The organism is Actinomycetospora callitridis, assembly GCF_028737265.1.
Classification (GTDB): domain Bacteria; phylum Actinomycetota; class Actinomycetes; order Mycobacteriales; family Pseudonocardiaceae; genus Actinomycetospora; species Actinomycetospora callitridis.
Genome location: NZ_JAQZAK010000008.1, coordinates 111,590 through 225,999, shown reverse-complemented (window position 1 = coordinate 225,999; position 114,410 = coordinate 111,590). Strand labels below are relative to the sequence as shown.

Sequence of the window (114,410 nt, the reverse complement as noted above, 5' to 3'; positions counted from 1 at the left end):
AGCCCCCGCCCGAACTCGGCGCACGCCAGCGTCGCCGCCTCGAGGACGTCCGGGCCCGGGGTGACGCCGAGGGCCTCGGCGAGGCCGTCGACGCCGTCGGCGAGGAAGCTCGTCCAGGCGACGAGGTTGGCGGCGTCGAACGCGTCGGCGTCCAGCGACGGACCGGCGACGTCGACGGTGTGGCCCAGGCCCTCCAGCGCCCGCGCCGCCGCCTCCGTGGCCTCGACGCAGCGGGGATCCACCGCGCCGCTCCCTGAGAACGGCGTGGTCTGCACGGCCACCCGGAGCCGGCGGCTCCCCGCCCCGACCTCGTCGAGGTAGGGCCGAACGGGGTCGGGCAGCAGGTAGCGGTCGCCGGGCTCGGCGCCGTGCACCGCGTCGAGCAGCCCGGCGCAGTCGCGCACCGTGCGGGTCACGACGAACTCGATGCCCATCCCCAGCAGCGGGTCCGCGTAGTCCGGCCCGGGCGACGTGCGTCCCTGGCTGGGCTTGAGCCCGACCAGCCCGCAGGCGGCCGACGGGATACGGATCGAGCCGCCCCCGTCGCTGGCGTGGGCGACCGGCACGGCCCGCGCGGCGACGAGCGCCGCCGAGCCACCGGACGACCCGCCGGGGCTCCGGCTGGTGTCCCAGGGGTTGCGCACCGGGCCGGTGGCGACCGGCTCGGTCGTGGCGTTGAACCCGAGCTCCGGGGTCGCGGTCACACCGAGGGTCGCGAGCCCGGCGCGGCGGAAGCGGGCCATGAGGTGGGTGTCGGCCGGCATGGGCACGCCCGCCCCGAGCATGCGGCTGCCGGCGGTCTGCGCCACCCCGGTCGCGTGCAGGATCAGGTCCTTGATCGCGAACGGGACGCCGGCGAAGGGCCCGTCCGCGGCGTGGTCGAGCGGCGCGGCGAAGCGCTCGCCGACGAGCGCGTTCAGCTGCGGGCCGACCGCGTCGAGGGCCGCCGTCGCGGCCTTCTGGACCTCCTCGGCGGAGACCTGTCCGTCGCGCACGAGCGCGGCCAGGGCGGTGGCGTCGAGGTCGGCGTACTCGTGGGCTTCCATGGGTCCTCCCGGGGTCGGCATCCCGGACGCTAGGGCCGGAGACCGGCCGGCACATCGGTCGGTTGACGGACCCCGGAGATCGGACACGGCGTGGCGAACGGACGCTGGTCGGTGGCGCCCCGGCGGCAGTAGCGTTCTGCGTATGACCGCCGTGGCGGCCGCCCGCGAGCTGCGGTCGTTCCTCCGGCGCCACGGCAGCCGTTCGCCCGGCGCCGCCCGCACCGTGCTCGACGGGCTCCACGACGTCGTGCCCGCCGACTGCGTGGCGATCTCGGTGTGGGACCCGACGGTCGGCGCGCACCGGACCCTCGCGTCGTCCTACCCCGCCACGGCCACCGCGCTGATCGACGGCCGGATGCACACCGACCGCCTGTTCGCGGTGGTGCGCGCGGGCGGGCACCCGGTGCGGGTGCGCGACCTCGAGCCCGCGCGGCGCCGCGGCGAGATCTTCGAGCGGATCATCGACCCGCACGGCTTCCGGGACGGGGTCACCCAGTGCCTGTTCGCCGCCGACGGCCGCTACGTCGGGATGCTCAACGCGAGCTCGCTCGACGGCCGGCACCCCGACGACGACACCGTGGCCCTGCTCGAGCTGCTCGGCGCGGAGCTCGCCGCCGCCCTCGACCCCGTCCCGGTGCCGCCCGCGCGCACCGGCGGGCTCGGCGACGGCCGCGCGGACGGGGTGGTCGTCGAGCGGGGCGGGCGGGTCGTCGTCCTCTCCGCGGGGGCGCGGCCCGACCTGGTGCGCCCGCCCTCCCCGCTCGCCGACCTCGCGGCCTCGGTGCTCGCGGGCGCCCCGGTTCCGGACCGGGTGCTGCTCGTCGCGGCGACCGGGGAGGTCGTCGACGTCGAGCTGCACGCCACCGGGGCGGGCGTGCTGGTGCTCCACCGCGAGGTCGGACCGCCTGCAGGGCTCACCGTGCGGGAGCTGCAGGTGCTCGACGGGGTCGGCCACGGCCTCTCCAACCCCGAGATCGGCGCGCGGCTGGGGATCGGGGCCCGCACCGTCGCCACCCACGTCGAGCACGTGCTGGCCAAGACCGGCGCGCGGAACCGGGCGGCCGCGGCGCGATTCGCGGCACGGTGGGGGCTGCTCGTCACGTGATCACGACGCCCGTCACGCCGCGCGTGCGAGGCGCGGCGAGTGCGGAGCGAGTGCGGAGCGAGTGCGGAGCGACACAGACACTCAGTGTCTGCGACGGTCCGCCGCTGACGTGAATACCGGTCACCCGCCGTCATGCTGCGCCGGCGGGCAGGCCACCGGGGGCCCCGCGCCGATCCGTCCGGCCATCCAGGGCAACGAGTCGGAGAACGCCTGCGAGAACACCGCGAAGGTGTGGCCGCCGCCGGGCACCACGACCTCGCACGTGCTGATCCCCGCCCGGCGGGCGGCCGGGACGAGCGTGCCCACGGCGGCGGCGGGCTCGGAGTCGGCGTCGCCCACCTCGAACCAGCCGCCGAGCTGCGGGAAGCGGCGCGCGGCGAGCAGGTCGGCGGGCTCGTGGGCGGCGAAGGCCTGCTGCGAGCCACCGAACAGCTGGGCCACCGCGGAGTCGGTGTCGGCGTTGGTGTCGCCCGCGCGGGGTCCGGCGAGGCCGGCGTAGTCGCCGAACGTGGCGAACAGGTCGGGGTGGCGCAGCGCGAGCATCAGCGAGCAGGACCCGCCCTCGGACAGGCCGGCGACGGCCCACCCGCGGCCCGGGGGCGCCGTGTGGAACACCTGCTCGACGAAGCCCGGGACGTCGACGGTCAGATAGGTCTCGACCTTCCCGCCGGGGCCGTCGACGCACTCGCTGTCGCCGTCGATCGAGCCGTTGACGTCGGGCATGACGAGGATCGGCGCCACCCCGTCGTGCGCGAGGGCGTAGGCGTCGGCGGTGGCCGCGGCCTGGCCCCCGTCCAGCCAGTCCTGCGGGGTGCCCGGGGTCCCGTGCAGCAGCACGACCACGGGGAGCTCCGGACGCGGGCGGGCGAACCACGCCGGGGGCACGTAGATCGTCCCGGGGCGGCCGACGAAGCCCGAGCGCTTGCCCGGCAGCGCCGTGGTGGTCACGACGCCCCGGTCGGGTCGCTCGGTGCGCGACAGGAGGGCGGCGAGCTCCACCTCGTCCGACGGGGGCAGCCCCATCACGTCGCCGAAGGTGCGGAAGTAGTCGAAGTGCGCGTTGATCGCGGCGCCGGTGCCGAGCAGCACGAGCGCCGTGGTCACCAGCACGACGACGCTCCGACCGAGCCTGCTGAAGCGCCCGACGCGCGTGCGCAGCGCGAACACCAGCCCGAGCACGACGGCAAGGGCGACGATCGCCCCGGCGCCGAGGAACGAGTTCGTCGTGATGTCGATCTCGGCGATGCCGTTGACGCTCACCCGGCCGTCACCGCCGCCTCGTCACCGGCCTCGCTGTCACTGCCGTCGCGGCGCGCCCGCCGCCGTGCCAGCGCGGCGAAGACGAACGGCGGCGCCGACAGCACGACCACCGCGGACGCGAGCAGGAGCACGTAGGTGACGGTGCTGCCGGTGGCGAGCTGGCCCGGCGGCACGAACCCGAGCACGAAGGCGACCACGCACCCCACGAGCCCGATCCCGCCGACCGCGTACACGCCGGGCAGCCCACCGGGGATGCGGTAGGGCCGGGGTGTGTCGGGCTGGAGGTGCCGCAGGCGCACCACCGCCGCGAACATCAGCCCGTACATGATGATCACGATCTGCGCCGTCACCGCGGACAGCATCCAGTACGACGTGCTGACGCTGGGGACCAGCAGGAACAGCAGGGTGAAGACGGTGCCGGCCGCACCCTGCAGCAGCAGGAGCGTCACCGGCACGCCGTTCGCGTTGAGCCGCCCGAGCCGCGCGGGCACCGACCCCTGCCGCGCCACCGCGGCGACCCCGTTCGCGGGCCCGAGGATCCAGGGCGCGAGGTGGGCGATCCCGCCGAACGCCACCACCAGCGCGAGCGGCGCGACGGCCCACCCGACACCGAGGCGGTCGAGCACCCGGGAGAAGAGCTCCATCGTCCCGGAGACGAGGCTGATCTCGCTCGCGGGCACGACCATCGCGAGGAAGAGCGAGCCGACCACCGAGAACACGACGACCACCCCGACGCACAGGGCGATCGCGCGCGGAACGGTGCGCCCGGGGTCGCGGGTCTCGCGGGCGTGGAAGCCCGCCATCTCCATGCCCGTGAAGAGCAGGATGATCCCGCCGAGGAACGCCAGGTCGTTGAGCTGGACGTCGGGCACCAGCGCGCCGGCCGAGAACGGGATCTCGCTCGGGTTGCCCTGGGCGAGGTACGCGACGGCGAGGAGCACGAGACCCACCGCCGGGATGATCGAGCCGGCGAGCGTGCCCACCGAGCCGATCCACGACGAGGTGCCGACCCCCCGCAGGCTCACGATCGTCGTCGCCCAGAAGAACGCGAGCATGACCACGACGAGGAAGAGCTTGTCGTTCGCCAGCGACGGGTCGATCGCGTAGGCGAGGCTCGCGGCCATGAACGAGAGCACGGTGGGGAACCAGGCGACGTTCTCGGCATAGTCGCACCAGACCGCCAGGAAGCCGGCGCGCTCGCCGAACGCCTCCTTGACCCAGGCGTAGACGCCGCCGTCGCGCGGCCAGCCCGTGCCGAGCTCGGCAGCGACCATGGCGATCGGCACGAGGAAGACCACGATCGACAGCGCGAACAGCGCCAGCATCGACCAGCCGTACTCGGCCATCACCGGCAGGTTGCGGATGCTGACGATCGCCGCGATGTTGATCATCGCGAGGGCCAGGATCCCGAGCTTGGCGTTCACCGGGCGCCCTTCGCGAGCAGCATCGCGTCGATCCGGTCGGCCACCACGTCCTCCGCGCCACCGCCGACGACCACGACGAGGTCGCCGTAGGTGCGCACGGTCGTCGACGTCCGCGTGCGCTCGGGGCCCTCGAAGCTGCGCGCCGCGGCGTCGCGGTCGGCGTCGTCGGCGAAGGCGTCGGCCTGGACCGTCGCCGTCCGACCCCCGCGACACTGCACGGCCACGACGAGCGTGCGGGCGGCGACGGCGTCGGTGGCCCGCGGGTCGGCCAGGTCGGTGCGCGAGCAGACGACCAGCCCCGCCGCGGTGATGTCGCCCTGGAGCGCGTCGAGCGCCCCGGCCCCGCGGGGCCCCTGGGGCGACCGGTTACCGCCCGAGGCGATGACGACGACGGTGACCACCACGGCCAGCGCCATGCCGGCGAGCAGGACGATCAGCACGACGTCCCCGAACCCGCCGCCCTTCGTCCGGCGCGGGTGCGCCTCGATGACGCTCACGCGGCCGTTCTCCCCGCGGCGGTTCCGCTGCGCTTCATGCCGCCGCCGCACCCGGGGGCGCCGAGGGGTCCGCGGGGGTGCTCGACGGCGACGGCGCCCCGCCCACGGCGGCGGGGACGAACAGCGGGCCGAGCCCCGGGAGGGCGAGGAAGCCCTCGGCGCCCGCGTAGAGCAGGCCGACCCGGGGCAGGTCGGCGGGGCTGCGGTAGGCGAGCACCCGCGGCAGCCACTGCGGCCCGAACTTCTCGTTGAAGTCGTGCAGCGAGCGGACCTGGAAGAACGGGTTGAGCACGCCCACCGCGCGCCGGGCCAGCTTCTGCGTCGCGGTGAACGGCACGTCGTCGGCGAACAGCCGGCCCCACATCGCGAAGTTCATCGACAGCCGCGTCACGCCGCGCTCGTCGAGCGCCGCGGCGCTCTTCGCGATGAGGAACTCCGTCATCCCGTTCGGGGCGCCGGGGTCGTGGCGCATGAGGTCGAGCGTGTAGCCGAAGGTCGTGCCGGTGGCCGGGCCGCCGTAGGCCGGCACGAGCCGCAGGAAGCCGCCGGGCACGCCGTCGGCATCGAGGGCGACGCAGAGCAGGAAGTCGCGGTTGGCGTCGGACCCGGTGATGTCCTGCGAGAGCGACATCGTGAAGCCGCGCTCGGGGTCCTTGCCGCGCCACTTCTCCGAGATCGCGTTGAGCGCCGCGACGAGCTTCGGCGACGCCGCCGACTCGGCGATCATCTGGAACCGGTACGAGCGCTCCACCCGCCGGACGGCCGCGCGCACGCTCTTGCGCTCGCGGCCCTCGAGGGTGAACGACGGGCAGTCGATGATCGCCTCGTCGCCCAGGTAGAACGACCGGAAGCCCCGCGAGGCGAGCAGGCCGCCGTCGGCCGTGTCCTCCTCGCGGGCGGCGAGGAACGCCGGGGTCCACGCGCGCTGGGCGCACATCGCCAGGAACTCGTCGACGACGGCCGGCAGCGACGCCTCGTCGCCGATCGGGTCGCCGGCGGCGAGCGCGTAGCCGCCCAGGTACGTGTACGCGATCATCGCGCGCCCGTCGGAGCCGAAGAAGAAGCTCTTGTCGTCGCGCAGGGCGAAGGCGGCGAGCGTGTCCCACCCGTAGGTCTGCACCAGGAGCCGCGCGCGGCTCCAGTCGTCCCGCGTGTGCGGGTCGCGGGCCGCGAGCGGCCGGAACAGCAGGATCAGGAAGACGACGAGCCCGACCACCCCGAGCGCGAGCAGCGCGGCCGGGAACGTCTCGGCGAACAGCCGCCGGTCGAAGGTGTAGGGCCCGTCGATCCCCACGAGCCCGCCGAAGATCGTCTCGAGGCCGCCCAGGAACGTGAGCTCGGGCGTCATCCGCCCGCTCTGCAGGCCCAGCGAGACGAAGCCGAACGCCAGCACGGCGGCCAGGTAGATCGGGACGAAGCGCAGCAGGCGCAGCAGGGACGGCGGGTCGGCCGGCGCGCGGAAGTTCTTCCGGGCGACGAGCAGCAGGACGAGCAGGGCGACGCTGATGCCGAGCCCGACCTGGTGCGGACCCTTGAGGATGTGCGCCACCAGCGCGAGCGCGGAGAGCCCGACCGCCACCCGCCACGCCGCCTGCTTGCGCTTGGCCAGCTGGTCGGCCAGCAGCAGCAGGAGCAGGCCGATCGCGGCCGAGAGCACGTGGCCGGTGACCGCGAACCACGGCGGGACGAGGTCGACGTTGATCCGGTCGCCCAGCCGCTCGTGGACGACCGGGACGTGCACCAGCAGGTGCAGCAGGCCCGCGAGCGCCGTCAGGCCGGCGATCAGGGTGACCACCCAGGGCCGGCCCGGGGGGCCCTCGTCGGTGGCCACCCCCGTCGCCGTGGTGGCGCCGGCGGTCGCGACCGCCATCGGGGCCGGCGGTGTCGCCGCCGCGAGGGCGGCGGCAGGCATCGGCGTCGGCGGCAGGACCGGCCGGTGGGCGCCGCCCGGGCCGCCGCCGGGTGGCGGGGCGAACTCGGGGCGCAGGGTCGGGAAGAGGATGACCTCGCGGATCGAGTCGACGCTCGCCAGCAGCATCACGAGCCGGTCGATGCCGATGCCCAGCCCACCGGTGGGCGGCATGCCGTACTCGAGGGCGCGGACGTAGTCGAGGTCGATGTCGCCGGCCTCGGGGTCGCCGTCGCGCTTGGCCTGCGCCTCCTCCTCGAAGGCCGCCATCTGCACGACCGGGTCGTTCTGCTCGGAGTAGGCGTTGCACAGCTCGAAGCCGGCGACGATCAGCTCGAAGCGCTCGCTGTAGGCCGGGTCGTCGCGGTGCGCGCGGGCCAGCGGGGAGACCTCGCGCGGGTAGTCGATGCAGAACACCGGTCCGACGACGTCGTGCTGCACGCGCTCGTCGTAGACCTCCTTCATCAGCCGGCCCGGGCCCCAGCCCTGCTCCCACGCGATCCCGAGGCGGTCGAGGGCGGCCCGGGCGTCGGCGATCGGCATGTCCGGGTGCATCACCTCGCCGGTCTTCTCGGCGATCATGTCGGCGAAGCGCCGCCGGGGCCACGGCGGCCGGAGGTCGATCTCCTGGCCCTGGTAGCGCACCGTGAGCTCGTCACCCAGGGCGGCGTGCGCGGCGGCCACGACCATGCCCTCGGTCAGGTCCATCATGTCGTGGTAGTCCGCGAAGGCCTGGTAGGCCTCGAGCATCGTGAACTCGGGGTTGTGGCGGGTGTCGACACCCTCGTTGCGGAACACCCGCCCAAGCTCGAAGACCCGCTCCATGCCGCCCACGATCAGCCGCTTGAGGTGCAGCTCGAGGGCGATCCGCAGGTACATGTCGAGGTCGAGCGCGTTGTGGTGGGTGACGAACGGCCGGGCCGACGCGCCGCCCTGGATGCTCTGCAGCACCGGGCCCTCGACCTCGGTGAAGCCCTTCTCCGCGAGGTGGTTGCGGATCGCGTGCACGGCGGCGTGGCGGATGCGGAAGATCTCGCGGGAACGCTCGTTGACCTCGAGGTCGGCGTAGCGCTGGCGGTAGCGCGTCTCGACGTCGGCGAGGCCGTGGTGCCCGCCGGCCGGGGGCCGCAGCGCCTTGGCCAGCAGGGCGCACTCGTCGACGCGGATCGAGAGCTCGCCGCGCTTGGTCGTCATCACCGTCCCGCGCACGCCGACCCAGTCGCCGCGGTCGAGGTCGTCGATCGCGACGTGGGCGTCGTGCCCGACGACCGCGGTGTCGACGAAGAGCTGGATGGTGCCCGTGCGGTCGCGCAGCGTCCCGAAGCTCAGCCCGCCCTGGCGACGCAGGCCCGTCAGGCGGCCGGCGACGTGGACCTCCTCGCCGGTGACCGTGTCGGGCGCGAGGTCGCCGTGGGCCACGCGGAGGTCGGCCAGCGAGTGGTCGACCGGCCAGCGGTAGGGCTCGGTCTCCCCCGCCGCGCGGCGGGCGGCGAGCTTCGCCGTGCGGATGTCCTGCTGGCCGAGGTGCGCGTCGTGGCCGTCGGCGTCGGGGCCGTCGGCGTCGGGGCCGACCGCGGTGTCCGGTGCGTCGGCGGGGGCCTCGTCGTGGGCGTCCGTGTGGGCGTCCATGTCAGCGCGCCCCCTCCTGCTCCCGTGGCGGGTCCGCCTTCGGGGCCTCGTCGTCCGGGTCGTGCTCGGGTTCGCGCTCGGGCTCGTTCGGGCGCCCCGCGATCGCCTCCACGACCGCGTCCCAGCGCCGGCTGTCCCGCTCGGGGAACCGCCGGCGGCTGCGCAGGGCCTTGCTCGAGCCCTCGGGGTAGCGCCAGCGCGCCCACGGCGAGGTGGGCCGGGCCAGGCGCACCGCCGCGAACAGGGCGAGCACGGGCACGAGCAGGCCGAGCAGACCCAGCAGCGGGCGTCCCTTGAACAGGGCCACGATCGCGAGGAGACCGCCGACGACGATCGTGCCCACCACGGCCAGGACCCCGTCGCCGGTCTCGGAGTCGAACGGGTTGACCCCGACCACGAGCAACGCCATCAGCGCGCCGACGACCATCACGGCGTCGACCGAGACGCGGCCCTCCCGCTCCCAGTAGACGTCGGAGAGGTGCAGCCAGAGCGCGAACTCGTCGAGCGTCAGCGCCGCGCCCGCCCCGAACGCGGCCGCGAGCACGTAGAGCCAGGGACCGTCGGGCTGGTAGGTGAACTCACCGACGCCCGCGATCAGCATGAGGAAGATGCCCCACACCAGGTGGTGGAGGTGGACGCCGCCGATCGCCTGGTTGCGGAACGGGCCCTTCCCGGCACGGATCAACCGCACGACCAGCCGCGTCCCGAGGAACACGACGATGAACGAGCCGAGCATCCATGCGGCGGCGGCCCGGGACTCGAGGTCGAGGCCCAGGTCGAGGTTCACGTCGGGACTCACGTCGGGGCTCCCACGGTTTCCGGTTCGGGCAGGGCGGCCGCCGACGAGCGCGACAGCGCCGCCGTGGCCACGATCATCAGGACGACGAGCAGACCGATGAGGCCCCACTCGAGGCCGTCGGCGCGCACCTGCTCGCCGAGCACGAGCACCCCGAGCGCCGCGGCGACGATCGGCTCACCGACGGTCACCGCCGGCAGCGACGCCGCGAGCGGGCCGGCCCCGAAGGCCGTCTGCTGCAGCAGCGTCCCGCCGAGCAAGGCGGCGACGAGTACCCAGGTCTCCCACGAGGTGATCAGGGCGAGCGGTCCCTCGCCCAGCAGGTCGACCACCGACTTCGTCAGCGCCGCCACCAGCCCGTAGGCGAGGCCGGTGGCCACCGCGAGCAGGGCCGCGCGCCGGGGACCGCGCTTGCGTCCCGCCAGGAGCACGCACAGGACCAGGAGCACGAGCAGCACCGCCAGCGACGGGAGCCACACGTCGAGCGGGGCCTGGTCGACGCCCGCGGTGGGCTCGCCGATCACGACGAACAGCGCCAGCGCGGCGACGAGCACGACGGCCCAGCGGATCTCGGGGCGCCCGATCCGCCGGCCGGTCAGGCGCGCCTCGAGGGGCAGCGCGAAGAGCACGGTGGTGACGAGCAGGGGCTGGACCAGCAACAACGACCCGACGCCGAGCGCCGCGGCCTGGACGACGAAGCCCCCGGTGTCGCCGACGGTGCCCGCCCACCAGCGGGGGGAGCCGACGAGGCGGGCGATCAGCCGACCGCCGCGCGCCTCGTCGTCGGGCACGTCGGCCGCCGCACCGCGCTGGGCCACGGAGGCGATCGCGAAGAGCAACGCGGCCAGCACCGCGAGCGCGCCCGCCAGGAGGGTCACCTCCGCGTCCGATCAGCCCACGTCACCGCGCCAGTGCATCACCGGGCAGGCACGCAAAGCGACAGGATCTTCGCGTCGTCACCCGATCGGTCCAGAGATTCTGGATCATGCTGTCGGTCATGTGACAGGTGGTGCCCGGACGCTCGGCTCACCGGCCCACGATGCCGCGTTTGCGAGGATGTCGCGGATGCGTGTCCCCCTGGCGATCGCGGCCACCGCCCTCCCGGCCCTGGCGCTGGCGTTCCTCGGGTCCTCGCACCCCGCGATGCTGACCCCGGAGTCGGCGCCGTGGTGGCGAGACCTGCACCTCATCGGGATCGTGCTCTTCCCGCTGCTGGCGCTCGGCCCGTGGGCGGTGGTGCGGGCGTCCCGCCCCGTCGGGCCCGTCGGCTGGGTGCTCGAGGGCGTCACGGTCGTCCTCGGCTTCGTCTACGCCGCCTTCTACACCGCGCTCGACGTCCTGGCCGGCGTCGGCGGGGGCCACGAGACGATGCGCCTCGGCCCCGGCCCCTGGGTCGCGTCGCTGTTCGAGATCGCCGACGTGGTCACGGTGCCCGGCGTCTACGCCTACCTCGCAGCGACGGTGCTCGCCGCGGTCCTCGCCCTCGTGCGGGCCCCGGGCGCCTGGCGCCTGCTCGCGGCCGTCGGTGCGCTGTTCGCCGTCGTCGGCGCCTGGTCGTTCCTCACCAGCCACATCTACTACCCCTACGGCGTCGCGACGATGGTGATGCTGGCCCTCGGCCACACGCTGCTCCTCCTGGCCGCGACCCGGCGCCCGGCCGTCCGGCGCCACCGCGCGAGCCCCGAGCGGCCCGCCGAACGGCCGCTGACGACGCCGTGACGACCGGCCGACGCCGTGACGACCGGCCGACCGCCTCGCGCGCGGCGCCTGGACGGAGTACTCCGAGCGCGCCGGGCCGACCGTCACCGACGAGGCGTTCACCCACGCCGGTGAACAGTTCGTCGTCGTGGTCACAGAGGCGCCGTCGCAGGTGGCGACCCAGCGTCCGCGGGGTACTGGGCTCTCCAGAGGCCACGAACGCTGATCCGTAGGGAGGCACCGAGGACGCCGCTCGGCGTTCGAAGTGCACCGTCTGTCGCCGATTCGTTGCTCCTCGTAGACCCCGGAGTGTGCGGCGACGAGCGGGAAGGGCACAGTCCCAGGCGATGACCTCCACGGCCGACGAGCGAGTCGGGGGCGGGAGCCAGGTCGATCTCTCGGCCGGGACCCACTCCGCCGATCGCCCCACCGCGGTGATCCCCTCGGCCCAGGGCCGGGTGCGCCAGCCCAGTGACGGCTCGCGGTTCCGACCCGAGATCGAGGGCCTGCGGGCGATCGCGTCCCTGCTCGTCGTGATCTACCACGTGTGGATCGGCCGGGTCTCCGGCGGCGTGGACGTGTTCTTCGCCCTGACCGGCTTCCTCGCCGCGGGCCAGCTCGTCCGGGCCGCCGAGCGCGGCGGCATCGACCTGGTGACCCAGTGGGGCCGCACGCTGCGCCGCCTGGTGCCCCCGGCCGCCGTGGTCCTGGTCGGCACGATGATCGCGAGCCTGGTCTTCCTGCCGGAGTCGCGCTGGCCCCAGGCGATCCGCGAGGTCGTGGCCTCGGCGTTCTTCGTCGAGAACTGGCGCCTGGCCGCCGACGCGGTCGACTACTACGCCTCGCACAACACCGCGAGCGTCGTGCAGCACTTCTGGTCGCTGTCGATCCAGGGCCAGTTCGCGATCGTCTTCCCCGTCGTGATCGTCGTGGCGACCCTGGTCGCCCGCCGGGCCGGCATCGCCGCCCGCCCCGCCGTCGCCGGCCTGCTCCTCGCGATCACGGCACTCTCCCTCGCCTGGTCGATCCTGAGCACCGCGAACGACCAGACCTACGCCTACTTCGACGCCCTCGCCCGCATCTGGGAGTTCACGCTCGGCGGGCTGCTCGCGCTCAACCTGCACCGCCTGCGCCTGCCGGACTGGGCCGGCGTCGCCCTGGGCTGGGCCGGTCTCCTCGGGCTCGCCCTGTGCGGCACGGTGCTCGACGTCGAGGGCGGCTTCCCCGGCTACCTCGCGCTGTGGCCGGTGCTGTGCGCGGTCGCCGTGATCGTCGCCGGCGACACGGCGCACCGCTTCGGCAGCGCGCGGTGGCTGTCGTCGCGCCCGATGCAGTACCTGGGCAGCATCAGCTTCCCGCTCTACCTCTGGCACTGGCCGGTGCTCCTGCTGGCCCAGGCCGCCGACCACCGCGAGGAGCCCGGCCCGGTCCTCGGGCTCGTCGTCGTGCTGACCTCGCTGGCCCTGGCCGCCGCGACCCGGCACATCGTCGAGGACCCGCTGCTGCGCCGGGCCCGCCGGGCGGGCGGCCGCCTCGTCGACCACCGGCTGGCCGTGGTCGCGCTGGTACCCGTGCTGGTCCTCGTCCTCGCCTGGCACGCCGTCACCGCCGCCCGTACGACCCCGTCGGGCGTGGTCGGGGACACCGATCACCCGGGCGCGATGGCGCTCCAGGCCGGCTTCGTCGACCGGGGATCGCCCGACGCCGACGTGATCCCGCCGGCGGTGTCGGCCTACGAGGACTGGGTGGAGTACGAGAACGACTGCACCGGCGTGCCCGCCGCGCCCGCGCTCGAGCGCTGCACGTACGTGCCCGCCCCGGACCCGAACGCGCGGACGATCGTCGTCGTCGGCGACTCTCACATGCAGCAGTTCCTGCCCGCGGTCGCCCCGATCGCCCGGGAGCGGGGCTGGCGGGTCGACACGCTGATCCGGCCCGGCTGCCCGCTGTCGACGACGTCGGAGTCGAACATCGGCGAGGCCGACTGCATCACCTGGAATCAGCAGGCCCTCGCGGCGCTCGCCGCGGCGCGCCCCGCGCTGGTGGTCGCGCAGGCCACGCACAACGTCCGGCCGGGACGGACCGAGGCCACGCCGCCCGGCATGGTCGAGGCGTGGGACCGGCTCGCCGACGCCGGCGTGCCCGTGATGGCCGTGCGGGACAACCCGCGCTTCGACTACGCGCCGCCGAGCTGCGTCGACAACTACGGCCGCGGCGCGCCCGAGTGCGACGTGCCCCGCAACGAGGTCTACCCCTTGGCGCCGCCCGTCCCGGCCGGGATCCCGTCGACGGTCTCGGTGCTCGACCTGGCCGACAGCCTCTGCCTGCCCACCGTGTGCCCGCCGGAGATCGGCCGGGTCACCGTCTACCTCGACGACAACCACCTGAGCGCCACCTTCACGGCGTCGCTGGCGCCGACGGTGGGACGGCGCGTCGCGTCCCTGATCGGGCCGTGACCGGCACCTCTTACCCTGGAGGTGGTCCGCCCGTCCCCGGCTCGCCGCCCCGATCCCTCAGGGAGCCCGTCCGCATGACCGATGTCGCCACGCTCTCGACACCCCGCGACGCCGAGCCGGCGGGCGAGGGGAGCCGCCTGGTGGTGGGCCGAGGGCTGTTCGCGGGTCCCCTCCCGGAGGTCCCCGACGAGCTCTACGTCGAGGTCCTGCGCGGACGGGCGGAGCGGCGGCGGCGGCACGTCCGCGTCGGCGCCTACAGCCACGTCGGCACCAACACCTACTTCGGCCGCTTCCCCGCGAGCTACTGGCAGCGGTGGACGGCCGCCACCGAGGTGCGGTTCGAGGGACGTACCCGCGGCGCGGGCCGCGTGATGCTGCGGGCGTCGGACACCAACGGGGTCCCGCGCACGCTCGCGGTGCACGATGCCCAGGCCGAGGACGTGCGTCTCGCCGCGCCGCTCGACCGCTTCCTCGACGGCGGCGGGCTCTGGATCGAGATCGTCACCGACGACGACGAGCTGGTGCTCCACGACGCCCGCTGGACCGTGGCGGCCCCCGCGAACGACCGCGGCGCCTCGGTCGTGGTCTGCACGCACAACCGCGCCGACGACTGCATCGCCACCCTGCAGGCGCTCACCGACGAGCACGACGTGCTGGCCCTCCTCGACGAGGTCGTCGTCGTGGACCAGGGCACCGACCGCATCGACACCCGCGAGGGGTTCGCCGACGTGGCCGCGCGCCTCGGCGACCACTTCCGCTACCTGCCCCAGCCGAACCTCGGCGGGTCCGGCGGCTTCACCCGTGGGCTCTACGAGGTCGTCGAGCACGGGTCGCGGCCGGACGTCGACGTGCTGTTCATGGACGACGACATCCGCTGCGAGCCCGAGGTGGTCGTGCGGCTGGCGGCGTTCGGGCGGTGCGTCGCCGACCCCACGATCGTCGGCGCCCAGATGCTCAACCTGCTGCACCCGACCCAGGTGCTCGCCGGCGCCGAGTACGCCGTGCTCACCGACCTCACCAACGGCCATGTCAGCCCGGGCGCGGTGGGCGAGTCGGACGTGACGGACCATTTCCCCGACGGCACCAAGAACGTGCAGGACCGCCGGGTCGACGCGGGGTACACCGGCTGGTGGTCCTGCCTCATCCCGTCCGAGCTGGTGCGTCGCGCGGGCTACCCGCTACCGCTGTTCTTCCAGTGGGACGACGTGGAGTACTGCTACCGCGCCCGTGCTCACGGGGTGCCGACCGTGACGCTGCCGGGCGCCGGGGTGTGGCACGCGGACTTCCCGTGGAAGGACTGGGACGACTGGCACCGGTACTTCAACCTGCGCAACGCCATGATCACCGCGGCGCTGCACTCCCCGTTCCCGATCCGGCACGTCACCGGGGTGCTGGCCGACCTGCTCGGGCGCTACCTCGTCTCGATGAACTACGGCCTGGCCGCCACGCTCATCGCGGCGGTGGAGGACTTCCTGGCCGGCCCGCGGGTGCTGGACGACGGCGGTGTCGCCGCCGTCGGCGCGATCCGGGCCCGACGGGCGGGACACGGTGAGACCGTCGCCCACCCGGTGACCGACGCCCCCGGCCTCGGCCCCACCGAGATGGAGATCGTCCGTTCCGGCCCGGAGCCCACCCGGGACCACCTGGTGATGGCGAAGCGCCTCACCCAGCAGTGGCTCGGCCGCACCCCGCGCCACGGCGGGCTCGTCGGCGCCGGCGAGGCGTACTGGTGGCACATCGGGCTGTTCGACGAGGTCGCCGTCACCGACGCCGGTCAGGGCGGCGTGCGCGTGCGTCGCCGCGACCCGGAGGCGCTGCGGTCGCTGGGCCGCGACGGTGCCCGCGTCCTGTGGCGCCTGGCCCGCGAGGGGCGCGGCGCCGTGGAGGCCTGGCGCGCCGCCGCACCCCGGCTGACCGACGCGGACAACTGGCGACGGCTCTTCGCGGGCGGCTGAGGCTCACCGCGGCGGGGCGCACGCCGGCCCGTCGAGGGCCCGGCAGTCCGGCGTCGTCGCGTAGTAGGCGATGAGCTGGTCGGCGCCGAACGGCGGCGGCCGGCCATGACGGGCGTCGAGGAGGTAGAGCAGGGCGAGCGTCCGCGTCCCGCCCCAGCCGTCGCCGACCTGGGTCACCGTGAGGCGCCCGGCGCGCAGCGCGGCGTCCAGGTCCGCGAGCGTCGACGTCGCGGTCGCACCCGGGGCCACGGGCAGGGGCCAGTCGGCGGTCATGACCCGCTCGCCCCGGGCGAGGTCCTCGCGCCAGGCGGCCAGGCCGACCGCCATCGGTGCCGCCACCGCGGCCACCGTCGCGGCGACGAGCAGCGCCGTCCACACCGGCCGCCGACGGGCGAGCACGTCGACCGCGACGCCGCCCAGCAACCCGGCGACGATCGCGAGCGCGACGATCCGCCGCGCGCCGGGCACACCGCTCGAGACCGCGTAGAGCCCGACGGCTCCCGCAGCGACGAGCAGCCACGGGCACACCGCGCGGAAGCGGCCGATCGCGGCCACCAGGGCGCCCGCGGCGAGCACCGCGGCGGGCACGACGCCGCCGAGGACCGGAATGCCCGTGGCGTAGTAGTAGGACGAGCCGGAGCGCACCGCGTAGGACCCGATCTCCGCCAACCGCGCGCCGACGGCGCCGAAATCGATCCCGTCGCGCCCGCCCCCGGTGACGACGACCCCGCCGTTGCGCCACCAGGCGAGCGGGGCGGCCACGACGCCCACGCCCGCCGCGATCCCCAGGACGGCGAGCAGCGCGTCGGTGGGTCGCCGGACGCGGCCGAGCAGGACGACCACGACCGCGAACGCCCACGCCAGGCCGGCCGTGTACAGCGACACCGACGCCCCGGCGAGCACGCCGCCCAGCGGCCACCACCACCGTCGCGAGGTGGCGACGTACAGGGCCGCCATCCCGGCCACCGCGTCGAGCGGGGTCTCGATGGCCACCCAGGCCAGCGAGGTCACGCCGGGCACCAGGACCACGAGGACGGCGCCGAGGGTGGCCGCGGTCGGCCCGCATCCCAGCCGCCGGCGCGCGACGACGTAGGCCAGCGGGGCGAGCAGGGCCGAGGCGAGCGCCTTGGCCGTGCGCGGGGAGAAGAGCGTGTAGTCCCCGAGGAGCCCGGTGACGTGCCCCGTGAGCGCGTAGAAGAGCTGGCCGCCCGCGTTGGTACTCCACACCGAGGGTTGCCAGTGCAGGGCGAGCGCCAACGCGTCGCGGTGGGCGACGGACGCCTCCTCGCCGGTGAGCACGCCCTGGGCGGTGGGGCCGGCCGCGATCCAGAGGAACCAGGCCGCGGCGCCCACGGTGAGGGCGAGGCCCAGGAGGACGTCGACGACCGCGACGGGACCGGTGGTGCGGTTCCCCCCGCTGCTCACCGACCGATCATGACACGATCGGTGGCCCCGTCAGGTCCTGCTCAGGCCGGGGCGGCGCGGGTGACGTAGAGGCGCGAGCCCCAGCGCGGGCCGGCGCTGGTGTCCTCGTCGGCGGCCAGCATCTCCGCCCCGCACTCGGCCACCAGGGCGCGGACCCCGGCCTCCGGCGTGCCGTGCATCTCCATGCCGCGCCGCAGTCGCCGGGCGAGCGGGGCCGGCAGCGCGCGCAGGGCGAGTCCGGCGGCGTTGCGGGCCGGGGCGGTGGGCATCTGGAACACGACGTACCCGCCGGGCCGCACGATCCGGTAGAACGCCCGGACGTAGCGGTGCGCGAGCTCGGTCGGCATGTGCTGCAGGACGCGGCAGGTGTAGACGAGGTCGGCCGAGGCGGGCTCGACGACGTCGAGGTCCGGGCCGGTCGCGAGGCGGAAGTCGCACGCCGGCGCGTCGACGATCTCGCGGGCCTTCTCCAGCATCGTCGGCGAGATGTCGAGCCCGACCACCTCGGCGAACCCTGCCGTGGCGAGGCCGTGGGACAGCCGTCCCGCGCCGCAGCCGAAGTCGACGGCGCGGCCGCGGGCCGGGTCGGCGCCGAGCTCGGCCAGGCGGCCCAGGAGCGTCGCGATCTCGGTGGCGCCGGTGGCCAGGAACTCGGCCGGCGTCCACCCACCCCCGGCCTTCTCCCGGTCGGTGAGGACGGCCCACATCGGATCCTCGCGCCCGAGGCGCGTCCAGGTCCGCGAGACCTCCTCGATCCCGGTGCTCGGGTCGATACCCAACGGTTCCTCCGGCGGAGTCGGTGTGACCGACGGGCTCAGCGCCCGCCGGCCTTGGCGAAGACGGCGTCGTACGCGTCGAGGACGGCCTCGACGCTGTAGCGCGCGGACGCGGTGGCGGCGCCGTGCGCGGCGTCCGGCGGGTCGTCGCGCAGGCGGGCGAGCGCGGCGGTCAGCCCCGGGACGTCGCGGGGGGCCACGACCTCCCCGAACCCGGTCTCCTCGACGACCGTGCGCACCCCGGGCAGGTCGCTGACCAGCGCGGGCACGCCCGCCATCATCGCGACCACCTGGACGATGCCGAACGCCTCGAAGGCGTTGACCGACGGGAGCGCGAAGACGTCGAGCGAGGCGTAGAAGTCGTCGAGGTCCTCCTCGGGGATGAACCCGAGCATCGCGATCCGCGGGTCGTCGCCGATGTGGCGCCGGACCCGCTCGGCGACGCTGCCGCCGGCGACGTCGAGGTAGTCCCCGCCCACGAGCAGCCGGGCGTCGGGGTCGTCGAGGGCGAGGAACGCGTCGACGAGGTGCTCGACGCCCTTCTCCTCGACGATGCGCCCGAGGAAGCCGACGTGGAGTCCCTCGCCGCGCCGGAAGGTCGGGCGGCCGGCGCCCCGCGGCGGGCACGGCGGGGGCACCGCGACCATCCGGCCGTCGATCGCGGACCACATCCGGCTGTGCCGCGCGTAGTCCTCGCTGGACACCACCGCGGCCGCGGAGCGCCGCAGCGCCACCCGGCTGGAGAAGTCGATCGCCCGGTGCTGGGCGGCGTTGACGAGCCGGCGCACGAGCGGGCCGTCACCGGTCGGCAGGGAGACGTCGCAGTGGTAGGTCGACACCACCGGCACCGGCGAGAGCCGCGCCAGCAGCCCCGCCTCGACCAGGGGGAGGTGCAGGTTGACCACCGTCGAGCGAGCCATCTCCCGCAGCGCGAGCCGGGTCAGGTTGAGCCCGATCGTCCCCTTGCCGACCTTGGCCAGCACCGGAGCCCGGATCACCTCGACCCCGTTGACGAACTCGTGCGTCGCGAGCTCCGGGTCGTGCTTGGAGGCGACGACACACACCCTCCACCCGCGCGCCGCGAGGCCCTCGGCGAGGTCGCGCGCGACGTTGGTGAGCCCGGAGACGTAGGGGCTGTAATAGGTCAGGACGATGCAGAGGTCGTGGTGCGGATGCTCGTCCATCACCCTCCTCGCCAACGTTTCCGGGGGCCGTCCTGGCAGCTCGTCCCGCCCGGACACTGTAGAGGCCGCGATCGGCGCCACGGCCGACGGGCGCGCCGGGACGGGACCCGTGGCCCGATCGGTACACGCGCGGGCAGGTGGTCGCCGGACGCGCCGCCGTTGCTACCGTGCGTCATCCACCGACCGACTCGGGAGCCCGCCCGGTGACCGCCACCTCGCGGCCCTCGTCCCCCGCCGACGAGAGCCGCACCGACGAGGGACCCGCTCCCGACGGGGCCGACGTGCAGGGTGGTTGGCGGGCGCGCCGGCCCTCGTGGCCCGCGGTCGCCACCGTCGCCGGGATCCTCGCGCTCGTGTGCGCGGCGCTGCTGCCGCTGCTCCCGGTGAGCGTCTCCCAGCCGGAGGTCAGCTGGCCGCTCGACCCCGCGGACCCCCGGCCGACCGCCCTGCAGCTGACGACCCAGCGTCCCCTCGCGCTCGACGTCCGGGCCGGCTGCGACGCGATCCGGGCGGCGGGGTCCGCCGGGACGGGCCGCGCGCTCGGCGAGACCGGCGACGGCCTCCTGCTCGCGACACTCCCCCCGGTCTCCCCTGCGGCCGAGGTCGGGCTGCTCGCCATCGTGCGCGACGACCGGCTCAGCGTCGTGTCCCGCGGGATCCCGCTCGTGGAGGGGCCCCTCCCGCCGGGACCCTGCGCGGTCGCGATCACCGGCGACCTCACCGGCATGACGGTCACGCTCGACGGCCGGCCCGTCGGCCGGGCGGGACCCGAGGCCGTCCCCGACGTCGACGCGCTCGTGACCTCGGTGCCACCCCGGCCGGGCGGCACCGGGCTCGGCGTCCGGCTCACCGTCGACGACCAGTTCTCGACGTCCCCGACGTTCCTCAAGACCCTCGTGACCGCCCTGCTGCTCGTGGCCGTCGGCGTGGTGCTCGCCGCGCTCCGCGAGCGCGACCGGGCCGTGCGCGCCGCGCGCTGGGAGCCCGCCGGCTGGACGGGGTCGTGGCGGGAACGCCTGACCCGCCCGGTCGGGCGGCTCCTCGAGGGACCCCTCCGGTGGCGCGGGCCGCGCCCGCGGGTGGTCGACGCGGTGGTGCCGGCCCTGCTGGTGCTGTGGACCTTCATCGGCCCGATGAGCGACGACGACGGCTACTACGCCGCCATGGCTGGGAACGTGCCGTACACCGGCTACGTCGCGAACTACTACCAGCTCTACAACCAGGGCTTCACCCCGTTCACGTGGATCTACTACGTGCTCTCGTGGTGGCAGGGCGTCGCGGGCCTGAGCCCGGTCGTCCAGCGTGTCCCCGCCCTGCTGCTCGGGCTCCTGAGCTGGGTCCTGCTGCGCGCCTACGTGGCCCGCGCGCTGCCCGCGGGCACGGGACGCGGGCGGGCGATCGCCCTGCACGCGGTCGTGGCGGTCGCGTTCGTCGCCTGGTGGCTGCCCTACGACGTCGGGGTGCGCGCCGAGGCCGTCGTGGCCACGAGCGTGATCGCGAGCCTGCTGTGCCTCCGGGTCGCCCTCGAGCGCGACCGCTGGTTCCTCGCGGGGCTCGCCGTCGGCGTCGCGTCCTTCGGCGCCACGGCCGCGCCGACCGGCTTCGTCGCCCTCGCGCCCCTGCTCGCCCTGCTGCCCGCGGTGTGGCGGCGGCTCGCCGAGGTGGGCTCGCTGCCCCGCCGGGTCGCGACGGTGGTCGCCCTCGCCTCGCCCGGGGCGCTCGTCAGCGTGCTCGCGTTCGCCGACGGGTCGCTGCGCGACTTCGTCCGCGCCCAGCAGATCTTCCTCGGGATGCAGGCGCAGGAGACTTGGTACTCGGAGATCGTCCGGTGGAGCTTCCTGCTCGACGACGGCGGCCCGATGGGGAACTACGCCAAGCGGTACCCCGTCCTGCTCGGCGTGCTCGCGCTGGGCTGCCTGCTCGCCCTCGTGGCGCTCGCGCGCGGGCGCGGCCTGCGTCTGCCCCCGCGGTTCGCGGCGGCCGGGTGGACCCTGCTGCTGGGCTTCGCCCTCCTGTGGCTGACCCCCAGCAAGTGGACCCACCACTTCGGCACGCTCGCCACCGTCGGCCCGGCGGTGATCGCGCTCGTCGTCGTCGGCGCGCCGGTGCTGCTGCGCGACGCCCGGCCGCCGGAGGGACCGGAGGACCCGGATGCCCCCGACCGGTCCCCGTGGCGACCGCCGTTGCCGGTGATGGTCGGCGTCGGCCTGTTCGTGGTGGTCCTCGCCGCCCTCGCCGGCCACGGCGACCACAACTGGCCCTACTCCTGGATGCTCGGCCTGCCCGACGCGTTCCAGGTGCCCCGCGTCGCGTTCTTCTCCTTCGACCAGCCCGTGTGGTGGCTGCTCGGCGGGGTGGTCCTGACGGCCGCGACCCTGCTCGTGGTCCGGTGGCGGGCGCCCTCATGGCGGCCCGTGGCCCCGGTGATCGCGGTGTCGCTCACCGCGGCCGCGGTGCTGCTGGTGTCCACGACGTACCTCGTCGGCAGCTTCGTGCTCGCCACCGCCCGCACCGCCGACGGGTACTCGCCGTGGGCCGACGCGGTGCGCGACCCGCTCGCGACCGACTGCGGCGCGGCCCGTCAGATCGAGGTCCTCGACCCGGCGACGGCCCTTCCGCTCGCTCCGGTGCCCTTCCTGTTCGCGCCGCCGCCGGGCGGCACGTCGGTGTTCGTGCCGGGCGGCTGGTTCCCGTCGAGCCCGCCGCCGGCCACCGGTGCCGAGGCCTGGGGCAGCTTCGTGCCGCCCACGTCCGGGCCCGGGATCTCCGCGGGCTCGGACGGCACCGTGGGCGGCTTCTCCACACCCTGGTACGCGATCCCGGCCGACCGGCCCGGCGCGGCGATGACCACCTCGGTGTCGGGACGCACGGGCGACGGCAACACACTGCGGGTCGAGTACGGCCGGGAGCTCGGCGGCGCCGTGGTCCCGATCGGGGGCCAGGCCCTGGACGTCGACACCGAGGGCGACTCCGTGGACTCGACGATCTGGCGCTCGCAGCTCCTCGAGGACGCGAACGGGCCGCCGACGGGCGCCACGGTGCTCCGGCTCGTCGCGGAGGACACCTCGGTCGCCCCCGGCGGCTGGCTCGCGGTGAGCGCGCCGACCGTCCAGCGCTGGACCACGCTCGCGGACTACAGCAGGCCCGGCGAGGCCTCGGCCGTGAGCTGGCAGTACTCGTTCCTGTTCCCCTGCCAGCGCAAGCCGGTGCAGGCGCTCGGGATCAACGAGCCGGCCACGCTGGGCGTCGTGTGGGGCGACCGTCCCCTGGCCTACCGCTTCGACGGCATCTGGCAGACGGGCCGCGGCGGCCTGTTCGCCCAGAGCCTGCGCGACTCCGAGGTCACCGAGCTGACCACCCGGCTGCGTCCCGCCCCCGACGGGGCGTCGGGCCAGGTCTACCGGCTCGACCCCCTGGTGCCGCTCGCGCCGTCCTACCGCGTCGACCCGCGCCGCGAGGTCGTGTCCGGGTGGAGCCCGGCGCCGAACACCACGATGTCGGTGCCGCTCGACGAGCAGGAGGCCGCCGCCGACGGGCCCGCGGCCGACGAGCCCGGCGCGGTGCCGCCGCCCGCGGACGCCGCGGGCGGCTGAGCCGCCGGACCGATCGGGCCGGTCAGTCGTCCGCGGGCCGGCGGATCACGAACACCGACGACTCCCCGGATCCCGCCGGGAGCACGAGGCGCCCGGACAGGAACTGCGCGAACGCGGGCACGGCGTAGCGGGCCGCGTCGAGCAGCTTCGGCAGCCGGCCGTAGGGCACGTCCCAGAGCCCGTCGGTGCCCTCACGCTCCACCACGAAACCGTGGTCGGTGAGGAACTCCCGCCACCGGGCGTGCGGCTTGAGGTTGATGTGGGTGGGGTCGGCGAAGCCCATCCACGCCTGACCCGCCAGGCGCCGGCCGCGACCGGCCGGGTCGGGCATGACGACGAGGGCGTACCCCCCGGGGCGCAGGATGCGCCGCCACGTCCGGAGCGTCTCCGACGCCACCTCGTCGTCGAGGTGCTCGAGGACGTGGATCGCGGTCAGCGCACCGAAGGCGCCGTCGGCGAGCTCGGCGACGTCGGTGGTGACGGTGGCTCCTGGCGCGTTCGCGCGGGCGGTGCGCGCCGAGTACTCGGAGATCTCGAAGCCCGCCGCCGGGCCGAGCGCGGAGAGCCGTCGCACGAGGTGCCCGGTGCCGCAGCCGAAGTCGAGGTACGGGCCGCCGGCGGTGTAGCGGCGCACGAGACGGGTGTACCAGCGCAGCGCGGGACGATCGTCGGCCTGGCCGTTGGCCTGGTAGTACTGCTCGTCGTACTCGGTGCTCTCGGCGCTCACGCCTCGTTCCTCTCCTCGGCAGGACGGCGGCGCGAGGCCGCCAGGATCAGGGCACTGACCACTGCGCCCACCGCGCTGCCGACCCCGAACGCGACCTCTCCGGAGAGGATCACGCCCGGGACCAGCCAGAACGTGACGCCTGCGGCCAGGAGGCCCGCGGTCCAGCTCAGCGCGACGTCGCGGTGGCGACCCCGGGCGACGTGGACCTGGGTGACGACGACGAGCCCGATGTGGGCGAGCACCCCGCAGAGGATGATCGCGAGGTCCAGGCCGCCGATCGTGTAGTCGGCTCCGAAGACGAGCGACACCACCCAGGGGCCCACGAAGAAGGCCAGCGGGACGCCGATCGCCGCCACGGCGCCGAGCAGGGCGACGCCCTTCACGAGCAGGACCACCACCTCGCGCCTGCGGTCCGCGGCGATCAGGCGGGTCAGCGTGGGGACGACGGCCGACTGCAGGGGCACGACCATCGACAACGGTGCCTTGGCCAGGGTGAACGCGGCCACGAACACGCCGGCCGCGGCCTCGTTGGCCTCGCCGGCCTCGGCCACCACAAGCACCGGCAGCCCGTTGAGCAGAAGCTGCGCGCACACCGAGCCGACCAGCAGCGGCATCGCGGCGCGGGTCAGCCCGCGCACCGAGGGCCGGTCGGCGGGGGTCCCCGGAGACAACGGCCGCCCCCACGCCACGGCCCGCCGCCACGCCGCGGGCAGCTGCGGCAGGTGCGCGAGCACGATCGCGGCCACGAGCGCCCAGCAGAACGCCGCCGCGTCGGCACCGCCCACGATGAAGACGCCGACGGCGAAGCCGAGCCGGAGGACCGCGTCGAGCACCATGACGGCCGCGTGGCGCACGAGGCGGTCGGTGCCGATCAGGGTGCCGCGCACGAGGAACTGGCCCGCGGAGACGACGCACAGCGCCCCGAGGGCGAGCAGGACGGACACGTCGCCGTCCAGCGACCGCCAGATGATCGGCAGCGCCCCGACGAGCACCACGAGGGCGATCCCGGCGAGCACCGCGGCGGCGCCGCTCGCGGCCCGCAGGAGCGCCTGGCGGTCGCCGGGCAAGGGCAGGCGTCGCGCGAGCTCCTGCTCGAGCGGCAGGAAGGCCCCGAAGCCGACGACGAGGGCGAGTGCCCAGAACGACCCGAACGTCGCGTACTCGGCGGGAGGGAGCGCACGCGCCACGACCGCGAGATAGACGTTGACGATCAGGCCGGAGACCAGGACGCCGAGACCGGCCGCACCGACCAGCCTCCGGGCGCCCACCCGGCCGGGCGTCTGGTCGCCCACGGCGAGCGACTCCTCACTCGGTGCTGTGATGCCCGGCAGCGTATCCCGCGACCCCGCCCTCCCCGTGCGCCACCCGCCGGGCCCACCCCTCGATTCGCCCGGCCGGGCGCCGGGTTAACGTGCCGACCTCGGGCACGATCCAGGAGGAGCGGCGGCTGGTGAGCACGGAGGCCCCGCCCGAGGTGTACGCCGAGGCCGACGACGTCGCCGACCGGCCGGGACCGCGCTCCGCGCGCCCGTGGTCCTCGGTGATCGCCGTCGTCGCGGGTCTCGTGGCCCTCGTCGGCGCCGTCCTGCTGCCGATCGCCCCCGTCTCGATGAGCGTCCCCGAGGTCCGCTGGCCGGCCGATCCCCGGGACCCGGCGCCGACGATGCTCATGCTCACCGCCTACGAGCCGGTCGACATCGAGGCCCGCTTCAGCTGCCGGGCCGCCCGGGCCGCGGCGGCGACGCCCGACAGGGTCGTCCTGTCCACCATGGGTCCGACGTCGCCGGACGCCGACGCGGAGGCGCTGACCGTGCGCGCGCGCGACGGCGGGGTGACCGTCCGCAGCGGCGGCGAGGACCTCTACGCGGGCCCGCTGCCCGCGGGGGACTGCCGCATCGTCGTCGGTGGCGACGCCGCGGCGATGCACGTCGTCGTCGACGGCGTGACCGTCTCGACCACCCCCAGCCGCATGCCCGAGCCCGACCCGGACGTGCTGCCGGAGTCGGAGCCGGACCTCGCCCCGATCGCCGCGCTGCCCGAGGTGGACGCGCTGCGGACCTCGCTGCCGGCGCTCCCGGACGCCACCCCCGACGACCTCTCGGTCCGGATGACGGTCGACGACGTCTTCGACCACTCCCCCGCGCCCCTCAAGTGGGCGCTCATCGGGACGATCCTCGCGGCACTGGCGGTCGGCGCGGTCGCGGTGACCGTCACGGCCGTCCGGCGCCCCCGGGCCGACTCGCGCCCGGCGGAGACGGGGGCCGTCGCCCGGTGGCTCTCACGCGTGCGACACCTGCGCCCACGGGTGGTGGACGCCCTGGTGCCGGCGACCCTGCTCGCCTGGCTGTTCCTCGCGCCACTGACCGACGACGACGGCTACTACAGCGCGATGGCGGCGAACGTGCCGTTCTCCGGGTACGTGCCGAACTACTACCAGCTCGACAACCAGGGCTTCACGCCCTTCTCCTGGCCGTACTACGCCCTCTCGTGGTGGCAGGAGACCTTCGGGGTGGCGCCGACGGTGCTGCGCATCCCCGCCCTCGTCCTCGGGCTCGGGACGTGGTTCCTGGTCCGGTCGTTCGTCGCCCGCACCCGTCTGCTCGGGGAGGGCACGCGGCAGGGGCGGTGGGCCCACGCGGCGGCGCGGCTCGCGGCGGCCGCGGCGTTCCTGGCCTGGTGGCTGCCCTACGACATGGGCGTCCGTCCGGAGCCCGTCGTCGCCTTCTTCGCGGTGGCGACGCTGGTCGCCGTCGTCGAGGGGATCGAGCGGCGCCGGCCGGCGCTGGTGGGACTCGCGGTGGGGATCGGCTCCGCCGGCCTCATGGCCGCACCGACCGGGTTCGTCGCGCTCGCGCCGCTGGTGGCGGCGGCCCCGGTCGTGTGGCGCTGGTTCCGCCGCGGGCCCGGTGGCTGGTGGGCGACGGCGGGCCGGTGGGTGGTGGTGCTCGCCCCCGCCGCGGTGGGGAGCCTGCTCGGGTTCGGCGACGGCGCCTACCGCGACTTCGTCCGCTCCCAAGAGATCTTCGCGCCCATCCAGCGGGCCGGGACCTGGTACCAGGAGATCACCCGCTACGGGGCGCTGCTCACCACCGAGTCGCACTTCGGGTCCTACGCCCGCCGGGCCGCCGTCCTGGTGTGCCTGCTCATGCTCGTGTGGTTCCTCGTCCTGGTCGTGGCGGCCCGGGCCCGGGACCTCGTCGTGCCCTTCCGGCTCCCGTTCGCCGGGTGGACCGCGATCCTCGCCTTCGTCCTGCTCCTGCCCACCCCCAGCGCCCCGACACACCACTTCGGCGCCCTGGCCGGGCTCGGGGCGGTGTTCCTGGCCCTGGTCCTCGTCGACGGCCCCCATCTCCTCGCGCGGCTCGACCGGGAGCGGCCGGTCCCGCAGGCGACGCTGGCGGCCGCGGCGCTCTCGGCGGTGCTCGTGTTCGCCCTCGCCGGGCACGGCCGGGACATGTGGCCCTACGACCGGGGCCTCGGGATGCCGGCCTACGGCGACTTCCCCTCGGTGCGGGGCATCGAGTTCGACCAGCCGCTCTGGTGGGCCCTCGCGCTCGCGGTGGTCGCCGTCGCCGTGGCCGCCGTCGCCGCGCGCTGGGCACCGGGGTGGCGACGGCTCGCACTCGGCGTGGCGACACCCGTGCTGGCCGTCGTCTTCCTGCTCACGTTCACCGTCTGGATGGTCGGCGACTTCGCCCGCGCGGCGGTCCTGACGTCGTCGACGTGGTCACCCCAGGTCGACGCCTGGAACGACCCTGGCGCGACCCGGTCCGGGATGGCCCATCAGATCGACGTCCTGGACCCCGGGAGGGCCCGGGCCCTCCCGCCCGCCACACCCCCCACCACGGCGGCCGATACCGAGGCCTTCGTCCCCGGCGCCTACCTCCCCACCAGCCCGCCCCCTCCGGGCCTGGCGCCGGACGTGCCGGTGTTCGGCAGCTTCCTGGTCCCCGCGCCGGGCGCGAACGCGGACTCGCGCCGCGGCACGTTCACCACGGACTGGTACCGGCTCCCGCCATCGTCGCCGGACGCCGGACTGGCCGTCTCCGTGTCCGGACGTCTCGGCGACGGCGTCTCGCTGCGCGCCGAGTACGGGCGGGCGGACCCCTCGGGGTTCGTCCCGGTGGGCGGCCGGCTGATCGGCGACCCGGACAGCTCCGTCGAGTGGCGCACCGTGCCCCTCGTCGACGAGGCCGCCCCGCCGCCGGGCGCGGAGGTCGTCCGGCTGGTGGCGGTCGACGACAGCACCACCACCGGCGGCTGGCTCGCGTTCACCGGCCCGACGGTGCGGCGCTGGGTCCCGCTACCCGAGTTCCTCCCGGCCGACCGCGCCGTCGGGGTCGCCTGGCAGATGAAGTCGCTCTTCCCCGGCGTGCGCCAGCCGCGCCAGCAGGCGGGCGTCACCGAGCCCGCGTCCGCCGCGATCGCCTACGGCGACACGCCCCGGGACGCGCTGGCGGACTGGACGTTCGAGCCCGAGCGGGGCGGCCTGCTGGGCCACACCCACCGCGAGGCCGACGTCACCCGGCTCACCACGCGCTTCCGCGACGCCGGCGACGAGGTCGACGACCTGTGGGTCCTCGACTACCGCCAGCCCTACCCGTCGGACGGTTACGAGCTCATCCGGCGGCGGGAGACCGTCTCCGGCCTGCCCTGATCAGCTCTCCTCACCCTCCGCGAGCTGCCGGATCAGCCCGCCCGCGAGCACCATGGCCACCTGCCGGTCCGAGAGCTGGTGACGGAAGGTGTACTCGGTCCCGTCCACCCGGCCGGTCACCTCGTGCCCCTGCTGCAGCTGCTCGTGCACGTTCTCGAACGACAGGGTGGCGCCCTGGTCGATCTTCGGGCGCTCGCCCTCGTCACCGAACTCGAGCGCGAGGATCCCGAAGTTGGCCAGGTTCTGCCAGTGGATGCGGGCGAAGGACTCGGCGATCACCACCCGCAGGCCGAGGTAGCGCGGGCAGATCGCGGCGTGCTCGCGGGACGACCCCTGGCCGTAGTTGGCGCCGCCGACGATCGCGTGGCCGGTCGAGTCCTTGATCTCCTCGGCGTTCGCCGGGTAGTCGGGGTCGATCCGGATGAAGGCGAACTGCGCGAGCTTCGGGATGTTCGAGCGGAAGGGCAGGGCCTCCGCGCCGGCCGGGGAGATGTCGTCGGTGGAGATGTCGTCGCCGACCGCGAGGAGCACCGGCACCTCGAAGGAGTCGGGGAACCGGTCGAACTCCGGCAGCCCGGAGATGTTCGGGCCCTTGACCAGCTCCTCGTTCTTCGCCTCCTCCTCCGGCGGCGGCTCCTCGAGCATGTCGGGGATGACGGTGGGCTCGGGGAGGTCCAGGTCGCCCCACGTGAGGCCGAGCTCCTCGGCGAGCTCGCGGGGGTCGGTGATCTCGCCACGCAGCGCGCTGGCCGCCGCGGTCTCCGGCGAGCACAGCCAGACCTGGTCGTCCTTGCCGGCGCCCGAGCGCCCGGGGAAGTTGCGGGGGAAGGTCCGCAGGGAGTTCGTGCCGGGGGCGGGGGCCTGGCCCATCCCGATGCAGCCCATGCAGCCGGACTGGTGGATGCGGGCGCCGGCCGCGATCAACGAGGTCGTGCCGCCCCAGCGGGTGAGGTCGACGAGGATCGGCCGCGACGTCGGGTTCACGTCGAAGCTGACGCCGTGGTGGGTCTGGCGGCCGTCGACCATGCGGGCGGCGACGGCGAAGTCCCGCAGCCCCGGGTTCGCGGACGACCCGATGACCACCTGCCCGACCGGCGTCCCGGCCACCTCGCGCACGGGGACGACGTTGGCCGGCGACGACGGCTGGGCGATGAGCGGCTCGAGCTCCGAGAGGTCGATCGACTCGGTGACGTCGTACTCGGTGCCCTCCTCGGGGAGCAGCTCGGTGAAGTCGTGCTCGCGCTTCTCGCCCGCGAGGAAGCGACGCACCTCGTCATCGGCCGGGAAGACCGTGGTGGTCGCCCCGAGCTCGGCGCCCATGTTGGCGATGACGTGGCGGTCCATCGCCGTGAGCGTCGCCAGCGCGGGCCCGTGGTACTCGATGATCCGGTTGGTGCCGCCCTTGGTGCCGTGCCGGCGGAGCATCTCGAGGACGACGTCCTTCGCCGAGCACCACGGGGGCAGCTCGCCGGTGAGCTCGACGCCCCAGATCTCGGGCATCCGGATGGTCAGCGGCTTCCCGGTGATCGCCAGCGCCACCTCGAGCCCGCCGACGCCGATGGCGAGCATCCCGAGCGAGCCGCAGGCCGGCGTGTGCGAGTCGGAGCCGATCATCGTCTTGCCCGGCGCGCCGAAGCGCTGCATGTGCGTCGGGTGCGAGACGCCGTTGCCGGGCTGGGAGTACCAGAGCCCGAAGCGCCGGGCGGCCGAGCGCAGGTAGGCGTGGTCCTCGGCGTTCTTCTCGTCGGCCTGGAGCAGGTTGTGGTCGACGTACTGCACGGACACCTCGGTCCGGACGCGTTCGAGTCCCAGCGACTCCAGTTCCTGCATCACGAGCGTCCCCGTCGCGTCCTGCGTCAGGGTCTGGTCGATGCGCAGGGCGATCTCCTCGCCGGGCGTCATCTCCCCGTCGACGAGATGGGACGCGATGAGCTGGTGGGCGACTCCGTGGGGCATGCGGAACTCCCGAGGGGCGGCGGCGGTGGCCCCTCGGGTACCCGATCAGCGCGAGGACGCTGCATCGGGTGGGCGACGTGTGTGGGCTCGGTGTCAGGCGGGCTTGGCGGCCGCCTTCGTCACGTAGTCCTCGACGACCTGGCGGGCCTCGTAGATCGTGCGCGCGGTGCCCCAGGCATTCGGGTCGAGCCTGTTGTGCACCCAGCCGCCGGGAATCTGTCGCGTCCCGAGGCTCAGGTGCCCGACCTCCCGCTGCCACAGAATCTCGGACTGGAATCCGCGCGGGTCGTCCCAGGACCAGGAATAGCCGTAGTCCTCCTGCTCCTCGAAGACCTCGACGCCATCGATCTCCATGACACGCCCTCCCCGTCGGGACCCACGGCGGGGTCTCCCGATCTAGGATCGGTGGCCGCCGTGGTCCTCACGCGTGGCACTCGGAGCATTTTCGATGTGGCGTCCGGCGCAATTCATCGCGGCCGAACGGATCGAGGTGGAGGACGAACGTGACCGTTTACGTGTCGGTGCCGCAGATTCCCCTGACGCTGAAATTCGAGGAGGACCTCGGCGCGGTCGTCGCGCGGTTCACGGAGATCATCAACGAGGGCGAGGTGCACCGCTACGCGTTCGCCGACAACCAGGTCGTCCTGGTCAACTACGGCGTCATCGCGTCGGTGACGTTCTCCGAGGGTCCCCGCACCCTCGAGGTGTCCGAGCTGAACCGCGGTCTCGCCGCCCGACTCGACGACGCGTGAGCCGTCCAGGTCCGTGACCTGCGCTCATCAGAGCACCGGCGTGTCCCGTCCGAATGAACGTGACTGCCGCCCGTCGCACTGGTAGTGACGGATGTTGCTCTGGTGACTACGGTGTGCAGCATGCAACGGGTGTTGGGGCTGCTCGCATTGGCCCTCGTGCTGTTCTGGATCATCGACTCGCCCGCGACCGCGGCGGCGACGGTCACCAGCATCCTGACCATCCTCGCCGGCTTCGCCGAGTCCATCGTGGACTTCTTCCGGGCTCTCTTCTAGGCCGTCCCGCCGCGACGTGTGCGCGGCTCCGGGTGCTGGGCACCCGCCTCGTGACGACACCGTCACGAGAGGAGAACGATGCAGGAGCACGAGTTCGTGTCCGCGGTCAAGGAGAGCCTGGACCTGCCGGACAACCGCAGCGCCGAGCGGGCCGTGAAGGCCACGCTGACCGTTCTCGGTCAGCGCCTCGAGGGTGGTGAGGCCAAGGACCTGGCCTCCCAGCTCCCCGGCTCCCTGGCCGACGCGCTGCCGAACGAGGGCGGCGGCGAGCGCTTCGACGTCGACACCTTCTACCAGCGGATCGCCGAGCAGGAGGGCGAGGGCGTCACCGTCGCGCAGGCCCGGCAGCACGCCCGCGCGATCGCCAAGGGGCTCGAGACCGCCCTGACCGACGGCGAGTGGAACAACTTCACCAGCCAGCTGCCGAACGACTTCCAGGACTTCCTCGGCACGGAGCCCGTGCAGAAGCACTAGGGAGCGACGGCTCCGGCGCGGCGCGCGACGTCCATGACGTAGGCGCCGTAGCCGGAGCTGGCCTGACGCTCGCCGAGGAGATGCGCCTGGTCGGGGGTGATCCAGCCCTTGGCCAGCGCGATCTCCTCCAGACACGCGAAGCGCACGCCCTGGCGGTGCTCGAGGACCTGGACGTACAGGCTGGCCTCGATGAGCGACTCGTGGGTGCCCGTGTCGAGCCAGGCGAAGCCACGGCCGAGGTCGATCAGGCGGGCGTCGCCCCGGGCGACGTAGGCCTGGTTGACGTCGGTGATCTCCAGCTCGCCCCGCCCCGACGGGGTCAGGGTGCGGGCGATGTCGAGGACGTCGTTGTCGTAGAAGTACAGGCCCGTGATGGCCCGGTTGCTCCGCGGCGCCGCGGGCTTCTCCTCGATCGAGAGCAGCCGGCCGGTCTCGTCGGCCTCCCCCACGCCGTAGCGGCCGGGGTCGCGCACCGGGTAGCCGAACAGCACGCAGCCCTTCTCCGCCTCCAGGCGGGCGACCTGGTCGGCCAGGACCGTCGCGAAGCCCTGGCCGTGGAAGATGTTGTCGCCCAGCACCAGGGCGGCGGTGTCGTCGCCGACGTGGTCGGCGCCGATGAGGAACGCCTCGGCGAGCCCGTTCGGGGCGGCCTGCTCGGCGTAGTCGAAGCGCACCCCGAGCTCGCTGCCGTCGCCGAGCAGCCGGCGGAACGCGGGCAGGTCCACCGGGGTGGAGATCACGAGGATGTCGCGGATCCCGGCCAGCAGGAGCACCGAGATCGGGTAGTAGATCATCGGCTTGTCGTAGACCGGCAGCAGCTGCTTGGACACCGCCCGGGTCACCGGGTGCAGCCGCGAGCCGGAGCCGCCCGCGAGCACGATCCCCTTCACGAGCGGCCCCAGTCCGCGCCGGCGCCCTCGACCACGGGCGCCCGGCCGAGCAGCGGGCGCCACCAGGACTCGTGGGTCCGGTACCAGTCGACGGTCGTCGCGATGCCCTCGTCCCACCTGACCCGCGGCGCCCATCCCAGCTCCGAGCGCAACTTGCTGGAGTCGAGCAGGTAGCGGCGGTCGTGGCTGGGCCGGTCGGGGACGATCGTCTTCAGTTCCGGCCCGGCGCCCAGAGCGCCGAGCACCGCGTCGGCGATGCCCTCGACGTCGACCTCGTGCCCGGAGCCGACGTTGTAGGTCTCCCCGACCCGGCCGTGGTGGACCACGGCGTCGATCGCCGCGGCGTGGTCGTCGACGTGCAGCCACTCCCGGCGGTTCTTCGTCGACGCGTACAGCGGCAGCGGCTCACCGGCCAGCGCCCGCGTGGTGAACAGCGGGACCACCTTCTCCGGGAACTGGAAGGGCCCGTAGTTGTTGGCGCAGTTGGTGATGCTGATCGGGACGTCGTAGGTCAGCCCGTAGGCCCGCACCACGTGGTCGCCGCCCGCCTTCGCCGCGTTGTAGGGCGTCCGCGGCCGGTACGGCGATTCCTCGGTGAACGACTCGTCGACGTCCAGGGGCAGGTCGCCGTAGACCTCGCAGGTGGAGATGTGGTGGAACCGGCCCACCCCGACCCGGCGGACCGCCTCGAGCAGGCCCTGGGTGCCCATCACGTTGGTGGCGAAGAAGTCCCCGGGACGCAGGATCGCCAGGCTGTTGTGCGACTCCGCGGCGAGGTTGACCACCACGTCCACCCCGTACGCCCGCAGCAGGTGCTCGACGAGCTCGGTGTTCGCGATCGAGCCGTGCACGAACTCGACGCCGTCGAGGCCCTCGACGTTCTCGCGCACCCCGGCGTAGGTCAGCGCGTCCAGCGCCACCACACGGTCCCCGGGGTGCTCGCGACGCCAGTACCGCACGACGTTCGAGCCGATGAACCCGGCGGCGCCGGTCACGAGCACGGTCGCCACCGGTGGCCTCCCCTGGTCGTCCCGCGCGCCCGTCGCACCGGGCTGGTCGACGCCCGATGCTGCCACGACCACCGCCGGAGCCGGGCCCGCCCCTCCCGGGGCGGGGGCCGCTACAGCGTCGCGGCGGGCGGCGGAGGCGGCGTCCCGCCGGCGTCGACGTCGTCGCCACCGGGCAGGTGCACGTCGGTGATGACGACGTTGAGCTCGACGACGGTGACGCCGGCGATCTCCTCGACGGCCTTCGGCACGTGGCGACGCAGCGCGCGGACGAGCTCGCGGGCCCCGACGCCGTACTCGATCTCGACGTCCAGCCCGATGCGGGCCGTCTGGTTCTCGAGCTCGACGCGGACGCCCGCGGTGTTCTCGGTGCTGCCCGTGAGCGTCTGGCGCACGGCCCCGACGGCGCGGGACGAGCTGGCTCCGAGCGCGACGACACCCGGGATCTCGCGCGCCGAGAACGCCGTCACCTTCTGGACCACCGAGGGCAGCACCTCGGTGGTGCCGTCGACGGCGGTCGGGTCGCCGACGGCGCCGGCGCCGCCGACCGAGGTGGCCGTCGGCGTGGGGCTGGAGGGGGTGCTGCTCGGACGCTCGGCGCTGGTCATGTGCTCCGAGTACCCCGCCTCGTCCCGGCGGAGTCCGATCCCGTCCGCACGATCGGGCACCGCGGTCAGCGGTCGCGCGGCAGCAGCGGGCCCAGCGGTCCGAGATCCAGGTTGAGGTCGTCCGCCGTGAGCCCGAACTGCTCGGTGAGCTCGTCCATCGCCTCCGCCAGCAGCATCAGGGAGGTGCCGAGGTCCTCCTCCTCCTGCTCGGTGAGGTCGCCCTGGTCGACGCGCCGGATCGCCTGCCGCTCCATCAGCTGGCGCAGCAGCTCGACGATGGTGAGCACCAGCTTCATGAGGTCCCGGCGGACCTCGTCCTTGTCGATCTCGATGCGGTTCGCCCGCTCACTCATCGCCCGGCTCCAGCTCCCGGGCCGTCAGGGCCCTCGGCGCGGCGGATCCGTGCCGCGGCACGTCGCCCCGTTCGGCCCGCTCCGCCAGCGTGCCCTGCCGCTCCACCGGCGCGATCGACATGACCAGCGCCCGGAGCGAGATGCGCACGAGGTCGACCCCGGCGAGCGAGATCGTCAGGTCGCCGACCAGCACGACGCCGCCGGCGAGCAGCCGGTCGAGCAGGTCGACCAGCGCGACCTCCTCGTCCCCGAACAGCGACGTCGCCCGTGGCTCGAGCTCTCCCGAGGACGGGCCCGTCACGACGCCGATCCCTCCGTGGCGGCGGCGAAGGAGTAGGGGACCCAGGGCCCGGTGAGCTCGACCCGCATCTTCGGGTGGTCCTGGTACGAGGCGACGAGGGCGCGGAGCTCGTCGGCCCGCTCGACCGGCAGCAGGTAGGCCTGGTTGAGCACCATCGGGTCGGACTGCCCCGACAGCTGCGCGTCCTGCAGACGGTGGCTCCGGGTGGCGGCGGCGAGGGCCGACGCGGCCGCGTCCACCTCGCCGGCCGCCCGGCGGGCGTCCTCGAGCGTCGTGTCGCCCTCGCGCAGGGCCTTGCGGCGCCGGCGGAGGTAGTCCGCGCCCGATCGCGGCTTCTCGGCCTCCGCCTCGGTCGCGTCCGGACGGCCCTTGCGGGCGTAGACCTTGAGGCCCCACTCGGCGCGTCCGTCGAGACGGTCGAGCACCGCGGAGAAGGTCTCGGCGCTCTCCTCGAGCACCGCCCGCACCCGCTCGTCGTCGAAGTACACCGTGGCCAGTCCGAGCGGCGCCACGAGGTGGTCGCGCCCGAGGGTGTCGACGACGTGGTGGTGCGCCCGGGCGGTCGCGGCCAGCCACTCGAGGTCCTCCAGGCGCTCCTCGAGAGCCCGTTCCTGGAACTCGGCACGGTCGGCGTCGCTCACCACGGCGGTCACCCCGCGGTGCTCGACCGTCCGGACGGGACGCCCGCCGAGGCCCTCGAGCCCCGCCACGGCGGCGGGGTCGACGTCGCGGGCGACGGCGTAGACGTAGGTCAGCGTGTCGCTCATTCCTCCGCCTTCCGACGTCGGCGCGGCGCGGCCTTCCCCCCGCCGCCCTGTTGCGCCGTCTGCTTCGGCCGGCGCGCAGGCTGGGGTTCGGGTTCCTCGGTGTCGTCGACGATCTCGGCGTCGACCAGCTCGGCGTCCTCGTCCTCGACCTCGACCTCGTCGGGGTCGTCGTCGCCCTCGAGGGCCGCCTGTCCGTTGCGGCCCTCCAGCGCCTCGAGGCGCTCCCGCAGCCGGCGGTTCTCCTGTTCGAGCTCGCTGTGGCCCGAGGAGAGGGTGGGGTCGCGCTCCCACCAGTCGATGCCCATCTCCTTGGCGCGGTCGACGGACGCCACGATGAGCCGGAGCTTGATGGTCAGCAGCTCGATGTCGAGCAGGTTGATCTGGACGTCGCCGGCGATGACGATGCCCTTGTCGAGGACCCGCTCGAGGATGTCGGCGAGGTTCGTGCCGTCGCCGCCGCCGCCCTGGGCCGCCGGCTGGCGGCCGCCGGCCTGGTTCGGGGCGGACGGCATCTGCCCGGTCCAGCGCACCGGGTCGCTCATGGTCACTCCCTCTCGTGTCCCCCCGGCTCGCGTCGGGCCGTCACTCGTCGTCGCCGCGGCCCCGGGTGTAGCGCTTCAGCCGTTTGTAGCTGATCAGCTCGCCGTCCTCGTCCATCTCGGCCTCGTAGATCGCCAGGATGTCGGTGGACTCGGGGATCCGGTGGCTCTCCACCACCTCCAGGCCCACGACGTAGCCCTCGTCGGTGCGGCGCACCGAGGTGATCGACTCGCTCTCCTTGCCGCTCATCTCCATCACCTGCTCCGCCGCGTAGCGAGCGATCTTGCGAGCGGGGATGGGCTTCTTGGGTGCCGGTTCGGGCTCGGGTTCGGGCTCGGACTCCTCGACGTCCTCGGACTCGTCGACGTCCTCGGGCTCGTCCAGGTCCTCGGCGTCGTCCAGATCCTCGGGCTCGTCCTCGACGTCGTCGTCCTCGTCGACGTCGTCCTCGTCCAGGTCCTCCGGCTCGTCGATCTCCACAGCGTCGTCGGCGGTGTCCTCAGCGGCGTCGTCCGTGGTGTCCTCCGCACGGCGCCGGCGGGGCCGTTCCTGCTCGCCCTCCGGACGGCGCCGACGGCGCGGACGCTCCTCGCCCCCACCGGAGTCCGCCGCGGACTCGTCCGCAGCGGGCCGGCGGCGACGACGGGGACGTTCCTGGTCGGGCGCCGAGTCGCCGTTCTCCTCGGTCCGGCGCCGACGGCGCGGGCGCTCGTCATCCGATCCCGTGGTGCCGCTCCCGCCGTTCGACGTCCGGCGCCGCTTCGGACGCTCGTCGTCGGAACCGCTCGAGGCCTCCGACCGGCGCCGCTTCGGGCGCTCCTCGTCCGAGTCGCTCGACACCTCGGACGGCCGGCGCCGCTTCGGGCGCTCCTCGTCCGAGTCGCTCGAGGCCTCCGACGGCCGGCGACGTCGCGGCCGCTCGCTCTCGACCTCGCCCTCCGGACGCCGACTCCGGCGAGGACGCTCCTCGTCCGACCCGGACGCCGTCTCGGACGTCCGGCGCCGGCGACGCGGCTTCTCCTCGGCCGAGGATTCCGAGGACGAGGACTCCGAGGACGAGGACTCCGAGGGGGTCGCGTCCCCGTTCGACCGGCGTCGCTTCGGCGCGTCCTCCCCGGACTCACCGGACGCCGCCGAGCGTCGGCGGCGGGGCCGTTCCTGATCGGTGACGCGCGGGGCGTCGTCGTCCTCGGTGACGTCGGCGGACCGCGTCACGTCCCACCCCCGCCCACGAGGCGCTGCAGCAGGACGGTCTGCTGCTCGTCCCGTTCGTCCTCGCTGATCTCACCGCGGTCGAACGCGGCGTCCAGCTCGTCGATCTGCGCGCGGATGACGCCGGGGTCGTTCATCTGGTGGTCGACCTGGTCGGCGATCTTCTCGCCGACCCAGGCCACCCCGCGGACCGGGGCGAGGGGCAGGAGCAGCAGCTCGGTGAAGAAACCCACGGTGCGCCGGCCCTCAGGCCTGGGCTTCGGGAGGCGCTTCGAACTCGGGCAGGAAGTCGAAGGCCGCCGTGGGCCCGATGAGCCGCAGCTCGACCCGCCCGGCCCAGGCGTTGCCCAGGTCGTCGACGGCCTGCTCGAAATCGTCACGCCCGTCGGTCTTCACGAGGAACGCCAGGTGCACGGCCCCGTTCTCGCCGCCCGCCTCCTTGACCTCGGTCGCCACCGCGAACTTCGAGAGCGCGTCGACCGTGGCCTGCGCGTCCTCCTGCCGCAGCTGGTCCATCGCCTTCGAGATCGACTCGCCGAGCTGGATGCGGTCGTAGTAGCTCGCGTCCTCGCTGACCCCGGCGATCTTCTCCCGCAGCTGCTGGATGCGGGGATCGGACTCGACGATGCGGGTGAGGATGACGTCCTGGTTGTAATCGCCGCGCAGCCGGAACTCGAGGTGGCCGCGGAGCTGGTCGAGCGCGCGCAGGAAGTAGTCCTGGTGCGGCTTCAGCAGCTCGTCGGCCACCGCGTCGTCGTCGGTGACGACCGCCCCGAAACGCATCGGGAGCACCGGCACCTCCTGCGCGATCGCGTTGAGGACGGCCTCGTGCGCCATCAGGTCGCGCCGGGTGCCCAGGGGGCGGTCGGCCGACACGTCGCTGACGACGGCCGCGAGCTCGCCCTCGGTGACGAGACCCAGCTCGCCGTCCTCGTCGCCGTGCGGGATCGGCTCGAGCCCGTCGGGGATGCGCATCCCTGCCGGCACGATGCCGTAGATGTAGGACCCGCGGGTCGTGCTCCGGGACTTGGTGGAGTCCTCCGTCGTGGTCACCTCGGCCCCCTCACGCCTTCTCGCGCTTGCTCTGCTGGCGCTCGCCGCGGACCTCGTCCCACTTCTCCTTGCCGGCGTCGAGCACCCCCTTGGTCTTGCCCTTCGCGCCGCCCTCGGTGGCGCCCTCGGTGAGGCCGCCCATGAACTCCCCGAGGTCCTTGCCACCCTTCTGGTGCAGGTCGAGGCGGTTGGTGGCCTCGGCGAACTTCAGATAGGTGTCGACACTCGCCACGACGATCCGGGCGTCGATCGTGATCAGCTCGATGCCGACGAGCGACACCTTGACGAACGCATCGATCACGAGGCCCTTGTCGAGGATGAGGTCGAGGACCTCGGCGAGCCCGCCCTGGGGCGCCTTCTGGACGCCGCCGCCCGATTGCTGGCTGATCGTCACGCTGTCTCACTTCCTCCCTGTGCGGATCGCCCACGACGGGCCCCGGGGACCGGGACCCGTCGTGGGCGTCGATCGGCCGTCGATCAGGCCGGAGTGCGCTGGCGCCGCGAGCGACGACGCGGGCGGTCGTCCTCCTCGGCGGGGGCGTCCTCCGCGGCCTCGTCCTCGGCGTCCTCCGGGAGGTCGTCGTCGACGTCCTCCTCGGCCTCGTCCTCGAGCTCGTCGTCGAGCTCGTCCTCGTCCGCCTCGTCCGCCTCTTCCGCCTCGTCCTCGAGCTCGTCGAGGTCCTCGTCGGCGTCCTCGTCCTCGGCCACGAGGTCGTCGTCGACGTCCTCGTCCTCGTCGACGTCCTCGTCGGCGAGCTCGCCCTCCTCGCCCTCCTCGGAGTCCTCGAGCTCCTCGTCCTCCTCGGCCGCCCGCTGCTCCTCCTCGAGGGCTTCCTCGTGGGTCTTGACGACCTCGCTGTCGCGGATCTCGCCGCGCCAGCCCTCGAGTTCCTCGCGGTTGATCAGCGTGTCCATCATGACGTGACGGCAGAAGTGCTTGAACTCGAGCCGGGCACGACGCCCGACCGCGCGCCAGAGATTCCCCGTCTTCTCGAAGAAGCCCTGCGGGTAGTACTCCATGATCAGGACGATGCGCGTCAGGTTCGGCGCGAGTTCGCTGAACGTCACGATCCCGTCCGCAGAACCCTTCGCTCCCGACGACACCCACAGAATGTGGCTATCCGGAACCTGTTCGCGGATAGTCGTCTCCCAGGAACGACGCGACCAGAACACCTTGGCGGTCCAGACGACCTTCTCGTCGGACTCCTGGTTGACCGTCTCGACCTTCTTCATGAAGCTCGGGAAGTCGGCCATCTGGGTCCACTGGTCGTAGGCCACGCGCAGCGGGACCCCGACGTCCTGGACCTCGTAGATGTTCATGAACTTGAACTTGCCGCGGCCGGTGCTGCCGCTGCCGCCACCGCTCCCGCTGCCGTCCTCGTCGCCCTCGTCGTCGTCGTCCCCGCCGCCGATGCCGAGCGCTCCCGTGACCTTGTCCTTCACCGCGGACAGCCCACCCTTCAGTGCGCCGCCGACGGCGCTCCCGCCCTGCATCATCGACTGGCCGCCGCCGAGGGCGGCCGAGAGGCCGACCCCGCCGTTCTCGGCGACGTCGGTGAGCCGGCCGGTGAGGCCCTCGACCTGGTCGAGGGCGGCGTTGACCGCCTTGTCGGTGGCCGTCTTCAGCAGCGTCTGTGCCGCCTGCTTGAGACGGTCGACGGGCAGCACGTCGGTGATCGACGAGCCGGACCCGCCCTCGTCGTCGTGCGGGACCTGACCGTTCGAGGCCGCCCGCGGGTCGGTCGTCGTGGACTCAGTCATCGCGCTTCCCCGATCCACGGCGCGAGCCGGAGCCGGCGGTGGCCTTGCTGCGCGACCCCGACGACGTCCGACGCGTCGAGCCGTTGCTGGTGCGGTTCGCGCTGTCGTCGGACGACGCGCCCGACGACGAACGACGACGACGCTCCTGGCCGGTGTCGCTGCTGGTCGAGCCGCTGCTCGATGAACCGCTGCCGGAGCTCTTCGACGACGCCGACGGGGGCCGCGAGGCACGACGGCGCGACGTGGCCCGCGAGGGGGCCTCCTCGGGCTCGTCGGCCTCCTCGGTCTCGGCCACGGCCTCGTCGGACTCGGGCTCCTCCGTGTCGTCGACCTCGTCGTCGACGTCCTCGACGTCCTCGATCTCGTCGGCGGCGTCCACGCCGTCGTCGACCGGCTCCTCGGCGGCAGCCGCCTTGCGACGACGTCCACCGCGCGCGGCCTTGCCGACCGCACCGCCGGCGCCGCTGACAGCGCCACCGACGGCCGATCCGGCCGTCCCGGCGGCGTCGCCGACCGCGCCACCGGCCTGGCCGACGGCGTCGCCGGCGGCACCCGCCGTCTGACCGGCGGCCTGCGTCGCCGCACCCGCCGCGTCCGCGGCCGGCTTGCCGAGGTTCTCGACCCGGTTGACCAGGGTGTCGGTCAGGGCCTCCATGCGCGAGCTCGCGACGGCCAGCGCCGCGTCCTTGCCCGCCTCGAGCAGCCGACCCCGCACCGCACTGTCGAGCTTCTGGAGCTCGGGTGACGCCTGGATCAGCTTCGAGGCCTGTCCCAGCAGCTGGGCGGGATCGGTGGAGATCTTCTTCCCGGCCAGCGCAGCACCGAACATGATGGCGAGCTTCATCTTCTTCGTACGACCGAGTAGATAGCCGCCGATGACCGCGAGGGCCAATTTCAGGCCGGTTCCGGGCACCGTGCACCTCCGAATGGATTGGTCCGCCTGTGCGGTGGACCACAGCCCGCCGCCTACGGAGCCGGACATTACATCGCGTGCTTCCGGAATGCGCTAGACCGGTAAGATCAAATTTGCCATGGGCCGTTCGACCCAATTGGTGATCACCAGAGCACGAAGGGTGACCGCGCATTCGGGTGTCGTTCTCGTGCTTCAAACATCTGCGCCCGTTCGCTCTTTCTGAATGAACGAGACGTCGGTATGTGATCGACCGGATGCGTTGTGTGTGCGCGTGGTGTTCCGGCCACGCAGGGTCATGTCGACCGCCACTTCGGTGACAGTCCGCAGTGATCTACACCATACGGTGGTTCGGCGTCCGCCGCTAGATCTGTGCGCTTGGACAGCACAGCCCAACGTCCTGCGGCTCGATGCGCCGACGCGTTGCTCCGAGCTCGAAGAGGGACGAGGTCAGCCCTCGTCGGCGGCGTCCAGCACCCGGTCCACCGTGCGCCGCAGCGATCGCCACGCCCGCACGCGCGCACGGGCGATCCGCATGCCCAGCTCGGTCAGACGGTAGCGCCGCCGTTCGGTGTCGGCCCCGAGCTCGACGAGACCGTGCCGGGCGAGGTGATGGAGGGTTTTCTGAATCGTGGTAGGAGGTGGCGCGAGGCCGCCTCCGCTGTCCGCCCGCAGCCGCTCCGCGAGCTCCCGCCCGCTGGCCGGGCCGCGACGCAACGTGACCAGCACCAACAGCTCGACGTGCTCCTGCGACGCCAGCCGCACCGAGCCCCACCGCCGGTTGGCGGTGCCGGCGGTGCTCCCCGAGGTGGGCGCCGGGCGGCGTGCGCCGCGGGGGGCCGGTGGGACGTCGGCGGGCGGGGGCGCCGGGGCGACCCCGGTCGGCGTCTCGCTCTCGGTCTCCGACTCCGTGACCTCGTCCGGGGCGGAGGTCCGCACGGTGAGGGGCACCACGGCGCCGCGGCGCATTGCCTGCGCCGGGATCTCCGGAGACCCCGTCCCGGGGCCCTCGGTGCCCTCGTCCTCGTCCTGCTCGGAGCTCCGCCGGGGCCGCGGGGGCAGGAGTCCGCGCAGGCTCGCCGTCGCCGACCGCCCGAACGCGTCGCTGAGGTCGGGCGGCTGCTCGTCGTCGCTGGTCATGCGGAAGTCGGCGGTCACGAGGTGGCCTCCTGCTCGGGGCGGTGGTCCGCGGTCGTGGTCTCCTCGGCGGCGCGCAGGAGGGTCAGGAGCTCGACCCCGAGGTCGCGGTAGTCACCCGCCACGCTCGCGGCGGTCGGGGACAGGCGACGCCCGGACGAGGTCTTCGAGGTCCCCTCCCGCAGGGCCGCCCACCAGGCGGGCTGCGCGGCCACCTCCTGCTCGAGCTCGTGGGCGAGCCGGCCGAGGCGCCGGGCGTCCTGCGCGGTGCGCTCCGCGTGGCGGATCGAGGTGGTGAACAGCGGCGAGTGGCCGCCGAAGGCGCGTTCCATCGCCTCGCGGAGCTCGGCGTGCACGACGCGCGAGCGCGACCCGGTGGCGAAGAGCACGGCGCCGAGCAGGCCGAGGTCGGGGTTCTGCTCGCGGGCGAGCGCGAAGCGCTCCCCGACCAGGCGCATGCCGACCAGGCCGCCGCCGTCCGACTTCGTCGGCATGAGCACCCACCGGGCGGCGGTGAGCGCGAGGTCGGTGAGGATCGTCGTCTCGGGCGGGCAGTCGACGAAGACGAGGTCGTAGTCGCCCGCCACCGGCGCGAGCACGGTCGCGAGGGCCCGGAACGCCTCCCGCCCCTGCTCCTGCACCCGGGAGACCATCAGCGGCACGAGGTCCACGAGGCGCGCGCCACCGGGCACCACGTCGAGGCCGGGACGGACACCCTCGGCCGGGCGCAGGGGCGACCCGGCCACGATGCTCATGAGCAGGCCCGCACCGTGGTCGTCGATCGGCCCGTCGCGGAACCCGAGGTCGTCGGCGAGGTTCGCCTGGCGGTTGAGGTCGACGAGCAGGCACCGGTAGCCGGCCGCGGCGAACTGCCCGGCGAGGTTGGCGACGAGCGAGGTCTTCCCGACCCCGCCCTTGTCGTTGACCATGGCGATCGTCCGCGTCAGCGCGTCCATGTCCGGGTCGGTGGTGGCGCCCGCGTCCTCGACACCGGCGACGACGGGCGTCGGCCCTCCCGTGCGGTCACTGCCCGCGCGGTCCCTCCCCGCGCCCCTGCGGCGGCGGGTGGCGTTGCGGGCGGCGCGGCCCGCCGGTCCGGTCATGCGGCGAGGGTGCGTCCCGACCCGTGGCCCGGCAAGGCCGACACGGGCGTCCGGCGCCTCTTGCGGCCGCACGGCGGCAGGAACTCACGCTGTCGGCCCAGTCGACTACGGCAGACGAGAGGGCGATCACGCGTCGCGCTCGCGCGTGTCGTCCTCGTAGACGTCGGGCACGTCGTCGTGGTCGGCGTCGATGCGCTCGCGCTCGTGGATGCGCCGGTGCACGCCGTTGCGGTATCGCAGCACGCCCGTGGCGAGCACGGCGGCGAGCAGCGAGGCCGTCAGGACCCCGATCTTCACGTGGTCGTCCGCGCCGCTGCCGGTGCCGAACGCCAGCTCGCCGATGAGCAGGGAGACGGTGAACCCGATCCCCGCGAGCAGCGAGAGCCCGAGGACGTCGCTCCAGTCCAGCTCGTCGGCCAGCCGGGCCCGGGTCACCCGCTGGACGAGCCACGTCGCCCCCATGATGCCGACGACCTTGCCGGCCACCAGCCCGGCGATGATGCCGATCGTGATCGCGTCACTGAACGCCGCGCCCAGCCCGCCGCCGACGACGGTCACCCCGGACGCGAAGAACGCGAAGATCGGCACCGCCACCCCGGCGGAGAGCGGCCGCCAGCGGTGCTCGAAGTGCTCGGCGAGCCCGGGTCCGGGGCCTTCCCGCCGCCGGACCACCGGCACGGCGAAGCCCAGCAGCACCCCGGCGACGGTGGCGTGCACGCCGGACTCGTGCACGAGCACCCACGTCAGGGCGGCGAGCGGGAGCAGCAGCCACCACGACCGCACCCGCCGCTGGACCAGGACCGTGAACGCCCCGAGCGGCAGCAGCGCCAGCAGCAACGGCACGAACGCGAGCTGGTCGGTGTAGAAGAGCGCGATGATCGTGATGGCGAGCAGGTCGTCCACCACGGCGAGCGTGAGCAGGAAGGTGCGCAGCGCGTCGGGCAGACAGGAGCCGATGAGGGCGAGCACCGAGAGCGCGAACGCGATGTCCGTGGCCGTCGGGATCGCCCAGCCCGCGGCTCCCGGCCCGCCGAGGTTGATCGCGGTGTAGATCAGGGCGGGCGCGATCATGCCGCCGACCGCGGCCGCCACCGGCAGCAGCGCCCGCGAGGGCTCCCGCAGGTCGCCGGCGACGAACTCGCGCTTGAGTTCCAGGCCGGCGACGAAGAAGAAGATCGCCAGCAGGCCGTCGGCGGCCCAGGTGGCGAGGGTCAGGTCGAGGTGCAGCGACGCCGGACCGACCCGCGTCCCCGAGAGGGCCGTGTAGGCCTCGCGCCACGGGGAGTTGGCCCACAACAGCGCGAGCGCCGCGGCCGAGACGAGCAGGACGCCGCCGACGGTCTCGCGGCGCAGGATGTCCGCGATGCGCGCCGTCTCCGGCCAGGAGCGGCGGGCGAAGAGGCGGGGGTACGACCGGGCCACGGTTCCTCCGGTGGGCAGACGTCAGCGACTGCCGACCAGACTTCCCGGCGCACCGGGAGCGACCCTACGTCACGGCGAGCATCCCGCCCCCGATCGAGTGCGTGGCCCTATCGGCGTGCTCCCCTGATCGGACACTCAACGTCGGCGACGGTCCGCCGCTGACCTGGCACCTACTGACACGTCGTGTTCGGCGGGGGCAGGACGCCGTCGAGGAGGTAGCGGTTGACGGCGTCGTCGACGCACGGGACGCCGTTGGTGTAGACGGTGTGGCCCTCGCCGCGGTAGGTCAGCAACGCCGAGCCGGGCACGCGCTGGGAGAGCGCGACGCTGTTCTGGTACGGCGTCGCCGGGTCGTTCGTCGTCCCGAGGATCAGCATCGGCGGGCCCGCGTAGTTCTCCAGCGGGGTCAGCGGCTGCTGGGGTGCGGGCCAGTCCGAGCAGGTCAGGCCGCTGACGAGCACGTTGCCGGAGAAGTGCGGCGCGCGGGACTCGGTGACGCGGGCGGCCGCGAGCACCTGCTCGTCCTCGGTCGGCCAGGCGTTGTCCAGGCAGGTCACGGCGTTGTAGGTGTCGGAGTTACTGCCCCGGAAGTAGGCGGTCGCCAGCGAGCGCATCGGGGCGCCGTCGCCCCGGTCGGCCGCGGCGAGGGCCTGGGCGAGCTGGGGCCAGCTGTCCTGGCTGTAGAGCGGGTAGACGACGCCGATCTCGAGGAGCCCCGCCGAGAGCGGGCTCGTGCCGGCGACGGGCAGCGGGGCGGCGGTGACGCGGGCGCGCACCCGGTCGAGGGTGCCGATCGGGTCGGCCCGCACCGGGCACGTCGGATCGGTCCGGCACGCGGCGTCGAACTGGCGCAGGGAGTTCTCGAAGCTCTCGGCCTGCGCGGAGTCCAGCCCCGGCTTCGTCACGTCGACGACCCCGTCGAGCACGATCGCCCGCAGGCGGGTCGGGAAGAGCTGCGCGTACGTCTGCCCGATCGACGTCCCGTAGGAGAAGCCCAGGTAGTTGATCCGCTCCTCGCCCAGGGCCTCGCGGATGCGGTCCATGTCGCGGGCGACGTTGCGCGTCCCGAGGTGGGGCAGGAGGTCGCGGTAGCGCTGGCCGCAGGCGGCGTCGTAGCGGTCGACCGCGTCGTTCGTGGCCGCCTCGTCGGCGGGGTCGCCCGGATCGGGATCGGCCAGGTACGGCGTCTCGGGACCCAGCGGGCACTGCAGGCCCGTGCTGTCGCCGACGCCGCGCGGGTCGAAGCCGATCACGTCGAAGCGGTCGGACACCTCGCGCGGGAGCACCCCGGCCTGGACGAGCTCGATGCCCGAGCCGCCCGGACCCCCGGGGTTGACCAGGAGCACGCCCAGCTTGGCGGCGGGGTTCGCCGCGGGCCGGCGCGCGATGGCGATCGGCGTCGTGGGCCCGGTGGGGTTCGCGTAGTCGACCGGCACCGGCACGGTCGCGCACTCCAGGTCCCCGCGGCACGGGGTGAAGGCCGGACCGGGCCCACCGTCCGGGCGGGGAGTGGGGGCGGCGACCGGTGCCGAGGAGCTCAGCGGGATCGGCGGCACCGCCGGCTCCGGGGCACGGGCGCAGCCCGACAGGGCCAGCGCCGCGGCACCGACCACGAGGAGACCCCGCACGACCGCCCGGCACGTCCGCTCCGCTTCGTGCCGCTGCGCCATGTGTTCTCCTGCCCTTTCGGGGTCGGTCCGGCTGGGCCGAGCGGCCCATCATGCCCGTCCGCTCGTCGCAGTCATGCGGGGCTCCGGTCCGGAGCGGCATCCTCCGGCCACGACCGACCGTGCTGGCCCGCGCACCTTGCGCTGGCTACCGTCCCAGCATGAGGACACCCGAGCTCGTGCTGGTTCCCGCGCTGGTGGGGCTCCCGGCGGCGCAGGCGCACGAGGTGGCCATGGCCGCCCGGGTCGTCGCGATCGATCCCGACCCGGACACCCCGCCGACCGTGGAGGGCACGGTGACGGCCCAGCAGCCCGAGGCCGGGACGCGGGTGCCGGCGGGTGAGGCCGTGACGATCTGGGTGGAGCCCGACTCGGGCGGCGGCGGAGGGGGCGGCGGCAACATGCCGCGGGTCCAGCCGGACAAGCCGCTCGACGGCGCCGGCGCCAACTAGGCCCCGGAAGCGGTGAAGGCCCGCGGGATCGTCGGGTCGGGGGTCCGACGACCCCGCGGGGCCACCGGGTAGTTCGTCCGTGCCCGGTCGGGCGTTACGTCTCGGGGCGGATCTCCGTGCGATCGGTCCGGGAGACCCGTCCGGGTAGGGCGGACCGTGATCGGGCACCACGACGGGATCGTCGCCGAACCGGAGGTGTCCGTCCGTGAGGATCGGTTACAAGCTCATCGCCGAGGCCTACTCGCCGACCGAGATGGTGCGCCAGTGCGTGCGCGCCGAGGAGGCCGGCTTCGACTTCGTCGAGATCTCCGACCACTACCACCCGTGGGTGTCCGAGCAGCAGCACTCCGGCTTCGCCTGGTCGATGCTCGCGGCGATGGCCGCGAAGACCGACCGCATCGAGCTGGCGACGGGCGTGACATGCCCGTTCATCCGCTACCACCCGGCGATCATCGCCCAGGCCGCCGCCACGACCCAGCTGCTCGCCGACGGCCGCTTCACCCTCGGCGTCGGGTCGGGTGAGCGGCTCAGCGAGCACGTGGTCGGCAGGGGCTGGCCGGCGGTGCACGTGCGGCACCAGATGTTCCGGGAGTCGCTGGAGATCATCCGCCTGCTCTGGCAGGGCGGGTACCAGACCTACGAGGGCACGCACCTGACGCTCGAGGACGCCCAGGTCTTCGACCTCCCCGAGACGCTCCCGAAGATCGTCGTGGCGACCGGCGGCCCGCAGGCGTCGAAGCTCGCCGCCGAGCTCGGCGACGGGATCTTCACCACCGAGCCGCGCACCGACCTCATCGAGGCGTTCACCGCCGCCGGCGGGAAGGGCCCGCGCTACACCGAGGTGCCGATCGCCTACGCGCCCACCGAGCAGGAGGGGGCGGAGTCGGCGCGACGGCTGTTCCGTTTCGGGGTCACGGGCTGGAAGGTGCAGTCCGAGCTGCCGAACCCCGTCAACTTCGACGCGGCGACCGCCTACATCACCACCGAGGACATGCGCCAGGCGTTCGGGTGCGGGCCCGAGGTCGCCACCCACCTCGCGGCCGCCCAGCCGTTCGTCGACGCCGGGTACGACCACCTCGCGCTCATCAACGCCGGCACCGACGTCGACGGGTTCTTCGACCACTTCGCGACCGAGCTCGCCGAGCCGCTGCGGGCGCTGCGCCCGTCGTCGTAGGACCCGGGTCGTACGCTCGGTACGGGCCCGCGCGTGCGGGTCCGTCGCGAGGAGGAGTGCGATGACCGCGGTGTCCGCCGCGCCCACCGTCGAGGGTGTCCCCGACGACCCCGGGACCCAGGCGCGCCGCCGGCGCACGTTCGCGGTCATCAGCCACCCGGACGCCGGCAAGTCCACGCTCACCGAGGCGCTGGCCCTGCACGCCGAGGTGATCTCGGCGGCCGGGGCCGTGCACGGCAAGGGCGGCCGGCGCGGCGTCACGTCCGACTGGATGGACATGGAGCGCGAGCGGGGCATCTCGGTGACCTCGGCGGTGCTCCAGTTCGCCTACCGCGACCAGGTGATCAACCTCCTGGACACCCCGGGCCACGGCGACTTCTCCGAGGACACCTACCGCGTGCTCGCCGCCGTCGACGCCGCGGTGATGCTCCTCGACGCCGCCAAGGGCCTCGAGCCCCAGACCCTCAAGCTCTTCGACGTCTGCCGCGACCGCGGCGTGCCCGTGCTGACGTTCGTCAACAAGTGGGACCGCCCGGGGCGCGAGCCGCTCGAGCTGCTCGACGAGGTGGAGCAGACGATCGGTCTGCGCCCCATGCCCATCACGTGGCCGGTCGGGATCGCCGGTGACCTGCACGGGCTCGTCGAGCGCGCCGACGGCACGATGCACCGCTTCACCCGCGCCGCGCACGGCGCCTCGAAGGCGACCGTCGAGGTCCTCGACGCCGACACCGCGGCGGCCGAGGAGGGCGCCGACTGGGAGCGCGCCACCGAGGAGCTCGAGCTGCTCGACGAGATCGGCGCCGAGTTCGACGCCGAGGCCTTCCACTCCGGCAGCGCGACGCCGGTGATGTTCGGCTCCGCGCTGTCGAACATCGGCGTCGCCCGCCTGCTCGACGCGCTCGTGGAGCTGGCCCCGCCGCCCGGCCCACGCCCCGACCAGAAGGGCGAGCTCCGCCCGGTCGACGCGCCGTTCTCGGGCCTGGTGTTCAAGGTGCAGGCGTCGATGGACAAGTCGCACCGCGACCGCGTGGCGTTCGTGCGCATCTGCTCGGGTCGCTTCGAGCGCGGCATGGTGCTCACCCACGACGCCACGGGGCGCCCGTTCGCCACCAAGTACGCGCAGGCGATGTTCGGCCGCGACCGCTCGACCATCGAGGAGGCGTTCCCCGGCGACATCGTCGGGCTGGTCAACGCCACCGCGCTGCGCCCGGGGGACACCCTCTGGGCCGAGGACCCGGTCACGTTCCCGACGATCCCGAGCTTCGCCCCCGAGCACTTCAGCGTGTGCCGGGTGGCGGACATGTCGAAGACCAAGCAGTTCCGCAAGGGCATCGAGCAGCTCGACTCCGAGGGCGTCATCCAGGTGCTGTCCTCGGACCTGCGCGGCGACCAGGCCCCGGTGCTGGCCGCGGTCGGTCCGCTGCAGTTCGAGGTCGTCTCGGCGCGGCTGGCCGACGAGTTCGGCGCGCCGGTGAAGCTCGACCGCCTCGACTACCAGATCGCGCGGCGCACCGACGCCGCCGGCGTCGAGACCCTCAAGGGCGCCGTCGGCATCGAGGTGCTGACGCGCCGGATCGACGGAGAGCTCCTCGCGCTCTTCCCGCACAAGTGGCGCCTGCAGGCCGTGGCGCAGAACAACCCGGACCTGCTGCTCGCGCCGCTGGTGGCCGACACGCTGTGAGGCGCGTCAGGCGGGCAGGCGGCGCGGGGGCAGCGCCTCGTTGATCGTCTTGCTGGTGGTCTCGGGGTCCGGGACCTCGACGACGATCCGGTGGTACGGGTCGCCGCGCAGGTAGATGGCGAGGAGCTCGTCGGCCCGGCGCACCATCCACAGCTGCCGGCGCTCGCCGACGCCGTAGGACCCCGCCCGCAGCACGCGCGGCACGCTCACGCCGGGCAGGTGGACGCGGGGGCTCGCCGACACCGCGTCCCGGCGCTTCATCGGGCGCGCGAGCAGCACGCGGCTCAGCGGCAGGTAGACCCCGCGACAGCACGCCCAGACGCGGTCGGAGCCGGTGAAGCGCACGACGACGCCGTCCGCGGTGATGCGGAGCTGGACCGCCATGTCTCACCTGCCTCGTGCGCGGGCGTGCCGGGCGCCGCGGGTGCGGCGCGACGTCGGGAACCGGACCGGGTGATCATCGTGGGGCCCGCGCGCCCGGACGGCGACACGTCCGGGTGCGGAGCACCTCGAGGACCGGCTCAGCTCATCCGGTCGTGCTTGGCCGCGGCCTCCTCGTAGGCGCGGTCGTTGGCGCGCTGCGCGTCGGCGTAGCCCTTCTGCACGGCCTGGGTGCCGTCGGTGTGCGCGTCGCGCACGGCCTGCTCGGCGTCGCGGGCGGCCTGGGCGAGCGCGCGCTCGGCCTCCGCCGCGGCATCGGCGACGGATGACGCGGACTCGGCGCCGACGGAGCCGGTCGAGGAGCCAGCCGAGGAACCGGAGGACGACGGGGCGGAGGACGGTGCCGACGGGGACGACGGCGTCGGGCCCGTCACGGCGTCGTCGTCCGTACCGAACGACGGGACACCCGGCGTGGCGGCGGGGGATCCGAGGCCTCCACCGGGCACACTGGCGCCGGCCTCCGGGAGGTGGTCGACGTCGGGACGCCGGTGCTGGGCGGATCGGTCCCCGGCCCGCTCGTCGGACCCGACGGGACGGTCGGTGTCGTCGGTTGCGCTCACGGCACGACCTCCGGAATGTGGCACGGACGATCGCGCGCCGGCCTCCGCGGAGGCGCGGCACCCAACCCCCCGATCGGCTTCGGTGCGGCGACAGCATGGCAGGCGGCGGCCCGTCCGGCCCGGGCACCCTCCTCCGGCGCGACCCCGCGAAACCGCGACTGACAAGCACCAGAGCCGAGCGGACGCGGGGAAACACCCGGATGGGTGAGCCGCGTCGTGGCCTGCGCCGACGGGCGGAGGCGCAACAGCCCACCGGGCACGGATCGTCCGGAGCGTGATGATCCACGCCGGACGGCGGGGCGCAGCGTGCGGCTCGGCGGTGACACCATGGCGTGGGGGCGGAGTCACCTCCGTCACCACGCACGCAGCACCCACGCGCCGACCGCACGTCGTCCGGACGCAGGAGACGAGATGGACCGATCCGACCCGGGGACCGCCGGTCCCCCGGTCCCGGAGCAGGCGCGGTTCTGCGCGCGCTGCGACGGGCCGGTGGGCCGGGGACGTGCCGGGCGACCGGGACCCGAGCGCGGCATCTGCCCGTGGTGCGGCGCGCGGTTCGACGTCCGTCCCGACCTCGCGGTCGGCACCGACCTCGCCGGCGCGACGGACCGCTACCGGGTGCGGGCTCCGCTGGTCCGCGGGGCGCGCGGCTGGTCGTACACCGGCACGCGGATCCGGGACGGCGCCCTCGTCGTGCTCGGGCGCCTCGAGGGCCCCGACGGACCGGCCGCCGGCGCGCTCGCGGTGAGCGAGACCGCGGCGCTGCTCGGGCTCGACATCCCCGGTCTGGTGCGCGCGCGGGACGAGGTGCGGGCCGAGGGACGCGACGGCCCGGTGCGCCTGCTCGTGCTCGACCACGTGGACGGCGAGGCCCTCTCCGAGCACCGCCCGTGCCCGCCCGCCGAGGCGCTCGACGCCGTCCTGGGCGCGGTGTCCGCGATCGCGGCCCTGCACGCGCACGGACTGCTGCACGCCGACCTCAACCCGTCGAACCTGCTCACGGGGCCGGACGGGATCACGGTGCTCGACCTCGGCAGCGTGCGGCGCGTCGAGGACCGCCGGAGCGACGTCTGGACGACCACCGGGTTCGTCGCCCCCGAGATCCACCCCGGCGGGCCCGGTCCGTCGGTGGCCTCCGAGGTCTTCGCGCTGGGCCGCACGCTCGCCGTGCTGCTCGCCGACTTCGACCACCAGCGGCGGCACGCCCACCGTCTGCCCGACCCGGCCGGCGTGCCGGTCCTGCGCGACGACCCCGACCTCGTGGCCCTGCTGACCCGCGCCACCCACCCCGACCCGGACCACCGCCACCGCAGCGTCGAGGCGTTCGCCGCCGAGGCGCGGCGGATCCGGGCGCGCTACGGCACCGCCGGCCGGGTCGATCCGGCCACCCGACCGGGCGAGGACGGGGTGGGGGCCGGCGTGGCCGCCGGGACCGGCCGGGAAGATGGCCCGACCCCCCACGGCGTGCCACGCGACACCCGTGACCCCCGTGACGTCCGAGGAGCAGCGATCCCGTGATGGAGATGGCCGGGCGCGCCCCGGTGCCCGGGGAGCACGACGCCCGGTCCGGGGACGCGGAGTCCGGGGGGCCGCTCGTGGAGCGCACCGATCTGCGCTCCGAGCTCGCCGCGGTGGCGCCGCCGCGCTGCCCGCGCTGCGGGGACGAGGCGCCGCCCGCCGCGGACGGCGCCTGCCCGACCTGCGGGTCGCCGCGTCCGGTGGTGCGCGACCACGTCGAGCTGGTCCTGGGCGACGCCGCCGCCGTCACGGACCGCGGCCTGCGGCGTCGTCGCAACGAGGACGCGGTCGAGCTCGGCCGGCGCGTCGAGGGCGGCGTCGAGACGTGGGTCGCGGTGGTCTGCGACGGCGTCGCCTCCGCCCGTCGCGGCGACGAGGCGAGCCTCGCGGCCGTCGGTGCCGCCGTGGGTGCCGCGCTGGAGACCGCCGCGGCGCCCGCGACGCCGCCGTCCGGGTTCCCGGCCGTCTCCTCCGGGGACGCCGTCTCGTCCGGGGACACCGGGCCGATCGCGACCGTGTCGGAGGACCCGGGCGAGGCCGCGGCTGCCGCCGAGGACGCCGCCCGCCGTGCGGGCACCGGCCTGAGCGGGGAGCTCGACGCGCTGGCGACCGCGGCGTCGGCGGCGGCAGCCACCGCGGCGGCGGACCTCGGGCGCGGGGGCGGCGACAGCCCGGCCTGCACGTACGTCGCGGCGGTCGTCCGGGGCGGCGACGCCGTGGTGTCGTGGATCGGGGACAGCCGCGCCTACTGGCTGGCCGGCGACGGGTCGTCGCGCCTGCTGAGCACCGACGACTCGTGGGCCGAGGAGATCGCCAACGCGGGGCTGATGTCCCGTGAGGACGCCGCGCGGGACCGGCGCGCCCACGTCCTCACCCGCTGGCTCGGACGCGACGCCCCCAGCGGGCCGGCGCACGCCCGCCGGGTGCGACTCGGCGTCCCCGGCGTCCTGATGCTCTGCAGCGACGGGCTGTGGAACCACCTGCCCGACCCGGACGTGCTGGCCCGCCTCGCGGCGCCCGCGCTGGGTGGCGCGACCCCCGGTGCCCCCGAGGACGGCGAGCAGCACCCCGCCCTCGCGGCGGCGCTCGCCCTGCTCTCGGCCGCGCTCGACGACGGTGGCCACGACAACACCACGCTCGCGATCGTGCCGATCGTTCCCCCCGCCGACTCGGGACGCCCTTCGGTGGCCGTCGACGGCCGGGGCCCCGACGAGCGCACCGGGCCCATCCCGCTCGACGGGGAGGGTGTGGTCGACCGGTGAGCGACGAGGCGCCGGGGGGCGGCTCCTGGGTGGTGACGATCTGGGCGGATCGCGACTACCACGACCTCGTGCGCGCCCGGGAGACCGCGGGGACGACCGCGCCCCTCGCCGACGACTTCCCGTCCGGGCTCGCACCGCGCGAGGTCGTGCTGCGCGCCGACGAGGTCCGTGTCGGACGGGCCGGCGACCCCGCCGGCGGTCCCCACGGGGGCCACCCCGGCAGCCAGCCCGCGGACCTCCCCGAGATCGACCTCAGCGGCCCGCCGCGCGATCCGGGTGTCTCGCACCTGCACGCGGTGCTGCTCGCCCTGCCCCGCGACCGGTGGGTGGTGATCGACGCCGGGTCGACCAACGGGACGACGCTGAACTACGCGGAGGAAGCGCTGACGCCGGACACCCCGGTACCGCTGCAGTCGGGCGACCGCATCCACGTCGGGGCCTGGACCACGCTGACCGTCGAGCGCCGCTGAGCAGCGCCGATCTCTTCAGGGCCGATCTCTTCAGGGCCGATCTCTTCAGCGCCGGTCCACCAGGGGGATCGGACGCGTGACGGCCTCACCGACCGAGGGCGCGGACCGCGGCGGGACCGCGGGCGCCGCTGCGAACGGGCGCGGTTCCAGCACCGCCTTGGTGATCACGAAGCGCGCGGCGAGGAAGCTCACCGGCAGCGCCAGCGCCGCCGCGGCCAGCGGGGCGAGGCGTTCGTCGACGCCGAGGTGCACGAGCCCGACCACGCCGACCGTGGTGGCGAGGATGTTGACCACCTGGGACGCCGGGTAGAGCAGGAACCGCGTCCACGTCGGGCGCACGCGGAACGTGAAGCGACAATTGAGGAAGAACGACACCACCATGGCCGTGCCCAACCCGACGGTGTGCGCGACGAGGTAGCCCGCGCGCGGGTGGGCGAGGAGGTAGGTGCCGTAGTAGGTGGCCGCGTTGGCCAGACCGACCAGCCCGTAGCGCACGAGCCCGCCGAGGAGCTCGCGCGTCGAGCGGGCCGTGGTGCTCATCCCGCGAGGGGTCCGGCGGACCTCACGCGATGCCCGGCGCGAAGTAGACCGCGAGGCCGATCAGCGCGACCCAGACGAGGCCGAGCACCTGCAGCACCCGGTCCCCCAGGACGATCTCCTCGGGCTCACCGCCGTTGCCGCCGTCCACGTCGACGGCGTAGCGCAGGATCGCGACGACGAACGGCACGATCGAGACGATCGCCCACGTCGAGGGCGAGGTCGGCATCCGGCCAGGCGTCGCGGTGACGCCGATGCCGAACGCCCAGAGGCCGTAGGCCATGATCACGACGGTGGCCGAGAGCGACCACACGAAGCGCAGGTAGGACGCGGAGTAGCGCTCCAGCGACTTGCGGATCTTCGCGCCGGTGCGCTCGGCGAGGCGCATCTCGGCGTAGCGCTTGCCCGACGCCATGAACAGCGACCCGAAGGCCATGGTGAGCAGGAACCAGGGCGACAGGGGCAGGCCCGCGGCCGCGCCACCCGCGATCGCGCGCATGAGGAAGCCGGACGAGACGATGCAGATGTCGATGACCGGCTCGTGCTTGAGCCACAGGCAGTAGGCCAGCTGCACGACGATGTAGATCGCCGTGACCAGCAGCAGGTCGGGGTCGGCGAGCAGGCTGACGCCCAGCGCGCCCGCGAACAGCACGATCCCCGTGACCACCGCGAGCGCCGGCGGGACGATGCCCGCCGCGATCGGGCGGTACTTCTTCTTGGGGTGCGCGCGGTCGGCCTCGACGTCCTTGGTGTCGTTGATCAGGTAGACACCGGAGGCCGCGAGCGAGAACGCGACGAACGCCAGCGCGACGTCCGGCAGGACGGTGAGGTCGAACAGCCGGCCTGCGGCGAACGGCGCGGCCAGCACCAGGATGTTCTTGACCCACTGCCGCGGGCGCATCGCCTTGAGCAGGCCCAGCGGCACGGCCACGGGGCGGGGGCGGCGGGTCGTGGCCGGGGTCGTCCCGGTGCTCGACTCGGCACTCGTCTCGGTGCTCGCCCCGGCGGGGTCGGCGACCACCGCGGTGGTCTCCTCCTGCTCGCGGGCGGCGCTCGACGGCGTCACGGGGGTCATGCGGTCCTCCAGCGGCCGACCGAGCCCCGGCGCACGGCACGGCGCGCGCCGGCCGCGCACACCGCCCCCAGCACCGAGCCCGCCAGCACGTCGGTCGGGTAGTGGACGCCCAGGACGAGGCGCGAGAGCGCCATGCCGGGCACGACGAGCGCCGCGGCACCCGCTCCGCCGCCGCCGACGAGCCCCGCGTAGAGCAGGGCGGCCGCGGTGGTGGACGAGGCGTGCGACGACGGGAAGCTCAGCCGGCTCGGGGTGCCGACGTGGACGGCCAGCCGGGCATCGTGGGGACGGCGCCGGCGCACGACGCGCTTGACGGCGATCGAGGCACCGTGCGCGGCGACCACACCCGCGACCGCGGTGCCCCACTGGCGGCGGCGCGGTGCGTCCAGCGCGGCGCCGAGCGCACCGAGGGCGATCCACCCGGCGGCGTGCTCCCCGAAGAACGAGAGCGCCCGGGCGGCGCCCACGACCGGCGGGGTGCCGAGGCGGTGCTGCACGGTCTCGAGGACCGCGACCTCGCCCCGGGCCGGCCCGATGATCACTTCGGGCCCCTCGGCACGATCGAGCACGTGGTGGTCCCTCCTGCTCGCGAGGCGGCGTTCGCCTGACACCCGAGCGGATGTTACGCGGGTCTTGACATCACCCCTGCAGTGGTCCATCGCGCCACGCCGGGCAGCGGTTCGTTCAGAACCATCTCTCGAGGACAGACGCGACGCCGTCCTCGAGGTTGCTCGCGGTGACCTCGTCCGCGACGCAGAGCACATCCGGGTGCGCGTTGGCCACCGCGACGCCGTGTCCCGCCCACGCCAGCATGGACAGGTCGTTGGGCATGTCGCCGAACGCGACGACGTCCGCGGCACCCACCCCGTGGTGCGACGCGGCGCGCGCGAGCCCGGTGGCCTTGGTGACCCCGCGCACGGCGCACTCGAGCAGCCCGCCGCTCGCGGAGTAGGTGACGTCGACGAGGTGCCCGACGGCCCGGCGCGCCTGCGTCGCCATGGTCGCGCTGTCGAGCGTCGGGTGGCGGGCGAGCACCTTGATCACGGGCTCGGCCAGCAGCTCGCCCGGCGCGACCTGCCGGTGGTCGGGCAGGGGGTAGGCGTGCACGTACGCGGGATCCGAGACGAACTGCTGGTCACGGCGGTCGAAGGCGCCGTCGCCGACCCGCTCCACCGCGATGCCGCACCCCGGGATCGCGGCGCGCAGACCGTCGGTGACCTCGGCGAGCGCGTCCACGTCGAGGGTCTCCGTCGCGAGCACCCGGTCGGTCGCCGCGTCGTAGAGCACCGCGCCGTTGGCGGCCACGGTCAGGGGGTGCACGCCCAGCGCGTCGCACACGCGCGGCACCCAGCGCGGCGGACGACCCGTGGCGAGCACCAGCGGCACCCCGCCCGCGACCGTCCGTGCGACGACGGCGCGCGTGCGCTCCGAGACCTCCCCGCCCTCGCCGAGCAACGTCCCGTCGACGTCGCTGGCGACCAGGCGCGGGCTCTGCACGCTCCCGAGACTATGGCCTGCGGCCACGTGAGCGATCCGGGTCGCCATGACGACCCAGATCGCTCACGTGCGGGTATCCGCCTCGATGACGACCATCGACGCGCTGCTGGACGACGCCGGGCGGACGTTCGCCGACGAGGCCGGCATCGAGCTGACGAACGAGCCCGCCCCGCTCTACCGCCTGCTCGTGCTGAGCACGCTGCTCTCCCGCCGGGTGCAGTCGAAGCTCGGCACGAGGGCCTGCCGCGAGCTCCTCGACGCCGGGATGGGCACACCCGAGCGGATGCGCGACGCGGACTGGGAGACCCGTGTCCGGACGCTGGGCCGGGCGAACTACACGGGCACCGAGCAGACCGCGACCGCGCTCGGCGAGGGCGCGCAGCTCGTGCTCGACGAGTGGGGCGGCGACCTGCGCCGCATGCGGGAGGCCGCCGACGGCGACGCCGAGCAGCTCGCGGGGTTCCTCACCGCGTTCCCGCGCCTCGGGCCGGTGGGCGCCGACATCTTCACCCGCGAGGTCCAGGCGGTATGGCCCGAGTTCCGGCCCCACCTCGACCCCAAGGCCCTGGCCGGCGCGGAGAAGCTCGGGCTCCCGCAGGACCCCGCGAAGCTGGCCGAGCAGGTCTCCGGCGACGACCTCGCCCGCCTTGCCGCCGCCCTCGTGCGCGCCGACCGCGACTCCGACGTCCGCGAGGACGTCCAGCAGCAGTCCTAGTCAGCCGACCGCGCCCTGCGGCTCGACGCCGACGTACTCCTCGCGGGCGAGGGTCGGGCCGCGCTCCCAGCCGGACTTCGTGCGCTCCGTCGTCGTGACGCCGTACCGGCCGGTGGGCAGGTCGCGGACGACGAGGTCGACGCGGCCCCACGGCTTGGCGGCCTGCGCGCCGGGCGGGACGGCCGTGGCGAGGCGGACGTAGGTGGCGCCGACGGTGTCGAACCGCCACACGCCGCCGCGGAACCGGCTGTCCTGCAGCCCGTAGTACGCCGAGGTCAGGTCCTCGTCGGCGTGGATCCGCACCTCCGACGGCGGGGCGATGCCGTCGTGCACCGCCACCTGGTTCACGCACGGCCACATCACCGCGGACATCTGGTCGACGAGCACGGGACGGTCGCCCAGCACCGGCGCGATGGGCGACGGGCGCGCGAGGAAGGGCTCGGCGACGGCGAGGCGGTCCGACCCGCGCTGCCCCGTCGAGTCGACGACGACCCGCACGAACGTCGGTTCGCCGGGCGCGTCGACGAGCGACGCGGGGCGCTGCTGCCAGGTCCGCTCATCGGCGTTCGGGAGGTAGTCGATCTCCGTCCGCCCCAGGACACGGGGGTTCGCCGCCGGGCCGTCGCCGAACTCGACCGACACGCGCTCGTCGGGGGGACCGTCCTCGAGCATCGGGACCACGACGTCGGTGGCCTCCGAGCCGGCCGGCACCGGGTACCAGCCGGTGACCACGGTGCCGCGACCACTCGAGTCGTCGGTGACGTCGTGCCAGACCCGTCCGAGGCCGGGCACCGGCTCCGGGACGGGGGCGACGGTGTCGTCGACGAAGTTGCCGGTGGTCGTCGCCGGGTTCACGGGGGCGCCGAGCGGCACCGGCGTGGACCGCAGGACCGTGACGTTGTCCTCGAGCCCGCAGCCCTGGCGCACGACGTCCTTGACGTTGCCCAGCGCCACGGTCCAGCCCGGGTACTGGCGCAGGGGCGCGAGCACCATGATCCCGATCAGCCCGACGACCACGCTGGCGCACGCGACGGCGAGCAGGGCCCGGTCCGGCTCCGGGCGCGGCAGCCGGCGCTCGGGCCAGCGCCGCAGCGACCAGTGCGCCCACGCGGCGGCGAGCAGGGCGAGCCCGACCCAGACGAGCGGGTTGCGCAGGAACACCGGCCCGAAGTGCGGGGCGAGGAGGTTCTGGCTCAGCGGCGTCGGATACGGGTCGGCGTGCGCGCCGAAGAACTGCCCGCGGTCGGTGTACGGCCGCCAGAGGTTCCACCCCGCGTAGCTCACCGACGTCGCGATGACCAGGACGGCGACACCGCCGGTGGTGGCCAGCGCGCGGTCGTGGCGCGGCATCGGACCGCGCAGCAGCGCCAGCGCGATCAGCACGGTGCCCGAGGCCGCGATGGCCGGGAAGTGCAGGACCCACTTGGTCGGGCTGGCCGCGACGAGGGCGAAGGCGACGGCGGTGGTCGCCGCGGCGTGCAGCAGCACGCGGCGCAGGGCGTCGTCGTCGGGCCCGCGCCGTCCGCTGCCCGCCGCGACCAGGAGCGTCAGCCCGAGCGTGATCAGGATCGGCATGCGGGCCGCCCACGGCGTGCGCCCGGGGCCCAGCAGGGTCTGATAGTGGACGAGCTCGTCGTACCAGGGGACGGTGTCGTAGTAGTACGCGTGCACCGCCGACGCCTCGATCACGTCGCCGAGCGAGGCGTCGGCGAAGGCCACGGGGACGGCGACCGACGACGCCGCGGCCAGCACGGCGAGCATCGTGAGCTGCTGGCGCCGGGGCGTCGCGACGATCTTCGGCCAGGCCCGTGGGAGCTCGACCAGCAGGGGCGCGATCGCGACGACGCCGGTCGGGGAGCACGCGATGGCCAGCGCCGCCGCCATCATCGCGCCGGCGTAGAGGATCGGGGCCTCACGGTCGCGGGCGAGCTCCACGAGCAGCAGCACGATGACCGAGAGCAGCACGATCAGCGCCTCGGGCCGCAGGGTCAGCCCGAACGGCAGCCACCACAGCAGGTGCGCGAGGAGCAGCGCCCACGGCACGTAGGCGTAGCGGACCTCGGTGCGCCGCCCGAGCAGGACGAAGAACGTCCGCAGCAGCGCCCAGGTCGCCAGGCCGAACAGCAGCGGCAGGCAGCGCTGCCAGACCAGGCCCCAGCCACCGATCGCGCCCCACACCTGCATCGCGTACTGCGAGGCCACGAAGGGGTTCTCGGTGACGTTGAACATGTAGACGGCGTTGCCGATGTAGCCCGCCTCGCCGGCGTCGCGCGCCATCAGCGGGTACCAGCTGTCGTCGAAGTTCATCGGCGCCACGAACACCCAGCCCGCCGAGATGGCGAGGAGGAAGCCGTCGGCCCACGAGAGGTGCCGGCGCAGGCGTCCCGGCCAGGACCGCGGGCCGAGCCAGCCGCGCGCCCGCCGCCACTGACCCTGGCGGTGCACGAGGACCAGCAGCACCGCGAGGGCCGCGAGGTGCGCGATCAGCAGCACGATCTTCAGCGGTCCGGGCGTCGAGGCGTAGCGGTCGTCGGTGCGCACCGTCGCGGCCAGGCCGGCGGCGGCCGGCGTCCCGTCGGTGCTCGTCGTGAGCTGGGACATCAGCGGCGGCAGGACGCCCGCGCAGTCCCCGCACGCCAGCGGGAGGGGCACGCCGTCCTGTGTCACCCGCAGCCCTGCCTCGTCCACGGTGACGACGAGCCGGCAGTCGCCCGCGGGCACCGGGCCCGCCGCGACCGTCGTGCCGGAGACCGTCAGGGCGGCCTGTGTCCCGGTGGAGGCGAGCACCAGTCCGCCGCCGCCCGCGTCGCCGGGCAGCGTGCTCAGCACGTTGCCACCCGCCCGCAGTGCGGCGCACGGCACGGTCGCGGAGAAGCCGAGCGGCCGGGGCGGGTTGAGCGCCAGCTGCGTCGAGACCGGGCCGCCCGCCGCGGCCGCCGGGTCCGGCCACGTCACCGTCGTGTCCTGCACGGTCACCGGGGCCAGCGGCACCGCGATGCCCAGGACCAGGGTCAGCAGCGCCCACACGAGCACGGTGGTCCCGCTCGGACGCCGCACCGGGTCGGGTCCGTCGCCCTGGGGCGAGGTCGCGCTCCCGGCGCGCACGAGCGTCGTCACCGCCCGCCCTCGGGGCGCACGGTCGACAGCGGGACGAACCGGGGAGTAGGCACCAGGGGAAAGGGTAGGTCGTTCGGCGCCGGTGAAGGGGCCGGGGTGGGGCGCGTGTCCCGCGGCGACGCTAGATGATGGCGACGGCGACGACGAGCCCCAGCGCCAGGTGCATCGCCGCGATCACGGCGGAGTCCGGGGTGAAGCGGTCGTCGTGCAGGCAGCCGTCGACGTCGAGACGCGCCACGGCCTCGAGCCCGCGCACCGCGAGCACCTGGGCGACGATCCCGACGAGGCCGTAGATCGCCGTGTTCAGCATCCCCTCGACGAACCCGCCGCCGGAGATGTAGATGGCCACGACGACGATCAGCGCCATCGAGACCATCCCCGCCGCCGAGACGACCACGGCGTTCGGCCGGCCCTCGCGGACCAGCCCGCGCAGGTCGCCGGGGGTCGTGAGGTCGATGGCGAAGTAGCCCACGTACATCAGCACGGCCCCGATCACGGCGTAGACCGCGATCAGGCCGATGTTGACGCCCACGGTGGGCCAGAATTCGGGAGCGAGCACCTGTCGTGGCCTCCATCCGGACGAACGGGGCGCCAGATTAGGGCACGGCGTCAGTCGGGGATGCGGTGCGGCACGAACGCCGCGCCGTTGTCCGTCACGAGCCCCGTCGTCTCCCGGATGCCGAGCCCCGCGGAGGTGTCGCCGACGATCCAGGCGCCGAGGGCGGGGCGGTAGCCGTCGAACTCGGGAAGCGGGTCGAAGAGCTGGTAGACGTAGCCCTCCTCGCCGTAGACGCCGCCGGTCTCGGTCTCGTAGCCCGGGGCGACGATCGCGATGTTCGCGCCCTCGCGGCCGAGCAGCGGCTTGCGGACGTACTCGGTGAGCAGGCCCGGGTCACCCAGCGAGGCCGGGAGCAGGTTCGGGTGCCCGGGGTACATCTCCCACAGGACCGCGAGCAGCGCCTTGTTCGACAGCAGCGTCTTCCACAGCGGCTCGATCCATGTCGTCTCGGGCAGGCTGCGGACGACGTGCTTGCCGAAGTCGTCGCCGAGGATCCACTCCCACGGGTAGAGCTTGTCCACCGTCGCGATCGGCGCCTCCTCGAGGTCGACGAAGCGGTCGAGCGCGGAGTCCCACCCGAGCTGCTCGATCGCGAGGCCGATGGTGTCGAGGCCGGCCTCGGCCGCGCACTCCTGCAGGTAGGCGACCGTGACGTGGTCCTCGCCCGTGGGGTCGGCCTGCGACCAGCAGAAGTGCGCCTCGTTGCGGGGCAGCTTCGCGGCGATCTCGCCCCAGCGCTCGACCAGCTTCTCGTGCAGCGAGTTCCACTGGTCGTCGTCGGGGTGGACGTCCTTGAGCCAGTACCACTGGCAGATCGACGCCTCGAGCAGCGTGGTCGGGGTGTCGGCGTTGTACTCCAGCAGCTTCGCCGGCCCCGAGCCGTCGTAGCGAAGGTCGAAGCGCCCGTAGAGATGCGGGTCGCCACGTCGCCAGGACGCCGCGACCTGCTCCCAGCACCACTCGGGCAACGCGAAGTCGCGGAACCGCTCGGTGGTGACGACGTGGTCGACGGCCTCGAGACACATCGAGTGCAGGAGCTCCACGTCGGCCTCGAGCGAGAGGATCTCGGCCATGTCGAAGACGTAGTGCACCGACTCGTCCCAGTAGGGCCGGGCGCCGTTCAGCCCCGCAGCAGGGGTGCCGAACACCAGCCCCTGCTCCTCGATCTTCGACTGCCAATCGGGACGGGGCCTACCGGTCGCGCGCTGCACGACGCCGATCCTGCCGTATCGCCGCCACTAGCTGCCGCTGGAGCTGCTCCCGCCGCTGCTGCTCGAGCTGCCCGACGAGCCGCTGGTGCCGCTGGAGCTACCGCCGACGCCCAGGCCGCCACGGCTGACCGTGCCGCTGCTCGAGGTCGACCCCAGCGAGCTGCCCGAGGTGCCGCTGCGCACGCTGGTACCGGCCGCCGGCGGCGCCGTCGTCCCGCCCTGGGCGACCGTCCCCACGGGCGACCGGCTGCCGTAGTTGTAGTGGTACTGGTTGCCGAAGCCGCCGATGAAGATCGGGACGAAGACGCCGCTGCTGTTGTAGTAGCCGCCCTGCTGGCTCCCGCCGCAGTTCTCGTCGGGCACGACGACGCCCTGCGGGTCGACGCACTGGGCCTCGACCTCGTCGGGCTGGCTGGCCGCGTAGACGATCGCGACGAGCGCGACCACGCCGACCGCGACACCGCCGCCGACCAGCACCCGCTTGCGGACCTTCTTCTTGCGCTGCGCGGCGGCCTCCGCGGCGTCGCGCTGGGCCCGCTCGCGCCGCTGCGCCTCGCGGCGCGCGCGCTGCTCGGCGACCGTGGGCTCGCGGGGCTTGGTGGTCTCGGGGTCCTGGTAGCGCACCCGGCCACGGGAGCGGCCCTGGACCTCCTGGCCGGAGTCGGCGCCCACCGCGGCCATCGCCCCGCTGCCCGACGTCGTCGTGGCCGCGGGCACGCCCGAGGGCGGGGTCGCGGTGTCGTCGCCCGCGTGCACGTCGGTCGTGTCGTTCGCGTCGTTCGTGTCGTCGGCCCCGCGGTGGCGCCCCGCCGCGACCGCCGACGTGTCGACCTTGTCCGTCGGCCGCGCCGCCGAGGTGTCGAACTTCTCGGTCCGTCCGTCCGACGGGCGAGTGTCGTCGCCCTCTCGCTCCGTCATGTCCCGCCCTTCCGCACTCCCGGTCGGACTCCCCGGCCGGCTCCCGCCGCGCGGGGCGCCGACGTCCTGGGGCCGCCCGGCGCGCGCCGGTCACCGTCGATCCTGCCGGATCCGGGGGTCGCCCGCCCTCCTCGGCCCGCGAGCGGCATGATGTCAGGGCGATGCTGCTCCGGGAACGCCAGTCCGGGCCGTCCGGTGAGGACCGCCCCGATTCCGGCGACGACGCCGCCCACCGCCGCCTGATCGATCGTGTCCTCGGACCCGACGACGGCACCGATCCCCGTCGTCGCGCCGCGCGCCGCGGTGTCATCGGTGTCCTGGCCGGCGCCCTGATCATGCTGATCGCCGCCGCCGCGCTCGCCGCCACGGGGCAGGCGCCCGGGGTGCTCGGGGTCGCCGACGAGCAGCCGAGCGCGTCCGGCGGCTCGAGCGGCGAGGACGCCGACGAGCGACCCGCGCTGACCACCGAGCCCGGCCGCTGCCTGACCTGGGGCCGCGACGACGCCGGTGACGTCCGCGAGGTCGAGTGCGCGCAGCCGCACCTCTTCGAGAGCGTCGGCGCCGTCACCGCCACCCAGCCGCCGGGGGCGCCGTTCCCCGCCGACCCGGCCTGGCAGCAGCTCGTGACCGACCAGTGCACCCCGCAGGCCACCCGGTACCTGCAGGGCCGCCTCGACCCCGCAGGCCGCTACAAGACGGGCGCCCTCAAGCCGACCCAGGCCGCGTGGGACGGCGGCGACCGCACGGTGCGCTGCGGGCTGCAGGCCCCGGGCCGCACGGGCGCGCTGTTCCCGTCGAGCGGGCGGGTGGCCGACGCCGACCAGGCCGTGGTGTTCGACGCGGGCACCTGCCTCGGGCTCGCCGGCAAGGAGGTCTCGGACCCCGTCGCCTGCGGCGAGACCCACGCCGCCGAGGTGGCCGGGGTCGTCGACCTCGGCACCCAGTTCCGCGACACGTTCCCGTCGGTGGACGACCAGGACAACTACCTGCAGCCGACCTGCCAGCGCATCGCCGAGCAGTACGTCGGCTCGGCGCAGAAGCTCACCGACTCGAAGCTCACGGTGTACTGGACCAACCTCGCGCAGGAGTCCTGGACCGCGGGCACCCGGCGCGTCACCTGCAACCTCGGCTCGCTGCTGGCCGACAACTCGGGCTTCGCCCCGCTGACGGGCAAGGCCGCGGACGGCGTCACGATCGGCGGCCCCGGGGATCAAGCGCCCGCGACGACGCCGAGCCTGCGTCCCGGCGCGCCGGCGTCGGTGCCGGGCTCCGCGACTCCCGCTCCCGAGGGCGGCGGCACCGCGACCGGCGGCACGGCCGGCGGGGCGGGGCAGGAGCCCGGCGGGCAGCAGCAGCCCGGCCTGTCGGTGCCCGCCCTGCCCGTCCCGGGCCTCGGCGGCGGCTGACCCCGCCGTCCCCTGCGCCCGTGGAGGTCCCGCCCGACCGGTTCGAGGAGCTCGTCGCCGACGCCCTCGACGAGCTCCCGGCACCGTTGACCCGGGCGATGGACAACGTCGTCGTGCTCGTCGACGACCGTCATCCCGAGGAGCCCGACCTGCTCGGGGTCTACGAGGGCGTCGCGCTCACCGAGCGCTACAGCGACTACGGCGGCGTCCTGCCCGACCGGATCACGCTCTACCGCCTCGCCCTCGCCGACGTGTGCTCCGACGAGGACGAGCTGCGTGAGGAGGTCGCGGTGACCGTCGTGCACGAGATCGCGCACCACTTCGGCATCGACGAGGAGACCCTGCACCGCCTGGGCTGGGGCTAGGGCCGTGAGCGAAGTTCACGGCTATAGCCGGGAACTTCGCTCACGTCAGCCGGTGACGTCGTCGCTCGAGGGCAGGCCGCCGGGGACGGCGGCGCGCCAGGCGACGAGCTCCCAGCCGCTGCCGCGGGGCCGCAGGACGACGCGGCCGCAGTTGGCGACGTGCTCCTCCTCCGCGCGCGGCGTGCCGACGTGCTCGACGAGCTCCTGGGCCGCCAGGCGCAGCGCGGCCCCGTGGCTGACCAGCACGAGCGTGCCGCCGTCGGGGTGGCGGTCGCGCAGGCCGGCGACGGCGGGGAGGTAGCGGTCGAGCAGGTCGCGCCCGCTCTCCCCGCCGGGGTGGGCGACGTCGAGGTCGCCGGCCTGCCAGCAGTCGTAGACCCGGCGGAACTCGGCGATGGCGGGCTCGTCGTTGCGGCCCTCGAGCTCCCCGACGAACACCTCGTGCACCCCGGTGACCTCCCTCGGCGTGAGACCGACGTAGCCGGAGACGATCTCGGCCGTCTCCCGGGCCCGCTGCGCCGGCGAGTGGTACAGCGCGGTCACGGTGCCCTCGGCGCCGTCGCCGAGCTCCCCGCCCAGGGCGTGGGCCTGCGCACGCCCGAGCTCGGTCAGCGGCGGCCCGGGCAGGACGGTGTCGAGGATCCGGTCGATGTTGGCCTGGGTCTGGCCGTGGCGGGCCAGCACGAGTCGGAGATCGCTCACGCGCCCGTCCCGTCCCGCAGCGCCGCCACCCAGGACGCCGCCTCGGTGTGGTCCTTGAGGGTCTGCCCGGGCTCCTGCTCGCCGGGCCCGGACACCGCGTCCCCGCGGGGCCCGTCGAGCCGGGCGCGCGGGTAGGAGCCGAGGAACCGCACGTCGGTGCACCGGCGCCGCAGCGCGGCCAGCGCCTCGCCCATCGCGGGGTCGGCGACGTGCCCGCTGCCGTCGAGGAAGAACCAGTAGTCGCCGCGGCGGTCCTGCAGCGGGCGCGACTCGATGCGGGTGAGGTCGACCCCGCGCATGGCGATCTCGGTGAGCACGGCGAGCAGCGCGCCGGGACGGTTCACGGTGGTCGCCGCGATCGAGGTGCGGTCGTCGCCGGTGGGCGTGGGCAGGCCGGGCGGCCCGGGCGGGCGGACCAGCACGAACCGCGTCACGGCGTCGCCGCTGTCGTGCACCCCGGTCGCGAGGGCCTCGAGCCCGTGGTGGGCCGCGGCGACGGGCGCGCACACCGCGGCGTCGACCTCGCCTGCGGCCACCTGCGCCGCGGCGGCCGCGGTGGAGCCGGTGAGGCGCACCTCGGCGCCGGGCAGGTGCTCGGCGATCCAGCGGCGGGTCTGGGCCTCGCCGTGCGGGTGCGACGCCACGCTGGTGACGTCGGCCGCGGTGGTGCCCGGACGCACGAGCACCGCGAACTCCACGCGCAGCAGGATCTCCCGCACGATCACCAGCGGCGGTTGCTCGACGAGCCCGTCCATCGTCGCGGGCACGCCGCCCTCGACGGAGTTCTCGACGGGCACGCACGCCGCGTCCGCGTCACCGCGCCGCACCGCGTCGAGCACCGCGGTGGTGCTCGACAGGGGGTGCTCCGAGGGCTCGGCGTCGCCCAGGGCGGCGTCGAGGTCGGCGGGCGTCAGGGTGCGCAGCGCCTGTTCGCAGAACGTGCCGTGCGGGCCGAGGAACGCCACGCGCAGACCGGTCACGCCCACCGAGCGTACGCAGGCGCCCGGCGGGCGTCAGAGCAGGCCGAGGCGGGTGAGCTCGGGGCCCTGGTCGGCGACCGACGTCGAACCGAACGACGAGAACAGCGCGCGGACGCGCAGCGCGGCGTCCGGGCCGACGGCGGCGAGCTCGGCGGCCAAGGCGTCGCCGTCGGTGATCGCGAGCGCGTCGCCGATGCGTTGCTCGACGGGGGTGTCGAGGCCCGGGGTGAGGGCACGCAGCGTGGCCACGAGCAGGTTCAGCCAGCCGTGGTGGGTGAAGCCGGTGACCAGGTCGGTGTGCCGCACCGCGGACTGCAGGCCGATGCTCGCCGTGAACGACCGCCCCGCGCCGACGGCCAGGGCGACGAAGCCGGACACGTCGGGGATGCCCGGGAAGGCACCGGCGCGCCCGCCGCCGCAGCGCAGCTTGGGGCGGCAGCCGTGGTCCACGACCCGGCGCACGCCGTCGAGCCAGTCCGAGGAGCCGCCGACGTCGGGGCGACGCGGCTCGACCACGGCCACGACGTCCTCGGGCACGAACTCGGTGACGCGCTCGAGCCAGACGGTGTCGACGTCGTGCGGCGCCGGCATCTCGACCGTGCGGGGGTCGAGCAGGGCCGCCCGCGACGAGGTCAGCGAGAGCGCCTTGGGGACGCCGCCGAGGCCGGTGTCGACCGCGAGCGCGACGGGGACGGGCCCCGCGGGCCGGCGCTTCACCAGCTCCGCGACGAGCTCGGAGAGCCGGGACACCGGGACCACCAGCGAGCCGAGCAGCCCTCCGGCGTCGGCGGACCGCGCCGCGAGGTGCTCGTCGACGACCGTCGCCATGGACGGGCGCGTGCCCTCGGCCACGAGCGCCGCATTGTCGACGATCGCGCGGAGCAGCGGAGGAACACCGTCGACCGGTGCCCCGCCGGCCTGGGGGACGGTGGACACGTCCGCACGGTAGCGGGCGGCCCGGGACGGCCCCGGCACCGGCCCGGGGATCCACTCGGGCACACCGGTCTCGCGACGGACCCAGAAGTTTGGTTAGGCTCCCCTCAGTTCGCGACACGAGGGAGCCCGATGGCCAGGAGTCGACCGCCCGCGCCGCCCGTCCCGACGCCCGCCGAGCGGGCGCGCACCCTCGCGGGGCGTGCCCGGCACGCGGCCGTCATCGGGGAGCCCGAGCAGTCCGACGGCGACCTGCGGGCCGCCCCGACGCTGCACCACGTGCCCGCGACCGGGGCCGCGACCCTGCAGTTCCCCGACGACCACGCCCTCGTCCTGGCCGCCCGCGAGCGGGGCGACGCCCTGCTGCCGGTGATGCTCGAGCTCAGCGACGTCGCCCCGGTCTCGGTGCGCCGCCCCGTCCGCGGCCTGCTCTGGGTGTCGGGCCGCCTGCGGGTGCTGCCGCTGCGCGTGGCCCGCCGGGCCGCGCTCCGGATCGCCGCCGAGCAGCCCGACGAGCGGCTCCTCGACGTCGGTCACGGGGAGACGCTCCTGCGTCTCGAGCCGACGATGGTCGTGCTTTCCGACGCGGAGGGCACCGAGGCGCTCGCCCCGACCGCGGTGGCCGCCGCGGCCCCGGACCCCGTCGCCGCCACCGGCGACGCGTGGCTCGCCCACCTCGCCGCCGCGCACACGAACACGCTGTCGGCGCTGGTGCCGCGACTCCCGATCCACCTGCGGCGCCCCGGGAACCGCATCGCCCCGCTCGGCGTCGACCGCCACGGCCTGCGGCTGCGCATCGAGTCCGAGAACGACGACCACGACGTGCGCCTGCCGTTCGCCGCGCCGCTGTCGTGCCCCGGTCAGCTCGGGGAGGCCGTCCGCGCCCTCATCGGGTGCTCCGACGAGGTGCCGGGGGTGCGGCCTACGTCGCGTCGCGCAGCGGGCGCGTGATCTTCCGCTCGGCGACGAACGAGACGAACGGGATCGTGCCCGCCAGCGCCACGAGCACCGCGCGGCCGACCGGCCAGCGGTCGCGGTAGGCGAGGTCCGCGGTCAGCAGCAGGTAGCCCATGTACAGGAAGCCGTGGATCGGGCCGACGATCGCGACGACGGTGCCGTCGCCGGCCAGGTACTTCAGCGGCATCCCGACCAGGACGAGCACGAGCAGGCCCACACCGACCACCCAGGCCCCGACCCGGTAGCGCTTGAGCGCGGCGACGACGTCGGGGGTGGGCCGGGCGGGCGGCGCACTGGTGGTCACGACGGATCGGTCTCCTTCTCGGGGGTGCTCCCGCGGGCCGCGAGCTCGGCCAGCATCGCGTTGTACTGCGCGCGTCCCGGGCCCGGGTCGGTGCCGGCGTCGAGGCCGCCCTCGCGCACGCCGGCCGGGCGCGGGCCGAACGGGGAGTCCGCGGCGGCGGCCCGCACGGGCGTCCTCTCCGCAGTGGTCGGCCGCGCGCGCACGTCCTCCAGGGCCTTCGCCTCGGCGCGCAGCATCCGCCACCACAGGGCGGCGAAGAACAGGCCGAACAGCGGCCACTGGAACGCGTAGCCGGCGTTGAGCAGCGACCCGCCGGGCGACTCCGCGCGCACCACCTGCCACCAGGCCATGAGGCCGCAGACCACGACCGCCGCGAGCGCGAACAGCGTCCACCCGATCCACCGGGGCGTGACGAGCAGGCGCAGCACGGTCCCGAGGTTACCGACGACGGGGCGCGGGCGCGGTCAGGCCGCGGAGCGGTAGTCGGGGAGCTCGATCGCCTCCGCCGGTGGGCCCGAGAGCTTCTCCACCAGCCCGCCGAACACCGAGGAGAGCGCGCCGGCGGCGCTCAGCACGGTCCGCTGCACGGAGAGGCCCGCCGCGGAGCGCGGGTTCATCGCGCGCAGGGCGATCGGCTTGACGTCCTGGGCCTTGTCGACGAACGGGCGCATCAGCTCCTCGTAGCGGGCCAGGGCCACGCCCGTGTCCGGCCCGACCGACAGCTCGCCGGCCAGGATGTACGCGCCGACCAGCGCCAGGCTCGTCCCCAGGCCGAAGGGGCCGGTGGCCCAGGCGGCGTCGCCGAGCAGCACCGTGCGGCCCGCGCTCCAGCGCGGCAGCCGCACCTGGGCGACGGCGTCGAAGTACAGCGGTGCGCCGTCGAGGGCGTCCAGCACCCGCGGGGCCTGCCAGCCGACGTCGGCGTAGGTGCGGCGCAGGATCGCCACCTGGGCGTCCCGGTCGAGCGCCTCGAGGCCGCGGACGTCGGTGAGGAACGAAAGCATCGCGCGGGTGGTGCCGAGGTTGTCGGGACGCAGGCTCGTGCTGCGCGACCCCGGGGCGCTGTGCCAGCGCCACCAACGGTCGTCGTCGTCGGTGCGCGGGATGGTCAGGTGGGCGATCTGGAGGCCGAGCTCGGTGAGCTCGACGTCGGGCATCACGAGGGCGCGGGTGCGCGACCGCGTGCCCTCGGCCACCACGACCACGTCGGCGTCGAGCTCCTCGCCGCTCGCGAGACGGGCCGTGACGCGGTCGCCGTGGTCGGTCAGCGCGCGGATCTGCTCGCCGAAGCGGTAGTCGGTCCGCTCCCGGGTGCGTTCGTAGAGGAGGCGCGAGAGCTCGCCGCGCAGGATCTCCATCTCGGCCGTGCCGCCCGCGGTGTCGTTCTCCCCCGCCGGGAAGGACGCGACGGCCGCCCCGTCGTCGTCGACGAACCGCAGTCCTCGCTCGCCGGTCCCGGCCTCGCGGGCCGCGTCCTCGAGGTCCATCCGGCGCAGGACCTCCCGCCCGGCCCCCCGCACGTCGATGTTCTGCCCCTCGTCGCGCAGCCGGGGCGCGCGTTCGACGACGGTGGTGCGCCACCCCTGCGCGTTCAGCTCATGGGCGAGGGCGGGCCCGGCGATGCTGGCGCCGGAGATCAGTGCGTGGCGGGTCACGCACCTCGGATATCCTGATCGCTAGATTGTCTAACTACTTCTGGGAGTGACGTGGCCGACCTCGAGGAGCTGGACGCCACGACGCTCGCGGTGCGCGACCTCATCACCGCGTCCCGCGAGCTCGTCGGGCGGATGGCGCGGGTGATGGACATGAACGCCACGGACATGTCGGCGATCGGCGAGCTGACCCAGCACGGGTCGATGGGCACGGCCGACCTCGGTCGTCGCCTCGGCATCAGCTCCGCCTCGGCCACGGTGCTCGTCGACCGCCTCGAACGGGCCGGTCACGTCGAACGCGTCCGGGACACCGCCGACCGGCGGCGCGTGGTGCTCACCGTGACCGAGGCCGCCCGCGCGGCCTCCTACGCGGCCTGGCTGCCCGCGGTCCGCGAGATCGACGAGGTGTGCCGCGCGCTCGGTGACGCCGAGAAGGCCTTCGCCCACGATCTCCTCAGCCGGCTCACCGCGGCCGTCGAGCGGTCCGGTCGCCCCGCCTGAGCCTGCGCCTAGCCTGGGCCCGTGATCAGCCGGGAGACGTGGCGGGCGTGGCTGCGTCCCGCTCCCCCGGCCGGCGTCGTCGTCCTCGATCCGCCCGGCCGCCGCCTGCTGCGCACCGAGCTCGTCGTGGTCTTCGCGGTGACGCTCGGGCTGTCGGGCGTGCGGAGCCTGATCTCGCTGCTCGACGCGCTGTCCTCGCCCGTGCCGCTGGACCAGCGCCGGGTGGCCATCGACGAGAGCCTCGCCCGCAACCCGTGGGCCGATCTCGCGGCGCAGCTCGCGGGCTCGCTCGCGCTCGTCGCGTGGGGGGCGCTCGGGCTCTACCTGCTCGTCCGGGGCGGCTCGGGCCCGCGCGACATCGGGCTCGACGGACGACGTCCCGGGCGCGACGCGCTGGCGTCGGTGGGCCTGGCCGCGCTGATCGGCATCCCCGGCCTCGCGCTCTACCTCGCCGCGCGCTCGCTGGGCCTGAACACCACCGTCGTCCCCTCGCTGCTGGAGGACCACTGGTGGCGGGTGCCGGTGCTGGTCATCTCGGCGGTGGCGAACGCCTGGGCCGAGGAGGTCCTGGTGGTCGGCTACCTGCTCCACGGCCTGCGGCGACTCGGCGTCGGCGAGAACCGCGCGCTGGCGATCTCGGCCGCCCTGCGCGGGTCGTACCACCTCTACCAGGGCTTCGGCGGCGGGCTGGGCAACCTGCTCATGGGCCTGGTGTTCGGGCGGTACTGGCAGCGCACCGGCCGGCTGTGGCCCCTCGTCGGCGCCCACGCCCTGCTCGACGTCGTCGCCTTCGTCGGCTCGGCGCTGCTGGCCGGTGTGCTGCCGTTCCTGCCGGCGTGAGTGTCAGCGGCGTGGCGCCGCAGACGTTGAGTGTCCGGATCAGGGGAGCACGCCGATAGGGCCACGCGCTCGCCGGCACCTAGGAAATGATCTTGTGCCGGGAGCGCGCCATCATGTTCTCCGGTGCCGGGTCCATGCCGGCCTCGGCGAACAGCTCGTCCATGCGACCCGGGATCTTCTCGGCGTCCCAGCGGTGCCCGTCGCCGCGGACCTCGGCCACCGACGTGAACGGCTGGTAGAGCTCGATCGAGTCGCCCTGGACGCCGAAGACCTTGCCGCTGATGTGCGCCGACGCGTCGGAGGCGAGGTAGGCCACGAACGGCCCGACGTTGTCGGGGTCGAAGAAGTCGAACTCGCCGCGCTCGAGGCTCGCCCGGCGGTCCTCGCGCACGTCCGGGGGCAGCAGCGCCTCGGTCATCCGGGTCAGCGCCGAGGGCGCGATCGCGTTCGAGGTGACGTTGTAGCGGGCCATCTCCATCGCGACGATCGTCGAGAAGGCCGCGATGCCCGCCTTGGCCGCACCGTAGTTCGCCTGCCCGAAGTTGCCGAGGATCCCCGAGGTCGACGCGGTGTGCACCAGGTGCCCGGGCCGCTCGTTCTCCCGCCAGTAGCGGCAGGCCGCACGCGTCGGGGCGAAGTGGCCGCGCAGGTGGACGCGGACGACGTCGTCCCACTCGGCGTCCGACATCTTGACCAGCGTCCGGTCGCGCAGGATGCCGGCGTTGTTGACCACCGCGTCCAGCGCGCCGAACCGCTCGACGGCCGTGGCGACGAGCGCGTCGGCGACGTCGGCGTCGGAGACGTCGCCCGGCACGGCGGCCGCACGGCCCCCGGCGGCGGTGATCTCGCCGACGACCTCCTCACCGGCGTCGGCGTCGAACTCGGCGACGACGACGGCCGCCCCCTGCCGTGCGCACTCCAGCGCCTCGCCCCGGCCGATGCCGCGACCGGCTCCGGTGACGACGACCACCTTGTCCTCGAGGAGTCCCATGGCGCGAAGGGTAGATCGGGCGTCCTAGGGTCGCCGACCGTGGATGCGCCGCACGTGGACTCCGAGGTCGGCGCGCTGCGCACGGTCGTCCTGCACCGCCCGGGCCCCGAGCTCGAGCGCCTGACCCCGCGCAACGCCGACCGCCTGCTGTTCGACGGGATCCCCTGGGTGGAGCGCGCCCAGGTCGAGCACGACGCCTTCGCCGACCTGCTGCGCACCCACGGCGTGCGGGTCCTCCTGCTCGGGGACGTGCTCGTCGAGGCGCTCGCGAGCCCGGCCGCGCGCGAGGCCGGGATCGCCGACGCCGTCGACGAGCGGGCGCTGGGTCGCGAGCTCGGGGAGGCGGTGCGCGCCGAGCTGCACGGGCTCGACGACGCCGCGCTGGCCGAGGCCCTCATCGGCGGGCGCTCGTTCGCCGAGCTGGGTGTGACGGGACGCTCACTGGTGCGCGCCATGGCCGCGCCGCACGACTTCGCCGTCGACCCGCTGCCGAACCTCATGTTCACCCGCGACTCGTCGATCCGGGTGGGCCCGCGCGTCGTGGCGTCGTCGATGGGGATGCCGGCGCGCCGGCGGGAGGCCTCGCTGGTCGCGCTCGCCCAGCGCCACCACCCGGAGCTCGGCGTCGTGGCGCCGACCGCGCCCCGCGACCCGTCCGCGGTCGAGGGCGGCGACGTGCTGCTGCTCGCCCCCGGGGTGCTGGCGGTCGGGGTCGGCGAGCGCACGAGCCCCGCGGGCGCCGAGTCGTTCGCACGGGCGATGTTCGCCGACGGCCTCGCCCACACCGTGCTCGCGGTCCCGATCGCCCAGCGCCGGGCGACCATGCACCTCGACACGGTGGCGACGATGGTCGACACCGAGACGATGGTCATCTACCCGGGCGTGCTCGACGGGCTCGAGGCGTGGACGGTGCGCCCCGAGGGCCCGGACCACCTCGACATCCGGGGCCCCGAGCCGTTCCGCCCGGCCGCGGCGCGCGCCATGGGGATCGACGAGCTGCGGGCCGTCGACACCGGGCTCGAGTCCGTCGCCGCGGAGCGCGAGCAGTGGGACGACGGCAACAACACCCTCGCGCTGGCGCCCGGCCGCGTCGTCGCCTACGAGCGCAACACCACGACGAACGCCCGGCTCGAGGCCGCCGGGATCGAGGTGCTGACGATCGCCGGGTTCGAGCTCGGCTCGGGGCGCGGTGGCCCGCGGTGTCTGTCGTGCCCCTGGGAACGTGCCCCCGTGGAGTGACACGGTGCACGTTCGGCGCAGCACGGCGTGCGTCCGGCCACAGGCCGCGTCCCCTCACTGCACTGTCGCGGCGCCCGGCCTAGCGTCCGGTTCGTGCTGAAGAAGGCGGAACGGCGCACGCCGGCGAACCCGCTGCGACGGCTGTCGGAGCGGGAGTGGGCGGCCATGGAGCCCACCTGGCGCGACGCGAAGGTCGGCATCATCGACGCGGCGCTCGCGCGCGCCACAGCGCGTCCGTCGGGCAACTGGTATGTCGTCGGCGCGAGCCGCGACGTCCGCACCGGCACCCCGTTCGGCACCACGGTGGCCGGGGTCGAGCTGGTGCTCTGGCGGTCGCCGAACGGATCCCTGCACGCCGGCCCCGGCGCGTGCCCCCACCTCGGCGCGGACATGAGCACCGCCGTGCAGTCGGGCTGCGAGCTGATCTGCCGCTGGCACGGCCTCGCCCTCGGGCCGTCGGGACGCGCGGGATGGCGCACGCTGCCCGCGTTCGACGACGGCGCCCTGGCCTGGGTGCGGCTCGACGCGGTCGGCGGCGAGGAGCCCACCGACGCCCCGATCCTGCCGGAGCGCCCGGACGTCGACGAGAGCCTCGTGGCCGTGGCGTCGATGGTCGGCACCTGCGAGCCCGCCGACGTCCTCGCGAACCGGCTCGACCCCTGGCACGGCGCCTGGTTCCACCCGCACTCGTTCGCCGACCTGCGCGTCGAGCGTGCGCCGGGGCGCGACGCGGGCGAGGAGGACGACCACTTCGACCTCGAGGTGGCGTTCCGGATCTCGAAGAACTGGGGCGTGCCCGTGCGCGCCCGGTTCACGTGCCCGGAGCCGCGGACGATCGTCATGCACATCACCGAGGGCGAGGGCGCCGGCAGCGTCGTCGAGACCCACGCGACCCCGCTGGCCCCGCACCCCGACGGTCGGCCCCGCACGGCGGTGGTCGAGGCGACGATCGCCCACTCCGACCGCCCGGGCTTCGTCCACGCCCGCCGCGCCCAGACCCTCGTGCGCCCGCTGATGGAGTGGACCGCGAAGCGCCTGTGGAACGACGACATCGAGTACGCCGAGCGCACCTACGCCGTCCGCGCCGCCCGCCGTCGCGGCTGACGCCCGCCCGGGAAGTGCACGCTCCGCGTGCAAGCCCTGCGTCCACGCTGGCACTGAACGCCAGGATCGTCACATCGTCGCGCGCCCCGACACGCCGAGCCAGTGGCAGCGTGGGGGCCACGCTGACGTTGAACGTCAGGAAATCCACCACCTCGCGGCCACCCAGCAGCGGCTCGGACCTCGCCTCAGCGACGTCCGAGCACCGTGTGGACGATGCCGCGCTGCCAGCCGTCGACGGGGCGGGTGTGGACCTCGCGCAGCCCGGCGTCGCGCAGACGCTGCTCGAGCCGGCCGAGGCCGTCGAAGGCCAGGACGCTGCGCCAGAGGTAGCTGTAGAGCGAGGCGTCGCCGGTGACGCGCCACCCCAGCGGGATGATCACCGCCCAGCACACGGCGCTCCAGATACCGCGCGCGTAGGCCGAGTCGGCCACCGAGTACTCGTGCACCGCGATCGGGGCGCCAGGCGCGAGGTGGTCGACGAGCACGGCGACGCCGGCGTCGCGGTCGGGCAGGTTGCGGACGAGATAGGCCGCGAGCAGGCCGTCGAACGGGCCCTCGAGGCCCTCGGCCGCCAACGCGGCGTCCAGGTCCTCGGCCCGCGCGTGCACGAACCGCACGGTGTCCGGCCACGACTTCTCCCGGGCGCGGGCGAGCATCTCGGCCGACGCGTCGACGGCGACGACGCGGGCCTGCGGGTAGGTCTCGACGAGCGCCGCCGTCGAGAGCCCCGTGCCGCACCCGACGTCGAGCAGGACGGCCCCGGCACCGCCGTCGGGCAGGCCGAGGCGGCGGGCCGACAGGCGCAGGTGGTCGTGGTAGCCGGGGTTCGCGCCGACGAGGCGGTCGTAGGAGGTGGCGTCGTGGTCGAACTGGGCGGAGACCCCCGCGGCCGCGGTCGCGCGGTCGAAGCCGGCGCGCGGGCGGGGGCGCAGCGACCGCCAGGCCGGCGGGACGAGCGCGACACCGGCCGCGGCGAGGGCGAGCACGGCCGGGAAGCGGAGACGCGAACGCGAGATCACGCGCGCATCCTGCCCGGTGGCGTCCGATCGGGCGCTTCGTGGTGGCAAGAGGTGCGTCCGCTCGGCTCCCCGCAGCGGCGTGTCGTGGGATCGAGGATGTGGCGATCCTGGCGTTGAGTGCCAGCGTGGACGCAGGGCTTGCACCGCAGGTGCGCCGTCCGGCGAAGCTGAGAGCGGGTCTCAGCAGACGGAGCAGGTCTTCACCCGGTCGGGGGAACTAGGTGTGCCTGGGCGCGTGGCGGGCGCCCGTCGCCGCGCCGCGGGCGGACCGGCTCTCAGACGCGCCGGGGCCACTGATCCACCGTGCCTACCGTCCGCCCCGTGCAGCAACGGTCAACACGCGCCGTGTGGGTGGCGGTCCTCGCCGCCCTCGTGGTGATCCCGGTCGGTCTCGTCGCGGTCCGCGGCGGGGGCAGCTCGGTCCTCGGTGTGCTCTCGGTCGGCCTGGGCCTGCTCGCCCTGACCCTGCTCGTGGTCGTCGTGGTGGTCCCCTCGCGGGTGCGCTCGCTGACCCGGGCGTTCGGGGTCGAGAAGGTCCTGGGCCTGCACCGCTGGCTGGGCACCCTGGCGATCGTCCTCGTCGGCATCCACATGGCCGTCGCCATCCTCAACCACCCGAGCCTGCTCAACCCCTTCCAGGGCTCCGCCGCCGCCCGGGCCGGCTGGAGCTCGGTCGGCGGATTGCTCCTGGTCGGGTTCGTCGCGGTCCGCGGCCGGCGTCCCGGCGCGCGCTACGAGATCTGGGCGCGCCTGCACGTCCTGCTCGCCGGCGCCGCGCTCGTCCTCGCGGGCCTGCACGTCTTCTGGCTGGGCAACCTCGTCGCCGACCCCGTGATGCGCGTCGTGCTCTCCGCGCTCGTCCTGGTGCTGCTCGGCGTGCTCGCCCACCGCTGGGTGTGGCGCCCGCTGTTCTCGCGTCAGGGCGCCTACGTCGTCTACGGCGTGCGCCGCGAGAGCGAGACGGTGAGCACGCTGGTGCTCGCCCCGATGCACCTGCGCCGCGGCGGCCTGCGCTTCGCGCCCGGCCAGTTCGTCTGGCTGCGCCTCAAGCGCGGGGTGGTCGGCGCCGAGGAGCACCCGTTCACCATCGCGTCCAGCGCGCGGGTGACCGGACGCATCGAGCTCACCGTCCGCGACCAGGGCGACTTCTCCGGTCTCCTGTCGACGCTGCGCACCGGCAGCAAGGTGTGGCTCGACGGGCCGCACGGCTCGTTCTCGACCGAGGCCGCCCCCGGCTCGGCCGGGCTCGTGCTGCTCGCCGGCGGCGTCGGCATCACCCCGATGATGAGCATGCTCCGCACGCTCGCCGACCACGGCGACACCCGCACCCACCGCCTCGTGCTCGCCGAGCGGGGCACCGAACCGCTGTTCGCCGAGGAGCTCACGGCGCTCGCCCGTCGCCTCGACCTGCGGGTCACGCGCACCGACGGACGCCGCATCGACGCCGACCTGCTCGCCGAGGTCCTGCCCGCCGACCCCGCCGCCCGCCAGGTGCTCGACTACTTCGTCTGCGGCTCGCCCTCGGTGCTCGCGGGCTCACTGGCGGCGCTCGACCAGATCGGGATCCCGGCGCCGCGCATCCACACCGAGCAGTTCGGATGGTCCGGCGCGATCCCGCTGCAGGCCCACGGCGAGCCCGCCGGGACCGCCGGGAACGACGCCTCGGGTGGGCGACGTCACGGCTCGAAGCACGGTCGCCGCAGCGTACGGACATGAACGAGGGGCCGGGCCCGGAGCGCGCTGACCTAGACTCGGACACATGACCGCCGCGCAGTCGAAGTTCCACGAGCTGCTGCGGACGCAGATCCGCAACGAGTTCACGGCATCGCAGCAGTACACGGCGGTGGCCGTGCACTGCGACGACCAGGATCTCCCGCAGCTCGCCGCGCACTTCTACGCCCAGGCGCTCGAGGAGCGCAACCACGCGATGGGCATGGTGCAGTACCTGCTGGACAACGACCTGCCGATCACCATCCCGGGCATCGACGCCGTGCGGAACGACTTCTCCTCGCTCGAGGAGATCGTGGAGCTCGTGCTGCGCCAGGAGCAGACGGTCACCGACCAGATCGCGACGCTCGCGCGCACGGCCCGCGACGAGGGCGACTACCTGGGCGAGCAGTTCATGCAGTGGTACCTCAAGGAGCAGGTCGAGGAGGTCGCCTCGATGACGACGCTCCTGCGCATCGTGCGCCGCGCCGGCGACAACCTCTTCCACGTCGAGGACTTCGTCGCCCGCGAGATGTCACCCGACCTCGGTACCGACCCCACCGCTCCCCCCGCCGCCGGCGGCAACGCGATCGTCAGCGCCGGCTGACACCTCCGTCCGGGCGGCCGTCCCCACCGCCAGCACCGCCTCCCGTCCCGCCGGGCGCAGCTCGGGGGCGAGCAGCTCGGTCAGGTCGGTGACCACCCGGATCGTCACGAGCGCGACCACCGCGGCCGCGACGTCGGCGACGGCGTGCAGCAGCACCGAGTCCGCCAGCGCCTGCGTGCTGTCCCCGAGCCCGCGCAGCACGGCCAGGACGCCGAGCACGACGCTCGCGGCCCACGCGAGCCACCACTGCCGCACGGGGCGCGACGGGCGCGGCCGCTCGGCGGTCGGACGGCCCGAGGCGGCGTGCTCGACCTCGGTGAGCGCGGCCCCGGGGATCGTGAGGTTCGGGCCGGGCAGCAGGCTCCCGAGCACCACCGTCCAGTCCCGCCGGGCGGGGCGCGTCCCGGAGATGGTCGCGGCGATGCCGCGTGCGAGCAGCAGCCAGCGCAGGAACAGCGCGCCGGTCGCGACGGCCGCCACGGGCGTCAGGAGCCCGACGAGCGTCACCAGGGCGTCGGAGAACGCCAGCGGCGCCGACGAGAGCGCCTCGGAGCGGCTGGCGACGAGCAGGCCGTAGCGCCACAGCTCGGCGAGCGCGGCGATCCCGGCGAGCACCGCGGTCGTCATCGCGAGGTTGCCGAGGAGCCCGGCGGTGCCCCGCAGGACGGCCTCCGGCTCGCGGGGCGGTGTGGCCGGGAGCGGGCCCTCGTCGCCGCTCCGCTCGGGCGCGGGCATCCAGGTCCGGAGGCTCCAGCGCGGGACGGCGGGGTAACGCGGCGGGCCCGCGTACGGACGGCGCGGGACACGGGGCTCGCGGGGCCGCAGCGCGTCCGGGGGCAGCGCCACCCACCGCACGCCGGCGAGGACGCGGCCGCAGTGCACGCAGTAGCGGGTCGCACCCGCGCGGGGCGCGCCCGGGGAGTCCGGCGGCGGCTGGGGCCGCCCACAGCGCGGGCAGGTCACCGACGCCTCCCCACGTCTCAGACCACCCGGGCCGGCCCGGGGCCCTCGGCGGTCATCGGCCGGCCCTCGGCCTCCCAGGCGAGCATGCCGCCGCTGACGTTGACCGCCTCGTGGCCGCGCTGGAGGAGGAACGCCGTGACCTGCGCGGACCGTCCACCGACCTTGCACACCACGGCCAGCGGGCCCGGCGGGACCTCGTCGAGCCGGGCGGTGAACTGCGACATCGGCAGGTGCACGGCGTCGGGCGCGTGACCGGCGACCCACTCGTCGTCCTCGCGCACGTCGAGCAGCGTGGCCCCGGGCGGAATCCCGCCGGGGCCGACCGAGGGCAGACCGGGGTGGCTCACCGCACCATCCCATCACGCACGCCGAGAGCCCGCCTCCCCCGAGGGGGAGACGGGCTCCGGAGCCGCGAACAGCTAGTGGTCCACCGCCGCGGACGCGCCCGCGCCGGTCATCGACCGGACCTCCATCTCGGAGAACTTCGCCTCGTTCACCGGTTCGCGCGAGCCGACGTAGGTACCGATCACCCCGAGGAGGAACGACAGCGGGATCGACACGATGCCCGGGTTCTGCAGCGGGAAGATCGCGAAGTCGGTGGCCTCGCCGAAGATCGAGGTCGGGCCGCCCGACACCACCGGCGAGAAGATGATCAGCAGGATGCAGATCCCCAGGCCGCCGTAGATGCTGAACAGTGCCCCGGTGGTGTTGAACTTCTTCCAGAACAGCGAGTAGAGCAGCGTCGGGAGGTTCGCCGACGCGGCGACCGCGAAGGCCAGCGCCACGAGGAACGCGATGTTCTGGCCGTTGGCCAGGATGCCGCCGACGATGGCCACGATGCCGACCACCAGGGCCGTGCGGCGGGCCACCTTGACCTCCATGCCCGGCTCGGGGTTCCCCTCCTTCATCACGTTCGCGTAGATGTCGTGCGCGAACGAGGCCGCCGCGGTGATGGTCAGCCCGGCGACCACGGCGAGGATCGTCGCGAAGGCGATCGCGGCGATGATGCCGAGCAGCAGGGTGCCGCCGATCTGGAACGCCAGCAGCGGTGCCGCGTCGTTGACGTTGGCCGAGGTCAGCGTGCCCCGCGGGAGCAGGGCGGCCGCGCCGTACCCGATCACCAGGGTGAACAGGTAGAAGATGCCGATGATCCAGATGGCCCACTGCACCGAGCGACGGGCCTCCTTGGCCGTGGGCACGGTGTAGAAGCGCATGAGGATGTGCGGCAGGCCGGCGGTGCCGAGCACCAGGGCGAGGGCCAGCGACAGGAAGTCGATCTTCGTCGTGAGCGTCTTGCCGTACTGGTTGCCGGCGTTGAGCAGCTGCTTGCCGGTGTTCTCGACGGCGGAGCCCAGCAGGCCCGAGAGGTTGAACCCGTAGAGGCCCAGGACCCACACGGTCATGACCGCGGCGCCGACGACCAGCAGCCCGGCCTTGATGATCTGCACCCAGGTGGTGCCGCGCATGCCGCCGTAGAGCACGTAGACGACCATGAGGATGCCGACCACCGCGATGACCAGCGACTGGCCGTCGAACGGGGTGCCGGGCGTGTTCTTGACGCCGAGCAGCAGCGAGATGAGACCGCCGGCCCCCGCCATCTGGGCGAGCAGGTAGAAGAACGACACCAGCAGCGTCGACACCGCGGCCGCGGCCCGCACCGGGCGCTGGCGCATCCGGAAGCTCAGGACGTCGCCCATGGTGAAGCGGCCGACGTTGCGCAGCAGCTCGGCGACCAGCAGCAGGGCCGTCAGCCAGGCGACGAGGAAGCCGATGGAGTAGAGGAAGCCGTCGTAGCCGTTGACCGCGATCGCGCCCGCGATGCCGAGGAAGGACGCGGCCGAGAGGTAGTCACCGGAGATCGCGATGCCGTTCTGCGGCCCGGTGAACGAGCTGCCGGCGGCGTAGTAGTCCGACGCCGTGTTCGAGGCACGGCTGACGCGGTAGACGATCAGCAGCGTGACGACGACGAAGAGCGCGAAGATCCCGATGTTGAGCGCCGGGCTCCCGATCTGGGTGCTCACAGGTTCTCCTCCACGCGCCGCTTGAGGGCCTCGGCGTCGTCGTCCAGGTTCTTGTTGGCGAAGCGGACGTAGATCGTCGCGATGGTGAAGGTGGACACGAACTGCAGCAGACCCAGCAGCAGGCCCACCGTGAAGTTGGTGTCACCGATCCGGGTGTTGACCACGCCGTGGGCGAAGTCGGACAGCAGCACGTAGACCAGGAACCAGCCGAGGAACACCGCGCTCATCGTGAAGATGAAGCCGCGCCAGCGGCGCCGCAGCGAGATGAACTCCGGCGAGCGCTGGACCTCCTGGTAGGCGGACGGGGTCGCGTCGAGCGCGCTCGACCCCCCTGGGTTGTCGTCGGTGGCACTCACGAGATCTCCGCGGGGTCGTCCGTCGTCGTCACGATCGGGCAGAACCCTAATCCGCCACCGATCAACCCGATTAGTCCTTTCGTGTGACTACTCACGGCAATATCACCCGACGAGCGGACGCATTGAGCCATTCCGATCCCTCCCGTTCGTCCGAATCGTTCCGGACGTCACGGCGCGTGGCATCTGCTCACGCAGCGTCGTCGAGACGTTACGGGACGGACGGGCCCGATCAGGCCGAAGGACGCGCGCCACGCCGGACGTCGCCGAGCCCGAGGCGCTCGGGCGCGTGCAGGCGCAGGAGGGTGCGTCCCACGTTCGCGGGCACGCGCTGGGGGGACGAACGGCTCACGAGGACCATGACGAGGAACGTGAGCGGCACCGTGACGAGCGCGGGACGCGCGAGCAGCACCCCGACCCAGCCGCCCGGGGCGAGGCCCGCGAGCGTCGAGCCGACCGCGAGCGTCGCGAGGCCGCCGCCGATGAGCATGCCCATGGTCGCCCCGCGGTCGGTGAGGCCCTTCCACCAGATGCCGAGCACGAGCAGCGGACAGAACGTCGAGGCGGCGAGCGCGAAGGCCAGGGAGACCGTCAGCGAGAAGTCGAGACGGGTGGCGCCGAGGGCGGCGACGATCGGCACCACGCCCCCGATGTGCGCGGCGATGCGGAAATCGCCGAGCTTGCGGGGCAGCAGGTCGGTCGACAGGACGCCGGCCACCGAGAGCAGGAGCCCCGACGACGTCGACAGGAACGCCGCGAACGCGCCGGCGGCGACGAGCGCGGCCAGACCGATGCCGATCCAGCCCGGCAGCGCGGCCGTCGGCAGGAGCAGCACGGCCGCGTCCGTCTGGCCCGTGACCAGCAGCTGCGGGACGTAGAGCCGCGACAACGCCCCGAGCAGGACGGGCAGCAGGTAGAAGCCGCCCAGCATCGCCAGCACCATGAGCGTCGTCCGGCGGGCCGCCCGGCCGTCCGGGTTGGTGTAGAAGCGCACGAGCACGTGCGGCAGGCCCATGGTGCCCAGCAGGAGGGCCAGGACCAGCGAGTACGTCGCGAGCAGCGAGTGCCCGTCCTCGCTGCCCCCGGTGAGCGGAGCGGACCACGCGCCCGCATCGGGGTCGGCGTCGGTGACCACGGGCACCGTGGCCCCGGCCGGGAAGGCCAGCGTGGTGCCGGCGTCCACCGTGTGCAGCCCCGGCGCCCACGACACCGGCCCGTTGACGGTCGCGCCGTCCACCTCGCCACGCACGCCGATGTCGACCGGCACGGCGACCTGCAGGGTGACGGGGGTGCTCACGTCGACGCTCGTGGCGTCGGTGAACACCGGCGGCGGGGGCGTGCCGTCGCGGTCCGGCCCGAACACGAAGACCGCGAGGAGGACCAGCGCGGGCACGGCGAGCGCCGTGAGCTTGAGCCAGTACTGGAAGGCCTGCACGAAGGTCATCGACCGCATGCCGCCGAAGGTCACGCTCGCGGTGACGACCAGACCGACGGCCACCACGCCCACCCACTCCGGAGCGGTCGTCAGCACCGTCAGGGCCAGCCCGGCCGCCTGCAGCTGCGGCAGCAGGTAGAGCCAGCCGATGATCACGACGAACCAGGTGGTGACCGTGCGCAGGAACGTGGAGTCGAGGCGGACCTCGGCGAAGTCGGGGACCGTGTAGGCCCCCGAGCGGCGCAGCGGGGCGGCGACGAAGAACAGCAGCGCGAGGTAGCCCGCCGTGAAGCCGATGGGGTACCAGAGCCCGTCGACACCGTCCTTGAGCACGATGCCGGCGACGCCGAGGAACGACGCCGCCGAGAGGTACTGCCCGGAGATCGCCGCGGCGTTGGCGCGGGTGCCGACGGTGCGCGAGGCGGCCAGGAAGTCGTCGGTCGTGCGCGCGACCCGCACGCCCAGGGACCCGATGACGATCGTGACGATGCCGACGACGACGACGGCGGCCACGGCGACGTACCCGGCGGTGTCCACGCCGGTCAGTCCTCCACGTTGTCGGCGAAGTCGAGCTCGTTGCGCTCTGCGGTGCGGATGTAGAGCCAGGCCAGGGCGAGCATGAACGGGTAGGGCAGGAAGCCCAGGACGAGCCAGGGCAGCGTCACGCCCGCGATCTCGACCGCCCCGACGCGCGGGACCACGAGGAAGAGCACCGGCAGGGCGCCCAGGACGAACACCGCGACGAGGCCGAGCCGCAGGCCGAGCGCGAGCTGCGCGCGCAGGAGGTTGCGCAGCAGGAGCTCGCCGGTCTCGGTCTGCTGCTCGATCTCGGCCACCGTGCGCACGGCGCGGGTGGGCACGCGCCGCTCGGCCAGCACGACGCGGACGCGGTCGCCCGCGCCGTCCGTCTCGGACGGCAGCGGGGGCACGACGACGCCGGGACCGGTCCACAGCGCCATGTCGGCGTCGGAGATCGGGGTGTTGTCGGTGGTGGCCGAGGCGTTCACCGCGGTCGTGCGGGCGGCCATCGGGACGGGCTCGTGCGGATCGCCGGTCTCGTCGTCGGACGAGGGGCGGGACAGCGGCGCGGGTCCGACGCCGCCCGGGCCGGTGTAGGGCACCGCCGCGAACTGCTCGGTCTCCGCGTCCGGCGCGGCGTGCCGCGGGCGGTATCCCGACGGCGGCGTGTGCACCGCGCCGACCTCGGGGCGCGCGTGCCGGCCGTGACGACGCGCGACGCCCGGCGGCGGCTGGCCCGGGGACGAGAACGTCGGCGGCACCGGGCGCCGCGGCGGGTCGGTCATCGCGACCGGGGTCGAGCTCGTGCCCGGTGCCGGGGTCGCGCCGGTGGCCGGGCCCGGGGTCGCGCCGACGGCGGCGGTCACCGGGGCGGCGGCCGTCGCGGTGGCCGTCGTCGGGGTGGCGGTCACCGGGGTGGCCGTCATCGGGCTGGGAGGTGTCGGGACGCCCGGGGTCGACCGCCCCGACCGGGAGGGCCGCGACCGGCGCACGGTGCCGGTGTCGGGCCCGCTACCGGTCCAGGAGTCGCCGTCGGCGTCCGGCGTCGGGTCGGCGTCCGGCGACGGGCCCGCCTCCGGCTCCGGTTCCTCCGGCGCCGCGGACGTCTCCGGTGCCGGCGGGTCGGGGACCGGGCGCAGCGCCTCGCCCGACGTGCCCGTCGCGACGTCCGCGGGCGCGTCGGGGGAGCCGTCGACAGGGCCGTCGGCGGGCTCATCCGCAGAGCTGTCTGCCCCGGCGGTGCCCGGATCGGGCCCCGAGGCCCGCGCCGAGCCGCCGGGGGAGCTCACCGTCGGCCCCAGGCCTGTTTCGTCGAACGGACGAGACGGTCCTTGAGCTCGCGCGTGTGGCGCCGGCTCACGGGCAGCTCGGCGACGTCCCCGCCGCTGCCCAGGCGCACGACGTACCCGGAGCCCGCGAGCCGCAGCTCGGTGATCAGCGGCAGCGCGACCAGGTACGAGCGGTGGATGCGCACGAAGCCGGCGTCCGACCAGCGCTCCTCGAGCACCGACAGCGGGATGCGGACGAGGTGGCTGCCCTCGGTGGTGTGCAGGCGCGCGTAGTCGCCCTGCGCCTCCACCCAGCGCACCGTCGAGCGCTGCACCAGCTTCGTGGTGCCGGCGAGCTCGACGGGGATCACCTCGTCGTCGCCCTCCTCGTCGGCGGCGGGCTCGACCGGCACGGTGGTGCCGCGCGAGGACAGGATCCGCGACAGCGAGGCGTAGAGACGCTCGGGACGCAGCGGCTTGAGCAGGTAGTCGACCGCGCCGACGTCGAAGGCCTCGACCGCACGGTCGTCGTGCGCCGTCACGAAGACCACCGACGGCGGGATGACGTAGCGCGACAGGACGTTCGCGAGCTCGAGACCGTCGAGGCCCGGCATGCGGATGTCGAGGAACAGGACGTCGACGTCCGACTGCTTGGCCGGCGCCGGGAGTCCGGTCGGGGGCGTGCCACCCCCGAACCCGCCCAGGTCGACACGGTCGCCGCCCGTGAGGATGCGCAGGGCCGCGATCGCGTCGGACGCCCGGAGGACGGTGCCGACCCGCTGGTCCTGCTCGAGCAGGTACGCCAGCTCCATGAGAGCCGGCTCTTCGTCGTCGACGGCGAGTACTACGAGGCCGTCGTTCTCACTCGTGTTCACTGCGTCGCCATCCTGCCCAGCCGAGGTTCGCACGTCCACGATAGGACCCGATCGGCTCGCCACCCTTCCGTGCCCCACCCCTCGCGCAGGGCGAGCCGGGGGTCATGCGGTGTGTCGCCGAGCGGGACCACCCGTTCGGGGGTGCGTCGCTGCGCCACCCGAACGACCCGAAGGGCGCGCACGGGCGTCGGTGGGCGCCCACGGGCTCAGGTCGACCCGGATTCGGGGCGGTAGGTGGCCGCGGCTCCGGCGTCCGTGTGCTCCCACGCGGCGGCGCTCTCGCGCACGGCGCGTCGCAGCGCGTCGAGCTCGGCGGCGAGGGTGCGGGCGGCCGGCACCGTGTCCGACGTCACCAGCTCGCGGTACCAGGCGGCGATCGCCGCGTTGTCCTCCCCCGAACCGACGGCCAGCGACTCGGCCCCGAGGCCGTCGAGCGCCGCCTGCGCCTCGGTGACGCCCTGCTCGAGGGCATCGACCTTGCCCGCGAACGCCCGCGCCTCGTCGGGCCGCATCGCGGCCTCACCGCCGCCGGTGCCACCGTCGCCGCCGGGAAGCGGCTGGGGTGCGCTCATGCGGTGCTCCTTCCCGGCGGGCGCGGCACGACCGCGTCGGCCAGCACGGTACGGACGTCGGAGAGCAGTTGTCCGCCGGTTGCCGGAACGAGCACCGGCGGACGCGCGGCCGCCCCGGGTGGGGGCGAGCGCAGGACGTGCCGTCCGCGGGGACCGTCGAGCCAGCACAGGGGCTCGGTGACGCGCCGGGGCGTGCCGTCGCGACGATCGGCCACCCCGACCTGCGTGACGGCCGTGACGGTGGCGAGCAGATCCTCGGCGGCGTCCCGGGCACGCATCGCCCGCGCGGTCGACGGCAGGTCGGCGGGCACGGTGCCCGCGGGCACCGGCACGGGCGGTCCGCTACCGGGCGGCAGGGGCGGGACCAGCCCGAACAGGGCCTCGGCGAGCCCGTCGGGCGGGCAGGGCGTCACGCGCACGGGCGCCTGCGCGTGCTCGGGCGAGTCCAGCAGGGCCGCCGTGCGCCCGTCGGTGAGCGCCACCGCCGCCCGGGGTGCGGTCGCGTCGCGGCGGACGAGGTCGACGGCGAGCACCCACCCGGCGACGGCGGTCCCCGCGTCGAGCAGGACGCGCGCGGGCCCCGGCTCGAGCAGGCCGCGGGCGCGCAGGCCGTTCTCGGTGGCCTCGCGGTGGCGCCGGACCTCGGCGTCGGTCTCCGCGGACCAGTGCGCCGGCCGCAGCGGGTAGGGCCAGCCGGCCCCGCACTGCTCGAGGACCCACAGCAGCTCGTGGCGGTCGAGGACGAGTCCGCTCACAGGTCGTCCCGCTCCCCGAGCACCGGTGGCGTGACCAGGCGGCGGCCGTCGGGGTCGTCGGCGGGGTCGCGCCAGGGGTCGGCGTCGACGAGGTACTCGGGGTGGCGGACGCCGGACCCGCGCGGCCGTGCGGCGGCGGGTCCCGCGCCGGTGACGGGGGGCACCATCGGGGCGTCGGGGCCCGGCGTCGCGGGGTGCCCGGGTGCCGCGGTGTGGCCGGCGGGCGGGGCCCCGGGGTCGGCCGGGGCGCCGACCGTCGTCCCCGTGCCCGCGACCGGTCCGGCCGCCGCGGTGCGGTCGGGCCCAGGACCCTCAGGCCCTGGTCGGGGCCCGGCGCGGTCGGTGGACGGCGGGGCCTGCTCCGGCGGAGCCGCGGGTACGTCGGGGTCAACGCTGCGGCGCCCGCCACGCCGCTCGCGCGGGTCACCGCGTCCCGCGACGGCGCCACCGGTACCGCCGGCGAGGCGGTCGGCCGGGGTCGGGCCTGCGGCTGCTGCCGGGCCGCGCGCGGTACCGGCCGCGGGGACGGTGCCCGGGACCGTGCCCGGGGCCGGACCCGCGGTCGGGCCGCGCGTCGTCCCGGGGGGCACACCGGGGTGGCCTGCCGGCCCGCCGGGACGGCCCGGGGCACCGCCGGCACCCGCAGCACCCGGTGCGCCGGGCTCCGGACCCCCGAGCAGCCGCGACACGAAGCGACCCACCGGCCCCGGCCGGGCCCCGGCGCCCGGACCTCCGGCTCCCGGCGCGACCGCGCCGCCGCGGCCCACGGGTGCTCCGGCCCCGCCGGCGGGACCGCCACCCGGCACCGTGCCCGTCCGGACCCCGACCCCCGCAGCCCCGCCACCCGGGCCGGCGGGCCCCGCGGCGCGCGCGAGGACGCCGGGCCGCCCCGACCCCGCCCCCTCGGGACCGGCCGTGAGCCCGCGCGCGGGCGCCGGGACGCCGGGCGCAGCCGTCGACGCCCGTCCCGCGAGCCCGTCGACGGCCGACGGGGCGCCGCGGGCGGCGAGGCCGGTCTGCTCCAGGTAGGCGCGGTACGCGCCCTGAGCGGCCCGCTCCTCGGCCTGCGCGGCCTGGAAGGCCCCGAACCCGTCCGGCGGCCCCCCGGTCGTCAGCGCGCCCGCCAGGCCCGACGTGGCCGGTGAGGCGCCGAGGACCGGCAGCGCGGGCGGGCGGGGCGGCCCGACGAGCGCCTGGACGCGCGCGAGGGCGTCGCGCACGCCCTGGAGGCTGCCCGCCTGCCCGGTGACGGCGTCCCCGAGCCGGCTCATGCGGGCCACGAGCGTGCGCACGTGCTGCGTGGCGGCGTCGGCGTCCCGGCCGCGCCAGGAGGCCCCCAGCTCACCGTGCGCCCGCTGGAGCCGCTGCGCCGCGGCCCGCAGCTCCTCACCACGGGCGGCGTGACGCCGGCGCGCGGAGTCTAGGGCCGCGGGGTCGGCGCCGTCATGGATCCAGCGGTGGATGAGCTCGTGGCTCAGTGCCGAGGTGTCACGCCCACCCCACGGGACGCCGGGGACCGGCACGGTCCACCACCTCCCGCAGCGGTGAGCTCACGACGTCCGGACCCGGGAGCCTAGATCCGACCGGGCGACGGAGGGGAGTGAATCGGTCGCCCCGACGTCCGGAACAGTGCCCGGGTCAGAGCCCGAACCGGCTCCAGAGGGCCCGCTGCTCGAACCACTCGAGGGCCGTGCCGACCGGGTCCAGCGCGGTCGCCGGCGCTGCGGCGGGCCCGAGGACGCCGCCCAGGCCGAGGCGCGCCAGGAGCGGCTTGCGGGGCTCGACCGTGACGGGCTCGGCGTCGGGGAAGCGGCGGGCCAGGACGTCGCGGGCGGTGCCGAGCTCGTCGATCAGCCCCAGCTCCAGCGCCCGCTTCCCCGTCCACACCTCGCCGGTGAACAGGTCGTCGTTCTCCTGCAGGGCCGCACCGCGCCGCGCCCGCACCCAGTCGATGAACATCTCGTGCAGCTCGCCCTGCATGCCGAGCAGCCACTCGACGTCCTCGGCCTTCTCGGGCTGGAACGGGTCGAGGCGCGCCTTGTTCTGGCCGGCGGTGTGCAGGCGGCGCTCGATGCCGAAGCGTTCGATGAGCCCCTGCAGCCCGAATCCGCCGGACACGACGCCGATCGAGCCGACGAGCGACGTCGGGTGCGCGTAGATCTCGTCGGCGGCGCAGGCCAGCCAGTACCCGCCGGACGCGGCGACGTCCTCGCAGAACGCCAGCACCGGCATCTGGTGCTCCTCGGCGAGGCCGCGGATGCGGTCGGCCACCAGCGCGGACTGCGTGGGCGCACCGCCCGGCGAGTTGATCACCAGGGCGACGGCCTCGGCACGCTCCGCGGTGAAGGCCCGCTTGAGGGCGTCCTCGACCGCGTTGATGTTGATGAGCGACCTCGGCACCGGCCCGCTGGCCGCGGCGATCACGCCCTGCAGGCGCACGACGCTCACCGTGCGCGTGCCGGTGGCGGCCGCGAGGGGACCGGGCAGGACCGAGGACAGGGCCGAGCCGAACCGCAATTCCATGACCCGAGACTATCTGCGCCGAACGGGTGGCCCGTGATCACCGGCGCCGGGCTACACGCGGACGCCGGCCCGGAACTTCGGGACGCGAAGGATGATCTTCGTCCCCGCGCCGCGCTCGGTCTCGACGATCAGGCCGTAGTCGGGGCCGAAGGCCGAGCGCATGCGGTCGTCCACGTTGCCGAGGCCGACGTGGGCGCCGGAGAGGTGCGCGTCGCGGTTCTCCTCCTTGAGCGCCTGCGGGTCCATGCCGACGCCGTCGTCCTCGACGATGATCGTGCACTCGGCGCCGGAGTCCTCCGCGGTGAGCGTCACCGTGCCGCCGCCCGGCTTGCCCGACAGCCCGTGGCGCACCGCGTTCTCGACCAGCGGCTGCAGCGCCAGGAACGGCAGGACCACCGAGAGCACCTCGGGCGCGACCTGCACCTTGACCGTGAGCCGGTTGCCGAACCGGGCGTGCTCGAGCGCCAGGTAGCGGTCGATGTTCTTGAGCTCGTCGGCCAGCGTCGTGTACTCGCCGGCCTGGCGGAACGAGTAGCGGGTGAAGTCGGCGAACTCCATGAGCAGCTCGCGGGCGCGCTCGGGGTCGGTGCGGATGAACGAGGCCACCGTGTTGAGCGCGTTGTAGATGAAGTGCGGCGAGATCTGCGCGCGCAGCGCCCGGACCTCGGCCCGGTTGAGGCGGGCGCGGGACTCGTCGAGGTCGGCGAGCTCGAGCTGGCTGGAGACGTAGCGCGCGACCTCCGCCGAGGCGCGCAGCAGGACAGGCCCCGGGGTGTCCGCGCTGACCGCGGCCAGCGTGCCGGCGACGTTGCCGTCGACCTCGAGGGGCACGACGACGATCCCGCGCACCGGGCAGTCCTGCGAGCCGCACTCGATGTCCTTGCGGCTGGCCACCTGCTGGCGCCCCGTGCGCATGACCTTCTCGGCGTACTGGCGCACGTCCAGGCTGTGGTGCTCGGCCTCGCCGTCCCAGGCCAGCGGCACGCAGTCCGAGCCCGTCATCGACAGCGCCTCGGTGTCGAGCAGCGTGCGCAGGTAGGGCACGGCGAACTGCGCCGAGCCCTCCGACAGGCCCTCGCGCAGCGCGGGCGCGGCCAGCGACACGGTGTGCAGCGTGGAGAACGTCGCGCGCTCCAGCGGCGACGCGAACTGGTTGCGCCGCTTCACGCGGCGGTAGACCAGCACCGCGACCACCAGCGCGATCGCCACCACGACGGCGGCGACCACGCGCGGATCGGTCAGCCAGGCGGGCACAGGGCTATTTGACCAGACGGGACAGCCGGCGGTCCGCCAACGCGCGACCCTGCGTCTGGCAAGTGGGGCAGTACTGGAAGGACCGTTCGGCGTACGAGACCTCGCGGACGGTGTCGCCGCAGACGGGGCACGGCAGCCCGGTGCGCGCGTGCACCCGCATCCCCGAGCGCTTCTCGCCCTTGAGACGCGCGGCGTCCTGGCCGACGGCGCGCTCCACCGCCTCGGACAGCACGCCGACCATCGCGGCGTGCAGCCGGTCGACCGCGTCGGCGTCGAGCTTGCCCGCCGACGCGAACGGCGACAGCTTCGCGACGTGCAGGATCTCGTCGGAGTAGGCGTTGCCGATCCCGGCGAGCACCTGCTGGTCGACGATCAGGGTCTTGAGCCGCTCGGAGCGCCCGGCGAGCAGCTCCCCGAACGACGCGCGGTCGAGCGAGAGCGCGTCCGGGCCGAGCTTGGCCACGCCCGGGACCTGCGACGGGTCCTCGACGAGGTACACGGCGAGGCGCTTCTGCGTGCCCGCCTCGGTGAGGTCGAAGCCGGGCCCGCCGACCTTCTCCAGGTGCACCCGGAACTCCAACGGACCCTTGCCGGGCTTCGGTGGGGTGGCCGACGCCTGGTCGTGCCAGCGCAGCCATCCGGCGCGCGAGAGGTGCACGACGAGGTGGAGCCCGTCGAGCTCGAGGTCCAGGAACTTCCCGTGCCGCGCCGCCCCGGTGACCAGCCGGCCGGTGAGCGCCGAGAGCGGCGGATCGAAGGTCTTGAGGACGGTCATGCTCGCGAGGTCCGTGCGCGCCACGGGGCGGGCGAGCGCGTGCGTGCGTAGGTGCTCGGCGAGGGCCTCGACCTCGGGAAGCTCCGGCATGTCAGCTCAACTGACCGGCTGCAGGGGACTGTCCGCGTAGGCGGGCGTCGCCCGGGTCTCGAGGCTCCGGATGGTCGCGGTCATCTCCTCGCGCGCGGCGGCCGTGCCGCGCACCCACCCCACCCAGCGTTCGGGCGCGGAGCCGTCGGCGCCGCCCGGCGTTTCGGCGACGAGCGTGCGGGGTCGGCGCAGCACCCAGCGGCCCGGGAAGAACCCGGCCACGATCAGCAGGATCAGCCACACCCAGATGGGGACGACGACACCCTGGCTGCCGGTGAACCACCAGGCCAGGAGCGCGACCCAGAGCAGACCCATGATCGAGACGATGCCGATGGCCGCCAGCTGGCCGCCCTGCATGTCGTGCTCGAAGTCCTCCCCCGTCGCGGGGTCGGTCCACTCCAGCTTCTGGCGCACCATCCACTGCCGCCCGTCGGCGGCGCGCACGATGCGGATGCGGGCCATGACGCCACTCTAGCCCGTGGTGCGCGTCCAGATCGGTCCGCCGAGCGGGGTGGATCCCCCGGTCAGGGCGTCCCGCAGGTCCCGCTTGAGCACCTTCCCGGCGGCCGAGACGGGCAGCGCGTCGACGGCGTGCACCGCGCGCAGGCGCTTGTAGGGCGCGACCTGCTCGTCCAGGGCCGCGGCGAGGGTCGCGCCCAGCTCCGGGGTGGGCTCGTGGCCCGGCGCCGGCACGATCACGGCGACGGGCTCCTCGCCGACCGCGGCGTCCGGACGCCCCACGACGGCGGCCGCCGCGACCTCGGGGCGGGCCGCCAGCAGCTCCTCCAGCTCGCGCGGGTACACGTTGTAACCCTTGTAGAGCAGCATGTCCTTGGCCCGGTCGACGATCTCGAGCTGCCCGTCCTCGCCGAGCACACCGATGTCGCCGGTCCGCAGCCACCCGTCGACCAGCGTCTCCGCGGTGGCCTCCGGCCGATCGAGGTAGCCGGCCATCACCTGCGGACCGCGCGCCCACACCTCGCCCGCCTCACCCACCCCGGCGGGGGCGTCCGGCGAGCCGATGCGGATCTCGGTGTCCGGCACCGGGATGCCGACCGTGCCGACCCGGCGGTGCGCCGACCGCGCGGTCGCGCCGATCGTGAGACCCATCGTCGCCTCGGTCATCCCGTAGCCCTCGACGATCACCGCGTCCGGCATGCGCTCGGCGATCCGGCGGGCCAGCGCGAGCGGCATCGGCGCGGCCCCGGACGTCACCGTCCGCACCGAGGTGAGGTCGCGCTGCGCCGCCTCCGGGTGCGCGAGCAGGGCGTGGAAGAGCGGCGGGGCCCCCGAGATCGTCGTCGCCCGGTGGGTCTCGACGTCGGACAGGAAGCGGACGGGGTCGAAGCGCTCGTGGACGATGCTCGTCGCCCCGGACACCACGGCGACGCCGATGCCGCCGATCGTGCCCATCGCGTGGAACCACGGGGCGACCGCGATCCCGGTGCCCTCGCCGAGGCGGATCGGCCACTCCTCCGCCGGCCCGATCTGCTCGAGCCCCACCTCGCCGCCGAGCCCGGGGACGGGACGCGACCCGCTGCCGTGGCACGCGTACTGCAGGACGTTGGTGACGACGTTCGCGTGCGTGAGCACGACGCCCTTGGGGCTGCCGGTCGTGCCGCCGGTGTAGGCGAGGTGCGCGCGGGCGACGGTGGGGTCGACGTCGACCACCGGCGGCGCCTCGGTCCCGTCCATATTGTCGACCCCCGCGAACCCCACGCCGTCGGTCGCGATCAGCGGCACGCCGGCGCCCACGTCGGCCAGACCGACCACCGCCACCGCGCCCGCGTCCGCGAGCTGGGCGGCCACGCCGGCGGCCGGCAGCTGCGGGCTGACCGGGGTGAACGTGGCCCCGGCCAGCAGGATCCCGTAGTAGGCGACGGGAAAGGCGAGCACGTTGGGCAGGTGCACGCCGACGACGTCGCCGGGCACCACCCCGCGGGCGTGCAGGTGGTGGGCGAAGCCACTGGCCGCGCGCCACAGCCCGGTGAAGGTCAGCGTGCGGTCGTGGTGCCGGAACGCCACGCGGTCGCCGTAGCGCCGGGCCGCGCCGTCGAGCAGCGCGCCGACCGGCACGTCCGGGTACGCCAGCCGCTCGGGAACCCAGGTCCGCCAGTCGACCGTCGTCATGGCCCGGAGGTTAGGCGTCCAGGAACTCCTCCACCACGCGCCCGAGCTCGTCGGGCCGGGTGAGCAGACCGAGGTGCCCGCCCTCGTGCAGGTGCACGGTGCCGCGCGGGATCAGCGCGCCCATGAGGTGGGCGTTGACCACCGGGATGACCGGGTCGCGGCGGCCGGCGAGCACCAGCGTCGGCGCCCCGATGAACGGGAGCACAGGCAGGCTCGTCCAGCTCATGAGGGCCATGAGCTGGAAGAGGTAGGCCCGGAACATGACCGGGTGCACGCGGGAGAACACCTCGTCGACGGCCGCCTGGGACTCGCCCTGATAGATCTCCGCGCCGGCCTCGCGCCGGTAGGAGCGGTCGTTGTAGCGCCGGGGCGTGAGCATCTTCGCCAGCACGGTGAAGCGCGCGGGCACCATCATCGCGCCCGTCCCCGTGCTGACCAGCGCGAGCCGGGCGGTGCGGTCGGGGTGCTGGAGCGCGAACTGTTGCGCGATCCCGCCGCCCCACGAGAGGCCCAGGATGTCGGCCTTGCCGTAACCGAGGTCGTCGAGCAGACCGCGCACGAGCACGGCGAGCCCCGCCATCGGCAGGGGCACCCACGGCAGCGGCGACCCGCCGATGCCCGGGACGTCGAAGCGCACGACGGGCCGCTCGGGGTCCAGCGCCTCGACGAGCGGGTCGAACAGCTCGAGGCTCGCGCCGATCCCGTTGACCAGCACCAGCGGCAGGCGTCCGGGCGCCCCGGGGCGGTGCGCGACGTGCACGCGGTGCCCGAGGACGGTGCGGTCGTGGTGGTCGTCCGGCGCGGGACGGGGAGACGGCTCGGGATCCGGGGCCAGGAGGGCGCTCACGATGTCGACCTCCCGTCGGGGGAGCCGGTGACGTAGCTGCGGTACACGGAGATCAGGGCCTCCTTCTGGGCGTCCGAGAGCCGGGAATCGGCGCGGATCGCCCGCTCGGTCGACGACGGCGCACCGTCGTCGCCGGACGTGGGGTGCCCACCGGCCTGTTCACGCACCAGGCCCGCCTGCAGCAGCAGGGTCTCGGCCGAGATGTCCAGGGCCTCCGCGATCGAGTGCAGCACGCGCACGGACGGTTCGTGGAGCCCCCGCTCGACCTGACTGAGGTAGGGGTTCGAGATGTTGCTGAGGGCCGAGAGCTGCCGCAGCGAGAGACGGGCGAGCTTGCGCTGGCTACGGATGAACCCGCCGAGGGCGCGGCGGTGGTCCTCCCAGGGCCCGCCCGGGTGCGACACCTCGGTCAGCGGCGCGCGGCGGGCGGCGTGAGGGAGATCAGCGGCCGCAGCGCGGGCCCCATGGCGCCGAGCACGTGGTGCGCGGCGGAGCGCTGCGCCTCGAGGAGCTGCACGCCGGTGTCGTAGAAGCGGTCGACGGCCTCGACGGCGGTGTGCGGCACGCCGGCGGTGCCGAGGGCGCCACCGAAGGAGTTGCCGAGCGAGCTACCGGGCGTGTCGGCGCCGAGGGCGCTGCCGACCCCGGGGATGCCGCGCAGCACCGAGGCCCAGCTCTCGGCGACGGAGCCGGCGAACCGGATCCCCGCCTCCTGGGCCTGGGCGATCACGTCGAGGGCCTGGTCGCGGGCCTCGTCGGCGGTCGGGGTGGCCATGGTGATTCCTCCGCGTCGTCGGTGACAGCGCTCAGTTTACCAAGCACCCACCGTCGCGGGTCCCGGCGCGGTGGCACCGGCCACACGTGGGACGGCGACTCCCGCGATTCAGAGCGGCGGCAGCGCCGCGAGGAGCCGCTCGCGGGCCTCGGCCGTCCGGGAGGAGCACGACGCGCACGGGCACCGCGCCTCCCGGCCGGCGAGCAGGAGGTCGAGACGCAGGAACACGGGGTCGTACCCCGGCCCCACGGCCTCGTCCACCTTCCGACGCAGGACGACGGACGCGTGACGGTTCATGGTCCCCCACACCCTCGCAGGTGGCGACGGAGCGACGAGTTGCGTAGAGCGCGAAGTGACGTGCGCTCTACGCAACACCGTGGCGGCCTCGGCGAGGTCCGTCAACCGACGATCGGGTGCGGAGGGCCTCGCGTTACCCAGCCTTGACCGGGCGAAACGCGCGGGCGACCGGGATCAGGCGGTGCCGAGGACGTACGAGCCCGGTGCGTCGCCCAGCGGCGGGTGGGCGTCCGAGCCGGTCGGAGGCGGGGTGCGCATGCCGCCGGCGCGCTCGCCGATCCAGTCGCGCCACGGCTCCCACCAGGAGCCCGCGACCTCGCTCGCCCGCTGCAGCCAGGTGTCGGCGTCCGGCGCGGACTCCCCGCCGACGGTGCCGATCCAGTGCTTGGCCTTCTTCCCGGGCGGGTTGACGACGCCGGCGATGTGGCCCCCGTTGGACAGGGTGAACGTGACGTCGCCGCCCAGCAGGCCGGTCGAGGTGAACGACGTGCGCCAGGGCGCGATGTGGTCGTTCACGGCCCCCACGATGAACGTGTCGTTCGTGACCGACTTCAGCGACAGGTGCTCGCCGAGCAGCTCGAGCTCGCCGCGCGCCAGCTCGTTCTCCAGGTAGAAGTGCCGCAGGTAGAAGGCGTGCATCTTGGCCGGCATGCGCGTGGAGTCGTTGTTCCAGGCGAGGATGTCGAACGCCGGCGGCGTCTTGCCCTCCAGCCAGTTCGGCCCGACGTAGTTGAAGATCAGGTCGTTGGCGCGCAGCAGGTCGAAGGTGCCGGCCATCGAGTCGGCCGGCAGGTAGCCGGTCTTCGCCATCTTGCGCTCGAGCCGCTCGACGATCTCCGGGTCGACGAAGCTCGCGACGGGCCCGGGGTCGGAGTAGTCGAGCAGGGTGTTCTGCAGCGTCAGCGAGTTGACGCGGTCGCCCTCGCCCCGGGAGTGGAGCATCGCGGTGGCGATGGTCGCCATGAGCCCGCCGAGGCAGAGCCCGACGAGGTTGACCTTGTCCGCGCCGGTGATCTCCTGGACGACGTCCAGCGCGGCCAGGTCGCCGAGCTCGAGGTAGTCGTCGAGGCCCGTGTCGGCCATGGACTCGTCGGGGTCGCGGTAGCTGATGACGAACACGGTGTGGCCGTGCTGGACGGCCCACTCGAGGAAGCTGCGACCCGGCGCGAGGTCCATGACGTAGTACTTGTTGATCCACGGCGGGCTCACGAGGATCGGGATCTCGTGGACCTCGTCGGTCTGCGGCTCGAACTGGATGAGCTCCATGAGCCGGTTGCGGTAGACGACCTTGCCCGGCGTCGCCGCGAGCTCCTGGCCGACCCGCAGGTTCGTCCGGTCGACCTGCTGGGGGCGGCCCTGGTTGGTCGCGAGGTCCTCGAGCATCTGGCGGAAGCCCGACAGCACGCTCGAGCCGCCGGTCTCGAACGCCCGCTTGAGGGCGGCCGGGTTGCCGGGCAGCAGGTTGGTGGGCGAGAGCACGCTGCCCAGGACGTCGGCGAGCAGGCCGGCCCGCTCGCGGGAGGACTCGTCGAGGCCGGCGGCGTCGACGAGGTCGTGCAGCGTCGCCACCAGCGCGACGTACTCCTGACGGAGCCCCCAGTAGACGGGGTTCTCCTCCCAGGTCGTGTCGCGGAAACGGCCGTCCTTCTCGATCGGGACGGGCCCGTCGGCCGTCGAGCCGAGCGCCCGGGCGACGGCCGCCGTGCCGATGCGGGCGGTCAGGGCGGCGTGCGAGGCCACCACCCGGCCGACGTCGGCCGGGTGGGTCGCGAGGCCCTGGGCCATCTGCACGACGGTGCGGCCCCACAGGGCGGGGTCGGCCTCGGCCAGCAGATCGGCCGGCAGCAGCGACTCCAGCGTGGTGGCGACGTCGATGGCGGCACCCGGCACCGTCGCCGGGCGATTGCGGTGCGACTCCACGGTCATGCGAGGGGGACCTCCACGTCGACTCCCGGAGCGCGCCGCAACTGACGCGCTCCAAGAAGAAGTGTGCCCGTCTGGGACCTGGATCACACGGTTACCGACGGGTCGGAGGCCAGGCTCACCCCGCGAGCGGTCCGCGCTTGCGCGCGACGATCCCCTCGTAGAGCAGCGGGCTGCTGTCGGTGGCCAGTCGGTGCTGGAAGCGCTCGCGGCGCACGACCTCCAGGGCACCCGACCGGATCGATTCGCCGATCATCCCCCCGAAGCCGGAGGTGTCGGTCTCCTCGAGGAACGCGTCCTTGATCGTCATGACGACCCACCCGTCCGGCGCGATGAGGTCGTAGGCGGTGCGGAACGCGGCCGGCGGGATGTCGCCGAAGCCGAGGGCCGCCACCACCGTGAGGGTGTTCAGCCCGTGGGAGACCAGGGCCTCGCGCTCCGACGCGGGCAGCGCCGTGAGATCGGCGACGTGGTACCCGGCGTACAGGCCGGGACGGTCGCGCTCGGCCGCGTCGCGGGCCTCGGGGAGGATGTCGACCCCGACGGAGTGCTCGACGCCGACGGCGGCGAGCTCCTCGGCCATGATCCCGTTGCCCGCGCCGAGGTCCAGCACCCGCAGCGAGTCGGCCGGGACGTCGGCGGACGCCAGGGCGTCGTTGAGCAGGCCCACCATGAAGCGCGGCGAGTCGCAGCCCAGGACGTCGTAGAAGATCTTCTCGTACAGCCCGCGGACGCCGAAGATGCGGTCGTAGTCGTGGAACCGGTACTCGGCCCACGAGCCGTCCGGCTCGGCCACGACGCACCACTCGTCGTCCTGGCTGAACTTGCTGCCGGGCTCGGGGAGGGCCAGCCGCAGGGCCGCCCGCGCGGCCTGGAGGTCGACGGGGTGGCCCGGGCCGGGCGCCGTGCCGTGTGGCGTGACCGGGGTGCGTCCGGTGACCTCGTGCTCGCGGCTCGTGCTCGAACCGTTGACCGCCGTGGGTGACATCGCCGACCTCTCGTCCCGTTGTCGCCCCACCTGGGGCGACGGAGCTGGACGCGGGCAGGAAGGGATCACCCGCGTAGAGCATCACGCCTCTCCAGGGTCGTCAGGGCGCGCACGGAGGGTCAAGTGAAGTGGCGTCAATAGAATCAACGTCACGGCAGGTCCGGACGCCGCTACCGGGCGCAACGGAGGCAGGAGAGAGGCCGAACGGCCTACCAGCCGGCGCCGCCGCCCTGTCCGCCCCGCGGGTCGTAGCGGGTCGTGCGCTGGTCCCCGCCGGGGTACGGGCCCGGGTGCTGCTGCTGCTGCTGGTCGTAGGAGCCGTAGCGCTGGTCGTACCGGCCGTCGTACTGCCGTCCGCCCCAGCCGCCGGAGGTCACGGGCCGCACCGCCGTGCGCGAGACGCCCGAGAGCATCGAGATGATCGCCAGCCCGATGGCCGCGTAGAGGATCGCGGTGGCGATGTGGTCGACGACGCCGCCGCGGGCGAGGAAGACCTGCAGCAGCAGGACCACGAGCACCAGCAGCACGATCGCCGAGAAGAAGGTGGCCGGGCGGGGCGTGGTCAGCAGCAGCAGGTGCAGCAGGGCCGTGCCGGCGAGCGCCGCGATCGCCGCGCAGACCGGGATGATCGTGATCGCGTTGTCGACCAGCGCGCCGCTGCGCTGCGCGGTCTGGATGCCGAGGTCGAAGACGTTCGTGAGGATGAGCACGCCGACGATGGCGATCCCCGCGGCGACCACGGCCGTGGCGACCCCGCCGGCCCACAGCCGGCTGCCGATGACCTCGACGTCACCGTCGTCCCACGAGCGCTGCGGGTAGCTCACGACCTTCGTCCTCTCCCGACACCCTCCGCCGGTCCCGGCGGAGTCCGGGTCGGTTGTACCGCACCGGCCCTCGCCACGGGGGGACCATCCCCGCGCGCTTGACGTGCCGCCCCCGGCGTCGTTCGGTAGGGGGACGACCCGACCGCCGCGACGAGGAACGAGGACGGATGACGACCTCCGAGGAGCGACCGCTCCGCGTCCGCACCCCGCGACGGCTGCCCCGCCCGTCGGAGCTGCGCCCCCTCCTGCGCCTGGCCCGGCCCGATCCCGACCCGACCCGACGCCGTCTCGCGCGGGCGCACACCGTCGGCGACCTGCGGGAGATCGCCCGGCGCCGCACGCCGCGCGCGGTGTTCGACTACACCGACGGCGCCGCCGAGGGCGAGCGCTCGCTGAACCGGGCCCGCGAGGCGTTCGCCGCGCTCGAGTTCCGACCCTCGGTGCTGCGCGACGTCTCGCACATCGACACCTCGACGACCCTGCTCGGCGGCCCGTCGGCACTGCCCTTCGCCTTCGCCCCCACCGGGTTCACCCGGATGATGCACCACGCCGGCGAGCCGGCCGTGGCGCGCGTGGCGGGGCGCATCGGGGTGCCGCACACCCTGTCGACCATGGGCACGACGTCGCCGGCGGACCTCGCCGCGGCCGCCCCGCACACCCGGCGCTGGTTCCAGCTCTACCTCTGGCGCGACCGGGCCGCGAGCGAGGAGGTCGTCCGCCGGGCGGCGGAGGCCGGCAACGAGGCGATCATGCTCACCGTCGACACCCCGGTCGGCGGGGCCCGCCTGCGCGACGCCTACAACGGGCTGACCATCCCGCCGGCCCTCACCGCACGCACCCTGTTCGACATGGCGCGCCACCCGCACTGGTGGGCGAACGTCCTCACGACCGACCCGCTGGAGTTCGCGGCCCTGACGTCGTGGGAGGGCACGGTCGCCGAGCTCATCGACTCGATGTTCGACCCGGCGCTGACCCTCGACGACCTCACCTGGCTCCGATCCACGTGGAACGGACCGCTCGTGGTGAAGGGCGTGCAGACGGCCGAGGACGCCCGGCGGGTGGTCGACGCCGGCGCCGACGCGGTGATCGTGTCGAACCACGGCGGGCGGCAGCTCGACCGCGCGCCCGTCCCCCTCGAGACGCTGCCGTCGGTGGTGGCCGAGGTCGGCGGGGAGGCCGAGGTCATGCTCGACACGGGGATCATGTCGGGCGCCGACATCGTCGCCGCCGTCGCGCTCGGCGCCTCGGGCTGTCTGGTCGGCCGCGCGTACCTCTACGCGCTCATGGCCGGCGGCGAGCAGGGCGTCGACCACCTCGCGACGATCCTCACCGCCGAGATCCGCCGGACGATGGCGCTGCTCGGGGTGTCGTCGATCAAGGACCTGACCCCGGACCACGTCCGGTTGCGCTAGTCCCGTCGGGTGAGGATCACGAACGGGATCGTCCGCCCGACCTCGTCGGCCCGCTGCTGGTAGCCCGTGTACGGCGAGTAGGTCGCGGTCGCCGCGGGCCAGAGACGCGCGCGCTCGGTGTCGGTGGCCACCCGCGCGTGCACCGGGCGGACCTCGTCCCGCACCTGGACGGTCGTGTCCGGGTGCGCGCGGAGGTTGTGGAACCAGGCGGGGTGGCGCGGGTGGCCGCCGTACGACGCGACGATCACGAGGTCGTCGGGGTCCTCGGGGTCGGCGAAGTAGAGCAGCGGCGTCGTCCGGAGCCGGCCGCTGCGCGCCCCGACGTGGTCGAGCAGCAGCATCGTCGGCATGCCCGGGATCGAGTGCCCGAGCCAGCCGCCGGTGCGGCGATAGAGCGCGATGTGCGCCCTCGTCACCGCACCGACGACGGGCTTGAGGCGGTCGAGGGTGCGTCCGAAGTCCGGGGTGGAGACCATCGGCGCACCGTAGTGGTGATCTACAGGGTCAGCAGCCGGTCGAAGAACTCCCGGTAGCGCTGCACGGCCCGGCGCATCTCCTCGGTCGACGGCTCGCCGCCGAGGGAGTTCGGGTCCAGGGCGCTGCGCTGCTCGGTGAACGTGCGCGAGAGCTCCTCGAGCACCTCCCCGACCAGCCCGTCGGCCCGGGCCACCGCGTCCTGCGGCCGGTCGACGAACATCATCCGGACGTCCTCCCACTGGGAGCGCCACTGCCCCGCGCGCTGCGGGTCGATGATCGTGTTGCCGCCCTCGGCACCGTCTCCCGCGCCGTGGCCGGCACCGTTCCCGGCGCCGTTCCCGACACCGTGACCGCCCTGCGTGCCCGCCGGCTCGCCGGGGGCTCCGGGGGTGTGGTCGGGCGGTCCGGGGTACTGACCGTGCGGGTCTCCGTGCTGCTGACCGCCGGCCCCGTACGGGTCGCCCTGGCCGGGCTGGCCCGGCGTCGGCTGACCGGGACCGGCGCCGCCGGGGCCGACACCACCGGGGCCGACACCACCGGGCGCCTGGCCGACCTGGTCGCCCGGCGCGGCCTGCCCCGGGCCGAACTGCTGCCCGGGAACCTGGCCCGGCTGGCCCGTCTGCTGCCCGTACGGGTCACCGGGCTGGCCGCCGTACGCGCCGGCCTGCTGCCCGCCGTACTGGTCGCCGCCGTACTGCTGACCGCCGTACTGGTCCTGGCCGGGCTGACCGCCGTACTGGCCGCCGAGCTGCTGGCCGCCGTACTGGTCCTGGCCGCCGTACTGGTCCTGGCCGGGCTGACCGCCGTACTGGCCGCCGACCTGCTGCCCACCGGGCTGCCCCTGGGGGGCGCCGCCGTGACGCGCGGCGAAACCGCCGTGCTCCGCGCCGTGCTGGCCGCCGGCCGGGTCGCCGTAGGGGTCACCGGCCTGCCGGCTCTGCCGCGGGTCCTCGTCGTACCCGCCCGGGCGCTCCTGACCTGCCGGACGCTCGGTGGTTCGACCCTGTTCGGGGTGGCTCATGCCCTGCGCTCCTGGTGTCCGTCGGGTCCGCCGGTCGCGGGAGGCGCCGACGGTGGCCGGCCCGGACCGACCGGGCCGCCCTGCGGCGCGCCCTGGGCGGGCGCTCCTCCGGGAGGCGCACCCTGCCCGGGCGCTCCTGCGGGCGGCGGCTGCTGAATGCGTTCCGTGCCGGCGTCGGGGTGCCCGATCTGCTGGTCGCCGGCACCCCGGGGCGAGCCCGAGATTCGTTCGGTCGTGCCGTTCTGCTGGTGCCGGCCCTGCTGGTCGTGCTGGTCGTGCCGGCCCTGCCCCTCGCCGCCGTCGTCGTCCAGCATCGCCTCGACGAGGGTGCGGAACGACGTGAAGGCGTAGCGGAGGTCCTCGGTGCTCGCCGTGCCCTGCCGGTGCGAGGTGACGACGTCCTGGGCCCGCCGGTAGTCGCCGACGAGGTGGGGCTGGGCGACCGAGAGGTCGTCGGTGCGGCGCCGGCCGTCCTCGACGGGGTAGCCGCGCTGGCGCATGATCGTCACCAGCAGGGCGTCGGCGTGCTCGACGGCCCCGCCGGGGTCGTCGACGAACCCGCGCTGGACCTGCTGCCAGTCCGACCGCAGGCGCTCGCGCTCGTCGGGCTGCAGCGGCCGGAGCTGGTGCTGGTCGTGGCGTTCCTTGCGCTGCTGCAGCTCCTGCTCGGCCTGCTTGCGGTCGCCGGTCTCGGCGACCCGGCGCTCGTACTCGGGACCGAACTGCTCGACGAGCTGCTGTTGCTTGCGCCTGCGCGCCAGGACGAGGGCGGCGACACCGGCGACGGCCAGCAGCACCACCACGATGATGATCACGATGGCGACGGTGCCCATCGGGAGACCCCTTCCGAGTGTTCCGAATCCTTCTGAGTGTTCCCGGCGCCGGGCGAGCGCCGCCGCCCGTTGCAGGGAATTAGTTCCCCGCCGCCGCCCGCTCCTCGCGCGGCCGGCGACGCTGGGCCACGTCGCCGATCGCCGGCGGCTCGTAGGAGACGTCGCCGGGGTTGGCGTCCACGCCGGGCGGGACGATCTCGTCGATGCGGTCGAGCACCTCGTCGTCGAGGGTGACCTCGGCGCCGGCGAGGACGTCGTCGAGCTGCTCCATCGTGCGCGGCCCGATGATCGCCGAGGTGACGGCCGGGTGGGACACGGCGAAGGCCATCGCCATGTGCACCATCGACAGGCCCGCCTTCTCCGCGAGCGGGATCAGCTGCTCGACCGCGTCGAGCTTGCGCTCGTCGGTGAAGCGGCCCGGGGTGCGCTGCGAGCGCTGCGTGCCGCCCTCCTGCCCCTTGCGGATCTTCCCGGTGAGCATGCCCATGGCCAGCGGGCTCCAGACGAGCGTGCCCATGCCGTAGCGGCGGCAGACCGGGAGGACCTCGCGCTCGATGCCGCGGTTGAGGATCGAGTACGGGGGCTGCTCGGTGCGGAAGCGCTGGAGGCCGCGGCGCTCGGCGACCCACTGGGCCTCGACGATGTCGGACGCGGGGAAGGTCGACGACCCGATCGCCCGGACCTTGCCGCTGCGCACGAGGTCGGTGAGCGCCGAGAGCGTCTCCTCGACGTCGGTCTCGGGGTCGGGGCGGTGGATCTGGTACAGGTCGATGTGGTCGGTCTGCAGGCGGCGCAGCGAGTTCTCGACCTCCCGCACGAGCCACCGGCGCGAGTTGCCGCGGTGGTTCGGGTCGTCGCCCATCGGGGCGTGCGCCTTGGTCGCGAGCACGACGTCGTCGCGGCGACCCTGCAGCGCCTTGCCGACGATCTCCTCGGACTCGCCCTGCGCGTACACGTCGGCGGTGTCGACGAAGTTGATCCCGGCGTCCAGCGCCCTGTGGATGATCTTGATCGAGTCGTCGTGGTCGGTGTTGCCCCAGGCGCCGAACATCATGGCGCCGAGGCAGTACGGGCTCACCTTGATGCCGGTCCGGCCCAGCGTGCGCATCTTCACGAGCGCGTTGCTCCCTTCGGTCCTACGTGAGCGAAGTTCCCGGCTATAGCCGGGAACTTCGCTCACGTAGCGAGGGGAGTGCCCCCTGGGGGCCGGTCCAAGCAACCGAGCGCCGGGTGGTCGCAGGGAGATCCGGGGGATCAGGGAGGCGGCACCGGGGCGGGCACGCCGACGCGGTCGACCACCGGGATCGTCAGGCGCAGCTCGCCGACGGCGGTGGGGTGGAACGGGTACCGGTCCTGGATCGACTGCAGGTCGGGGCCCAGGCCGTCGCCGTCCGGGACGCACAACGGGGACAGCGGCGGGGTCACGACGTCGAACCCGTAACGACGCGCGCCGGCGGTCAGCACCTGGTTGAGCGCGGCGTTCCGGTCCGCCAGCAGCTGGATCTCCTCGGGGGTGAGCCCGGGGTACTGCAGCGGCCCGCGCACGGTCGCGCACTGCGCGTCGGGGCGCAGGACGTCGTAGGAGGTGATGACGACGACGCGGGGGTGCGACGGCAGGGTCGCGAGGTCGGCGAGCAGGTCGGCGTAGTCGCGGTCGAAGGCCGCCAGCCGGTAGCCGAACTCGCCGGCGGTGAAGTTGTCGGCGCAGTCCGCCGCCGCGTAGCAGTAGCCGATGAGGTCGGTCCAGTTCAGGTCGTTGGGGCCGACGGCGACGGCCACGAACGCCGGGTCCTCGACCTGCTTGAGCCGCCCGATCTGCGGCGGGACCTGCACTCCGCCCGCCTGCTGCGGAGCACGCAGGCCCGCGGAGATGCGCGCCCCCGAGCAGGCGAGGTTGAGCACCTCGTCGCCGATCGCCGCCGAGATCTGGTGGGCGAGCGAGTCGGTGCTGCGGGCGCACGCCACGTCCTCGGCGGGGGCGCCCGGGGCGACCGGTCCGCCGAGCCGGGCGACCCGCGAATCCCCGATCACGACGCCCCGGACGCCGGACACGGTCGGCCCCACGGGCGACGGGGTGACGTGGTGGGCGCCGGTGAGGTCGGTGAGCGAGCGGGCGTCGCGCAGGCCCTGGGCCCCCACCACCGCCAGCACGCCGCTGACGCCCCACACGAGCAGGGCCGCGGCCAGCGCCACCACCGTCGAGCGCGTGAGCGTCCGCGAGAGTCGCCGGGCGACGACCGCGGGGCGCGCGCCGGCGCCCGAGCGGCGCACGGTGAACCGCAGCATCGCGAGCACCCGCAGCGAGCCGACGAGCCCGCAGATGCCGAGCACGACCGCGACCAGGATCAGGGTGGCCCAGCCGTACCAGTGCTCGAAGCCGGTGACGATCGCCGACAGTGCGTCCGCCGGGCTGCGGCCCTGCGCCAGCGCGGCCACGGCGTCGCCCGCGGTCGCGTTGCGCTGCACCGGCCCGATCGTCAGCTGCGGGCGCAGCGGCCCGTAGATCGCGACGTCGGGGACGTCGAGGCTGGTGTTGCCGATCTGGACGATGCGCGGCGGTCCCGACAGCGTCGCCGTCGGCGCCTGGGCCCCGACGCTGAGCTGCTGCCCGAGCACCTCCACGTCCTGGTCGGGCGTCAGCACGACGGCCGCCCAGACCCCGCCGACGACGCACGCGACGACCAGCAGCAGCGTCAGCGGCGAGCGCAGCTCACGCGCCCATCCGCGCAGGTGACCCGCCATTCAGCCCCCTCCGCGCGTCGGTGTCGTCCTTCGGCCCTCCAGCCGTACAGGACCGACCCGGCCGCCGTCACCGGGGCGGATGTCACGTCAGGAGGTCACGTCCGGCGCCGTTGCTCCAGACGCGCCAGCAGCGCGGCCGCGAGGACGGCGACGAGGAACGACGAGAGCGACGCGGACAGCCACGACGGCGGCACGAACCCGATCGCCTCGCGCAGGAGGGTCCAGGCGTCCGACCAGACGGGCGCGCCCCCCGGGTTGATCAGCTGGTAGACCACCAGCCCGATCACCCACGCCACGACCATCAGCGGGCGCGACGGCGCCCACCGGGAGAGGTCGGGCGGGGCACCGCGGCGCACGAGCGCATCGCCGACGCCCACCCCGAGCAGGGGCACGAACACCGAGCCGATCACCGCGAGGAAGACCGCGTAGTCGTCGATCGTGACGCCCAGGGCGAGCACGGTGATCATCGTCCCGATCACCAGGCACAGGATCCGGCGGTCGGCGCGCGGGGCGAGGTTCTGCACCGAGACCGCGGTCGAGTAGACGTTCGCGAACGACTGGTCGGTCTCGCGGGCGGTGAGCACGAGCAGCGCGACCAGCCCGAGCGGTGCGGCGAGCATCGGGGCGAACACCTCGTCGCCGTTGCCGCCGACCAGCGCGAGCGCGGCCAGGCCCACGACGAAGCACACGATCTGGGTGACCCCGTAGCCGACGGTCGCGGACGTGAACGCCGTCGAGACCCGCCGCGAGTGGCGCGAGAAGTCCGAGGCCACCGGGATCCACGACACCGCGACGGCGATCGCCGCGTCGGTGCCCGCCCAGAACCCGGCCCAGGAGCCGCCGGTGCTGGTGAGGTCGAGCTCGGGTCGCGTGAACAGCCACCAGGCGAGATAGGCGACGGAGATCGCGACGAGCACGGTCACCACGCGCCGGAGCAGGCGCAGCATCCCGAGCGGGCGCAGCGTGAGCACGGTCGTGACGACCCCCGCACCCAGCACCCAGGCCCACGTCGGCCCGCCGAGCGCCAGCGTGCCGGCCTGGGCGATGACGACGAGCTCGAACGTGCCCCAGCCGATGAGCTGCACGACGTTGAGCACCGACGGGATCCAGGACAGCACCCCGCCGAACAGGCCACGCAGCAGCACCATCGCCGGCGCACCGGTGGCCGCGCCGGGCATCGCGGAGAGCCCGACCATCGCGCTGCCGATCACCGTGCCGACGACCGTGGCCACGATCGCGGCGGTGACCGTGAGCGGGGGTGCTCCCGCCGGCGCCAGGACGGCGAGCACCCCGGCGAAGCCGAGCAGGCTCACCCCGAGGTTCGCCCAGAAGGCGCCCTGGTCGAGGAAGCCCAGGGTCTTCGGCACGGGGCCGTCGAGGGTGGGGGCGACCTCGGCGGGGGCCGCGGCGGTGTCGCCGGGAGCGGGCCCGGACACGGACGACGACGTGCTCATCTGCAGCCTCCCTGCGCCGGCATGATCCGGATCAGGTTCGAACGGTCGGGACCGCTGCCGCCCGTCCCAAATGGGTGCAGTGCGGCCTGGTCCCCTCTCAGCCCGGTGGCCCGGACTCCCGTGAGCGCCGGTCGGCGCCTGCCCCGACCGTATGTCGCCGGGCGCACGAACGCGAGGGGCCGCCCGCCGTGATCGTGGAGATCACGGGGACGACCCCTCGTGGGTGGTGCTCAGGTCCGGCCTACTGCTGCAGGTTGGCGCAGTCCTGGTTCTCGTTGATGCACTCCGCACCCGCGTCGTTCGACGCCTGGCTGGCGATGTTGTGGAAGTCGGAGTGGTCGGTCCTCGGGTCGTGCTGCTCGTTCGGGAAGCTGTCGATCTGGAACGTGCGGCCCTCGGGCTGGTCGTACTTCAGGGTGATGCGCAGGGCCGGGATCGGTTCCTGGTCCGACTCGCAGTTGCCCTGGTCGTCCGGGAAGAAGATGTGCGAGCGGAAGTCCTTCGACTCCAGGTTCTCGCCGTCCCAGCAGCTCGGGTAGTCGAGGATGCGGGTCAGCTGCTCGCCCGGACCGCAGATCGGGTACTGCTCGGTGATCCGGTTCTCGTTGCCCTGCCCGGAGCACGTGTACTTGGCGTTGACGTTCTTGCCGTCCTGGGCGCCCTGCTTGGCGTTCCCCATGATCATCATGAGGTGGCTGGGCATGGCGGTGATCTCCCGGTCGCCGTGCCCGTGGAACGTCAGGTCCGCCGAGGCCGGCTTGATGATCGAGCCGACGTTCCCGTCGAGGCTGCCGCCGTTCTCACCCTCGTCGGGGCTCGCGCCGTTGATGTCGCGCAGGACCGGCCAGAAGAAGGCCGAGCCGTCGCCGTTGACGCAGGAGGTCTGGCCCGCGTCGGCCGCTTCCTGCAGGGGGTCGTCGTCGGAGTTCGCGTCGGTGGTCTGGTTGCCGACGTAGTCGTGGACGTGCTGGGCGCCGTTCTCCTTGCCCGGCGCGGCCATGTAGTTGTCGGAGTTGTTGTGGTCGCTCACGCCGCAGTCGACGGTGTAGGTGCCCTGCGCGTCGTTGAACACGCCGCCCTCGCCGATGTTGCCGTTCGCCTCGACGTCACTGATGTCGACGTAGTCGCCCCTGTCGGCGTTCGCGGCGTCGGCACGGCCCGGGAACGGGTCCTCGGCCTCGGCGGCCTCGACGGCCGCGCCCTCGTTGTCGGCGTTGACCTCGCCGACGTCCTCGGTCATCCCGTTGTTCTCGTCGCCGCGGCGCTCGTCGCCGCCGTCGCCCTGGCCGTCCTCGCCGGCGTTCTCGTCGCCGTTCTGCTCGCCCTGCTCGTCGGACCCCTGGTCCTCGTCAGCGTCGGAGGACCGGCCTTCGTCGTCCGAGCTCTGCTCGGAGTCCCCGGAGCCGGAGTCCTCGTCGCTCGAGAAGGCGCTCAGGAGGCCGGAGTCACCCGAGCCCGAGTCCGAATCGGCGAAGGCCGAGCCGGCGACGGTGACCACACCGCCGGTGACCAGCAGCGCAGCCACGATCGCGAGGATGCGCATGGGGAGTGTTGTGCGATGTCGTCCGCGTCGGGGCACGGGGAACCTCCTGACGGTGCCCGGGGCGCCGGGACGGGGGAGCTCGTCCAGGGGTCGACGCCGGGGGACACGGGTGTCCTGGTGTCGGCGGAGCGCGGACGGCGGCAGCGAGGGGGAGCGTCGCCGTCCGGGCTCCGACGGGAGGTCACGGTAGGGACACGACCGTTGGGCCGGGGCGGACCTGAGAAAAGCTGTGACTCAGCGCCGCCCGCAGGCCCGCTCAGCGCGACGAAGGGACGGTCTATGCCGCCGAACGGACGAGTACGTGCGCCGCTCGCCGCACCCGACTCTCAGGAGAGTGCCGTTGGTGAGCATCACGTTCCCGCTCGCCGCTCGCCGATTGAACTCGGACGCGCGCCGCGTCAAGCTGGGCCGCGATGAGACCTGATCGTTATGCGGGCGCGGAGCGGGGCCGCGTGCTGTGTGTGGCCCCTTCCCATCGCACAACGAGCGTCCTGGTGGGGACGTTGCGGTCGCACGGCTTCGAACCCCAACTCCTCCGTGAGAGCTGGAGCGTCGGGGCGACCGCGCGGGCCAGCGGGGCACGCGCCGTGGTGCTCGACATCGAGATGCCCGGGCTGCGGCCGGTGGAGGTGCTCGCCGATCTCCACCGCGACGCCCCGCGCACGCCCGTCATCGCGCTGACCAGCCCCGAGGCCCGGGACCGCACCGTGTCGACCCTGCGCGCGACGCAGGACGACTACCTGGTGACGCCCTTCCCCATGGAGGAGCTGCTCGCGCGGCTGCGCCTGCGGCTCGGCGACGACCGCCCGACCGCCCAGCTGTTCCTGCGCCGTGGCGAGGTCATGGTGGACACCGCGCTCGAGCAGGTGTTCGTCGAGAGCAAGCCGGTGAGCCTCTCGCGCACCGAGTACGCCGTCGTCGACGCCCTCATCCGGCACCCGCGCGGCCAGGCGATGTCGCAGGAGCAGCTCGTGACCCGCGTGTGGGGCGGCCCGCCGACCTCGAACATCGTCGAGGTCTACATCGGCTACCTGCGCCGCAAGCTCGGCGCGGAGCGCATCCGCACCGTCCGCGGGCGCGGCTACATCCTCGAGGGCTGAGCGCCGGGGCCCTCAGGGCTCCAGGACGAGATGCCCCGCACCGCGTCCCAGGACGTAGGTGGGCCAGCCCGGACCGGGACCGGTCTCGTAGGTGAGGATCCGGTCGGGAGGCTCCACCGGCGTGCGCTCGGCGTGCAGGAAGTTCAGGCGCAGCAGGAACCCCCCGACGGGACCGCTCACGGCCAGCCGGGAGTCGACGACCGACATCAGCCGCGCGCGATCGCTGAACTGGTCGACGATGTCGCAGCGGCAGGCGAAGGCGAGGGTGCCGATCTCGCCCGGCGCGAGGACGCTCTGATCCGAGGGCAGCACCCGGCCGAGCTGGGTGCCGGCTTCGATGTAGTCGGACGCGGTGGCCCAGTTCCCGAAGACCGCCGGGTTCGGCCACGGCGTGCCCAGACCGGTCTGGTGACCGACGCTGACGCCGGCGACGACCGCGAGCCCGGCGACCACGGCCCCGGTGCGCCGCAGGCTGAGATCGGCAGCGCCGAGGGACGCGGCGAGGGTCAGCAGCGCCAGGGACGGGCAGTAGTACCAGATGTAGGACGAGACGCCCATGGCTGCGTAGGCGGCGTAGTGCACCGCGCCGGCGACCCCCGCAGCCACGATGACGCGGTCGGTGAGCCGGCCACGGCCCGCGATCCAGCGGACGGCCGACGCCACGACCGCGACGACACCCACGCCGACCACGAGGCCGACCACCAACATCGGGATCGGCCAGCGCTCGGCCATGAAGAGCGGCCCGTTGCCGAAGACCTCACCACCGGGAAAGGCACCGCTGGTCTTGATGATCAGGCTGTCCGGCACGAAGCTGCCGAGCACGAACCACGACCAGATGTGCCATGGCAGCGTCACCAGCGCGCCGACGCCCACCGCGAGCGCCGCTCGGCGCGGCCGGCGGGGCGCGGCGGCCACGAAGAGCACAGCGACGAGCACGACGGCCGGCAGGGCGAGGTCCGGGCGTGTGAGCACCGCAAGGCCGGTGACGATTCCCGTGGCGACCACCCGGCGCGCGGTCGCGTAGCGCACCACCGCCACGAGCAGCGCCGCGACCAGGAACGACTCCATCCCGACGACGGAGGCGAAGATCGGCGACGAGACGATGAGCCCGACGGTCAGGACCGCGACGACGGCGCGCCGCAGGCCGAGATCCCCGGCGAGCTGGCCGGCCCACACCGCCATCGCCGCCGTGGTCAGCACGAGCACCAGGCCGGCGGCCACCACCGGGCGACCCGTGACGAGGATGCCGCCGGCGAGCAGCCAGACGTTCAGGGGCGAGGTGGCGGAGTTCGCGTCCCGGAAGGGCGTGAGGCCCCAGTGCCCGTGCTCGACGACGTTCCGGGCGTAGTCGAGCGTGATGTAGGAGTCGTCGGGCATGCCCTTGTAGGCCACGAGGAACAGCAGCCCGCCGAGCAGGCCGCCGACCGCGGCGATGAGCGCCGCCCCCGACCACTCCCGGCGGCGGTCCGCCCGCGGCCTGTCGCCGTCGACGAGGGTCGGGACGTCACGGACCGGACGGGTGCCCGTCTCGTCGAGGCCGGTCGCCACGTCAGAACTCCTCGGGGTCCGGTCCGCCAGCTGTCGACGCCCATATCACCACGGGGGGCTACGGGTGCTGGTACGTGGGCGTCCAGCGGGTCGAGCGGACGAGCGCGCGCAGCTCGTCCTCGCTGCGCGCCGGGGCGACACCGTCGCCCACCGCCTGCACCGCGACGGCCACGGCGATGTCCTCGGCGACCGCGCGGACGTCGGCCCACGGCGGGAGCAGCGGGGCGTCCGCGTCCCGCAGGGCGGGCGAGGCGGCGCCCAGCGCGCGGGCCGCGGCGCGCATCATCGCGTCGGTGACCCGGGTCGCCCGCGCCGCGGTCACGGCGAGACCCATCGCCGGGAAGATGTAGACGTTGTTGCACTGCGCGACGGGTATCTCGCGGTCGCCGCGGCGCAGGGGCGCGAACGGCGAGCCGGCGGCGACGAGGGCACGGCCGTCGGTCCACGCGTCGAGGTCGGCGGGCCGGGCCTCGGCGTTGGCCGTCGGGTTGGAGAGCGGGAAGACGATCGGCCGCTCGACCTTGCCCGCCATCGTCCGCACGATCTGCTCGGTGAACGCGCCGGCCGCGGTCGACAGGCCGAGCAGCACCCCGACCGTGACGTGCTCGACGACGTCGGCGAGCTGCGGCAGGCCGTCGACCCCCCACCCGGCGACGACGTCGGGGTCGACGGCGAAGCGACGCTGGGCCTCGGAGAGGTCCTCGCGGTCGGCGGTGAGCAGGCCGCGGACGTCGACCACCCAGCAGCGGGCGTAGGCGTCGGCCTCCGAGAGCCCCTCGTCGACCATCTCCTGGGCCACCATCTCCATGACCCCGACACCGGCCGAGCCGGCGCCGAGCATGACCACCTGCTGGTCGCGCAGCCGCGTCCCGGCGACGTCCGTGGCCCCGCGCAGCGCGCCGAGCGCGACGGCGGCGGTGCCCTGGATGTCGTCGTTGAAGGTCAGCAGCCGGTCCCGGTAGCGCTGCAGGATCGGCAGGGCGTGGGGCGTCGCGAAGTCCTCCCACTGCAGCAGCACGTCGGGCAGCTCCGCCTGGACGGCCTCGACGAAGCGGTCGACGAACTCGGTGTAGGCGTCCTCGTCGATGCGGTGGTGGCGCCAGCCCAGGTAGAAGGGGTCCTCGAGGAGCGCGGCGTTGTCGGTGCCGACGTCGAGCAGGATCGGCAGGGTGCGGGCGGGATCGATGCCGCCGATCAGCGTGTAGAGCGAGAGCTTGCCGATCGGGATGCCCATGCCGCCGACGCCCTGGTCACCGATGCCGAGGATGCGCTGGCCGTCGGTGACGACGATGACGTCGACCTCCTCCTGGGGCCGGTTGCGCAGCGCCTCCCGCAGGTGCTCGCGGTCCGGCCACGACAGGTAGAGGCCGCGGGGGCGCCGCCAGATCTCCGAGAAGCGGCGGCAGCCCTCGGCCACCGTCGGCGTGTAGACGAGCGGGAGCGTCTCCGGGACGTGCGCGGCGAGCAGCGCGTAGAAGAGGCGCTCGTTGCGGTCCTGCAGCGAGCGCAGGTACACGTAGCGGTCGAGGTCACTCGAGAGCCGCTGGACCTCCGACCAGCAACGACCGATCTGTTCCTCGAGAGTCTGCACCCCGGCCGGGAGCAGTCCGAGCAGGCCGCGCTCCCGCCGTTCCTCCGGGCTGAACGCGGTGCCCTTGGTCTGGTGGGGGTCCGCCAGCAGTCGCCGTCCTCGGTCCACGACGCCCACCCTGGCCGGTGCGACGCTATGCGGGGAAGAGCGTGTCCTCGCGGTGCGCCGGATCTCCGTCCAGGCGGATGAACCACTCGGTGCCGAAGGCCATCGCGAACCGGTCGTCGTCCAGCGTGAGGAAGAAGGAGTCGTCGGCGATCTGGCTGCGGTGCGCGCGCATCGCGGCGCGCTTGGCGTCGAGCCAGGGGGTGACGTCGACGCGGGTGGTCAGCTCCGCCTCGGGCGACCCGAAGCCGTCGGGGTCCAGGTCCGGGGCGTCCTGACCGCCCTCGCGCGCCATCGCCATCATCTTGCGGAACTCGTCGCGGTTGGACGTGGCCTCGTAGACCCGCGGCGTCCCCGCGAGCTCGCCGGCGCGCCGACCGACCCGGTGCACCTGGATGTGGTCGGGGTGGCCGTAGCCGCCGATGCGGTCGTAGCAGGTGAGGACCTCGGCGTCCTCCTCGCGCAGGATCGCCGCGAGCCGCTCGGCGGCCTCCTCGACGTCGGCGGACCAGAACGACCCGGAGGCGCCGTTGGTGTCCGTGTCGACCATCCCGGAGTCGACGTAGCCCAGGAACTCGAC

General features: G+C 74.3%; 108 protein-coding genes and 1 riboswitch (2 of these 109 running past the window's edge). Of the genes, 27 read left to right on the top strand and 81 right to left on the bottom strand.

What is annotated here, in order from left to right; genetic code table 11:
* Positions 1 to 1,046: the 5' portion of an amidase gene (locus tag PH191_RS23000; RefSeq protein WP_274196960.1), read on the bottom strand. 382 nt of this gene lie to the left of the window's left edge; 1,046 of the gene's 1,428 nt are visible here — the first part of the coding sequence; the start codon lies at positions 1,044 to 1,046; its stop codon lies off the left edge, out of view.
* Positions 1,047 to 1,188: 142 nt separating this feature from the next.
* Here PH191_RS23000 and PH191_RS22995 point away from each other — a divergent pair, with 142 nt between their 5' ends.
* Complete coding sequence (locus tag PH191_RS22995; protein WP_274196959.1) at positions 1,189 to 2,151, top strand: helix-turn-helix transcriptional regulator; 963 nt, start codon at positions 1,189 to 1,191, stop codon at positions 2,149 to 2,151.
* 120 nt (positions 2,152 to 2,271) lie between these two features.
* Here PH191_RS22995 and PH191_RS22990 read toward each other — a convergent pair whose 3' ends face one another.
* From PH191_RS22990 to PH191_RS22965, 6 genes are read right to left on the bottom strand one after another with little or no spacing between them, the layout of a single operon-like run.
* Positions 2,272 to 3,411 carry an alpha/beta hydrolase gene (locus PH191_RS22990; protein ID WP_274196958.1) on the bottom strand — a complete coding sequence of 380 codons (1,140 nt, stop codon included), beginning with the start codon at positions 3,409 to 3,411 and terminating at the stop codon, positions 2,272 to 2,274.
* The gene (locus tag PH191_RS22985; protein ID WP_274196957.1) at positions 3,408 to 4,835 is read right to left on the bottom strand and encodes an APC family permease; all 1,428 of its coding nucleotides are present in this window, start codon (positions 4,833 to 4,835) and stop codon (positions 3,408 to 3,410) included. Before PH191_RS22985 ends, PH191_RS22990 begins: the two co-directional genes overlap by 4 nt.
* On the bottom strand, positions 4,832 to 5,332 hold the full coding sequence (locus PH191_RS22980) for a hypothetical protein (protein ID WP_274196956.1): 501 nt from the start codon (positions 5,330 to 5,332) through the stop codon (positions 4,832 to 4,834). The genes PH191_RS22985 and PH191_RS22980 overlap by 4 nt, the downstream gene beginning before the upstream one ends.
* A gap of 34 nt (positions 5,333 to 5,366) precedes the next feature.
* Positions 5,367 to 8,870 carry a lysine--tRNA ligase gene (lysS, locus tag PH191_RS22975; protein ID WP_274196955.1) on the bottom strand — a complete coding sequence of 1,168 codons (3,504 nt, stop codon included), beginning with the start codon at positions 8,868 to 8,870 and terminating at the stop codon, positions 5,367 to 5,369.
* Between the two features lies 1 nt (position 8,871).
* Positions 8,872 to 9,669 (bottom strand): hypothetical protein, encoded by a 798-nt coding sequence (locus PH191_RS22970; protein WP_274196954.1) that lies wholly within the window; start codon positions 9,667 to 9,669, stop codon positions 8,872 to 8,874.
* Positions 9,666 to 10,544, bottom strand: coding sequence for a DMT family transporter (locus tag PH191_RS22965; RefSeq protein WP_274196953.1), 879 nt, complete (start codon positions 10,542 to 10,544; stop codon positions 9,666 to 9,668). Before PH191_RS22965 ends, PH191_RS22970 begins: the two co-directional genes overlap by 4 nt.
* 187 nt (positions 10,545 to 10,731) lie before the next feature.
* On the opposite strand from PH191_RS22965, the gene PH191_RS22960 reads away from it, so the two are divergent.
* The 3 genes from PH191_RS22960 to PH191_RS22950 all read left to right on the top strand — a co-directional run bounded on the left by PH191_RS22960 (position 10,732) and on the right by PH191_RS22950 (position 15,775).
* On the top strand, positions 10,732 to 11,385 hold the full coding sequence (locus PH191_RS22960; protein ID WP_274196952.1) for a hypothetical protein: 654 nt from the start codon (positions 10,732 to 10,734) through the stop codon (positions 11,383 to 11,385).
* 326 nt (positions 11,386 to 11,711) lie between these two features.
* A complete protein-coding gene (locus tag PH191_RS22955) occupies positions 11,712 to 13,820 on the top strand; it encodes an acyltransferase family protein (RefSeq protein WP_274196951.1) in 2,109 nt (702 codons plus the stop codon).
* A 74-nt stretch (positions 13,821 to 13,894) separates the two neighbouring features.
* A complete protein-coding gene (locus PH191_RS22950) occupies positions 13,895 to 15,775 on the top strand; it encodes a glycosyltransferase (RefSeq protein WP_274196950.1) in 1,881 nt (626 codons plus the stop codon).
* A gap of 3 nt (positions 15,776 to 15,778) precedes the next feature.
* Here PH191_RS22950 and PH191_RS22945 read toward each other — a convergent pair whose 3' ends face one another.
* From PH191_RS22945 to PH191_RS22935, 3 genes are read right to left on the bottom strand one after another with little or no spacing between them, the layout of a single operon-like run.
* Positions 15,779 to 17,200, bottom strand: coding sequence for a hypothetical protein (locus PH191_RS22945; RefSeq protein ID WP_274196949.1), 1,422 nt, complete (start codon positions 17,198 to 17,200; stop codon positions 15,779 to 15,781).
* 41 nt (positions 17,201 to 17,241) lie between these two features.
* Positions 17,242 to 17,979: a class I SAM-dependent methyltransferase gene (locus PH191_RS22940; RefSeq protein ID WP_274196948.1), complete on the bottom strand. Its 738-nt coding sequence runs from the start codon at positions 17,977 to 17,979 to the stop codon at positions 17,242 to 17,244.
* A gap of 35 nt (positions 17,980 to 18,014) precedes the next feature.
* On the bottom strand, positions 18,015 to 19,160 hold the full coding sequence (locus tag PH191_RS22935; RefSeq protein WP_274196947.1) for a glycosyltransferase family 4 protein: 1,146 nt from the start codon (positions 19,158 to 19,160) through the stop codon (positions 18,015 to 18,017).
* Between the two features lie 203 nt (positions 19,161 to 19,363).
* Between PH191_RS22935 and PH191_RS22930 the strand changes: the two genes are divergently transcribed.
* Complete coding sequence (locus tag PH191_RS22930; RefSeq protein ID WP_274196946.1) at positions 19,364 to 22,753, top strand: arabinosyltransferase domain-containing protein; 3,390 nt, start codon at positions 19,364 to 19,366, stop codon at positions 22,751 to 22,753.
* A 22-nt stretch (positions 22,754 to 22,775) separates the two neighbouring features.
* On the opposite strand, the gene PH191_RS22925 is transcribed toward PH191_RS22930, so the two are convergent.
* Both PH191_RS22925 and PH191_RS22920 read right to left on the bottom strand, forming a co-directional pair.
* Positions 22,776 to 23,480, bottom strand: a complete 705-nt coding sequence (locus PH191_RS22925) for a class I SAM-dependent methyltransferase (protein WP_274196945.1) — start codon at positions 23,478 to 23,480, stop codon at positions 22,776 to 22,778.
* The gene (locus tag PH191_RS22920; protein WP_274196944.1) at positions 23,477 to 24,772 is read right to left on the bottom strand and encodes a lipopolysaccharide biosynthesis protein; all 1,296 of its coding nucleotides are present in this window, start codon (positions 24,770 to 24,772) and stop codon (positions 23,477 to 23,479) included. Before PH191_RS22920 ends, PH191_RS22925 begins: the two co-directional genes overlap by 4 nt.
* 158 nt (positions 24,773 to 24,930) lie before the next feature.
* Between PH191_RS22920 and PH191_RS22915 the strand changes: the two genes are divergently transcribed.
* The gene (locus PH191_RS22915; RefSeq protein WP_274196943.1) at positions 24,931 to 28,137 is read left to right on the top strand and encodes an arabinosyltransferase domain-containing protein; all 3,207 of its coding nucleotides are present in this window, start codon (positions 24,931 to 24,933) and stop codon (positions 28,135 to 28,137) included.
* Here PH191_RS22915 and PH191_RS22910 read toward each other — a convergent pair whose 3' ends face one another.
* Both PH191_RS22910 and PH191_RS22905 read right to left on the bottom strand, forming a co-directional pair.
* Positions 28,138 to 30,093: an aconitate hydratase gene (locus PH191_RS22910; protein WP_274196942.1), complete on the bottom strand. Its 1,956-nt coding sequence runs from the start codon at positions 30,091 to 30,093 to the stop codon at positions 28,138 to 28,140.
* 93 nt (positions 30,094 to 30,186) lie between these two features.
* A complete protein-coding gene (locus tag PH191_RS22905) occupies positions 30,187 to 30,447 on the bottom strand; it encodes a hypothetical protein (RefSeq protein WP_274196941.1) in 261 nt (86 codons plus the stop codon).
* A 149-nt stretch (positions 30,448 to 30,596) separates the two neighbouring features.
* Between PH191_RS22905 and PH191_RS22900 the strand changes: the two genes are divergently transcribed.
* The 3 genes from PH191_RS22900 to PH191_RS22890 all read left to right on the top strand — a co-directional run bounded on the left by PH191_RS22900 (position 30,597) and on the right by PH191_RS22890 (position 31,592).
* Complete coding sequence (locus PH191_RS22900; protein ID WP_274187261.1) at positions 30,597 to 30,845, top strand: hypothetical protein; 249 nt, start codon at positions 30,597 to 30,599, stop codon at positions 30,843 to 30,845.
* 120 nt (positions 30,846 to 30,965) lie between these two features.
* The gene (locus PH191_RS22895) at positions 30,966 to 31,118 is read left to right on the top strand and encodes a hypothetical protein (protein ID WP_274187262.1); all 153 of its coding nucleotides are present in this window, start codon (positions 30,966 to 30,968) and stop codon (positions 31,116 to 31,118) included.
* Positions 31,119 to 31,196: 78 nt separating this feature from the next.
* Positions 31,197 to 31,592, top strand: a complete 396-nt coding sequence (locus tag PH191_RS22890; protein ID WP_274196940.1) for a DUF2267 domain-containing protein — start codon at positions 31,197 to 31,199, stop codon at positions 31,590 to 31,592.
* Here the strand turns inward: PH191_RS22890 and rfbA are convergent.
* From rfbA to PH191_RS22805, 17 genes are all read right to left on the bottom strand, one after another.
* On the bottom strand, positions 31,589 to 32,482 hold the full coding sequence (rfbA, locus tag PH191_RS22885; protein WP_274196939.1) for a glucose-1-phosphate thymidylyltransferase RfbA: 894 nt from the start codon (positions 32,480 to 32,482) through the stop codon (positions 31,589 to 31,591). The two genes, PH191_RS22890 and rfbA, sit on opposite strands and share 4 nt — an antisense overlap.
* Positions 32,479 to 33,492 (bottom strand): dTDP-glucose 4,6-dehydratase, encoded by a 1,014-nt coding sequence (gene rfbB, locus PH191_RS22880; RefSeq protein WP_274196938.1) that lies wholly within the window; start codon positions 33,490 to 33,492, stop codon positions 32,479 to 32,481. Before rfbB ends, rfbA begins: the two co-directional genes overlap by 4 nt.
* A gap of 110 nt (positions 33,493 to 33,602) precedes the next feature.
* Positions 33,603 to 34,097: an Asp23/Gls24 family envelope stress response protein gene (locus PH191_RS22875; RefSeq protein WP_274196937.1), complete on the bottom strand. Its 495-nt coding sequence runs from the start codon at positions 34,095 to 34,097 to the stop codon at positions 33,603 to 33,605.
* Between the two features lie 65 nt (positions 34,098 to 34,162).
* A complete protein-coding gene (locus PH191_RS22870; RefSeq protein WP_274196936.1) occupies positions 34,163 to 34,450 on the bottom strand; it encodes a gas vesicle protein K in 288 nt (95 codons plus the stop codon).
* On the bottom strand, positions 34,443 to 34,751 hold the full coding sequence (locus PH191_RS22865; protein WP_420791836.1) for a gas vesicle protein: 309 nt from the start codon (positions 34,749 to 34,751) through the stop codon (positions 34,443 to 34,445). Before PH191_RS22865 ends, PH191_RS22870 begins: the two co-directional genes overlap by 8 nt.
* Positions 34,748 to 35,518, bottom strand: coding sequence for a GvpL/GvpF family gas vesicle protein (locus PH191_RS22860; protein WP_274196935.1), 771 nt, complete (start codon positions 35,516 to 35,518; stop codon positions 34,748 to 34,750). Before PH191_RS22860 ends, PH191_RS22865 begins: the two co-directional genes overlap by 4 nt.
* Positions 35,515 to 36,060 (bottom strand): gas vesicle protein, encoded by a 546-nt coding sequence (locus PH191_RS22855; protein ID WP_274196934.1) that lies wholly within the window; start codon positions 36,058 to 36,060, stop codon positions 35,515 to 35,517. The genes PH191_RS22860 and PH191_RS22855 overlap by 4 nt, the downstream gene beginning before the upstream one ends.
* 40 nt (positions 36,061 to 36,100) lie before the next feature.
* Positions 36,101 to 37,273: a gas vesicle protein GvpO gene (gvpO, locus tag PH191_RS22850; protein ID WP_274196933.1), complete on the bottom strand. Its 1,173-nt coding sequence runs from the start codon at positions 37,271 to 37,273 to the stop codon at positions 36,101 to 36,103.
* Positions 37,270 to 37,503 carry a gas vesicle protein GvpG gene (locus PH191_RS22845; RefSeq protein WP_274187271.1) on the bottom strand — a complete coding sequence of 78 codons (234 nt, stop codon included), beginning with the start codon at positions 37,501 to 37,503 and terminating at the stop codon, positions 37,270 to 37,272. Before PH191_RS22845 ends, gvpO begins: the two co-directional genes overlap by 4 nt.
* Before the next feature lie 13 nt (positions 37,504 to 37,516).
* The gene (locus PH191_RS22840) at positions 37,517 to 38,323 is read right to left on the bottom strand and encodes a GvpL/GvpF family gas vesicle protein (protein WP_274196932.1); all 807 of its coding nucleotides are present in this window, start codon (positions 38,321 to 38,323) and stop codon (positions 37,517 to 37,519) included.
* Positions 38,324 to 38,333: 10 nt separating this feature from the next.
* Positions 38,334 to 38,717 carry a gas vesicle protein GvpJ gene (gene gvpJ / locus PH191_RS22835; RefSeq protein ID WP_274187273.1) on the bottom strand — a complete coding sequence of 128 codons (384 nt, stop codon included), beginning with the start codon at positions 38,715 to 38,717 and terminating at the stop codon, positions 38,334 to 38,336.
* Between the two features lie 83 nt (positions 38,718 to 38,800).
* Positions 38,801 to 40,084, bottom strand: coding sequence for an SRPBCC family protein (locus PH191_RS22830; RefSeq protein WP_274196931.1), 1,284 nt, complete (start codon positions 40,082 to 40,084; stop codon positions 38,801 to 38,803).
* Positions 40,077 to 40,997: a hypothetical protein gene (locus PH191_RS22825; RefSeq protein WP_274196930.1), complete on the bottom strand. Its 921-nt coding sequence runs from the start codon at positions 40,995 to 40,997 to the stop codon at positions 40,077 to 40,079. The genes PH191_RS22830 and PH191_RS22825 overlap by 8 nt, the downstream gene beginning before the upstream one ends.
* 447 nt (positions 40,998 to 41,444) lie before the next feature.
* On the bottom strand, positions 41,445 to 42,152 hold the full coding sequence (locus PH191_RS22820) for a PadR family transcriptional regulator (RefSeq protein ID WP_274196929.1): 708 nt from the start codon (positions 42,150 to 42,152) through the stop codon (positions 41,445 to 41,447).
* Complete coding sequence (locus PH191_RS22815; RefSeq protein WP_274196928.1) at positions 42,149 to 43,234, bottom strand: ParA family protein; 1,086 nt, start codon at positions 43,232 to 43,234, stop codon at positions 42,149 to 42,151. Before PH191_RS22815 ends, PH191_RS22820 begins: the two co-directional genes overlap by 4 nt.
* A gap of 126 nt (positions 43,235 to 43,360) precedes the next feature.
* Positions 43,361 to 44,656 (bottom strand): Na+/H+ antiporter NhaA, encoded by a 1,296-nt coding sequence (nhaA, locus tag PH191_RS22810; RefSeq protein WP_274196927.1) that lies wholly within the window; start codon positions 44,654 to 44,656, stop codon positions 43,361 to 43,363.
* A gap of 170 nt (positions 44,657 to 44,826) precedes the next feature.
* Complete coding sequence (locus PH191_RS22805; RefSeq protein WP_274196926.1) at positions 44,827 to 46,326, bottom strand: alpha/beta hydrolase; 1,500 nt, start codon at positions 46,324 to 46,326, stop codon at positions 44,827 to 44,829.
* A gap of 158 nt (positions 46,327 to 46,484) precedes the next feature.
* Here PH191_RS22805 and PH191_RS22800 point away from each other — a divergent pair, with 158 nt between their 5' ends.
* The 3 genes from PH191_RS22800 (at position 46,485) to PH191_RS22790 (ending at position 49,630) form a co-directional block, all read left to right on the top strand.
* Entirely contained in the window at positions 46,485 to 46,775 is a 291-nt protein-coding gene (locus tag PH191_RS22800; protein ID WP_274196925.1) for a PASTA domain-containing protein, read from the top strand.
* A 205-nt stretch (positions 46,776 to 46,980) separates the two neighbouring features.
* Positions 46,981 to 47,949, top strand: a complete 969-nt coding sequence (locus tag PH191_RS22795; protein WP_274196924.1) for a TIGR03557 family F420-dependent LLM class oxidoreductase — start codon at positions 46,981 to 46,983, stop codon at positions 47,947 to 47,949.
* A 61-nt stretch (positions 47,950 to 48,010) separates the two neighbouring features.
* Positions 48,011 to 49,630, top strand: coding sequence for a peptide chain release factor 3 (locus PH191_RS22790; RefSeq protein ID WP_274196923.1), 1,620 nt, complete (start codon positions 48,011 to 48,013; stop codon positions 49,628 to 49,630).
* Between the two features lie 6 nt (positions 49,631 to 49,636).
* On the opposite strand, the gene PH191_RS22785 is transcribed toward PH191_RS22790, so the two are convergent.
* Together PH191_RS22785 and PH191_RS22780 are read right to left on the bottom strand one after the other, a co-directional pair.
* Positions 49,637 to 50,014 carry a hypothetical protein gene (locus tag PH191_RS22785; RefSeq protein ID WP_274196922.1) on the bottom strand — a complete coding sequence of 126 codons (378 nt, stop codon included), beginning with the start codon at positions 50,012 to 50,014 and terminating at the stop codon, positions 49,637 to 49,639.
* 137 nt (positions 50,015 to 50,151) lie between these two features.
* The gene (locus tag PH191_RS22780) at positions 50,152 to 50,631 is read right to left on the bottom strand and encodes a hypothetical protein (RefSeq protein ID WP_274196921.1); all 480 of its coding nucleotides are present in this window, start codon (positions 50,629 to 50,631) and stop codon (positions 50,152 to 50,154) included.
* A gap of 411 nt (positions 50,632 to 51,042) precedes the next feature.
* On the opposite strand from PH191_RS22780, the gene PH191_RS22775 reads away from it, so the two are divergent.
* From PH191_RS22775 to PH191_RS22765, 3 genes are read left to right on the top strand one after another with little or no spacing between them, the layout of a single operon-like run.
* On the top strand, positions 51,043 to 52,149 hold the full coding sequence (locus PH191_RS22775) for a protein kinase domain-containing protein (protein ID WP_274196920.1): 1,107 nt from the start codon (positions 51,043 to 51,045) through the stop codon (positions 52,147 to 52,149).
* A complete protein-coding gene (locus PH191_RS22770; RefSeq protein ID WP_274196984.1) occupies positions 52,149 to 53,411 on the top strand; it encodes a PP2C family protein-serine/threonine phosphatase in 1,263 nt (420 codons plus the stop codon). Before PH191_RS22775 ends, PH191_RS22770 begins: the two co-directional genes overlap by 1 nt.
* On the top strand, positions 53,408 to 53,881 hold the full coding sequence (locus PH191_RS22765) for an FHA domain-containing protein (protein ID WP_274196919.1): 474 nt from the start codon (positions 53,408 to 53,410) through the stop codon (positions 53,879 to 53,881). Before PH191_RS22770 ends, PH191_RS22765 begins: the two co-directional genes overlap by 4 nt.
* 45 nt (positions 53,882 to 53,926) lie before the next feature.
* On the opposite strand, the gene PH191_RS22760 is transcribed toward PH191_RS22765, so the two are convergent.
* The 4 genes from PH191_RS22760 to PH191_RS22745 all read right to left on the bottom strand — a co-directional run bounded on the left by PH191_RS22760 (position 53,927) and on the right by PH191_RS22745 (position 56,990).
* Positions 53,927 to 54,421, bottom strand: coding sequence for a GtrA family protein (locus tag PH191_RS22760; protein ID WP_274196918.1), 495 nt, complete (start codon positions 54,419 to 54,421; stop codon positions 53,927 to 53,929).
* A 22-nt stretch (positions 54,422 to 54,443) separates the two neighbouring features.
* Entirely contained in the window at positions 54,444 to 55,493 is a 1,050-nt protein-coding gene (locus PH191_RS22755; RefSeq protein ID WP_274196917.1) for a decaprenyl-phosphate phosphoribosyltransferase, read from the bottom strand.
* Positions 55,490 to 56,062: a phosphatase PAP2 family protein gene (locus PH191_RS22750; protein WP_274196916.1), complete on the bottom strand. Its 573-nt coding sequence runs from the start codon at positions 56,060 to 56,062 to the stop codon at positions 55,490 to 55,492. Before PH191_RS22750 ends, PH191_RS22755 begins: the two co-directional genes overlap by 4 nt.
* 115 nt (positions 56,063 to 56,177) lie before the next feature.
* On the bottom strand, positions 56,178 to 56,990 hold the full coding sequence (locus tag PH191_RS22745) for an HAD family hydrolase (protein WP_274196915.1): 813 nt from the start codon (positions 56,988 to 56,990) through the stop codon (positions 56,178 to 56,180).
* An 85-nt stretch (positions 56,991 to 57,075) separates the two neighbouring features.
* Here PH191_RS22745 and PH191_RS22740 point away from each other — a divergent pair, with 85 nt between their 5' ends.
* On the top strand, positions 57,076 to 57,705 hold the full coding sequence (locus PH191_RS22740; protein WP_274196914.1) for an endonuclease: 630 nt from the start codon (positions 57,076 to 57,078) through the stop codon (positions 57,703 to 57,705).
* On the opposite strand, the gene PH191_RS22735 is transcribed toward PH191_RS22740, so the two are convergent.
* The 4 genes from PH191_RS22735 to PH191_RS22720 all read right to left on the bottom strand — a co-directional run bounded on the left by PH191_RS22735 (position 57,706) and on the right by PH191_RS22720 (position 63,510).
* On the bottom strand, positions 57,706 to 60,822 hold the full coding sequence (locus tag PH191_RS22735) for an arabinosyltransferase domain-containing protein (RefSeq protein WP_274196913.1): 3,117 nt from the start codon (positions 60,820 to 60,822) through the stop codon (positions 57,706 to 57,708).
* Between the two features lie 121 nt (positions 60,823 to 60,943).
* Positions 60,944 to 61,381 carry a DUF350 domain-containing protein gene (locus tag PH191_RS22730; RefSeq protein WP_274196912.1) on the bottom strand — a complete coding sequence of 146 codons (438 nt, stop codon included), beginning with the start codon at positions 61,379 to 61,381 and terminating at the stop codon, positions 60,944 to 60,946.
* Between the two features lie 50 nt (positions 61,382 to 61,431).
* Entirely contained in the window at positions 61,432 to 62,592 is a 1,161-nt protein-coding gene (locus tag PH191_RS22725) for a glutathionylspermidine synthase family protein (protein WP_274196911.1), read from the bottom strand.
* A gap of 27 nt (positions 62,593 to 62,619) precedes the next feature.
* On the bottom strand, positions 62,620 to 63,510 hold the full coding sequence (locus tag PH191_RS22720) for a hypothetical protein (RefSeq protein WP_274196910.1): 891 nt from the start codon (positions 63,508 to 63,510) through the stop codon (positions 62,620 to 62,622).
* Between the two features lie 161 nt (positions 63,511 to 63,671).
* On the opposite strand from PH191_RS22720, the gene PH191_RS22715 reads away from it, so the two are divergent.
* Positions 63,672 to 64,916 (top strand): septum formation family protein, encoded by a 1,245-nt coding sequence (locus PH191_RS22715; RefSeq protein ID WP_274196909.1) that lies wholly within the window; start codon positions 63,672 to 63,674, stop codon positions 64,914 to 64,916.
* A 20-nt stretch (positions 64,917 to 64,936) separates the two neighbouring features.
* Positions 64,937 to 65,281, top strand: a complete 345-nt coding sequence (locus tag PH191_RS22710; protein ID WP_274196908.1) for a metallopeptidase family protein — start codon at positions 64,937 to 64,939, stop codon at positions 65,279 to 65,281.
* A 45-nt stretch (positions 65,282 to 65,326) separates the two neighbouring features.
* Here PH191_RS22710 and PH191_RS22705 read toward each other — a convergent pair whose 3' ends face one another.
* From PH191_RS22705 to PH191_RS22695, 3 genes are read right to left on the bottom strand one after another with little or no spacing between them, the layout of a single operon-like run.
* Complete coding sequence (locus tag PH191_RS22705; protein ID WP_274196907.1) at positions 65,327 to 65,983, bottom strand: histidine phosphatase family protein; 657 nt, start codon at positions 65,981 to 65,983, stop codon at positions 65,327 to 65,329.
* On the bottom strand, positions 65,980 to 66,954 hold the full coding sequence (pheA, locus tag PH191_RS22700) for a prephenate dehydratase (protein ID WP_274196983.1): 975 nt from the start codon (positions 66,952 to 66,954) through the stop codon (positions 65,980 to 65,982). Before pheA ends, PH191_RS22705 begins: the two co-directional genes overlap by 4 nt.
* Before the next feature lie 42 nt (positions 66,955 to 66,996).
* Positions 66,997 to 67,899, bottom strand: coding sequence for a hypothetical protein (locus PH191_RS22695; protein ID WP_274196906.1), 903 nt, complete (start codon positions 67,897 to 67,899; stop codon positions 66,997 to 66,999).
* Between the two features lie 129 nt (positions 67,900 to 68,028).
* Between PH191_RS22695 and PH191_RS22690 the strand changes: the two genes are divergently transcribed.
* Positions 68,029 to 68,847 carry a DUF2470 domain-containing protein gene (locus PH191_RS22690; protein ID WP_274196905.1) on the top strand — a complete coding sequence of 273 codons (819 nt, stop codon included), beginning with the start codon at positions 68,029 to 68,031 and terminating at the stop codon, positions 68,845 to 68,847.
* Here the strand turns inward: PH191_RS22690 and PH191_RS22685 are convergent.
* The 3 genes from PH191_RS22685 to PH191_RS22675 are packed head-to-tail and all read right to left on the bottom strand — an operon-like array spanning position 68,819 to position 70,812.
* Positions 68,819 to 69,157, bottom strand: a complete 339-nt coding sequence (locus PH191_RS22685; RefSeq protein WP_274196904.1) for a DUF3817 domain-containing protein — start codon at positions 69,155 to 69,157, stop codon at positions 68,819 to 68,821. The genes PH191_RS22690 and PH191_RS22685 overlap by 29 nt on opposite strands.
* Complete coding sequence (locus tag PH191_RS22680) at positions 69,154 to 69,585, bottom strand: hypothetical protein (RefSeq protein ID WP_274196903.1); 432 nt, start codon at positions 69,583 to 69,585, stop codon at positions 69,154 to 69,156. The genes PH191_RS22685 and PH191_RS22680 overlap by 4 nt, the downstream gene beginning before the upstream one ends.
* A 36-nt stretch (positions 69,586 to 69,621) precedes the next feature.
* Positions 69,622 to 70,812, bottom strand: coding sequence for an FAD-dependent monooxygenase (locus tag PH191_RS22675; protein WP_274196902.1), 1,191 nt, complete (start codon positions 70,810 to 70,812; stop codon positions 69,622 to 69,624).
* 51 nt (positions 70,813 to 70,863) lie between these two features.
* Here PH191_RS22675 and PH191_RS22670 point away from each other — a divergent pair, with 51 nt between their 5' ends.
* Positions 70,864 to 71,310, top strand: a complete 447-nt coding sequence (locus tag PH191_RS22670) for a MarR family winged helix-turn-helix transcriptional regulator (RefSeq protein WP_274196901.1) — start codon at positions 70,864 to 70,866, stop codon at positions 71,308 to 71,310.
* 21 nt (positions 71,311 to 71,331) lie between these two features.
* Positions 71,332 to 72,150: a CPBP family intramembrane glutamic endopeptidase gene (locus tag PH191_RS22665; protein WP_274196900.1), complete on the top strand. Its 819-nt coding sequence runs from the start codon at positions 71,332 to 71,334 to the stop codon at positions 72,148 to 72,150.
* Positions 72,151 to 72,229: 79 nt separating this feature from the next.
* Here PH191_RS22665 and PH191_RS22660 read toward each other — a convergent pair whose 3' ends face one another.
* Positions 72,230 to 73,141: an SDR family NAD(P)-dependent oxidoreductase gene (locus tag PH191_RS22660; protein ID WP_274196899.1), complete on the bottom strand. Its 912-nt coding sequence runs from the start codon at positions 73,139 to 73,141 to the stop codon at positions 72,230 to 72,232.
* 39 nt (positions 73,142 to 73,180) lie between these two features.
* On the opposite strand from PH191_RS22660, the gene PH191_RS22655 reads away from it, so the two are divergent.
* Positions 73,181 to 74,380: an arginine deiminase gene (locus PH191_RS22655; protein WP_274196898.1), complete on the top strand. Its 1,200-nt coding sequence runs from the start codon at positions 73,181 to 73,183 to the stop codon at positions 74,378 to 74,380.
* A 165-nt stretch (positions 74,381 to 74,545) separates the two neighbouring features.
* Positions 74,546 to 75,484, top strand: coding sequence for a Rieske (2Fe-2S) protein (locus PH191_RS22650; RefSeq protein WP_274196982.1), 939 nt, complete (start codon positions 74,546 to 74,548; stop codon positions 75,482 to 75,484).
* A 185-nt stretch (positions 75,485 to 75,669) separates the two neighbouring features.
* Here PH191_RS22650 and PH191_RS22645 read toward each other — a convergent pair whose 3' ends face one another.
* A complete protein-coding gene (locus tag PH191_RS22645; RefSeq protein WP_420791838.1) occupies positions 75,670 to 76,416 on the bottom strand; it encodes a class I SAM-dependent methyltransferase in 747 nt (248 codons plus the stop codon).
* A gap of 408 nt (positions 76,417 to 76,824) precedes the next feature.
* On the opposite strand from PH191_RS22645, the gene PH191_RS22640 reads away from it, so the two are divergent.
* Together PH191_RS22640 and PH191_RS22635 are read left to right on the top strand one after the other, a co-directional pair.
* Positions 76,825 to 78,219 (top strand): ferredoxin reductase family protein, encoded by a 1,395-nt coding sequence (locus PH191_RS22640; protein ID WP_274196896.1) that lies wholly within the window; start codon positions 76,825 to 76,827, stop codon positions 78,217 to 78,219.
* A 43-nt stretch (positions 78,220 to 78,262) separates the two neighbouring features.
* Positions 78,263 to 78,817, top strand: coding sequence for a ferritin (locus PH191_RS22635; protein WP_274196895.1), 555 nt, complete (start codon positions 78,263 to 78,265; stop codon positions 78,815 to 78,817).
* Here PH191_RS22635 and PH191_RS22630 read toward each other — a convergent pair.
* The 22 genes from PH191_RS22630 to PH191_RS22525 form a co-directional block, all read right to left on the bottom strand.
* Positions 78,746 to 79,780 (bottom strand): DUF4328 domain-containing protein, encoded by a 1,035-nt coding sequence (locus PH191_RS22630; RefSeq protein ID WP_274196894.1) that lies wholly within the window; start codon positions 79,778 to 79,780, stop codon positions 78,746 to 78,748. The two genes, PH191_RS22635 and PH191_RS22630, sit on opposite strands and share 72 nt — an antisense overlap.
* A 17-nt stretch (positions 79,781 to 79,797) precedes the next feature.
* The gene (locus PH191_RS22625) at positions 79,798 to 80,127 is read right to left on the bottom strand and encodes a rhodanese-like domain-containing protein (protein WP_274196893.1); all 330 of its coding nucleotides are present in this window, start codon (positions 80,125 to 80,127) and stop codon (positions 79,798 to 79,800) included.
* A 72-nt stretch (positions 80,128 to 80,199) separates the two neighbouring features.
* On the bottom strand, positions 80,200 to 81,801 hold the full coding sequence (locus tag PH191_RS22620; protein WP_274196892.1) for a solute symporter family protein: 1,602 nt from the start codon (positions 81,799 to 81,801) through the stop codon (positions 80,200 to 80,202).
* Complete coding sequence (locus tag PH191_RS22615; RefSeq protein ID WP_274196891.1) at positions 81,798 to 82,157, bottom strand: DUF485 domain-containing protein; 360 nt, start codon at positions 82,155 to 82,157, stop codon at positions 81,798 to 81,800. Before PH191_RS22615 ends, PH191_RS22620 begins: the two co-directional genes overlap by 4 nt.
* A 229-nt stretch (positions 82,158 to 82,386) precedes the next feature.
* Complete coding sequence (locus PH191_RS22610) at positions 82,387 to 84,126, bottom strand: sodium/solute symporter (RefSeq protein WP_274196890.1); 1,740 nt, start codon at positions 84,124 to 84,126, stop codon at positions 82,387 to 82,389.
* A gap of 5 nt (positions 84,127 to 84,131) precedes the next feature.
* Complete coding sequence (locus PH191_RS22605) at positions 84,132 to 85,397, bottom strand: hypothetical protein (protein WP_274196889.1); 1,266 nt, start codon at positions 85,395 to 85,397, stop codon at positions 84,132 to 84,134.
* Positions 85,394 to 86,251: a LytR/AlgR family response regulator transcription factor gene (locus PH191_RS22600; RefSeq protein ID WP_274187314.1), complete on the bottom strand. Its 858-nt coding sequence runs from the start codon at positions 86,249 to 86,251 to the stop codon at positions 85,394 to 85,396. Before PH191_RS22600 ends, PH191_RS22605 begins: the two co-directional genes overlap by 4 nt.
* Before the next feature lie 206 nt (positions 86,252 to 86,457).
* On the bottom strand, positions 86,458 to 86,823 hold the full coding sequence (locus tag PH191_RS22595) for a hypothetical protein (RefSeq protein ID WP_274196888.1): 366 nt from the start codon (positions 86,821 to 86,823) through the stop codon (positions 86,458 to 86,460).
* Positions 86,820 to 87,578, bottom strand: coding sequence for an ESX secretion-associated protein EspG (locus tag PH191_RS22590; RefSeq protein WP_274196887.1), 759 nt, complete (start codon positions 87,576 to 87,578; stop codon positions 86,820 to 86,822). Before PH191_RS22590 ends, PH191_RS22595 begins: the two co-directional genes overlap by 4 nt.
* On the bottom strand, positions 87,575 to 89,101 hold the full coding sequence (locus tag PH191_RS22585; protein ID WP_274196886.1) for a WXG100 family type VII secretion target: 1,527 nt from the start codon (positions 89,099 to 89,101) through the stop codon (positions 87,575 to 87,577). The genes PH191_RS22590 and PH191_RS22585 overlap by 4 nt, the downstream gene beginning before the upstream one ends.
* 115 nt (positions 89,102 to 89,216) lie before the next feature.
* On the bottom strand, positions 89,217 to 90,101 hold the full coding sequence (locus PH191_RS22580; RefSeq protein ID WP_274196885.1) for a S49 family peptidase: 885 nt from the start codon (positions 90,099 to 90,101) through the stop codon (positions 89,217 to 89,219).
* Positions 90,102 to 90,152: 51 nt separating this feature from the next.
* Positions 90,153 to 91,355, bottom strand: coding sequence for a histidine kinase (locus tag PH191_RS22575; protein ID WP_274196884.1), 1,203 nt, complete (start codon positions 91,353 to 91,355; stop codon positions 90,153 to 90,155).
* Between the two features lie 4 nt (positions 91,356 to 91,359).
* Positions 91,360 to 92,220 (bottom strand): Fpg/Nei family DNA glycosylase, encoded by an 861-nt coding sequence (locus tag PH191_RS22570; protein WP_274196883.1) that lies wholly within the window; start codon positions 92,218 to 92,220, stop codon positions 91,360 to 91,362.
* Positions 92,221 to 92,226: 6 nt separating this feature from the next.
* Positions 92,227 to 92,682 (bottom strand): hypothetical protein, encoded by a 456-nt coding sequence (locus tag PH191_RS22565; RefSeq protein ID WP_274196882.1) that lies wholly within the window; start codon positions 92,680 to 92,682, stop codon positions 92,227 to 92,229.
* Positions 92,683 to 92,691: 9 nt separating this feature from the next.
* Positions 92,692 to 94,350, bottom strand: coding sequence for a class I adenylate-forming enzyme family protein (locus PH191_RS22560; protein WP_274196881.1), 1,659 nt, complete (start codon positions 94,348 to 94,350; stop codon positions 92,692 to 92,694).
* Positions 94,351 to 94,360: 10 nt separating this feature from the next.
* Positions 94,361 to 95,197, bottom strand: coding sequence for an alpha/beta fold hydrolase (locus tag PH191_RS22555; RefSeq protein WP_274196880.1), 837 nt, complete (start codon positions 95,195 to 95,197; stop codon positions 94,361 to 94,363).
* Complete coding sequence (locus tag PH191_RS22550; RefSeq protein ID WP_274187324.1) at positions 95,194 to 95,601, bottom strand: helix-turn-helix domain-containing protein; 408 nt, start codon at positions 95,599 to 95,601, stop codon at positions 95,194 to 95,196. The genes PH191_RS22555 and PH191_RS22550 overlap by 4 nt, the downstream gene beginning before the upstream one ends.
* Positions 95,602 to 95,606: 5 nt before the next feature.
* On the bottom strand, positions 95,607 to 95,972 hold the full coding sequence (locus tag PH191_RS22545) for a hypothetical protein (protein ID WP_274196879.1): 366 nt from the start codon (positions 95,970 to 95,972) through the stop codon (positions 95,607 to 95,609).
* A gap of 108 nt (positions 95,973 to 96,080) precedes the next feature.
* Positions 96,081 to 96,269, bottom strand: coding sequence for a hypothetical protein (locus tag PH191_RS22540; protein WP_274196878.1), 189 nt, complete (start codon positions 96,267 to 96,269; stop codon positions 96,081 to 96,083).
* Positions 96,270 to 96,443: 174 nt separating this feature from the next.
* Complete coding sequence (locus PH191_RS22535; protein ID WP_274196877.1) at positions 96,444 to 98,195, bottom strand: PHA/PHB synthase family protein; 1,752 nt, start codon at positions 98,193 to 98,195, stop codon at positions 96,444 to 96,446.
* 115 nt (positions 98,196 to 98,310) lie between these two features.
* Positions 98,311 to 99,180: a class I SAM-dependent DNA methyltransferase gene (locus PH191_RS22530; RefSeq protein WP_274196876.1), complete on the bottom strand. Its 870-nt coding sequence runs from the start codon at positions 99,178 to 99,180 to the stop codon at positions 98,311 to 98,313.
* 209 nt (positions 99,181 to 99,389) lie between these two features.
* The gene (locus PH191_RS22525) at positions 99,390 to 100,004 is read right to left on the bottom strand and encodes a hypothetical protein (protein ID WP_274196875.1); all 615 of its coding nucleotides are present in this window, start codon (positions 100,002 to 100,004) and stop codon (positions 99,390 to 99,392) included.
* A 167-nt stretch (positions 100,005 to 100,171) separates the two neighbouring features.
* Here PH191_RS22525 and PH191_RS22520 point away from each other — a divergent pair, with 167 nt between their 5' ends.
* A complete protein-coding gene (locus PH191_RS22520) occupies positions 100,172 to 101,416 on the top strand; it encodes an alpha-hydroxy acid oxidase (protein WP_274196874.1) in 1,245 nt (414 codons plus the stop codon).
* On the opposite strand, the gene PH191_RS22515 is transcribed toward PH191_RS22520, so the two are convergent.
* The 7 genes from PH191_RS22515 to PH191_RS22485 form a co-directional block, all read right to left on the bottom strand.
* Positions 101,413 to 101,892, bottom strand: a complete 480-nt coding sequence (locus PH191_RS22515) for a nitroreductase family deazaflavin-dependent oxidoreductase (protein ID WP_274196873.1) — start codon at positions 101,890 to 101,892, stop codon at positions 101,413 to 101,415. The genes PH191_RS22520 and PH191_RS22515 overlap by 4 nt on opposite strands.
* A 20-nt stretch (positions 101,893 to 101,912) precedes the next feature.
* Entirely contained in the window at positions 101,913 to 102,914 is a 1,002-nt protein-coding gene (locus tag PH191_RS22510) for a hypothetical protein (protein WP_274196872.1), read from the bottom strand.
* Complete coding sequence (locus PH191_RS22505) at positions 102,911 to 103,747, bottom strand: hypothetical protein (RefSeq protein ID WP_274196871.1); 837 nt, start codon at positions 103,745 to 103,747, stop codon at positions 102,911 to 102,913. Before PH191_RS22505 ends, PH191_RS22510 begins: the two co-directional genes overlap by 4 nt.
* 79 nt (positions 103,748 to 103,826) lie before the next feature.
* A complete protein-coding gene (locus PH191_RS22500) occupies positions 103,827 to 104,861 on the bottom strand; it encodes an aldo/keto reductase (protein WP_274196870.1) in 1,035 nt (344 codons plus the stop codon).
* A 140-nt stretch (positions 104,862 to 105,001) separates the two neighbouring features.
* Positions 105,002 to 106,489 carry a GDSL-type esterase/lipase family protein gene (locus PH191_RS22495; RefSeq protein WP_274196869.1) on the bottom strand — a complete coding sequence of 496 codons (1,488 nt, stop codon included), beginning with the start codon at positions 106,487 to 106,489 and terminating at the stop codon, positions 105,002 to 105,004.
* A 95-nt stretch (positions 106,490 to 106,584) separates the two neighbouring features.
* A complete protein-coding gene (locus PH191_RS22490) occupies positions 106,585 to 107,943 on the bottom strand; it encodes a purine-cytosine permease family protein (protein WP_274196868.1) in 1,359 nt (452 codons plus the stop codon).
* A riboswitch (TPP riboswitch) is annotated at positions 107,935 to 108,075 on the bottom strand. (Overlaps the previous gene by 9 nt.)
* 109 nt (positions 108,076 to 108,184) lie before the next feature.
* The gene (locus PH191_RS22485; protein WP_274196867.1) at positions 108,185 to 109,486 is read right to left on the bottom strand and encodes a DUF1996 domain-containing protein; all 1,302 of its coding nucleotides are present in this window, start codon (positions 109,484 to 109,486) and stop codon (positions 108,185 to 108,187) included.
* 494 nt (positions 109,487 to 109,980) lie between these two features.
* On the opposite strand from PH191_RS22485, the gene PH191_RS22480 reads away from it, so the two are divergent.
* Entirely contained in the window at positions 109,981 to 110,586 is a 606-nt protein-coding gene (locus PH191_RS22480; protein ID WP_274196866.1) for a response regulator transcription factor, read from the top strand.
* A gap of 12 nt (positions 110,587 to 110,598) precedes the next feature.
* Here PH191_RS22480 and PH191_RS22475 read toward each other — a convergent pair whose 3' ends face one another.
* The 3 genes in view from PH191_RS22475 to PH191_RS22465 are tightly spaced (at most 58 nt apart) and all read right to left on the bottom strand, a layout consistent with a single transcriptional unit that may run on beyond the window.
* Positions 110,599 to 112,134 carry a hypothetical protein gene (locus PH191_RS22475; protein WP_274196865.1) on the bottom strand — a complete coding sequence of 512 codons (1,536 nt, stop codon included), beginning with the start codon at positions 112,132 to 112,134 and terminating at the stop codon, positions 110,599 to 110,601.
* A 58-nt stretch (positions 112,135 to 112,192) separates the two neighbouring features.
* A complete protein-coding gene (locus PH191_RS22470) occupies positions 112,193 to 113,833 on the bottom strand; it encodes an NAD-dependent malic enzyme (RefSeq protein ID WP_274196864.1) in 1,641 nt (546 codons plus the stop codon).
* A 25-nt stretch (positions 113,834 to 113,858) separates the two neighbouring features.
* A protein-coding gene (locus PH191_RS22465; RefSeq protein ID WP_274196863.1) for a PIG-L family deacetylase crosses the window boundary here: on the bottom strand, positions 113,859 to 114,410 show its 3' portion. The gene runs 225 nt beyond the window's last position; the window shows 552 of its 777 coding nt (coding positions 226–777); its start codon lies off the right edge, out of view; the stop codon is at positions 113,859 to 113,861.

Bases quoted from the DNA above. Each gene is read 5' to 3' on its own strand.
- PH191_RS22760 (WP_274196918.1), bottom strand. From the start codon at position 54,421: ATGAGCACCACGGCCCGCTCGACGCGCGAGCTCCTCGGCGGGCTCGTG.
- PH191_RS22545 (WP_274196879.1), bottom strand. From the start codon at position 95,972: ATGGCCACCCCGACCGCCGACGAGGCCCGCGACCAGGCCCTCGACGTG.
- PH191_RS22505 (WP_274196871.1), bottom strand. From the start codon at position 103,747: ATGGGCACCGTCGCCATCGTGATCATCATCGTGGTGGTGCTGCTGGCC.
- PH191_RS22950 (WP_274196950.1), top strand. From the start codon at position 13,895: ATGACCGATGTCGCCACGCTCTCGACACCCCGCGACGCCGAGCCGGCG.
- PH191_RS22910 (WP_274196942.1), bottom strand. From the start codon at position 30,093: ATGCCCCACGGAGTCGCCCACCAGCTCATCGCGTCCCATCTCGTCGAC.
- PH191_RS22960 (WP_274196952.1), top strand. From the start codon at position 10,732: ATGCGTGTCCCCCTGGCGATCGCGGCCACCGCCCTCCCGGCCCTGGCG.
- PH191_RS22935 (WP_274196947.1), bottom strand. From the start codon at position 19,160: ATGGACGAGCATCCGCACCACGACCTCTGCATCGTCCTGACCTATTAC.
- PH191_RS22740 (WP_274196914.1), top strand. From the start codon at position 57,076: ATGACGACCATCGACGCGCTGCTGGACGACGCCGGGCGGACGTTCGCC.
- PH191_RS22485 (WP_274196867.1), bottom strand. From the start codon at position 109,486: ATGCGCATCCTCGCGATCGTGGCTGCGCTGCTGGTCACCGGCGGTGTG.
- PH191_RS22535 (WP_274196877.1), bottom strand. From the start codon at position 98,195: ATGACCGTGGAGTCGCACCGCAATCGCCCGGCGACGGTGCCGGGTGCC.
- PH191_RS22755 (WP_274196917.1), bottom strand. From the start codon at position 55,493: ATGACCCCCGTGACGCCGTCGAGCGCCGCCCGCGAGCAGGAGGAGACC.
- PH191_RS22955 (WP_274196951.1), top strand. From the start codon at position 11,712: ATGACCTCCACGGCCGACGAGCGAGTCGGGGGCGGGAGCCAGGTCGAT.
- PH191_RS22595 (WP_274196888.1), bottom strand. From the start codon at position 86,823: ATGAGCGCACCCCAGCCGCTTCCCGGCGGCGACGGTGGCACCGGCGGC.
- PH191_RS22660 (WP_274196899.1), bottom strand. From the start codon at position 73,141: ATGGGACTCCTCGAGGACAAGGTGGTCGTCGTCACCGGAGCCGGTCGC.
- PH191_RS22650 (WP_274196982.1), top strand. From the start codon at position 74,546: ATGGAGCCCACCTGGCGCGACGCGAAGGTCGGCATCATCGACGCGGCG.
- PH191_RS22830 (WP_274196931.1), bottom strand. From the start codon at position 40,084: ATGACTGAGTCCACGACGACCGACCCGCGGGCGGCCTCGAACGGTCAG.
- PH191_RS22775 (WP_274196920.1), top strand. From the start codon at position 51,043: ATGGACCGATCCGACCCGGGGACCGCCGGTCCCCCGGTCCCGGAGCAG.
- PH191_RS22855 (WP_274196934.1), bottom strand. From the start codon at position 36,060: ATGAGCGACCCGGTGCGCTGGACCGGGCAGATGCCGTCCGCCCCGAAC.
- lysS (WP_274196955.1), bottom strand. From the start codon at position 8,870: ATGGACGCCCACACGGACGCCCACGACGAGGCCCCCGCCGACGCACCG.
- PH191_RS22870 (WP_274196936.1), bottom strand. From the start codon at position 34,450: ATGAGTGAGCGGGCGAACCGCATCGAGATCGACAAGGACGAGGTCCGC.
- PH191_RS22515 (WP_274196873.1), bottom strand. From the start codon at position 101,892: ATGGTCTCCACCCCGGACTTCGGACGCACCCTCGACCGCCTCAAGCCC.
- PH191_RS22570 (WP_274196883.1), bottom strand. From the start codon at position 92,220: ATGCCGGAGCTTCCCGAGGTCGAGGCCCTCGCCGAGCACCTACGCACG.
- PH191_RS22805 (WP_274196926.1), bottom strand. From the start codon at position 46,326: ATGGCGCAGCGGCACGAAGCGGAGCGGACGTGCCGGGCGGTCGTGCGG.
- PH191_RS22720 (WP_274196910.1), bottom strand. From the start codon at position 63,510: ATGACGGAGCGAGAGGGCGACGACACTCGCCCGTCGGACGGACGGACC.
- PH191_RS22790 (WP_274196923.1), top strand. From the start codon at position 48,011: ATGACCGCGGTGTCCGCCGCGCCCACCGTCGAGGGTGTCCCCGACGAC.
- PH191_RS22490 (WP_274196868.1), bottom strand. From the start codon at position 107,943: ATGAGCACGTCGTCGTCCGTGTCCGGGCCCGCTCCCGGCGACACCGCC.
- PH191_RS22520 (WP_274196874.1), top strand. From the start codon at position 100,172: ATGACGACCTCCGAGGAGCGACCGCTCCGCGTCCGCACCCCGCGACGG.
- PH191_RS22510 (WP_274196872.1), bottom strand. From the start codon at position 102,914: ATGAGCCACCCCGAACAGGGTCGAACCACCGAGCGTCCGGCAGGTCAG.
- PH191_RS22530 (WP_274196876.1), bottom strand. From the start codon at position 99,180: ATGTCACCCACGGCGGTCAACGGTTCGAGCACGAGCCGCGAGCACGAG.
- PH191_RS22540 (WP_274196878.1), bottom strand. From the start codon at position 96,269: ATGAACCGTCACGCGTCCGTCGTCCTGCGTCGGAAGGTGGACGAGGCC.
- PH191_RS22785 (WP_274196922.1), bottom strand. From the start codon at position 50,014: ATGGCGGTCCAGCTCCGCATCACCGCGGACGGCGTCGTCGTGCGCTTC.
- PH191_RS22995 (WP_274196959.1), top strand. From the start codon at position 1,189: ATGACCGCCGTGGCGGCCGCCCGCGAGCTGCGGTCGTTCCTCCGGCGC.
- PH191_RS22895 (WP_274187262.1), top strand. From the start codon at position 30,966: ATGCAACGGGTGTTGGGGCTGCTCGCATTGGCCCTCGTGCTGTTCTGG.
- PH191_RS22635 (WP_274196895.1), top strand. From the start codon at position 78,263: ATGACCGCCGCGCAGTCGAAGTTCCACGAGCTGCTGCGGACGCAGATC.
- PH191_RS22800 (WP_274196925.1), top strand. From the start codon at position 46,485: ATGAGGACACCCGAGCTCGTGCTGGTTCCCGCGCTGGTGGGGCTCCCG.
- PH191_RS22905 (WP_274196941.1), bottom strand. From the start codon at position 30,447: ATGGAGATCGATGGCGTCGAGGTCTTCGAGGAGCAGGAGGACTACGGC.
- PH191_RS22560 (WP_274196881.1), bottom strand. From the start codon at position 94,350: ATGACGACGGTCGACTGGCGGACCTGGGTTCCCGAGCGGCTGGCGTAC.
- PH191_RS22860 (WP_274196935.1), bottom strand. From the start codon at position 35,518: ATGAGCGACACGCTGACCTACGTCTACGCCGTCGCCCGCGACGTCGAC.
- PH191_RS22890 (WP_274196940.1), top strand. From the start codon at position 31,197: ATGCAGGAGCACGAGTTCGTGTCCGCGGTCAAGGAGAGCCTGGACCTG.
- PH191_RS22495 (WP_274196869.1), bottom strand. From the start codon at position 106,489: ATGGCGGGTCACCTGCGCGGATGGGCGCGTGAGCTGCGCTCGCCGCTG.
- PH191_RS22715 (WP_274196909.1), top strand. From the start codon at position 63,672: ATGCTGCTCCGGGAACGCCAGTCCGGGCCGTCCGGTGAGGACCGCCCC.
- PH191_RS22875 (WP_274196937.1), bottom strand. From the start codon at position 34,097: ATGACCAGCGCCGAGCGTCCGAGCAGCACCCCCTCCAGCCCCACGCCG.
- PH191_RS22690 (WP_274196905.1), top strand. From the start codon at position 68,029: ATGGCCAGGAGTCGACCGCCCGCGCCGCCCGTCCCGACGCCCGCCGAG.
- PH191_RS22815 (WP_274196928.1), bottom strand. From the start codon at position 43,234: ATGACCGGACCGGCGGGCCGCGCCGCCCGCAACGCCACCCGCCGCCGC.
- PH191_RS22770 (WP_274196984.1), top strand. From the start codon at position 52,149: ATGGAGATGGCCGGGCGCGCCCCGGTGCCCGGGGAGCACGACGCCCGG.
- PH191_RS22580 (WP_274196885.1), bottom strand. From the start codon at position 90,101: ATGGAATTGCGGTTCGGCTCGGCCCTGTCCTCGGTCCTGCCCGGTCCC.
- PH191_RS22565 (WP_274196882.1), bottom strand. From the start codon at position 92,682: ATGGCCCGCATCCGCATCGTGCGCGCCGCCGACGGGCGGCAGTGGATG.